The organism is Sinorhizobium mexicanum (genome assembly GCF_013488225.1).
In the GTDB taxonomy this organism is placed as follows: domain Bacteria; phylum Pseudomonadota; class Alphaproteobacteria; order Rhizobiales; family Rhizobiaceae; genus Sinorhizobium; species Sinorhizobium mexicanum.
Map to the genome: position 1 here is coordinate 1,447,264 of NZ_CP041238.1, position 111,513 is coordinate 1,558,776.

Here is a 111,513-nt window from a genome sequence, read left to right on the forward strand (position 1 = left end):
CGGCCGCGGCCGTCGTGGCCGTGCATGGGTTTCCGAACCCGGCAACCTCTACGCATCGCTGCTTCTCATCGATCCGGCGCCGATCGCGCGCCTGCATTCCCTGCCTCTTGCCGTCGCGGTCGCTGCGCATCGGGCGATCCGGACGGTGATGCCGCCGGCCGCGCCGCCGGTTGAGATCAAGTGGCCGAATGACATCCTCGTCGATGGCAAGAAGGTATGCGGCATTCTTCTTGAGGGAGAGGAGCTTGCCGATGGCCGCCGGGCGCTGGTCATCGGCATCGGCGTGAATGTCGGCGTTGCGCCGGAGGGGGCCCTCTATCCCGCGACGTCTCTTCGTCGTGAAGGGGCATCGGCGTCGCCGGAAGAACTGTTTGCACACCTTTTTCTCGCCGTGGCCGAGATGCTCGCGCTCTGGGATCACGGCACGGGCGTCGCCAGGGTCATCGAGCTCTGGCGTTCGGCAGCGCGCGGGATCGGCGAGACGATCACCGTCAACCTACCGGATCGGTCGCTTTCAGGCCGTTTTGCCGGTATTGATCACGACGGCCGGTTGTTGCTCGACACGGGCGCCGGCACGCAGCAGGCGATTGCCGCCGGTGACGTTTTTTTTGGATGATTGAAGAATAGGGGTGCGCAGAGATATGGCGCAGGAAGAAGAATTGGTGTTCTTGCCGCTCGGCGGCGTCGGCGAAATAGGCATGAACCTTGGCCTTTATGGTTATGGCCGGCCGGGCAATCGCCAGTGGATCATGGTCGATTGCGGCGTGACGTTTCCCGGTCCAGAACTGCCCGGCGTCGAACTGGTCCTGCCGGATATCGCCTTCCTTGCTGAGGAGCGCCGCAACCTCAAGGCGATCATCATCACGCACGCGCATGAGGACCACTATGGTGCGCTGAACGACCTTTGGCCGGGTCTCAACGTTCCCGTCTATGCCTCGCCCTTTACCGCCGGCATGCTTGAGGCGAAGCGCGATTTCGAAAAGAGCCGCGGCGAAATTCCGATCACGATCTTCAAGCAGGGCGACCGGATCAATATCGGCCCCTTCGGCATCGAGGCAGTCGGGGTCAACCATTCGATCCCCGAGCCGATGTCACTCATCATCCGAACGCCGCTCGGCACCGTTGTGCATACGGGCGACTGGAAGATCGATCTCAAGCCGTCGCTCGGTCCTATCACCGATGAGGCGCGTTTCCGCCAGATCGGCGAGGAAGGCGTGTTGGCGCTCGTCTGCGACTCCACCAATGCGCTTCGCGACGGCGTTTCTCCTTCCGAACAGCAGGTTTCCGAAAGCCTGGCGAAGATCATTGCCGATGCCGAGGGGCGTGTCGGCATCACGACGTTTTCCTCGAATGTCGGCCGCATTCGCTCCGTCGCCGAAGCGGCAGAGGCCGCGGGCCGGGAGGTTCTACTGCTCGGCAGTTCGATGAAGCGCGTCGTCGACGTGGCGAGGGACCTCGGCCTGATGGAGGGGCTGAAGCCATTCCTGGCGGAGGACGAGTTCGGCTATATCCCGCGCGACAAGGTCGTCGTGATCCTGACCGGCAGCCAAGGAGAGCCGCGGGCCGCGCTCGCCAAGATTGCCCGGGATGAGATGCGGAATGTGGCCTTTTCCGCCGGTGACACGATCGTCTTCTCCTCACGAACCATTCCGGGCAACGAGAAGGCGATCAACGATATCAAGAATGGTCTGATCGAGCAGGGCATTCACATCATCACCGACAGCGAGGCGCTGGTGCATGTTTCCGGCCACCCGCGGCGCAATGAGCTGCAGCAGATGTACCAGTGGGTCAAGCCGCAGATCGTCGTGCCCGTCCACGGTGAGGCAGCCCACCTGACGGCACATGCTGAACTGGCGCTGCATTCCGGGATCGCCAGCGTACCGCGGCTGCGCAACGGTGAGATCCTGCGCCTGGCGCCCGGTCCTGCGGAAGTGATCGACGAGGCGCCGCACGGTCGCATCTACAAGGATGGAACACTGATTGGCGACTTTGATGAGATGGGTATCGGCGAGCGGCGCAAGCTCTCCTTTGCCGGCCACGTCTCCGTCAATGTCGTGCTCGACAACCGCTATGATTTCCTCGGTGATCCGGTCGTCGTACCGATTGGACTTCCGGAATTCGACGACGAGGGCGAGGATATGAGCGATACGCTCTACGACGCGGTGCTCGGCGCGGTAGAAAGCATTCCTCGGGCAAAGCGGAAAGATCTCGCTATGTTGCAGGAAGCGGTTCGCCGCGCCGTGCGCAGTACCTCCAATCAGGTGTGGGGCAAGAAGCCGGTCGTCACCGTCTTTGTTACCAAAGTCTGATTTCCTCACCTGAAGGCGCGACGTAAACCACTACGGAGCCTCGGCCTTGGTCTTCGAGGAAAGGGAGCATTCGATGCTGGGAAGGGTAAATCACGTGGCGATCGCCGTGCCTGATTTGGCAGCGGCGGCTGAGAGCTATCGTGCGACGCTCGGTGCGAACGTGACCGAGCCGCAGGCGCTTCCCGAACACGGTGTTAGGGTGGTGTTCGTAACGCTCCCGAACACGAAGGTGGAACTGCTGGAACCGCTAGGCGAGGCATCCCCGATCGCCGCCTTCCTTGCGAAGAACCCGGCGGGCGGCATGCACCACATTTGCTATGAGGTGGCAGACATCATGGCGGCTCGCGACCGGTTGAAGGCGGCGGGCGCGCGGGTGCTCGGCGACGGAACGCCGAAAATCGGCGCCCATGGCAAGCCGGTCCTGTTCCTGCATCCCAAGGACTTCCATGGCACCCTGATCGAACTCGAAGAGGTGTGACAGTCAGGCGCGGTCCAGTTATTTGCCGGTTGGGCTGAGTGGCGCTATAAGGCGAACGTGCTGGCCCCGCGGTAATTTCGGTGGAAGTGTGCCGGTGCCAGTGCATGTTTCCTTAAATCGTAGCCGATTTAAGGGCAAAAACATGTAGCAATTCAAAATGCTACAGCGTTCCTTTGTGCGTCTGAACGCGGCGCCGTAGGTTCATCCAGCGATATGACTTGAGACCCAAATGTCCGCTTTTTCAACCCTTGCCATCTACTTCATCATTTGGTGGCTGACGCTCTTCACCGTTCTGCCACTCGGAGTGCGGACGCAAGCGGAGGAGAACGACGTCGTTCCCGGCAGTGTCGAAAGCGCACCGGCGCGTTTTCGTGCATTGCGCGTCGTGCTGCTGACGACTGTCATCGCTGCCGCCATTCATGTCGGTTGGTACGTCGTTTCGGTCAAACTGGGATACGGGATCGATTCCATTCCGCGTTTCGCGCCGAAATTTTACTGAACGGCCGCCGTATAGCGGGCGGACGTACGAAGGACGCTGTAGCACTTCGAATTGTCAATGGGCAAAAAGCGTGCCAGCGGGCAAAAGCCCAGCCCCTGAACTTGCATCCATATCACTGTTTTCTCGCCATTCCGGGAGGTGCAGGCGCCATTCGTGCAGTGACCTCCGCGTCAATTGAAAATTCTCGGCTTGACAGCCGGAGAATTGACATATTTCAAGAGGTGCTTCGGTAAGGAAATATCGCGAAAAAGCAAAAAAAAACAAGGCGTAAAGCCTTGTTTTTTAAGTTTCGCGTGATCTCTGATCCGTTTCCGGCGGCAGCGAACGAGCGCGCCTAAGATCTTATCCTCCCAAGACTTGACCGCGAATTTCGGCAAGAATTTGGTCTTCTTGCCTGTTTTGTGAGCCGAAATTAGCTCAAACATTGGGCGCTGTCATCTGCTTTTTTTGCATTTTTGCTACAGTCTGGCAATTTTTTTCCGTTGACAGGAGCCGCCTCTGTCCTGTTACTTCCGTGCTCTTTTGACGCAGGCTAGCGCCGCGCATTTCCTGTCAAACGCCATCTATTATGTAGCTTTCTTCCCGCGACTGCAGGGTTTTCATCCGCGCGCGAAGCGGTTATGAACGCTGATCTCGAAATGCTTTCCGCTGGCCGTGCCGGGGGAAGAAATTCAAGAGTACGATCTGAGTAAAGGCAAACCGTTTCTCCCGGCTCAGGCGAAAACGGCTGCCGAAGCACAACGTCATTTCGCCCAAATCCGCCGATAGTGCGAAGTTCACCAAGTTCTGGAACCCGTCATGCGCCTGTCCCGCTTTTTCATGCCCATCTTGAAGGAAAATCCGAAGGAAGCGGAAATCGTTTCCCACCGCCTTATGCTGCGGACGGGCATGATCCGCCAGCAATCCGCCGGCATCTACACATGGCTGCCGCTTGGCAAGCGCGTGCTCGACAAGGTCAACGCGATCATTCGCGAAGAACAGAACCGTTCGGGCGCGATCGAGCTCCTGATGCCGACGCTGCAGTCGGCTGAGTTGTGGCAGGAGAGCGGACGCTACGATGCCTACGGCAAGGAGATGCTGCGCATCAAGGACCGACAGGACCGGCCGATGCTCTACGGCCCGACGAACGAGGAGATGATCACGGACGTGTTCCGCTCCTATGTGAAGTCCTATCGTGACCTGCCGCTCAATCTCTACCATATTCAGTTGAAGTTCCGTGACGAGATCCGTCCGCGATTCGGCACGATGCGCTCGCGCGAGTTCCTGATGAAGGACGCCTATTCCTTCGATCTTGATCGCGAAGGGGCGGAGCACGCCTATAACCGGATGTTCGCCGCTTACTTGCGCACCTTCGCCCGCATGGGCCTGCGCGCCATCCCGATGCGCGCCGATACCGGTCCGATCGGCGGCAATCTCAGCCACGAGTTCATCATTCTTGCCGACACCGGAGAGTCCGAAGTCTTCTGCCACAAGGACTTCCTTGGTTTTGACATTCCGGGAGAGGATACCAATTTCGACGATGTCGCCGGCCTGAAGACGATCTTCGAGAAGTGGACGTCGCGTTATGCGGCGACCTCGGAAATGCATGACGAAGCGGCCTTTAACGCTGTTCCCGAGGGAGAGCGCGTGTCGGCACGCGGCATCGAAGTCGGCCACATTTTCTACTTCGGCACAAAATATTCCGAAGCGATGGGTGCGAAGGTGCTCGGGCCCGACGGCAAGGAGCACACCGTGCACATGGGCTCCTACGGCATTGGCCCGACCCGTTTGGTGCCCGCGATCATCGAGGCGTCGCACGACGATAACGGCATCATCTGGCCGAAGTCGATCGCCCCGTTCGATGTCGTCGTCATCAACATGAAAGCGGGTGATGCCGCTTGCGATGCGGCCAGCGGCACGCTCTACTCGGGACTCGGGAAGGCTGGATTCGACGTGCTTCTGGACGATACCGATGATCGCGCAGGCGCGAAGTTTGCGACCGCCGACCTTATTGGTGTTCCGGTTCAGATCATCGTCGGCCCGCGTTCGGTTGCGAACGGCGAAGTCGAGGTCAAGGACCGCAAGACCGGCGAGCGCGAGACGATGACGATCGAAGCCGCGATCAACAAGCTGGCTGCGACGAGATAAAGGACGAAGGAAGCGAAGATGGCTGCGGCGACGGAAGACCAGGTGCAGGCTGCCGCTCAGTCCAGGGTGCCTTCCAGCCGTCCCTTTTCCGCGTTCGAGCGCATGGTGGCCTGGCGCTATCTGCGCTCGCGACGGAAGGAAGCCTTCATCTCGGTGATCGCTGGATTTTCCTTCATCGGCATCATGCTGGGTGTCGCGACTCTGATCATCGTCATGGCGGTGATGAATGGATTCCGCACCGAACTCATTTCCCGCATCCTCGGCATGAACGGTCATATCATCGTGCAACCGCTCGATGGCCCGCTGACCAACTATGCCGAGCTGGCCACCAAGTTTTCGGCAGTGCCGGGTGTGACCATGGCGATCCCGATGGTCGAGGGACAGGTTCTGGCACAAGGCTACGGTGACGCCTCGACAGGGGCCCTCGTTCGAGGGGTCCGTCCCGACGACCTCTCGAAGCTGAAATCCATCTCCGAGCACATTCAGTCCGGCGATCTGGTCGGCTTTGCGTCCGGCAGCGGTGTCGCAATCGGTTCGCGCATGGCCGAACAACTGGGGATTCGTGTCGGCGGCACGATCACGCTGACCTCGCCGAATGGCGATGTGACACCCATGGGCATGAATCCGCGTGTCAAGGCCTATACCGTTTCGGCGATCTTCGAAATCGGCATGTCGGAATATGACGCAACGATCATCTTCATGCCGCTCGAGGAGGCGCAGCTCTACTTCAATGCTGAGGGCCTCGTCCAATCGATCGAAATATTCGCCGAGCATCCGGACGCCGTAGATGCCCTGCGCAAGCCTATTGAAGATGCGGCCGGCCGGCAGATCTTCATCACCGACTGGCGCGATCGCAACAAGACCTTCTTCTCCGCACTCGAGGTCGAGCGCAACGTGATGTTCATGATCCTGACGCTGATCGTGCTGGTGGCGGCCTTGAACATCATTTCCGGCCTCATCATGCTGGTGAAGGACAAGGGCAGCGACATTGCGATCCTCCGAACGATGGGCGCGACGTCCGGATCGGTAATGCGCATCTTCTTCATGACCGGGGCCGCCATCGGGGTTGCCGGCACGATAGCCGGCGTGCTCCTCGGCGTCGTCGTTTGCCTCAATATCGAATCGATTCGCCAGTTCTTCTCGTGGGTCTCGGGGACGACGCTCTTCAATCCGGAGCTCTATTTCCTGAGCCAGCTTCCCGCCGATATGAATGCGGACGAAACGATCGCCGTCGTCATCATGGCGATTGCCCTTTCCTTCCTTGCCACGATCTTCCCGGCCTGGCGTGCCTCGCGCCTCGATCCGGTGCAGGCCCTGCGGTACGAATAACAAGGACAAGAACGCAAAATGAATGCGCGTGTGGCACTGCAGCTCTCCGGCATCGAGCGGCATTACGGCGAGGGCGACACCTACCTGCCGATCCTCAAGGGGGTAGATTTCACGCTGCGAAGCGGCGAGACCGTCGCGCTCGTGGCGCCCTCCGGGACCGGCAAGTCGACGCTCCTGCATGTCGCCGGACTGCTCGAGCACCCGGACGCAGGCGAGGTCGTCGTGAACGGCTTGGCCTGCAACGGGCTCAGCGACGACCGGCGCACGGCGATCCGGCGCAAGGAGATCGGTTTCGTCTATCAGTTCCATCATCTCTTGCCGGAATTCTCCGCGCTGGAGAACATCATGATGCCGCAGCTGATTGCCGGCCTTCCGAAGGCAGAAGCAGCAGAGAGAGCGGCCGCCTTGCTCGACTATATGCGCATCGGCCACCGTGGCAGCCATCGGCCGTCCGAGCTCTCCGGCGGCGAGCAGCAGCGTGTCGCCATCGCCCGTGCCGTGGCCAATGCGCCGCTCGTTCTCCTGGCTGATGAGCCGACCGGCAATCTCGATCCCGAAACCGCCGGCTATGTGTTCGAGGCGATGGAGGCGCTGGCGCGCCAGTCGGGCCTTGCGGCACTGATTGCGACGCACAACCATGAACTCGCATCCCTCATGGATCGCCGTGTAACGATCGAGGACGGAAAGGTCGTCGAACTGAAGTAGCCTCGAGGCGCCGCCGCTACGCGGCGGATCGAAGTGCTATGGCGCGCTTTGCGGATCTGAAAAGATGATCGCTGCAGTAGCGTCAAGGGAAGATGAGCCCGCCGCGGTAATCGAGCTCATAGGCTTCTTCGCCGTCGACGAAAATGACCTCGCGCCCGGAAAAGTGTTTGGTCCCGCCGCGGCTGCTGTCGATGTTGCAGCCATAAGCGTGCTGGTATTCCATGCCGCCGAGGAAATGGCGCTTTTCGTGGTACATCGTCTGCAATGCCGCCTTGATGACGGCGCCGGCCCGCCGCGCATCGATCAGGTCCGGACGGGTGATGCGGCCGAAATAATTCATCGCCCAGCGCGGTTTGCCATCGTGCCAAACCGCTTCCTGGCCGGCAAAATCCGTTCCACCGAAATAGCTGTCGAGATAACGCCACGCGCCACGCTGGTGCCCAACATCGCGCGAGCCGGGTCTGTTGGCGGGAAGTGCCCCGCCGTCGCCGATATAGGTCTTCGATTTCGCCTCGACGATAAAGGCGGTGAGTTCCTCGATGCTGAACATGAGCGTCCTCCCATTGCTCACGGAGGATGGCGCAACGTCGTCAGGCTGTAAAGAACAAAAAGGGAACAGGCTCTTGTTGACGCCTTGGCTTGCGTCGATCCCAACGGAGGCGGTCTCGGCGCGTTCAATTCGGCCGGATCACAGTTCACACCCGCAGTCCGCAATGCTGGCTGCCGTGGCGCATTAACCATGAGCGTTGAATTGCGGGATCTTTTATGCGGCCTTGCTTGACTATGGAACAAAAAAAGAACAAAAGAAAAACAATAGCGGAAAGGAGCCATATTATGACTGATTTCGTTCGTGATCTCGCCGCCTTCGCCTCCATGAGCCTGTTCATCGCCAGCATTTCGGTGATTGCGCTCGGATTGTGATCCTTCTGCGCCGGGGCGGCTTCGCAGGGCGCGGCCGCGTCGAATCTGTGCTGCCTCGGACGCAATGTTGAAAAAGAAGGCGGTCCCAGCCGTTGCGCTGGACATCAGGGACCGGAAACGGGATATCCTCTGCTCCGAACGGGAATCGGAGTGCAACGATGGCGAATGACGTGAGCCTTGGGCAGGGCGCAACTGTGACGGACCCGCAGTTCGTACACTTGCGTGTGCATTCGGCCTTTTCGCTGCTCGAGGGCGCGCTGCCGCTGAAGAAAGTCATCGGCAAGGCTGTAGCGGATGAGCAGCCGGCCATCGGTATTGCCGATACCAACAATCTCTTTGCCGCGCTCGAATTTTCACAGAAGGCGGCGGATGACGGCTTGCAGCCGATCATTGGCTGCCAGTTGTCGATCGACATGGAAGACGAGGCGGAAGCCGAACGGCGCGGTCATCATCATCAGCTTGCGAAGCTGCCGTCGCTCGTGTTGATCGCCGCTACCGATGCTGGTTATGTTAGGCTCGTCGACCTCGTCAGCCGCGCCTATCTCGACGGCGAGGGCAGCCAGGCGGCGCGAATAACGCGCTCGTGGCTGGCTGAGGGCGGGACCGATGGTCTGATCGCGCTGACGGGGGCGGCGAGCGGCCCTATCGACATCGCATTGAAGGCGGGCTCGCCGGTTCTGGCCGAGACCCGTTTGAAGGCGTTGATCGCGCTCTTCGGCGACCGGCTTTATCTGGAACTGCAGCGGCACGGCAATTATGACCGGCGGCACGAGAGCCGCATGGTCGAACTCGCCTATCGCTTTGATGTGCCGCTGGTGGCGACCAATGAGGCGTTCTTTCCCGCGCCGGCGGACTATGACGCGCACGACGCTCTGATGGCGGTTGCGCACAACGCGATGGTTTCGGATGACAGCCGTTTCCGGCTGACCCCGGACCACTATCTGAAGAGCCGCAAGGAGATGGCGGCGCTCTTCGCCGATCTTCCCGAAGCGCTGGGAAACACGATCGAGATCGCACGGCGCTGCTCCTTCATGCTGAAGACGCGCGGGCCGATCCTGCCGCGTTTTACCGGCGCTTCGGGGGATCCGGAGGAAGCAGAGCGTGCGGAAGCTGCGGAGCTTCGCCGGCAGGCGGAGGAGGGGCTCGAGCACCGCCTGGCGAAGCTCGGCATGGCGCCCGGTTACAAGGAAGAGGATTATCGCGAGCGGCTGGCGTTCGAACTCGGCGTCATCGAACGGATGAAATTCCCGGGCTACTTCCTGATCGTTTCCGACTTCATCAAATGGGCCAAGCAGCATGACATTCCCGTCGGCCCCGGCCGTGGCTCCGGTGCGGGATCGCTCGTTGCCTATGCGCTGACGATCACCGACGTCGATCCGATGCGCTTCTCGCTGCTGTTCGAGCGCTTCCTCAACCCCGAACGCGTCTCGATGCCGGACTTCGATATCGACTTCTGCCAGGACCGGCGCGAAGAGGTCATTCGCTACGTCCAGGCCAAATACGGCCGCGAGCAGGTGGCGCAGATCATCACCTTCGGATCGCTGCAGGCGCGCGCGGCGCTGCGCGATGTCGGCCGCGTGCTCGAAATGCCGTACGGCCAGGTCGACAAGATCTGCAAGCTGGTGCCGAACAACCCCGCCAATCCGACGCCGCTTTCGAAAGCGATCGAAGAGGAGCCGCGGCTGCAGGAGGAGGCGGAGAAGGAGCCGGTGGTGGCTCGGCTTCTCGATATCGCCCAGAAGATCGAGGGCCTCTACCGTCATGCCTCGACGCACGCCGCCGGCATCGTTATCGGCGATCGGCCGCTCTCGAAGCTGGTGCCGATGTACCGCGATCCGCGGTCGGACATGCCGGTCACCCAGTTCAACATGAAATGGGTGGAGCAGGCTGGCCTCGTCAAATTCGACTTCCTCGGCCTGAAAACGCTGACGGTCCTGAAGACCGCGGTAGACTTTGTCGCCAAGCGCGGCATTCATATCGATCTTGCGAGCATTCCTCTCGACGATGTGAAGACCTACGAGATGCTTTCCCGCGGCGAGACGGTCGGCGTGTTCCAGGTGGAAAGCGCGGGCATGCGCAAGGCGCTGATCGGCATGCGCCCGGACTGCATCGAGGACATCATCGCCCTTGTTGCGCTCTACCGCCCGGGCCCGATGGAAAACATCCCGGTCTACAACGCCCGCAAGCACGGCGAGGAAGAGATCGAGTCGATTCACCCGAAGATCGATTATCTGCTGAAGGAGACGCAGGGCGTCATCGTCTACCAGGAGCAGGTGATGCAGATCGCCCAGGTGCTGTCGGGCTACTCGCTCGGCGAGGCCGATCTGTTGCGCCGCGCCATGGGTAAGAAGATCAAGGAGGAGATGGACAAGCAGCGCGCCCGCTTCGTCGAAGGCGCCGTCAAGAACGAGGTGTCGAAACCCCAGGCCGACCTGATCTTCGACCTGCTTGCGAAGTTCGCCAATTACGGCTTCAACAAGTCGCACGCGGCCGCCTACGCCATCGTCTCCTACCAGACGGCCTATATGAAGGCGCATTATCCGGTCGAGTTCCTCGCCGCGTCGATGACGCTCGATATGTCCAACACGGAAAAGATCAACGATTTCCGCCAGGACGCCATGCGCCTCGGTATCGAAGTGATCGCGCCGTCGGTGCAGACCTCCTTCCGCCATTTCGAGACCGGCGACAACCGCATCTATTATTCGCTTGCCGCTATCAAAGGGGTCGGTGATTCGGCCGTCGAGCATATCGTTACCGTTCGCGGCGAGCGGCCCTTCGCGAGTCTCGAGGATTTCTGTCTGCGGATCGACCCGAAGCTCCTGAACAGGCGCGTTTTCGAAAGCCTGATCGCCGCCGGCGCATTTGATTGCTTCGGCTACGACCGGGCCGAACTCATAGGCGGTCTCGACCGGGTTCTGGGCTTTGCCCAGCGTGCGCAGGAGAACAAGGTGAGCGGCCAGGGCGATATGTTCGGCGCCGGTGCGGCCACGGGACCGGAGAGGATCGCGCTGCCGGCCTACACGCCTTGGCTCGCCTCCGAGAAGCTGCATCGGGAGTTCCAGGTGCTCGGCTTCTATCTTTCGGCCCACCCGCTCGATACCTACAACAAGCTGCTGGCCAAGATGCGGGTGCAGACATTTGCCGATTTCGCCGCGGCGGTGAAGCAGGGGGCGACCGCCGGCCGTCTGGCGGGAACGGTGACTTCGAAGCAGGAGCGCAAGACGCGCACCGGCAACAAGATGGGGATCGTCGCCTTTTCCGATGCGTCGGGCCAGTTCGAGGCTGTTCTCTTCTCGGAGATGTTGAACCAGTATCGCGATCTCCTGGAGCCCGGAAAATCGCTGGTGATGACGGTAGCAGCTGAAGAGCGGCCGGAAGGAATCGGCCTTCGCATCCAGACCCTGCGGTCTCTCGAAGAGGAATCGCTTCAGATGCAGAAGGCGCTACGGGTTTTTGTACGCGACGCCGGTCCGCTACGCTCCATCGCTTCCCATCTCAACACGAAGGGGGACGGCCTCGTTTCATTCGTGGTCATCAAGGAAAACGGCCAGCGGGAAATCGAGGTCGAGCTCAACGAGAAATACCGGATTTCGCCGGAGATCGCCGCGGCTCTGCGCTCGGCTCCCGGCGTCGTCGACGTCGAACTTGTCTAGCGCATCGGCCCGAAAGCCGGAATCGATTTTCGGAAGTACGATGCGCTAATTCAAAGACTTACAGCGTCCTCTGTGCGTTCTGAAGGACACGCGGCGCTGTAGGGCAATTTCGGGAAAAGCCTGGTTTTCCGTCCAGAGTTGCGTAGTCTCAAAAAACCCGAGCCGGGCCGTCAGCGCGCAGAAGAGCGTGTGACGGTGATGAAATCCGTTCCCTCGCCGGTTTCCTGTCCGCTCTCCGCATCGGAGATCGACAAGGACGATCCGTCGACGAGAAGACCTGCTATCCGTGCCCGCACGCCAGTGGGCACAGATAGCCGGTCCAGCGTCGCTTGAAGCGCATTGGACACCGAAGCATCAGCGTCGATGGAAATGCCGAGACGTTTTTTCATCGACACGGACAAGTGATTTTCCAGGGAAACGCCAAACCATTTGCCGCTGCCGCTTGCTCCGTCATGATCCTGGAACTGCAGGAAATGCGTTCCCAGTGCCGCTTCCGGCTGCTCGATGTCGACGTCGGCGGAGAAGAGCGGCTGGAACCGTTGACGCACGAGGAGGATGCCGTTCGACGGCTTTTCGCGGCCGCCTTTGCGGAACACTTTGTCGATCAGGTCCGGCGTTATTCTGCCGTCAGGTGGAAGCCCCTCGGCGGATTGGAAGGCGCGTACGGCATCAAGCGTGGCGGGACCGGTCCAGCCATCTGGGACGCCGGCATCAAAGCCGAGGCTGCTGAGCAGCATCTGTAGCTCACGGATCGTCTCGCCGGCGCTCCGCCGGGTGATCAGGATGCGGATCGGTGCCGGCGATTGGCGGGAAGCGGTCGGCACGGAAGCCGTCTTGATCATTGCCACTTCGAGTGGATTGTTTTCCTTCTGGCTCAGCGCCGGACGCAGGGGAACGTCGGAAAGAGGCGCCGGCTTTACCTCAAGCGCTTGATTCGGTTGGAACAACATGGCGCTCGAAATCTCGGCCGGAACCACCTGTCGATCCGATATCAGAACGTGCATTCCGTGCCGGGTCATCTTGAACAGATTCGCCGCAAATTTGCTGGGCAACCGCACGCAACCGTGCGAGGCCGGGTATTTCGGTACGTGGCCCGAGCCATGAAGCGCAATTCCGGACCAGGTCAGTCGTTGCATGAACGGCATCGGCGCGTTCGAATAGATGTTGGACTTGTGGTGGCGGCGCTTTTCGAGAATCGAGAAAATACCCGTCGGCGTCGAATGGCCGGCTTTGCCGGTCGATACCTTCGAAGTGGCTACGACGGCATTGCCGTCATAGACGACGATCGATTGCTGCCGCGTCGAGACGATCACCTGCAGCGGTGCATCGCTGGCGGCAATGACGGACGACGCCGACGCCAGCAGGAGGGCGAACCCGCCTCCGAGAGTGAAACGCAAAACCATACTCTCATTCCAACGCAAGACCTGTCGAGCGAGCGTATCCGCCAATATTTAAGGAATTCAATCACTGCGAGCGGGCCTGCAGCGCTGTGCGTCTTTCAGACCCACAAAAGTCGCCGCAGCACCTTGAATTGCTGCGTGTTTTCGGCTCCGATTTAAGGAAACATGCGGTCCGCCCTATTGATCGCGACGCCGGTGGCCGAAGGTATAGCCGGTCTCGACAGTCGTCTTGCCGAACTTGTCGCGCAGCTTGTTGATGGCGTCTTCGGCGGCAGCGCGCCTCGTCGCTGCCGGATCCACCAGATCCGGCGGGTCGGCAAGTCCGGGAGCGGACAGGTCGCTGACGCCGATACCGATCAGCCTGTATCGCGTGCCGTCAACTTCCTTTTCCAGAAGCTGGAGGCCGGTGCGGAAGATACGATCCGCCAGACGTGTCGGGCTGTCGAGTCGCCGGTTGCGCGTGCGAAGCTTGAAGTCGGCGGTCTTGAGCTTGAGGACGACGGTTTGTCCGGCAAGCTCTGATTTGCGCAGCCGCAGTGCCACCTGTTCGCTGAGCCGCCTCAGATACGGCACCAGTTCCTCGGGGCGTGAGAGGTCTTCGTTGAACGTGGTTTCCGACGACACGCTCTTGGCTTCCCCGTCGGTCTCTACGGTCCGCTCGTCCTGGCCGCGCGACAGGCGGTAGAGCCTTTGGCCCATCGTGCCGTAGCGGCGCATCAGGTCGGCCTCCTCCATCATCTGCAACTGGCCGATCGTGCGGATGCCATCGCGTTCAAGTGTCGCGGCAAAGGCCTTGCCGACGCCCCAGATCAGCGTCACCGGACGCTCCTTCAGGAAGTCGACGGCCTCTGCCTGACCGATGACGGAAAATCCTCGCGGTTTCTGCAGGTCGGAGGCGACCTTGGCGAGGAACTTGCAATAGGACAGACCGACCGAGACGGTGATGCCGATCTCCTGCTCCACCCGCTTGGCGAATCGGGCGAGTGTTCGGGCCGGTGGATCGTGATGAAGCCGCTCGGTGCCGCTGAGATCGAGGAAGGCTTCATCGATCGACAGTGGCTGCACAAGCGGCGTCAGTTCCAGCATCAGCGACCGCACCTCACGTCCGACGCGCGAATATTTCTCCATGTTCGGCTTGATCACGACCGCCTGCGGACAGGCTTCCAGCGCTTTGAACATCGGCATGGCGGAGCGGACACCGTGAATGCGGGCAATGTAGCAGGCGGTCGAAACGACGCCGCGTTTGCCGCCGCCAATGATCACGGGTTTGTCGGCAAGCTCCGGATCGTCACGCTTCTCGATCGACGCATAGAAGGCATCGCAGTCGATGTGCGCGAGCGTCAGCGTGTAGAGCTCTGAGTGGCGAAGAAGCCGCGGGCTGCCACACGAGGAGCACCGTCGCGCCCCGGCAGTCTGCTCCTTGAGGCAGTCTCGGCAGAAGCCAGGAATCGATGCAGCGCTGTCGGGCATATCCGGAACAAATGTTGAACGCGGCGACTTTACCCTCTAGGCTACTGAGTCTCAAGGCGGAGATCGGAGGCCGTTTTGGATATCACCCTTGAATTCGAACCGGTCACCGCGCGGCGCTGGCAGGACTTCGAACAGCTCTTCGGCCGCCAGGGCGCCTTCTGCGGCTGCTGGTGCGTCGCGCTGCGACTGCCGTACGCCATCCGCACTCGGATGTCCTCCGACGAGCGCAAGGGCTTCATCAAAGATCGGATCGCAGCCGGACCACCACCCGGCATCATCGGATATAGCGAGGGCGCGCCGGTCGCCTGGGTGCAGTTGGGCCCGCGCCACGACGTTCCCCAATTCAATTCGCCGCGCACGATCTCGCGACCGCTTGGCGATCGCGAGGCCGAGGATCCATCGGTTTGGGCGCTGAGTTGCCTGTTCCTTCTGCCGCGCCTGCGCGGCAACGGCGTGAGCCACCGCCTGCTTGGTGCAGCGATCGACCACGCGCGGGCTGGACACGCCCGCTTTCTCGACGCATGCCCGATCGACCACGCCAAGCAATCGAAATCCGCGACTCTCTGCATTGGCTCCACGGCGATCTTTGACCGTGCCGGTTTCGAGACTGTAGCGCGGCGTAAGGACGGCAGACCACTGATGCGATTGGATTTGAGTCGATGAGCATGGTCGCTGTAAATCAGCGTGCATTGGCTTCGGCGGGCGATGCAGTGACAGCGCGCCGGCAGAGCCGCTTGAAGCGCGGCTCAGTTGCGTGGCGCCCAGCGTCGGAAGTGACCGCGGATCAGCGGCGCGGCCTCCGCCCAATCCGCAGCCGCATGGATGCCACGACCGGGCACCGGGGCGAGAGCGCGAAATTCTGCGTTCGCCATAAGGTTTATGAGAAGACAGGAAGGTGCGTGATCTCTTACCGAGTGGAGATTGCGCAGAATGTCGTCGATGAAGACAACAGGGAGTTCCCGACCGCCGTGCAACTGCTCGACAAGCGGGCCCTTGGGCTCCTCAGACGCGAGCAGTGGATAGGGCAGGCCGAGGGCGTCGAGCAGCGCGCGCCGTCTGGCCGCGTGCCGCGGTGGCATCGCGGTCAGAAACACGATGTCCGCCTCGGTGGAGAGTTCCGCAAGCGTCTTGACCACCTGCGCAGCCGGTGTCTGCCACTGCTCCTGCGCATCGTAGAAGGCGTCGAGCAGGGCCTTCACAGCGGCTTCGCTCGCTGCTTCGCCGTTGTTGAGATCGATGATGTTGCCGGTCAGGCGGAAGGAGCGGGGCACCAGCCTGTGCTGGCGGCTTTCGAGGAAGAGTTTGAACGGTGTCAGGAATTCAAGGGCGACTTCATCGACATCGCTGACGATCAGGGGCCTGTGCCCCAGACGAACGACGCCTTCGGGTCGGTCGGCCGCCATGCTCAGCTGTCCTCGAAGTCCGACGCGCCGGACAGAAGGTGGTGCGCCCGGACAACCTCCTCCGGCTGCGTTTGCGTCGCAGCGCAAAAAGCCATCAGCGTCGGTTCGTGGTCCATCAGGAAAGCAATCAAGCCGCCCATGAAACCCGGCTCGCCGATTGCCGTGCGCAGTGAATCGGGATCCGTACCGGTCAGGGCGAGGAAACGGGACAGAAGTTCCGGTTCGTTGGCGAGCCAAGCGAGGATGGCGATTGCTGTTTCGTCAGCGCTTTTCATGGTGTCGAATCTCTCGTCATCTTTCGCCCGAAATTACCTATTTTTCAACCAAATAGCGCTAGCCTTGCGACTGAGGAAATGGGCCGAGTCGTTGATTGTGCAACATATATGCCCTCAGTGGACTTGCAAGGCGGCGGCGGACAGCAAGGTATCGACATGCCCAAACAGGTGATGATTGTTGAGGACAACGAGCTGAATATGAAGCTCTTCCGCGACCTGATTGAGGCCTCCGGCTATCAGACGATCCAGACGCGCAATGGCATGGAGGCGCTCGAGCTTGCGCGCAAGCATCGGCCCGACCTGATCCTGATGGACATCCAGTTACCCGAGGTTTCCGGCTTGGAAGTCACGAAGTGGCTCAAGGAAGACGATGAGCTTCACGTCATTCCGGTCATCGCCGTGACCGCATTTGCCATGAAGGGCGATGAGGAGCGTATTCGTCAGGGCGGTTGCGAAGCCTATGTCTCCAAACCGATTTCGGTTCCGAAATTCATCGAAACGATAAAGACCTATCTGGGCGATGCCTGAGCGCCGGGAAAATTGAGATGACAGCGCGTATCCTCGTCGTCGATGACGTACCAGCCAATGTGAAGCTCCTGGAGGCGCGGCTGCTGGCTGAATATTTCGACGTCTTGACGGCCGGCGACGGGCAATCGGCCTTGGCGATCTGCGAAAAGACGCCCGTGGACCTGGTGCTACTCGATATCATGATGCCGGGCATGGATGGGTTCGAGGTCTGCGAGAGGCTGAAGGCGAACAGCCGGACTGCGCATATTCCGGTGGTGATGGTGACAGCGCTCGACCAGCCGTCCGATCGTGTGCGTGGACTGAAGGCCGGCGCCGACGACTTCCTCACCAAACCGGTCAATGACCTGCAGCTGATGTCGCGGGTCAAAAGCCTGGTGCGATTGAAGAATGTCAGCGACGAATTGCGCCTTCGCGCGCAGACGGCACACACGATCGGCCTGCAGGACCTCGCCCGCCCGGATCGCCCGGACGAGCCTGGCAACATTCTGCTGGTCGACGCGCGCGCGTCATCGCAGGAGCGGCTTCTGCGCGCGCTGAAACCGATCGCCGACGTCTCGGTAATATCGGATCCTCAGGCGGCCTTGTTTGAGGCGGCCGAAAGCAATTTCGACCTCGTCATCGTCAACGCGAATTTTGACGACTACGATCCGCTGCGCCTGTGCTCGCAACTGCGTTCGCTGGAGCGCACACGCTTCATACCGATCCTGCTTGTCACCGAGCAGGGGCGCGACGAGATGGTCGTGCGCGCGCTCGAGCTTGGCGTAACGGATTATGTTATGCGGCCGGTCGATCCCAATGAGCTTGTGGCTCGCTCGCTCACTCAGATCCGACGGAAACATTGCAATGACCGGCTGCGGGCGAGCGTCCAACAGACAATCGAGCTGGCGATCACCGACGATCTCACCGGCCTGCACAATCGCCGTTATCTGGACAATCATCTGAAGGTGCTGATGGACCGTGCCGCGGCCCGCGGTCGACCGCTTTCCATCTGCATTACCGATATCGACCGCTTCAAACACATCAACGATACCTATGGTCACGATGCGGGCGACGAGGTCTTGCGCGAGTTTGCCAACCGTGTGCGTGCGACTGTCCGGGGTGCGGACCTCGCATGCCGGTTTGGTGGTGAGGAATTCGTGATCGTCATGCCGGACACGACCCCGGAAATGGCGGCAATCGTCGCCGAACGCCTTCGTCTGATGGTTGAGAGCCGAGCGTTCGCTATTCCTCAGGCTGATACGGTTCATTCCGTCACGGCTTCGCTCGGCATCTCCAGCCTGAGAGCGGAGGGCGACACGCCGGAAGCGTTGTTGAAGCGTGCCGATATGGCGCTCTATCAGGCCAAAAACAACGGGCGCAACAGGGTTGTGGCGGCAGCCGCCTAACCTTGAGGGCAGCAAGTAAAGCGGCCACGCGACGGCGATTAGAATGCTCTTTGCAGGCTCTTGTTAAGTTTCTTTAAAGTTGTATTCTCCGCTGCGTCGCTGGTGCTGGGGCAAAGCATTTCCATAAGCGGCGGATTCGGCATTGTCCGAATATGAGACAGAATTAACCAAACGCCGAGCAACCTTGTTCCGGCGATTAAGAATTCGTTGATTTTTTTTTATTTTCAGGCAATGCTGATACGCATGGAAGCCTGACTTCCATCACCAATCGGTTACCCCATGATGCTCAGGTCCGCCGCATCTCCTGGGTCGTGGGGTCGGTCGGCTGGTTCTCGATGCTCGCGGATTCCTCGTGCCGCAGTCGGAAGCCAGCCGACCCCCTTTCAAAACGCCGCTTCGCAAGAGGCGGCGTTTTTCGTTTCAGTTCAGCAAGATAGAGCTACTTGGCGCTGGGACTGGCGCCCTTTTTGGAGCCGCAGTTGAAGACAACCACAGCGCCGCGCGTCTTTTCAGACGCGCAAAGAACGCTGTAGCACTTTGAATTGCTGCATGTTCTTGTCCTTTAATCGGCTTCGATTAAAGGCGACATGCAATAGCCCAAAGAAAAAGCGCCGAACCTCGCGGCCCGGCGCTTTAAACAGACAGAAACGCTGATCTTACTTGATCTTGGTTTCCTTGAACTCGACGTGCTTCTTTGCAATCGGGTCGTACTTGGTCTTCGTCATCTTTTCCGTCATCGTACGGCTGTTCTTGGTGGTGACGTAGAAGAAACCCGTGTCGGCCGTCGACAGCAACTTGATCTTGATGGTGGTAGCTTTCGCCATGGTCGTCCTGCCTTTATAGAAATGAAAGCCGTGGACAACCGGTTGCGGGCCACGGTCAAGGTTGGCGCGAAACTACAAATCGCGACCGAAAAGTCAAGACCGTTTTGGTTTCAAAACGATCCGGACCACCGAAAGCGCAACATAAAGCCCGAAGAATGCCGCGATCGCCCAGGCAAAACCGCTGTTGCCGGTAACGTCCATGGCGGCGCCGATCACCTGCGGCCCGGCAACGGTGCCGACGGCGTAGGAGAAAACGAACGCCGCGTTGGCTGCCGCAAGATCGGCGCCCTGAAGCCGGGAACCCAGGTGGCTTAGGCCGACGGTGTAGAGACCCGAAACGCATCCGCCCCAGAACAACAGCACAAGGGCCATCAGGGCCCAGCTTTCGACCAGCATGGGGAGACAGAGTGCGCCGATGAGGCCGATCAGCGTCATCGCCGAGAGGAGTGTCCGGCGATCCTTCACGCGGTCGGAAAGCATCCCCAGCGGAATCTGGAAGATGAAGTTCCCGATTCCCATCACCGTCAACAGCAGCGCCGCCTGCGATTCGGTAAAGCCTGCCCGCGTGCCGAAGATCGGGAACAGCGAGAGACCGCCCGACTCGACCGCGCCGAAAATGAAGACGGCAGCTGTTGCCGTGGGCACGAGGAATACATAGCGCATGAAATGCCGCTCGGGTTTCTCGTCGAGAACCGGACTTTCGTTGCGCGCCAGATAGATCGGTATGGCCGCAAGCAGGATCACGCCGGCGCCAACCGCGAAGGGCAATATCCCCTCGCTACCGAGAATCGAAAAGAGCAGGGGACCGCTCGCGAAACCGAGCGAAAGCACGGTGCCGTAGATACCGAGTACGAAACCCCGCCGGTTTGGAGGCGCCGTCGCGTTGATCCAGAATTCCGAGAGGATGAAAAGCACGGTGATCGCGCCGTGAAAGACGACACGCAAGGGGAACCACAGCCAGAAATTCGTAATGTAGTAAAAGCCGAGCGCGCTCGCTGCGGCAAACACTATCGCCAGGAGCATTGTTGGCGCGACGCCGTGACGGTGCGCGAACTTCGTCGTGAACGGGGCGGCCGCCATGGAAGCGAACCCGGCCATTGCCGAGTTGAACCCAATCAGCGTCGAGGGGATTCCGCGTTTCTCCATGATGATGCTGAGCAGCGGCAGCCCAAGTCCGATGGCAATGCCGACCGCCGTGATTGCAGCAACGGCCGCAATCAGCGAAAGCCAGTGAATTTCGTCAACCGGTGCAGGCGTACCGGACGGCGGCTTTGACATTCGAAAAGAACCCTTAGAGGAGCATGCGGACAAAGCGCCCACGGCGCATGAAGTAAAACGGCACTGACCTTTCACGAGGAAGGGAGGGATCCGATTCGAGGCTGCTCCTCAGGTCCGCAAGGATCGTGGCGGTGATCTCCGGTATTTGGAGGGGTGGAAGGTTGTTCACATCGATCCACTGCAAATCCTGAAGCTCCCGGCTTTCCAGAATCATCGAAGCGTCGACGTCGGCCTCATCCGCGAAAACGGCGAAGAAACGTGTGTCGAACCGCCTCGAGTGTCCCGGAGGGGTAATGGCCCGAGCCATATAGCGTAAGTTTGCAAGATCGGGAAGGAAGGGAAGTCCGGCACCCGGCTCGAGGCTTGGCTTGCCGACGCGGACGCCAGCCTCTTCGTAAAGCTCCCTCAAGGCGGCCAGAGCAAGCGCCCGCGCCCGTGCATCGGTCAGCGGCCGCCCTTCGACCGACTTCAGCGATTGCAGAACGACCGGATGGAGATCGCCTGCAAAAGCCAGCCGATGGTCGGATGGATCGCGCCGGCCGCCGGGGAAGACATAGAGGTCGGGCATGAAGGCATGGGCGCTATGGCGCTTTCCCATCAGCACGCGAACGCGCGCGTCGGACCGGTCCAGGACCATGATGGAAGCGGCGTCTCGCGGTCTTACGGGCCGGCTTCCCGGGGCGCGGGATTGCGGCGAAGCTGCGCTGCCATCGCGGCGCTCCGCCGTCATGCCGAGGCGTCTCGCGGCGGAAGGACGTCTTCCGGAGCATCCTCCTTGCCGCCGAAACCATGCATCCTCAGGGCCCATTGCAGTCCAATGACGGCCCCCTTGACCGGCTGCAGCAGTGCAAGGGAGCTGGCAAGGGTTACCGGTGCCCAGATCGCGAGATGCTGCCAGGTGGAAAGCGGCAGCAAGAGGTCGGTCATCATATAGCCGGCGAGCACAGCGTGGCCGACGATGGTGACGACGATATAAGGCGGAAAGTCGTCGGCCCGATGGTGATCCATGCGCTCGCCGCACGCAGCACAGGCATCGACGGACTTGATGAAGGCCCGGAAAAGGCGCGCATCGCCACAGGCGGGGCAACGGCCGATCAGGCCGCGCTTGATCGAGCGCATGACGGGACGGTCTTCGTCCTTCATTCCCCCAAGATGGAGCTCCTCGGTGGCCGCAGTCTTCATACCGATATCCTTCACGTCCGACACTGCATCCCTGTCGGCTGCTATCGCCTGCCTCGCGGTGCCCGCGTTCCCGGTCGCTTGCGCGCACCGGGCCGCTCACGGCGGCCGGCCTTATGGAAAGAGCGTGTTGCGGTTGGCATCTTGCGCCCTTCGCTCAGCATCTCGAAGCGGAGCGCACCGGCAAGCGGTACGGCCTCCTCCAATTTGACGCGCACCGGATCTCCGAGACGATAGCCGAGCCCGGATTTTTCGCCCGACAGGGCCTGATGGGCCTCGTCATAGATGTAATAATCGCGTCCGAGCGTAGATATAGGGATAAAACCGTCGGCGCCATAGGCGGGGAGGGTGACAAAAAGTCCCGCCTTGGTGACGCCCGAGACGCGCCCGTCGAATTCCTCGCCGATGCGACCGTTCAGGTGATGCGCAATCAACCGATCGACCGTATCGCGCTCGGCCGCCATCGCGCGCCGCTCGAATGTGGAAATCTCGGCGGCGATATCGTCGAGCGCACCTTCCTCTTGCGGCGTCGTGCCACCCGCGCCGAGGCCGAGCGCAGTGACCAGGGCGCGATGCACGACCAGATCGGCGTAGCGACGTATGGGAGAGGTGAAGTGGGCATACTTCATCAGGTTCAAGCCGAAATGGCCGATATTTTCCGGGCTGTAGATCGCCTGGCTTTGCGAGCGCAGCACGATTTCGTTGACCATGGTCTCGTAGGGTTTTCCCTCGGCCGTCGACAGGACGCCGTTGAAATGGTTCGAGCGCATGTTGCCGCCCTTGACGAGGGAGATGTCGAGCGTCGCCAGGAATTCGCGAAGCGTCTCCTGCTTTGCAAGCGACGGCTGGTCGTGAACGCGATAGATCAGCGCCTGCTGCTTCTGTTCCAACGTCTCTGCCGCCGCGACATTCGCCTGGATCATCATTTCCTCGATCAGCTTGTGCGCGTCGAGGCGTTCCGGCACGAAGACGCGGTCGACGGTGCCGTCTGGCTTCAGGATGATCTTGCGCTCCGGCATGTTGAGCTCAAGCGGCTGGCGCCGGTCACGTCCGCGCGTGAGTATGCGGTAGGCCTCCCACAGCGGCTTGAGGATCGTTTCCAGGATCGGTCCGGTCTTGTCGTCCGGCGCCCCGTCGATCGCGGCCTGAGCCTGGTTGTAGGAAAGCTTGGCGGCGCTGCGCATCATGATGCGATGGAACGTGTGTCCGGCCTTGCGACCCTCTTTCGAAAACCGCATACGGACAGCGAGCGCGGGGCGGTCGACACCTTCCTTCAGCGAGCAGAGATCGTTGGAAATGCGCTCGGGCAGCATCGGCACGACACGGTCGGGAAAATAGACCGAATTCCCGCGCTTCAACGCTTCGAGGTCGAGTGCAGACTTTGGCTGGACATACCAGGAGACGTCGGCAATCGCGACAGTGACGATCATGCCGCCCGGATTGTCGGGCGAGGGATCGGGCTCCGCATAGACGGCGTCATCATGATCCTTGGCGTCGGCCGGATCGATGGTGATCAGCGGCAGCGAGCGCCAGTCCTCGCGGTGTTCCATCGTCGCCGGGCGTGCTGCCTCGGCCTCTTTCAGCACCCGCTCGGAAAAGACATAAGGAATTCCATGCGCATGAATGGCGATCATCGAGATCGCCTTCTCCGATGCAACGGAGCCGATGACGTTCTGCACCTGGGCGCGCGGCAGACCATACCGCCCGACGCGGGCAAGATGCACTTCCACAAGATCGCCGTCCTGAGCGTTATTGGTGAAATCCGGGTCGACCAGGATCTCTTCGCCGCGCTTATCGATCGGCATCAGCCGTCCACCGCCGCCAGGCGTGGGGCGAAAGACGCCGAGCACGGCATCCTTGCGCTTGTCGAGGACCTTGATGATGCGGGCCGTATAGGCAGGGCCGCCGCGGTCCTTCGAAGGAAATATCTTCGCCAGTACCCGATCGCCGAGACCGCCGACGGGTGTCTTGCCCTTTGCCTTGCCGACAGCGGATTGCTTGATGAGAACCGCGGGCGCGACGCCGTCGTCGTCCAGCCACTCCGCCGGTCGGCCGATCAATTCGCCGTCGATGTCACGGATTGTGATGTCGAGGACCGTGACGGGCGGCAGAGCGCCGGGACGCACGAGCGATTTTCGCTTCTTCTCGACCAGCCCGTCCTCTTCCAGCGAGCGCAGCAGTGCCTTCAGTTCGACGCGTGCCTCTCCCTTCAGGCCAAAGGCCTTGGCGATTTCCCGCTTCGAGGCTTGCTGCGGGTTTTCGGCGATGAACCGCATCAGCACATCGCGCGGCGGAACCGCGCCGTGAACGATCGTCTCCCTTTCGGCAGCAGGTGCCGGCTTGGCCGCGCGGCCGTTCTTCTTGCCTGCGCCCTTTCCGGGCCGTTCGGTCGGGTCGCGCGGAATTCTGGTCAACGTCAGTCCTTCTTGGCCTTCGCGGCCGTTTTCGCTTTTGCCTTGGCGGCGGTCTTCGGCTTGGCGAGTTTTGCCGCGCCGTTCGAAGCGGTCTTGGCGGCCTTTGCCGTCGTCGACTTCGCTTTGGTCGCCTTGCCTTTTGTCGCGCCGCCCTTGGCCGCACGTTCGGCAATAAGCGCCAGCGCCTCTTCGACCGTCACGGATTGCGGATCCTTGCCCTTGGGCAGCGTGGCGTTGACCTTGCCCCAGTTGACATAGGGACCGAACCGCCCGTCGCGCACGGTGATCGCGCCTCCGTCGGGATGTTCGCCGAGTTCCTTGAGTGCGGCCGCGGCGGTACGTCCGCGGGAGCCGTTGGCGCCCTTCGACTGCTTGTCCGCGAGCACCGAAACTGCGCGGTTAAGCCCGATCGCGAAGACATCCTCGATCGAGTCCAGGTTGGCGTAGGTGCCGTTGTGGAGCACGAAGGGTCCGTAGCGCCCGAGACCGGTGGAGATCATCTTGCCGGTTTCCGGATGCGCGCCGATGTCGCGCGGCAGCGACAGCAGCGCGATGGCCTTTTCATGGTCGATCGATGCCGGCGTCCAGCCCTTCGGCAGGCTCGAGCGCTTTGCGTCCTTACCTTCGCCGCGTTGGACATAGGGTCCGAAGCGGCCGCTGCGCAAAGTGATTTCCTCGCCAGTATGCGGATCCTTGCCGAGGCTCAGCGGCTCGTTCGATACCGACGCTTCCGCATCGCCGTTGGTTTCGGAGGAAAGCTGGCGCGTGTAGTTGCACTCCGGGTAATTGGAGCAGCCGACGAACGCACCGTATTTTCCGAGCTTCAGCGAGAGTTTCCCGGTCCCGCAGACCTGGCAGATACGCGGATCGCTGCCGTCCTCACGCTTCGGGAAGACGAGCGGCGCCAGTTCCTCGTTGAGGGCATCGAGCACGTTGGTGACGCGCAGTTCCTTGGTATCTTCGATCTGGGAGAAGAAGTCCTTCCAGAACTCGCGCAGGACGTCCTTCCAGTTGAGGTCGCCGGCGGAAATCTGATCGAGCTTCTCCTCCAGCGACGCCGTGAAATCATATTCCACATAACGCGTGAAGAAGCTCTCCAGGAAGGCAGTTACGAGACGGCCCTTGGCCTGGGGCACCAGCTTTCGCTTGTCGTTCGTCACATAGTCCCGGTCGAGGAGGGTCGTGACGGTTGCGGCATAGGTCGACGGACGGCCGATGCCGAGTTCTTCCATCTTCTTGATCAGCGTCGCTTCCGAGTAGCGCGGCGGCGGCTCGGTGAAATGCTGGGTGGCGTTGATCTTCTGCTTGGCGAGATTCTCCCGCGCGTTGATCTCCGGCAGCCGACCGCCCTCGTCACCGTCATCGGCCTGCTCACCATCTTCCTTCATGTCGGTGTAGGCGGCGATGAAGCCGTCGAAACGGATCACCGAACCGGTGGCCCTGAGGCCGGCCTTCTTGCCGCCGTTGTCGGCGATGATCTCGGCGGTCGTACGCTCGATTTCGGCCGAAGCCATCTGGCTCGCGATACCACGCTTCCAGACGAGATCGTAAAGTTTGAGCATGTCGCCGTCGAGGAAGCGGCGAACCTGGTCGGGTGTGCGGTTGAAATCCGTCGGACGGATGGCTTCGTGTGCTTCCTGAGCGTTTTTCGCCTTGGTGGAATAGAAGCGGGGCTTTTCCGGCAGATACCGTTCGCCGAACTGGCTGCCGATCGCCCGGCGGGCGGCGTCGATTGCCTCCGGGGCCATCTGCACGCCATCGGTACGCATATAGGTGATGAGACCAACCGTCTCGCCACCGATGTCAACGCCCTCGTAAAGCTTCTGCGCCACCTGCATCGTGCGCGAGGCGGAAAACCCGAGCTTGGAAGAGGCGGCCTGCTGCAGCGTCGAGGTGGTGAAGGGCGGCGCCGGATTGCGCTTGACCGGCTTTGCTTCGACGCTCTCGACCACATAGCTCGCGCCATCGAGCAGCGCTTTCAGCCGGTTGGCCTCGTCACCATTGCCGATTGCTCTTGGTTGCAGCCGCTTGCCGTCGGCGGAGACGAGACGCGCTTCGAATTCGTCGCCGCGCGGCGTCTTCAGAAGCGCCGAAATATTCCAGTATTCCTCCGTGACGAAACGTTCGATTTCCGCTTCGCGATCGCAGACGAGACGCAGAGCCACCGATTGCACACGGCCGGCCGAACGCGCCCCCGGCAATTTGCGCCAGAGGACGGGGGAAAGGTTGAAGCCGACGAGATAGTCGAGGGCGCGGCGGGCGAGATAGGCGTCAACCAGCGAGATATCGATATCGCGAGGCTCGGCCATTGCATCGAGCACGGCCTTTTTCGTGATCGCGTTGAAGACAACGCGCCTCACCGGCTTGTCGCCGATGACCTTCTTCTTCTTGAGAAGGTCCAGCACATGCCAGGAGATTGCCTCGCCCTCGCGATCCGGGTCGGTTGCGAGAATCAGGCCGTCCGACGATTTTACGGCGTCGGCGATGTCCTTCATGCGTTTCGCTGAAGCGCCGTCGACCTCCCAGGACATCTCGAAGTCTTCGTCCGGGCGCACCGATCCATCCTTGGCCGGCAGGTCCCGCACGTGGCCGAACGAAGCAAGCACCTTATAGCCGGGGCCCAGGTACTTGTTGATCGTCTTGGCCTTGGAAGGCGATTCCACCACTACAACATTCATCGTCATTCTCTGAGACAATCTCTTTTGGCGAAGCGCAAATGCTGCGCGCCGGATGTTGACGCCACGAAATGGACAGGGATTCGGGCGCGGTCAAGGGGTTTCATGAAAATAGCAATATCGCCACAGACCGCAACCAAACGGCAATTTCCGAGTTTCCTCAACCGAAGGTCGTTTCTTTCCGCGAGTTTGCGTGTGTTTCGACGGTGCGAGCCGCCGGTAATGACATACTACTCGTTGGGGAGAAGAGACACGAGGTTTGCCCCATGCCGGCAGAGCTGGCCCGCGAGATCCAGTTCCAGAAGCACGAGGTGGACCTGCGAGGCAGAGAGCGCGGTGTGGCGAATGATATCGTCGATCTCGACCGGTGTCGGCCCGAGCGCTTCCATGATGCGGTTGCGCTCGCTGTCGTCCGGTGCCGCAGGTGCTGCCCGCGTGTTCTCAATCGTCGGCTCCTTGATGTCCAGGCGTGTCAGGAGGTCGTCTTGCGTGAGCGGAGCCAGCGCCTCCAACACGTCGGCTGAGGACGTCGTTACGGTCGCGCCCTGTTTCAAGAGATCGTTCGCGCCGTGGCAGCGCGGATCGAGCGGCGATCCGGGAACGGCGAAGACCAGCCTGCCGAAGTCGGCGGCATAGCGGGCGGTGATCAGCGACCCGGACCGATTGGCCGCCTCGACGATGGTGACGCCAAGGCTGGCGCCGGCGATGAGCCGATTTCGCCGCGGAAAATCGCGTGCGCGGGGTTCCCAGCCGAAGGGCATTTCGCTGATCGCCAGTCCTTCGCCGGATGTGATCTCCTGCAGCAGCCCGATGTTCTCAGGCGGATAGGGCTGGTCGAGGCCGCCGGCAAGTGCGGCGATCGTGCCGGTCCGCAGGCTTGCGCGATGGGCGGCGGTATCGATGCCGCGGGCGAGCCCCGAGGTGATGACATAGCCTGCAGCCCCGGCATCGCGCGCGATCATGGCGGCGAACTTCGCTCCGCTCACGGACGAATTGCGCGAACCGACGATGCCGAGGGAAGGGCGCGTCGCCGCCCGGACGTTGCCCTTCACGGCAATGAGCGGCGGAGCGCCGTCGATCTCCCTCAATGCCGGAGGATAATCGGGCTCGCCGATCCCAATGAAGGCGGCGCCGAACCGGTGCGCCGTCTCGAGTTCCCGTTCCGCATCAGCGACGGTCGCAATGCGGAATGTGCGATCCGATCCGCCGCGCCGGGAAAGGTCGGGCAGCGCTTCGAGGGCCGCCTCTGCCGTGCCGAAGTGATTGATCAGGTCCCGAAAGGTGGCGGGACCTACATTGTCGCTGCGAATCAGCCGCAACCAGGCGATTTTCTGCCGTTCCGTCAGCGCGATTCCTGCTCGTTGAGCGCTGACGTTCAACGTCATCCCTTTTCTCCGATCCGACTCTCGGTGCCGCTGAGCAATCGCTGGATGTTGGCGCGATGCTTGATCCAGGTGATGAGGGTCATGATTGCGAAGAGCAGCGCCACTTTTCCGTATCCGGTCGCATAAAGTGCTACAGGTGTGAAGACCGTCGCCACGAGCGCGCTCAGCGACGAGTAACGGGTGATCTTGGCGGTGGCGAGCCAGATCACACCGAAGACGAGCACCATCACCGGTGCAAGGCCCAGCAACACGCCGATATAGGTTGCGACGCCCTTGCCACCCTTGAACGAGAGCCAGACCGGATAGAGATGTCCAAGGAACGCGGCAAGGCCGGCGGCAAGGCCAGCCTCGATGCCCCAAATCGAGGCGATGGCGGCAGCGGCGGTACCCTTGAGCGCATCGAGGAGGAGGGTCGCCGCGGCAAGCTTCTTGTTGCCGGTTCGAAGCACATTCGTTGCACCGATATTGCCAGAGCCTATCTTTCGGACATCACCGAGGCCTGCCATGCGCGTGAGAATGAGGCCGAAGGGGATCGACCCCAGAAGATAGCCGAAGACGAGACATGCGAATGTCGCGGGCAGCCCGAGCTGCCAGGATAGTAGTTCCACCGGTTCCTCCCCCGCCTAACAGCTCCGGTCTTACGCTGAATGCACCAGCTTGCCCGCAACATAAGTTTGGACGACCCGTCCGGTAAAGCGGGCATTTTCAAAAGGCGTGTTCTTCGAGCGGGAAACCAGCGCCTTTTCGTAGAGGATCCAGGGCTCTTCGAGGTCGAGAACGGTAATGTCGGCTTTCGCGCCGGGCTTTAGCGTGCCGGCGTCGAGGCCGAAGATCGCGGCTGGGCGGGTGGAGATCGCATCGATCAGCCGCATCAGCGGAACCTGTCCGCTATGGTAGAGGCGAAGCGCAGCCGCTGCCAGTGTTTCAAGGCCGATCGCGCCGTCGGCGGCATCCGAGAAGGGCAGGCGCTTGGTGTCGACATCCTGCGGATCATGCGACGATACGATGATGTCGATCGTCCCGTTGGCAAGCGCCTCGGCCATGGCGACGCGATCGTCTTCGCCGCGCAGCGCAGGCGACAGCTTGAAGAAGGTCCGGTATTCGCCGATGTCGTTTTCGTTCAGCGTCAGATGATTGATCGAGATGCCGCAGGTGACGTTGGTTCCGCGCTCCCGCGCGACGCGCACGGCGTCTGCCGACTCCGGCACGGAAATCTCGGCGGCGTGATAGGCGGCCTTGGTCAATCCCGCGATGCGAAGGTCGCGTTCGAGCGGAATGATCTCCGCTTCGCGCGGCACGCCCGGAAGGCCGAGCCAGCTTGCCAGCAGGCCCTCGTTCATGACGCCATTGGCGCCAAGGTATTTGTCGCGAGCCTCCAGCGCGACGACCGCGCCGAATTCGCGCGCATAGGTCATCGCGCGGCGCAGCACCAGCGTGTCGTGAACCGGTTGCCGGCCGTTGGTGAAGCAGACGGCGCCCGCGTCGCGAAGCAACCCGATTTCCGTCATCTCTTCCCCGAGCAGCCCCTTGGTGAGGGCAGCGGCCGGATGGATGTTGACAAGCGCCTTGTCGCGCGCGGTCTTCTGCACGAACTCGACGAGGGCGATTTCGTCGATGACCGGATCTGTGTCCGGCATGGCGATGAACGAGGTGACGCCGCCTGTCGCTGCGGCCCGTGAGGCCGATTCGATCGTCTCGCGATGCTCACTTCCCGGCTCGCCGACGAAGACGCGCGCATCGACGAGGCCCGGGACTGCCGTAAGGCCGGCGCAGTCCTTGACGAAGGCACCGTCCGGCGCACCCTGGTTCTGGGCGTCGCTGCCGGCTGCAAGAATGCGACCGTCGCTGCCGACGATGATCGTGCCCGTTTCGTCGAGATTGCGTGAAGGATCGACGATGCGCAGGTTTTTCAGAACAAGTGGTCTGGTCATAGGCGCGGCCCCTGGTTCTGCGAGAGGAGAAGTGTTTCCATCACGGCCATGCGCACGGCGACGCCCATCTCCACCTGCTGTTCGATGACACTTTGCGGACCGTCGGCGATTTCGGAAGCGATCTCGACACCGCGGTTCATCGGGCCCGGGTGCATCACCAACGCGTTGTCCTTTGCGGCTTTCAGCTTTTCTGCGTCCAGACCAAAGTAGTGGAAATATTCGCGCACCGAGGGCACGAAGGAGCCGGCCATGCGCTCGCGCTGCAGCCGCAGCATCATGACGACGTCCGCGTCCTTAAGGCCCTCCGCCATGGAGTGGTAGACCTCGACACCCATCTGCGCGATCCCGGACGGAAGCAGTGTCGCCGGTGCGACGACGCGCACGCGCGCGCCCATCTGGTTGAGCAGCAGAATGTTGGACCGGGCAACGCGCGAGTGCAGGACGTCGCCGCAGATCGCGACGATGATCCGCGAGAGCTTGCCCTTGGCGCGGCGGATCGTCAGCGCGTCGAGCAGCGCCTGGGTCGGGTGCTCGTGCTGACCGTCGCCAGCGTTGACGACCGAGCAGGAGACCTTCTGGGCAAGCAGTGCCGCCGCACCCGCCGAAGAGTGGCGCACGACCAGCACGTCGGGATGCATCGCGTTCAGCGTCATCGCCGTATCGATCAGCGTCTCGCCCTTCTTTACTGAGGAGTTACCGACCGCCATGTTCATCACATCGGCGCCAAGCCGCTTGCCCGCCAGTTCGAACGAGGACTGCGTCCGGGTCGAGGCTTCGAAGAAAAGATTGATCTGCGTCAGTCCGCGCAGCGAGGAGGTTTTCTTCTCCCTCTGCCGGGAGATCTTGACGGCTTCGTCGGCGCGATCGAGCAGGAGTGTGATGTCCTGTTCCGTGAGGCCTTTGATGCCGAGCAGGTGGCGATGCGGGAAAGTGATCATGAGCCGCCCTTGCACTCTCTACTGCATGTCTCCTTAAGTCGCTCTCGATTTAAGGAAAAAGGCATGCAGCAATTCAAAATGCTACAGCGACCTTTGCGGGTCTGACGAGACGCGCGGCGCTGTAGATTGGCTCGCTCTATAAAGCGTGGTCAGGGGTCGGGCAAGCGGCACGCCACCCCTTCCGCAGAAAACTTGCGTGGGCCTTAGGGCGCGCCTGTTTCGCGCCTGCGAAACTTGCGCTAGAACCGGCCCATGAATCAGATGAACCGGACTGAACAGAAACTCGCCGAGCTGAACCAGCCAAAACCCTGGTCCGGTGTCAACGCCTATCGCTCCGATCCTCTCGTCGTCGATATCACGTCGAGCATGCCGAAGGCGTTGCGTGACGAATTCGACGTGCTCGGACGGTATGTCACCTCGCCGGAAGCGCAGGAACTGGCGCGTATGGCCAACGAGGGCGTGCCGAAGCTGAAGACCCACGGTCCTCGCGGCGAGCGCCTCGATGTCGTCGAGTTCCATCCGGCTTGGCACGCGCTGATGCGCCGGTCGATGACGACGGGGCTGCATGCTTCCGCCTGGGAGAACCTGGCGGATGAAAGGGGCCGGTCGCACAAGGCGAGGGCGATCCGTTTCTACCTGACGGCACAGCTCGAATGCGGCCATCTCTGCCCGCTGACAATGACGAGTGCGTCGGTTGCCGCCATCACCGCGTCTCCGGCCGTCCAAAAGGAATGGGCGCCAAAGATCCTCTCGCGCAAATATGATTCCTCCAACCGTCCATGGATGCAGAAGAGCGCCGTCACCATCGGCATGGGCATGACGGAGAAGCAGGGCGGCACCGATGTTCGCGCCAACACCTCGACCGCGGAGCGCGTGGGGGAGGGCATCTACCGTCTGAACGGCCACAAGTGGTTCATGTCTGCGCCGATGAGCGATGCTTTTGTGATGCTCGCCCAGACGCACGACGGGCTCGGCTGCTTCCTGGTGCCGCGGCTGCTCGAGGACGGTTCCGCCAACGGGCTGCGCTTCCAGCGTCTGAAGGACAAGCTGGGCAACCGCTCCAACGCTTCGTCGGAGGTCGAGTTTTCCGACACGTTCGGCTTCGTTCTCGGAACGCCCGACGCCGGCATCCGCACTATTCTTGACATGGTCACGTTGACGCGGCTCGACTGTGCGCTCGCGTCCGCCGGCATGATGCGTGCCTCGCTCGCCGAAGCCGTGCACCACACCCGCGGCCGCAAGGTTTTTGGCAAGGCGCTGATTAGCCAGCCGATGATGACACGCGTCCTCGCCGACATGGCGCTTGACGTCGCTGCTGCGAGCGCCTTGTCGTTCCGCCTAGCCGATGCTTTCGACAAGGCCCACGGCAGTGCCGAGGATGCCGCCTATGCCCGCATCATGACGCCGGTTGCGAAATACTGGTGCTGCAAGATCGCTCCCGGCTTGATCTACGAGGCGATGGAATGCCTCGGCGGCAACGGCTACGTCGAGGAGCGCGCGCTTGCCCGCCATTACCGCGAGGCGCCGGTCAACGCCATCTGGGAGGGATCGGGCAACGTCATGGCGCTCGATGTGCTGCGCGTGCTCGGGCGCCGCAAGGAGTTGTTCGAACAGCTCTTCGGCATCTTCAGCCGCGATCTCGGCCCCTCCGGTCGCAAGACCATCGACGTCCTGCGCGCGGCCATGTCGCTCTGCGAACGCGACGAAGGTGCGGCCCGCATGCTGGTCGAGCAGCTTGCGCTCGCGGCCGCAGCCGCCGAGCTCTATCGGCTCGGCGCGGGACGAATCGCCGACGCATTTCTGGAGTCGCGCCTGGCGGCCGGTTGGCGCTCGACCTACGGAATGCTCGATTCGCGCTTCGATTCGGCCTACGTGGTCGATCTGCTCTATCCGGCAGCGACGTAGCCGGTGGCGGAAAGGACGAGCGGTATCGTGAAGAAGAATACCGCTGTCTGTACCATCGCGACTGCGGCATAGCGTTCTGCATCTCTCTCATCTGCCTGGCAATAAGATAGCCGTAACGGCCATTGACACGGCCGGGCCGGGCGCCACCACGCGTCACAGGGCACCGCGAAGACCGGCATCGTGATGATGGATTGCCGCTTACAACCAGCACTCGTCTGTGAATATTAACCTTAACAAATGGTTTACGTTGCGGGAGCGGGCCCAACGGAGGAGATTGGCTGCGCAATTCGAGCAAAATCGGGAACGGAGCGGTTCGGTGAGAACTGGCTTGTTGATCATCATGATGATGTTTTTCGCGGGACTGCCGCTCGACATCGGAAGGCTGGCGGCCGCTCTTTTGCTGTTCGTGCTGGCCGAGCGAGCGCTCTATCCGCTGTTCTGCCGCCAGATCATGGAAAGGGGGAGCGCATGAAGTGGCTCCTGATATTTTGGGCCGCCCCGGTCACGCTGCTGACTAGCTGGTACGGTCTTTCCTATTACGACATGAGCTTCGGTGTCTTCATGCTGACGCGTCAGGCGCATGACCTGGTTTTCGCGATCTATGGCCACGTGCTCGGAATTCCGCCCGAAACCATTCCGCCGCTCGTCGCCCGGGCGATGGTCGTCGACAGCGCCATCGTATTCGCACTCGTCGCGCTGAGGAAACGTCGCCAGATCGTCGCTTGGTACCGGCGCCGCTTCGGCGCGCCGACCGCTCAATCGCGGGAGGCGTTTGCGAGCGACGCCAATCTGTCGAGCGCTCCCTGAAGAATGAAGGAAGCCGCGGCGGAGTCGATCCGCTCGGCCCGCTTCTTCCGGGATACATCCATCTCGATCAGTACGCGCTCAGCGGCGACGGTCGAGAGCCGCTCGTCCCAGAGCACGAAGGGAATATCCGTTTTCTCTCCCATGTTCCTGACGAAGGCGCGCGTCGCCTGGCAGCGCGGTCCCTCGGTCCCGTCCATGTTGACGGGCAGACCGATGACAAAGGCTGCGATCTTCTCCTTCGCTGCCACGGATAGGAGCGCTTGCGCATCGACGCCGAACTTGACGCGCCGGATCACGTCGCGGGGCGTCGCGAAGCGCCGGCCGAGATCGGAGACCGACAGCCCGATCGTCTTGGTGCCAAGATCAAGACCGGCAATCGCCTGGTTCGGCGGCAAGGACGCAGCCAGTTCTTCGATTGTAAGAATTGCCATTGGATTTCCTGATTCGATCTTTCCACTTGTGTCGTTTGATCCATATGCTTGTCCGACACAGAAATCATCTGAGCGGCCCGCCTGGCCTCTACAAATCGATCACGCATGTTCGGTCGCTCGCTCAAACTTACCGTGACCCAGGGAGAACGTCATGAAGATCAAATGGCTCGGCCATTCCGCCTTCCACATCGAGACGGCGAAGGCCAAAATCCTGATCGACCCATTTTTCACCGGGAATCCGGCGTTTCGTGACAGCGAGCGCAAGGCGGCAACCGCGGGCCTGACGCATATCCTGCTCACGCACGGCCATGGCGACCATGTTGGCGACACCGTGGCGATCGCTAGGGAAACCGGAGCCACCGTGGTTGGCAATTTCGACCTTTGCATGTGGCTCGGACGGCAGGGCGTATCGAAGATGGATCCGGGCAACACCGGCGGGACGATCCAGCTTGGCGCTTTCTCGGTCACCTTCGTCACGGCGCTTCATTCCTCGGCGCAGATCACCGAAGACGGCGTTTCCCATTCGCTCGGAAGCGCCGGCGGTCTGGTGCTTCACTTCGATGACGAGCCGACGCTCTATCACATGGGCGACACGGATATCTTCTCGGACATGGCGCTGGTCCACGAACTGCATGAGCCGGACATCGGCATCGTGCCGATCGGCGACCGCTTCACCATGGGCGGCGCCGTGGCCGCTCTCGCATGCCAGCGCTATTTCAAATTCAACACGGCCATCCCCTGCCACTATGGCTCGTTCCCGATCATCGACCAGACGCCGCAGACCTTCGTCGCCGGCATGGACGGTGCCTCGACGCTGGTGGCAACGCCTGACGTCGGTGGCGTGGTCACTCTCTAGAGGACAGCGGCCGCCTGTCGCGGAAGCGATCGGCGACATTCGCCCGTTGCACGTTGTGCAACTCGTCTTTATAGCGGGGGAAACTTTGAGATACCGGAGACGATCATGTCCGTAGACCTTGCCACCGTAAAGCGCGTCGCGCGCCTTGCCCGCATCGCCGTCAGCGAAGAGGAAGCCGAACGGATGATGGGCGAGCTCAATGGCATTCTCGGCTTCGTCGAGCAGCTTTCAGAAGTGAATGTCGACGGCGTCGAGCCGATGACCTCGGTCACGCCGATGGATATGAAGAAGCGCACCGATGCCGTGGCCGACGGCGACAAGGCTGCAGACATCGTTGCCAATGCACCGAATTCGGACCGCAATTTCTTCCTCGTCCCGAAAGTGGTCGAGTAAGAAACCGCCTCCCGCCCCGACGTTTCCGATTGCGAAAGCCCGATTACACCATGACCGAACTTACAAGCCTGACGATCGCCGAAGCCCGTGCGAAGCTTTCCGCCAAAGAAATCACCGCGGTCGAATTGACGGATGCCTACGTCGCTGCGATCGACGCGGCCAATGACGCGATCAACGCCTATGTAGCCGTTACGCCGGAAAAGGCGCGCGAGATGGCCAAGGCCTCCGATGCCCGTATCGCCGCCGGCAAGGCTGGTGCTTTGGAAGGCATTCCGCTCGGCATCAAGGATCTCTTCGGCACCGACGGCGTCCATACGCAGGCCTGCAGCCATATTCTCGACGGCTTCAAGCCGCGCTACGAATCGACCGTCACCCAGAACCTTTGGGATGACGGTGCTGTCATGCTCGGCAAGCTCAACATGGATGAGTTCGCGATGGGGTCTTCCAACGAGACGTCCTATTACGGGCCGGTTAAGAACCCGTGGCGCGCCAAGAATTCCAATCTGGACCTCGTGCCCGGCGGTTCCTCCGGCGGCTCTGCAGCCGCGGTCGCGGCCCATCTCTGCGCCGGTGCTACGGCGACCGATACGGGCGGCTCCATTCGCCAGCCGGCGGCCTTCACCGGCACTGTCGGCATCAAGCCGACCTACGGCCGCTGCTCGCGTTGGGGCGTCGTCGCCTTTGCCTCTTCGCTCGACCAGGCCGGCCCGATCGCGCGCGACGTGCGTGATGCGGCGATCCTCTTGAAGTCGATGGCCAGCGTCGACGCGAAGGATACGACCTCGGTCGACTTGCCCGTGCCGGATTATGAGGCGTCGATCGGCAAGTCGATCAAGGGCATGAAGATCGGTATCCCGAAGGAATACCGCGTCGACGGCATGCCGGAGGAGATCGAGGCGCTCTGGCAGCAGGGTATCGCCTGGCTGAAGGATGCCGGCGCCGAGATCGTCGACATCTCGCTGCCGCACACGAAATATGCGTTGCCGGCCTACTATATCGTCGCGCCCGCCGAGGCGTCTTCGAACCTCGCGCGTTATGACGGTGTCCGCTACGGCCTTCGCGTCGACGGCAAGGATATCGTCGACATGTATGAGAAGACGCGCGCCGCCGGCTTCGGCCAGGAAGTCAAGCGCCGCATCATGATCGGTACCTATGTGCTCTCCGCCGGCTACTACGACGCCTATTATCTCCGCGCGCAAAAGGTCCGGACGCTGATCAAGCGCGATTTCGAGCTCGTTTTCGATGCAGGTGTCGACGCGATCCTGACGCCGGCGACGCCGTCCTCGGCCTTCGGCATTGCCGACGAGGATCTCGCAGCCGATCCGGTGAAGATGTACTTGAACGACATCTTCACCGTAACGGTGAACATGGCAGGGCTGCCGGGTATTGCCGTGCCGGGCGGCCTTGACCGCAAGGGCCTTCCGCTCGGTCTGCAACTCATAGGCAGGCCGTTCGAGGAGGAAACGCTGTTCAAGACGGCGCATGTCATCGAACAGGCGGCGGGACGCTTGACACCGTCCAAGTGGTGGTAACGCGGGCTGGGCTGGCCAGGCTGCCGAAGAAATGATGGCGTGGAGCGGAACCGCTCCACGTCCGCGATGCCGTTAAAGCGAAGTACGATTCCTCACGAACATCGGCCTCGACAGCGCCGCGCGTCTTATCAGACACGCAAAGGACCTGTAGCACTTTGAATTGCTGCATTTTCCTTAAATCGGCTCTGATTCAAGGAAACGTGCAGTGGTCCTTTTGATCGAGAAAGCGGCCGCGTCCGCGGCTGGGCGTCGCTCGAATCCCGCTTTCGCGTATGCTGCGTTTCCCAGATTGCACAGCTCCGGACGCCTTTATTCACACCTCGTTCACTATTCCTGAAATATTCGGGGTTATGAAATTACGTAGCGACGTGGGGGACGCTCGTTGCAAGCATTTGAAAATAGTATTGAGCGATTGACGTTTGTTAAGTCTTCGTTTCATCTGTTCCTGATTGTCTGTCTTGGACTGATCGTTTTCATCGCGTCTCTGCTCGGTATTTTCAGCCGACCGGTGGGAATGCTCGCTTCGATCTGGCCCGCAAACGCGATTTTGCTTGGCTTGATGCTGCGCAACCCGTCGCTGGCTTCGCCGGCGGGCTGGCTCTCGGCGGCAGCGGGTTACGTGATGGCCGACCTCGTCACGGGATCCGATTTTTGGCAGGCGATCGGTCTGAATGCCGCCAACCTGGTCCAGTGCGGGCCTCGGCTACGGCCTCTTCACGCGCCTCCGCGAGGAGGATCGGCGTCTGCGCCGGCCGCTTTCCGTCCTTTACATGTTCGCCGTGGCTACGGCGGCTGGTGTTTGCGCGTCCGTGGTCGGCGCCTTTGCCAGCGTGTATTTTTTCGGTGAGCCCGCCTGGACTGCGTACCTTTCATGGCTGACAACGGACCTGGTCAACTACACAGTTGTGGTTCCGGTATTCCAGACCATGCCGTCTCTTGTTCGTAGATCACGAAGGGCAGCGTTTCTGAAGCACGGCCAGGCACTGGCAGCACATCCGCTGCCCCTCATCCTTCTCGCGCTTTCCTGCGGTGCCGCTTTGATCGTCGGCGGTCCGGGCGCGATCGCCTTTCCCGTACCGGCATTAATTTGGTGCGCGCTGAGCTATGGGCTCTTCGCGACCACGACGTTGACAATGATCGTCAGCCTGTTGACACAGGTGGCCGTTGCCTCCGGCGCCTTGCGTCTTGGCGTCAGCGGCATTGCCGAAGCGACGCTGACATCGACCCGGCTTGGAATAACCCTGCTTGCCCTCGGTCCCTTGACGGTGGCGAGCATCTGATCGCCCGTCTTTCGCATGCGGTCGACTACGATTTTCTTACGCAGTGTCTGGCGCGCGGAGCTTTCATGGCGCGGGCGAGCAGCTTGATCGCGCGGCTCGAGAAAAGCGACGAGCCTGCCTATGCCATGATGATCGACATCGATCATTTCAAGGTGATCAACGATACCCATGGACACGCCGTCGGTGACCATGTCTTGCAGGTCGTGGCGCGGACCATCCGCGCCAACCTGCGGATCGATGATCTCTTCGGACGGCTTGGTGGAGAGGAATTCGCGATCGTGCTCGCGCGCCAATCTCCCGAGGACGCGAGGGATGTGGCCGAGCATTTTTTGCGCGCCATACGATCGACGGCCATCGATCTTGCGCACGGCGGCAGATTGAGCGTCACAGCCAGCATCGGTATCGCAACATCGGCGCAGCCGGAGATGGGCCTGACGCACCTGCTGTCGCAAGCCGATGTAGCCCTCTATGGCGCCAAGGCAGCGGGACGGGATCGCGTCGGCGAACCGATTTCCTCCGCGAAAAGAGGGGCCTTACTGGAGAAGGCCGCCAACATCTGAAGCCGGACGCTGCATGCCGCATTCACCGAAACCCCGGAGGTGGTAACCTCCGGGGTAAACGTGCACCTCGCCCACCTAGCGGTTGTTGAGTTCCGATCTGACGAGGTAGAGGCCTCGCTCGGTGATGCGGTAGGGCTTGCCGCCCGAGGACTTGATCGCTCTTTTACGCTTCAGCTTGCGAAAAAGCTCGAGGTCGACGCCGGGAAAAACCCAGCCATCGCGCGTGAAGCAGCGGATTTCGGCGATTGCCTTGCCTTCGCGAGTAATTTCGATGCGGCCGCCCTGGGCCAGATAATGAAGAATGCGCTGTTCGGCGCGCGAAATATCCATGGTTTGAGTGTTCCGGAATGGCGTTCTTGAGAACGCAAGAAAACGTTCCGCAAATCGTCAGATCAGCGGGGTTGACGTTTCCGGCCCGCGCGCGCAAGTCATGGTGACTGCGGGCAGGGCCCTTACCGGGACTCAGACTGAAAGAACATCAAGACTCCATTTTGGATGCCGATTCTTCTAAGAAATGGCCGCCCAGCCGTCAAGAAGCGACGGCAGCTCTGGATCTGTAAGAATAGTGGCGACAACCAGACCCACGTGGAACGTGACGATGGCGAGAAGCAAGGTCCGGAACGGTTCTTTGCGTGTCTTGTGCCGATGAACGTAACACGCGGCGAGTGCGCCGAGAGAGCCGCCGGCGACCGCAACCGTCAGCAACATGCGCTCTGACACGCGCCAATCGTTCCGCCGCGCCGCCTGTTTGTCCAGCCAGTACAAACAGTAGGCTGCGAGGTTGATACTTGCGAGAGCGATGAGGGTCATCGGTAGCGACATGGTTGATACTAGGCACGAGGTTCCCAAAGCTTCGTTAAACGCGGCCGGCGGTCGCGGCAGCCTGCCCGGCCTCACAAGCCTTGCACCGGAGGTCCAATTGCTCTACCGAGAAACCTCGAAATTCAGGCTTCAACGAAGAGCATGACATGAGCATTGTCGACGTCCGCACTCCCGATCCGAAACGCTTCATTCCCGGCGCCACCGGCGACTGGGAAGTCATCATCGGCATGGAGGTCCATGCCCAGGTGCTCAGCAATTCGAAGCTGTTCTCCGGGGCGTCGACGGAATTTGGCAATGCGCCCAATGCCAATGTCTCGCTGGTCGATGCCGCGATGCCGGGCATGTTGCCGGTCATCAATGAGGAGTGCGTCAAGCAGGCGGTTCGCACAGGTCTCGGCCTTAAGGCCAAGATCAACAATCGCTCGATCTTCGACCGGAAGAACTACTTTTATCCGGACCTGCCGCAGGGCTATCAGATCTCGCAGTACAAGGATCCGATCGTCGGCGAGGGCAAGATCATCATCTCCATCGGGCCGGATCGCCAGGGCCAGTTCGAGGATGTCGAGATCGGCATCGAACGCCTGCATCTGGAGCAGGACGCCGGAAAATCGATGCACGACCAGCATCCCTCCATGTCGTTTGTCGACCTTAACCGCTCGGGCGTCGCGTTGATGGAAATCGTCTCGAAACCGGACCTGCGGTCGTCGGACGAAGCGAAAGCATATCTCACCAAGCTGCGTTCGATCGTACGCTATCTCGGTACCTGCGACGGCAACATGGACGAAGGTTCGATGCGGGCTGACGTCAACGTCTCGGTTCGCCGTCCCGGCGAACCCTTCGGCACGCGCTGCGAGATCAAGAACGTCAACTCCATCCGCTTCGTCGGCCAGGCGATCGAATATGAAGCGCGTCGCCAGATTGCGATCCTCGAGGATGGCGGCACCATTGATCAGGAGACGCGGCTGTTCGACGCCAACAAGGGCGAGACGCGGTCGATGCGCTCGAAGGAAGAGGCGCACGACTATCGCTATTTCCCCGACCCGGACCTGCTGCCGCTCGAATTTGACGACGCCTTCGTCGAGGCTCTGAAAGCCGATCTTCCGGAACTGCCGGACGACAAGAAGGAACGTTTCGTCCGCGAGATGGGCCTTTCGGTCTACGATGCCTCGGTTCTCGTCTCGGAGAAGGCGATCGCCGACTATTTCGAGGCCGTAGCCGAAGGTCGAGATGGCAAGCTGGCTGCGAACTGGGTGATCAACGACCTGTTGGGTGCCTTGAACAAAGCCGGTAAAACCATTGAAGAGACTCCGGTTTCGCCCGCTCAGCTCGGCGGCATCATCGACCTCATCAAGGCCGAGACCATCTCCGGCAAGATCGCCAAGGACCTTTTCGAAATCATCTGGAACGAGGGTGGCGATCCGGCCGAAATCGTCGAGACGCGGGGCATGAAGCAGGTCACCGACACTGGTGCCATCGAAAAGGCAGTCGATGAAATCATCGCGGCCAATCCGGACCAGGTGGAAAAGGCCAAGGCAAAGCCCTCGCTCGCCGGCTGGTTTGTCGGCCAGGTGATGAAGGTGACCGGCGGCAAGGCCAACCCGCAAGCCGTCCAGGCCCTCGTTAAGGCCAAGCTCGGCATCGAGGAATAACGATGTTCTTCGTCCGCACGGCCAGCGAGCGCGACCTGGAAAAGGTCCGCGTTCTGCTGGCCGAGACGTGGCACGCGACCTACGACACGTTTTACGGCATTGACAAGGTCAATGAACTCACCGCCAGATGGCATTCGGTCGATGCGCTGAAAAAGCGCCTGCAACGAAAGAATGCCGAATTCGTCGTTGCCGACAATGGCAGCGAGCTTGCCGGCATGGGGTATGCGGCGATGTCGGACACGCTGGTGAAAACGGTCGTCCTTCACCAGCTTTACGTCCTCCCGAAATATCAGAGGCAGGGCATCGGCCGCGACATGTTCGCCGAACTCGAAACCTGTTTTCCCGATGCGGAGCGCATGCGGCTGGAAGTCGAGCCGCAGAACCTTCACGCTCTCGCGTTCTATCGGGCGCATGGCTTTGCCGAAGTCGGAAAGACGGCGAATTGCGGAGACGAGGAATCGGGCGTGCCAGCGCTGATCCTTGAGAAGAGGCTTTCCTAGTGCACGTTTCCTTAAATCGTGGACGATTTAAGGATAAAAACGTGCAGCAATTCAAAGTGCTACAGCGTCCTTTGCGCGTCTGTTAAGACGCGCGGCGCTGTAGCCCATGCGATCTATCGAGATGCGATGCACGGCGATTGTCATGAAACTGTTGCCTCCTGCTGATTGTTGCGCGGCAGGACGCACAGGAAACCAGAAATGACGATCGATTTTGAAATCCGACAAGCCGAGCGCGGCGACCTGCCTGCGATCATTGCCCTTTTGCGAACGACCGGTTGGGCGGGCACGGTGACACGACCGAGCCGGAAGCCTTTGGCGATTATCTTGCCGCGTTCGAGGAGATCGGTCGATCGCCCCATCAGACGTTGTATGTGGCCCACCTCGATGGCGAGGTCGTCGGGACCTTTCAGACTGCGCTTCTGACATCGCTTCCCGGGCGTGGCAGCTCGAGCCTGGTTATCGAGGCCGTGCAAACGCGCGAAGACATGCGTGGCCGCGGCATCGGCGAACGCATGGTTCGCCACGCGATTGCCGAGCCGCGAGCGCGGGGAGCAGAAAAGGTCCAACTGACCTCGAACGCCCTGCGCGTCGACGCTCATCGCTTCTACGAGCGCCTTGGTTTCGAGCGCAGTCATTTCGGCTTCAAGATGCAGGTGAAATGACCGGCGGCAAAGCGGAATCACTGGACAAGGCAGGAGTGGCGGGGCATAAGCGGGAGCATGATATTGATGTCCGGCTGCCTTCCCAACGGCCGGTGAAGGAAGACACCCATGAAGCTTCTGCTGCAGATTTTCACCTGGTGGAACGAACAGACGATCGGTACGCGTTTTCATACGTGGCGCTTTGGCAAGCGCGTGGGTGAGGACGAATTCGGCAACGTCTACTATCAGGGCGGCACCGACTCCGAAGGCCGTACGCGGCGCTGGGTGATCTATAACGGCCCTGCCGAGGCGTCAGCCATCCCGGCTGGCTGGCACGGCTGGATGCATCACCGCACGGACGTTTCCCCTGCCGACGAGAAATACGCGCCGAGGGCGTGGCAGAAGCCGCACCGTGCGAACCCGACCGGCACGGCGCAGGCCTATCGCCCGAAGGGATCGATCGCCGGCGCGGGCGAGCGCCCACGGGTGACTGGCGACTACGACGCCTGGACGCCGCGCTCCTGAGTTACGGTTTCACCCGCGCAGGATGTGAACGAACCCCGTCGATCACGGCGCAGCCACATTTCCGGTTTAGCGCCTGAGCCTGGAGCAGTTCCGGGGGAATCGGTTCGCCATCCGGAAAGGCGGAAAACGAAGAGTTCGAGTTGGTTGGTGTTTCAATCGGAAACGAACCGCTCCAAGAACGAATAGGAAGCGCGGGGGACTGGCGGAATGGCAGGTTTCTGTCTGCAGAATTTGATCGGCCTGGCGGCCCGTCGAACAGGCCTTGCGCTCCTGATGGCGCTGCCGTTGATGTCCTTCACCGACCTTGCGCGGGCAACGCGTCTTGACAATTCCGTTGCGGTCTTTTCCGGTATCGACAAGATCACCGGCCGCATCACCACGTTCGATGTCTATATCGGCGAAACCGTGCAGTTCGGCGCGCTGCAGGTTACCCCACGCGTCTGCTACAGCCGCGACGACACCGAGGCCCCGAAGACGACGACCTTCGTGGAGGTTGACGAGATCACGCTTGACCGCAAGATCAGGCGCATCTTCACGGGCTGGATGTTCGCTGACAGCCCAGGCCTGAATGCGGTCGAGCACCCCGTCTATGACGTCTGGCTGCAGTCCTGCAAGGCGACCTCCGACCTGCCGCCGCCGGACACGGCAGCGAAGCAATAATCTATCGCTCGTCTACAGAGCCGTGCGCCTTATGAGACGCGCAAAGGACGCTGGAGCACTTTGAATTGCTGCATGTTTTCGTCTAAATCGGCTACGATTTAAGGACACATGCAGTAGCGCCGCATCCTATCAGACCGGTAAGGATCGCTGCCCGCCGATTGAGCGCGGTTAAAAGGCCAGGTCCCGCGAGGCCATCGCCTTTGCCAGCAAAATCTCGTACTCGGCTTTGGGCACATCGATTGCACCGAAGGATTTCAGGTGTTCCGTCGTGAACTGCGTGTCGAGGAGTTGAAATCCCTTCGCCCTCAGCCGTTCGACAAGATGGACAAGGCAAATCTTCGAGGCATCGCTGCGCAGCGAGAACATGCTCTCGCCGAAGAAGGCGGCGCCGAGCGAGACGCCATAGAGACCGCCGACGAGGGCGTTATCCTGCCAAGCTTCGACGCTGTGGGCGTAACCCATTCGGTGAAGGGCGGCGTAGAGCGAACGGATCTTGTCGTTGATCCAGGTCGTCGGCCGGTCCGGCGCGGGCTTCGCGCATCCATCGATCACCGCTTCGAAAGCGGTGTTGTAGCGGATCTCGAACGGGCGCCGACGGATCGTCTTCGCCAGGCTCCGTGAAATGTGGAAGGCGTCGAGCGGTATGATCCCGCGTATTTCCGGCTCGACCCAGAAGAGTTCCGGGTCGTCGGCCGAGTCGGCCATCGGGAAGAGGCCGATCGAATAGGCGCGCAGCAACATGTCCGGCGTTATGTCCGGTTGTTTGCTGCGCGTCCCTTTCAATTCTTTGTCCTATGCGGATGTTGCGGCCAGATGATGCTCCAGCCAGTGGATGTCGTAGTCACCGTTGGCGATGTCCTGATTGTTGATCAGGTCCTGGAACAGCGGCAGGGTCGTCTTGATGCCGTCAATAACGAACTCATCGAGCACGCGGCGAAGCCGCATCATGCACTCGACACGCGTTCGGCCGTGGACGATCAGCTTGCCGATCAGACTGTCGTAATAGGGCGGAATGCGGTAGCCCTGATAGGCGCCGCTGTCGACGCGCACGCCGAGGCCGCCCGGTGCGTGGAAATGCGTGATTGTGCCCGGGGAGGGCACAAAGGTGCGCGGGTCCTCCGCATTGATCCGGCACTCGATTGCGTGGCCCGAGAAGACGACATCTTCCTGCTTGACGGAGAGACCGGCGCCGGAGGCGACGCGAATCTGCTCGTGCACGAGATCGATGCCCGTGATCGCTTCGGTAATCGGGTGCTCCACCTGCAGGCGCGTGTTCATTTCGATGAAATAGAACTCGCCATTCTCGTAGAGGAACTCGATCGTGCCGGCGCCGCGATATTTCATCTTCTTCATCGCATCGGCGCAGACCTGGCCGATCTTCATGCGCTGGTCGACGTTGAGGGCAGGGGAGTTGGCTTCTTCCCAGACCTTCTGGTGACGGCGCTGCAGCGAGCAGTCGCGCTCGCCGAGATGGATCGCATTGCCTTCGCCGTCGCCGACGACCTGAACCTCGATATGACGCGGCTTGCCGAGAAACTTTTCCATATAGACGGCGTCGTTGCCGAACGCTGCTGCCGCTTCGGAGCGCGCCGTCGCGACGGCATGCTCGAGGTCGGCTTCGGTTCTTGCGACCTTCATGCCGCGCCCGCCGCCGCCCGCCGTCGCCTTGATCAGCACCGGGAAGCCGATCTTGCGGGCGACTTCAAGCGCATTCTCAGGCTTCACTTCGCCATCGGAACCGGGAACGACCGGAATGCCAAGCGCCTGCGCCGTCTTCTTGGCGGTGATCTTGTCGCCCATCAGGCGGATGTGCTCGGCCGTCGGACCAATGAAGGTGATATCATGCGCGTCGAGGATATCCGCGAACTTGGCGTTCTCCGAGAGAAAGCCGTAGCCGGGATGCACTGCATCCGCGCCGGTGATTTCACAGGCGGCGACGATCTGATGGATATTCAGATAGCTCTCGCGTGACGGCGGCGGTCCGATGCAGACGCTTTCGTCCGCGAGCCGAACATGCATCGCATCGCTGTCAGCCGTCGAGTGCACGGCAACGGTTGCGATGCCGAGCTCCTTGCAGGCACGCAGCACCCGCAGGGCGATTTCGCCGCGATTGGCAATGAGGATTTTCGAGATCATCGCCACCGTGCCTTACTCGATCACGATCAGGGGTTCGCCATATTCGACCGGGGCCGCATCCTGAACGAGAATTTCGGTGACCTTGCCGGCGCGTGGTGCCGGAATCTGGTTCATCGTCTTCATCGCCTCGATGATCAGGATCGTCTGGCCTTCCTTGACCATTGCGCCGACTTCGATGAACGGGCGAGCGCCCGGGGCCGGAGCCAGATACGCCGTCCCGACCATGGGGGCGGTTACGGCATTCTTGGAACTGCGGCCGCTCTCGGCAGCCGGCTGCGATGCCACGCCGGGCTGTGCGACGGCGACCGGGGGCGGCGCTTGATAAGTGGGCATTGCCGGCATCGGCATCGCGACGGGCGTTCCGTTGCGCGAAACGCGGATGCGCAAGTCTTCCTGCTCCACCTCGATCTCGGTCAGGTCGGTATCCTTGAGGATATTGGCGAGATCGCGGATCAGCGCCTGGTCGATACCCGGTTTCTTTTCAGCCATGGGAATATGAGCCTCGTGTTCTTCTTATTTCGACTTGTCCGTCAGGTTCTTTAGCGCATGCAGCGCCAGAATGTAACTCTGTGCGCCGAAGCCGCAGATCACGCCCTTGACGGCTGGCGCGATCATCGACTTGTGGCGGAATTCCTCGCGCGCATGGATATTGGAAAGATGCAGTTCCACCACGGGAACCGTAATCGCACGAATTGCGTCATGCATTGCAATCGACGTGTGGCCATAGGCGCCGGGGTTGATCGCAACGCCGGCGGCCTTGTCGCCGGCTTCGTGCAGCCAGTCGACAAGGGTGCCTTCGTGGTTCGACTGTCGGAAGTCGACGTCGAAGCCCACCAACTTTCCCTCGGACCTGCACATGGCCTCGATATCGGAGAGCGTTTGGCCGCCATAAATGCCCGGTTCGCGCTTGCCGAGCGCGTTCAGGTTGGGGCCGTTCAGCACAAAAATCGTCGAGGGCATAAGGGATTCCGGTCCGATGATGGAGGGTTACCTATAGACTGATGACCCCGCGAGGGAAAGCCCCTTGGGTCCCCGGGGATTTTGTCCACAAGTGATGGCGTTTGAGGGGAGCGCGACCTGAGGAAGGTCCTTCACATTTTGCGGAGTTTCGCGGGCTCAGCAGACGGTTTTGCCGCAGCTGCGCATGTTTTCCACCTTCGTGGCGATCTCGTCGGCCCCGACGGCCCCGAAGACGGCTTCGTTGCCGACTACATAGGACGGTGTACCGGTGATGCCGAGTTCATTTGCGAGCGAATAGGACTCGCGCACGGCCGAGTCCTGCGGCTCCTTTTCCATTTTCGCTCGCAGCTGCTCCTCGGTGACGCCGAGTTTTGCCGCAACGGCAATCGCCGTTTCCTCCGTCGCCCGCTCCTCGCCGCCGAGCAGGGCGCGGTGGAAGTCGCCGTATTTCTCGGGAGCGATCAGGCGGAAAGCGGCACTGACCTTGTGGGCGGCAAGGGAGTCCGGTCCAAGGATCGGCAATTCCTTCAGTACGAAACGGACATTCTTGTCCGTCTTCAGGATTTGATCCATGTCGGAGAGCGCCCGTTTGCAATAGCCGCAGTTGTAATCGTAGAACTCGACGATCGTTACATCACCGTCGGGATTGCCGAGGGTGACGTCGTACTTGGATTGGAAGATCGCCTTCTTGTTCGCGGCGATCGCCGCTTCGGCCGCTTCTTGTTGCTTGGCGCGCTGTTTGGCCGAAAGCGCCTCCTGCACTTCGAGCATGACCTCCGGATTGGCGAGCAGATATTCCTTGATGAAGGCGCCGAACTCTTCTTTCTGCTTTGCATCGAGCGCAGCGGCTGTCTGCGGCAAGGCTACGCTGGCACCAAGGGCAAGCAGCGTTCCGGCGGCGATCATCGTCTTGAAGGTCATTCTTTCCTCGTTGTCTTTCCGTACTCTGTCTGTCGTTCATTTCGCACGGTTGCGTCAATGTGCGTCTTTGAAAGACAACAATTTTCCAAAATTCGCGCAGTCTCTTGATGCGAGCATAGGATGCGCCGCGGCGAAACGAAACGGCAAAATCGGCGGAAATGCGGCACTCTCGCACTTGTGAAGGGCGAAATGATCAGGCAAAGGGGCGCTGATACGGTCCCGCTCTACAGCGCCGCGCGTCTTACGGACGCGCAGAGGACGCTGTAGCACTTTGAATGGCTGCATGTTCTTATCCTTAAATCGACTAGGATTTAAGGAAGCCATGCAGCAGAGGATTTGCATTGACACAGATGTCGAAACGCAGTGCCGTCGAGCCCTTTCATGCCATGGATGTGCTGGCGGAAGCCACGCGGCGGCGCGATGCCGGCCATCCAGTCATCTCGATGGCGGTGGGGCAACCGGTCCATCCGGCCCCGAAGGCGGCACTTGAAGCAGCGAGGCGCGCCCTCGAGCATGGGCGTCTGGGCTACACGGACGCACTTGGCACGCTATCCTTGAAGACCGCGATTGCCCGCCACTATCACAGCCGCCATGGCATCACCCTCGATCCGCAGCGGATTGCAGTCACGACGGGCTCGTCGGCCGGCTTCAATCTGGCGTTCCTCGCGCTCTTCGATCCGGGCGATTGCGTCGCCATCGCGCGTCCGGGATATCCAGCCTACCGCAACATCTTGCAGGCGTTGGGCATAACCGTGGTCGAGGTCGAGGCGGGCAGGGAGACCGGCTTCACCCTGACGCCGGAAAGTCTCGCGCGCGCAGCGGAGCGCATCGGCAAACCGATCAAGGGCGTGCTTCTTGCAAGCCCCGCCAACCCCACGGGAACCGTGACGGGCCGAGCCGGTCTCAAGGCGCTCGCGGACTATTGCCGGGCCGAGCGGATCGCCTTCATTTCCGACGAGATCTACCACGGTCTGACGTTCGTCGGCGAAGAGGCCACCGCGCTCGATGTGACCGACGACGTGGTCGTGATCAACTCCTTCTCGAAATACTACTGCATGACCGGCTGGCGGATCGGCTGGATGGTGTTGCCCGAGGCGCAGGTGCGCGGCTTCGAGCGCCTGGCGCAGAGCCTCTATATTTCGCCGCCGGAGCTCTCCCAGATCGCCGCCGAGGCGGCGCTCGACGCGCGTGAAGAACTGGACGGCTACAAGGCAGCCTATGCCGCCAACCGGGAGCTGCTGATGAAACGCCTGCCGCAAATCGGCCTTGCGATCGCCTCGCCGATGGATGGCGCCTTCTATGCCTATGTCGACGTCAGCCGCTTCACCAATGACAGCATGGCCTTTGCGCGGCGGATGCTGGCCGAGATCAATGTGGCGGCGACACCCGGTTTCGATTTCGATCCGGTGGAAGGGCACCGAACAATGCGGTTCTCCTATGCCGGATCCGCAGCCGAGATGTCGGAGGCAATGGACCGCGTCGCCCGCTGGCTGGCCTGATTGAGTGCCGCTCCAAGTGTTGTGGCCGTCTTTGGAATCTTCGCTCCAAGAGCACGATGCGGCGTCGCCGCGATCGCGCCACTGCGATGAACGACATGCGTCAGTAGCCGTAGCAGGCAAAGAAAAAGGCCCGGAGCGAAGCCGGGCCTTTTTCGTATCGGTTACTCGATCCCTACAGCGCCGCGCGTCTTATCAGACGCGCAAACGACGCTGTAGCACCTTGAATTACTGCATGTTTTTAGCCTTAAGTCGGTGACGATTTAAGGAAACATGCAGAGGCTCAGAAGAACCCGCGACGTTGCCACCAGCCGCCCTTTTTCGGCTTCGGAGGCTCCTCTTCGTTGTTCTCCGTCTTGCTCGAAACATTCGAAGTGATGACCGGTTCGGACGCGATCGTCGCCAGATCACGATTGGCCCTCGCGGGCTTCACGCCTTCGAGATCGGCTTCGGCTTCCTCGACAGCCTCCGTTGCAGGATCTACCGGCTCCGGTTTCTCCTCGACTGCTGTCTGTGCCGCCTCGTCGACCTTGGCATCGGCCTTGGCGGCCTTCTTGCGAGTACGCTTCGGCTTGGCCGGCTTCGCTTCTTCCGACACAATCTCCACGGATGCAGCCTCGGCCGAAATCGTGTCTGCGGCTACGGGTTCCGCTTCTGCAGCTCCTTCCGCGGCGGCGTCTTCGCCGGCACCCTCCGCAGCGAGATCGCCGGTGGTTTCGCCTTCGGCCGTTTCCAGCTTGTTGCGGCGGCCGCCACGCTTGCCGCGGCGCCGACGCTTGCGCTTGTCGCCATCCTCTGCTGCTTCGGTAGCCTCCGGAGCGTGTTCCTCGTCCTCGGCCTCTTCGGCTTCACCGGCGATGCTCTCCAGCGTCTCGTCAGCTTCAGCTGCGACCGCTTCCGGCGTCTGGCCGCCGCCCTTGCCGCGGCGGCGACGACGGCGCTTGCGCTTGCGGCCGCCTTGTTCGTCGGCTTGCTGCGCCTTTGCCTGCTCCGGACGCTCGGCCGCGGTCTCTTCCGCTTCCTCCTCGTCCAGATCGTCCTCGATCACGACGTCTTCTTCTTCCGGTTCCGGTTCGAAATGCAGAAGCTGCTCGATCTTGACCGGATTCTCGACCGGCTCGCCCCGGTCGATCGCGAAATGCTGCGCACCGACGTGAGCATCGGCCTCGATGATGATCGAGACGCCGAAGCGCTGCTCGTAATCCATGATCGTGCCGCGCTTCTGGTTGAGCAGGTACAGCGCGATTTCGGGGATCGTGCGCACGGTGATGTCGTGTGTCGTGTTCTTGAGCAGATACTCCTCGATGCCGCGCAACACATGCAGTGCGACGGACGACTGCGAGCGGACGTGACCGGTGCCGTTGCAGTGCGGGCAGGTCTGCATCGTGCTCTCAAGAACCGAGGCACGGATGCGCTGGCGCGACATTTCGAGCAGGCCGAAATGCGAGATCCGGCCGACCTGGATGCGCGCCCGATCGTTCTTGAGGCAGTCCTTGAGCTTCTTCTCGACCGCGCGGTTGTTGCGCTTCTCCTCCATGTCGATGAAGTCGATGACGACAAGCCCGGCAAGGTCGCGCAGACGCAATTGCCGCGCCACTTCCTCGGCAGCCTCCAGGTTCGTCTGGAGGGCAGTATCCTCGATCGAGTGCTCGCGGGTCGACCGGCCGGAGTTGACGTCGATCGAAACGAGCGCTTCGGTCTGGTTGATGATAATATAGCCGCCCGACTTCAGCGTTACCTGCGGCTGCAGCATGCGATCGAGCTGCGCCTCGATGCCGGAGCGCGAGAAGATCGGATGCACGTCGCGATAGGGCTGCACGACCTTCGCATGGCTCGGCATCAGCATCTTCATGAAGCCCTTGGCTTCCTTGTAGCCTTCCTCGCCGGAAACGATGATCTCGCTGATGTCTTTGTTGTACAGATCGCGGATCGAACGCTTGATCAGGCTGCCTTCCTCGTAGACGAGGCAGGGTGCGGTCGAATTCAGCGTCAGCGTGCGGACGTTTTCCCACAGGCGCATCAGATATTCGAAGTCGCGCTTGATCTCGACCTTGGTGCGGTTCGCACCGGCCGTGCGCAGGATCACGCCCATGCCCTGCGGCACTTCGAGGCCGCGGGCGATTTCCTTGAGCCGCTTGCGGTCCTGGAGGTTGGTGATCTTACGGGAAATGCCACCGCCACGCGCTGTGTTCGGCATCAGAACCGAGTAGCGACCCGCAAGCGAGAGATAGGTGGTGAGTGCAGCACCCTTGTTGCCGCGTTCTTCCTTGGCAACCTGAACCAGCAGGATCTGCCGGCGCTTGATCACTTCCTGAATGCGATATTGCTTCCGGGGCTTGCGGATGTGACGGTCAGGCACCTCTTCCATGGCGTCTTCGGCGCCGACGGATTCGATGATTTCCTTTTCGCCGTCATGAGTGTCGTCGTCATCATCATCGTCGTCACGGCGACGGCGCGTGTCGACGTCTTCGGAAATCGAATCGGTGTCGACCATGGCGGCCATCTCGCCGCTGCCACCCTCTTCGCCGGCGTCCTGGCTCTCGGCCGCCTCAGAAGCTTCTTCGGCAGCCTTCGCCTTGGTGCGACGGGCGCGCTTCGGCTTTGCCTTCGCCTTCGGCTTCTCGACGACGGCTTCGGCTTCCTCCGGCGCCTCGGAGGTTGCCTCGACAACCTCGGACACTTCGGCAACCTCTGCAACGGTTTCCGGCTCGGCTTCGACCGGTGACGGCTTCTGCTCGGTTGCCGTCTCGACCGGCTCGACATCGTCGTCGCGGCGAGCCTCTTCGGCCTCAGCCTTCAAAAGCGCCTGACGATCGGCGAGGGGGATTTGATAATAGTCCGGATGGATTTCGGCGAAAGCCAGAAACCCGTGGCGGTTGCCGCCGTAGTCAACGAAGGCGGCCTGGAGCGAAGGCTCCACCCTGGTCACTTTGGCCAGGTAAATATTGCCGCGGATCTGCTTCTTATGTTCCGATTCGAAGTCGAATTCTTCTATGCGGTTCCCGCGAACGACAACGACGCGCGTCTCCTCTGCGTGAGACGCATCGATAAGCATTTTCTCTGCCATCTAAGCTGTGCTCCTCGGCGCAACAGTGAAACGGCAAACAGGCCTGCTTCCTTGGGAGGGCTGTCAAACACGTCAAAAGCTGCGCCGGATGTGAAAGGTCCTGTTTGGTGCAGGCGATGGTGCAGCAGCCAGACGACAGCCGGAACGGTGACGTCCCGGGGCCTCTTTACTTCTGACCGATACTGCTGAGTCACATCAAAGACCAAACAAGAATGCCAATGTCCTGGACCTCCAGGGGGAGGCCCGATGAATGCGCCCGCTTGCGGGCATCTGGTGAAAAAACACCGTCAAGAACTCCGGCCACCGCCGGAAATTTGCGATCCAGTATACGGGGAGGAAATGCAGCGACGGCGGATGAATACCTGCGGCCGCGTAAGGTATGATACGTTTGCAACCGGCACTTCCGGCTCGATCATTCCTGGCGCCAAGCTCTGGAAAAGCTCCGGCTGCCCGGCCGACGATTCTATCCCGTCAACACTTTCTCCTTGTGACGCTTTTATGGTTTCTATGTCACATTGGCAAGGGAAAAGCCTTTGCCGCCACAATATTGATCGATTCGCTTGCCCCGGTGAAATTGATCGATAAGGAACGCCTTCGCGCCAGCGAGTCGCGTTGCGCGCGGCCATCAAGAGGATTTTGTCAAGATTTGGTTAACCATGAGGGTTCATTGGTTGAGGGGTTGATGGTTTTGCCGGAAGGCAGGCCGCGTTATCTGAGGAAATTTATGGGGAGCCCGGAGTGATGCCTTCGGCGAAACGTTTGCGATCTGTGACGTTGTGGCGTCGCTCTCTGCGCGCAGTCGCCTTTGCATTTGCTGCGATGACCGCCAGCGCGGCTGACATGCGGGCCGCTGAACCGCTGCTGGTCTTCGGTGCCCGGATCGCTGGCGATGATGCCCGAACGCGCATCGTGGTCGAATTCGACCGCAAGCCGGAATTCTCCATCCATTATGTCGCAAATCCGGTCCGCGTCATCGTCGACCTGCCGGAGACGTCCTTCGGACTGAAGCCGGAGAGCCTCGAACCACGCGGGCTTTTCGACGCCATCCGCTATGGGGGAATGGGGGTCGGCACGTCGCGGCTGGTCTTGTCCGCTAAGGGGCCGGTGGAAGTCAGCCATGCGGAGGTGAAGCCTGAAGAAGACGGCAAGAGCTTTCGGCTCATCCTTGATGCCGAGAAGATCGACCAGGCCCGTTTCGACGAACTTCTCGGCGGCCAGCAATGGACGGGAATGACGCGTGCGGCAAAGACCGATCGGCCGGTTACCGCGGTGAAGGATCCCGGCGCCTTTGTCATTGCCGTCGATGCCGGCCATGGTGGCATCGATACGGGCGCAATCGGCAACGTCACGAAGACTGAGGAAAAGCATGTGACGCTCGCCTTCGCGGAGGAACTGGTCGCGACGCTGAAGCGCGAGGCCGGTATCGAGGCATTCCTGACCCGCGACCAGGACGAGTTTCTGTCGCTGCCGCAGCGTGTGCAGATCGCACGGCAGAAAGGCGCCAACCTGTTCATCTCCGTGCACGCCGACACGCTGAAACAGAAGGATATTCGCGGCGCCACGGTCTATACCATCTCCGACAAGGCATCCGATCATCTCGCAGCCAGTTTGGCCGAGCGCGAAAACCTGTCCGACGAGATCGCCGGCGTACCGCTGCAAAGCGAACCGGCGGAAGTGGCGGACATCCTGATCGATCTCACGCGACGCGAAACCCAGGCCTTCTCGGTGAATCTCGCGCGCACCGTCGTTTCGTCATTCGAGGGGCAGATCAAGCTGATCAACAATCCCCATCGTCACGCGGGTTTCCGTGTCCTGCAGGCGCCGGACGTGCCGTCCATCCTGCTCGAGCTCGGCTTCCTTTCGAATAAGGACGATGAGAAGCAACTGCTCGATCCGGAATGGCGCAAGAAGGTGTCGGCTCTGCTTGCGGTGGCCGTTCGACGCTATCGCGAGACGGCGGTCGCGAACGGCGGCTAGTTAATTCCGGGTTCCGCACAATCGGCGGGAGCCCCCGCGGCGTATGGGAAGTGATTTGTGTCGCCCGGGTAACAGCGATATGCTTTTCAACAGGATGCGCACGGGATAATCGGAAACCAGCCCTATTTTACTCACATTCCGGGCACTTAGGAAAAAGGTGCCCGGATTTGTTGGGGAACAGTGTTGATGCTTGACCTTCCTCGCCATATGAGGGAGCGACAGAAACGCGTAGCCGCAATACCAGACGATTTCTGACGAAGAGTTTTGGCGGGGTCGATTTCGTTTGCGAGAACACGAGGTCTTCGGGCCTTCGCATCATCCGACGACGACCTGGCAATGGGACGATAATTAGGTACCGGTATCTGACTGATGATCAGACTGATTGGATATTTTTTCGGCATTGGTGCGTTTCTGCTGCTTGGCGTTGCTGCGGCCGTCGCGATCTACCTTGGCGCCATCACCAGGGATCTGCCGGACTACGAGGTATTGGCGAAGTACGCGCCGCCGGTAACCACGCGCTTCCACGCCGGCAATGGCGCTTTGATGGCCGAATATGCCCGCGAGCGGCGCCTCTATCTGCCGATCCAGGCGATTCCGGACCGCGTCAAGGCGGCCTTCATTTCCGCCGAAGACAAGAATTTCTACCAGCATCCCGGTGTTGACATCACCGGTCTTTTCCGCGCCATCGCCGTCAACGTGCAGAACTTCGGCTCCGGCCGGCGCCCGGTCGGCGCTTCGACGATCACCCAGCAGGTCGCGAAGAACTTCCTGCTGACCTCCGACCAGACCATCGATCGCAAGATCAAGGAAGCGATCCTCTCCTTCCGCATCGAGCAGGCGTACAGCAAGGATCGAATCCTCGAGCTCTATCTCAACGAGATCTTCTTCGGCCTGAACTCCTACGGGATTGCCGGCGCCGCGCTGACCTATTTCGACAAGTCGGTGACCGAGTTGACCGTCGCCGAAACTGCCTATCTCGCTGCATTGCCGAAGGGGCCGGCCAACTATCATCCCTTCCGCAAGACGGAAGCCGCGATCGAGCGCCGGAACTGGGTGATCGACCGGATGGTGGAAAACGGCTACGTGACCAAGGCGGATGGCGAAGATTCGAAGAAGCAGCCGCTTGGGGTCACCCCGCGTCGCGGTGGCGCTCACCTGTTCGCATCCGACTTCTTCGCTGAGGAAGTGCGCCGCCAGATCATCCAGAAGTATGGCGACAACGCTCTTTACGAGGGCGGTCTTTCGGTGCGCACGTCGCTTGATCCGCATCTGCAGATCGTGGCGCGCAAGGCGCTGCAGGACGGGCTCTTGAACTACGATGAACGCCGCGGTTTCCATGGCCCGGTCAAGACCATCGAGATCGGCGGCGACTGGGGCGAACCGCTGGGCAAGATAGTGGCACTCAGCGATGTGCCGGAATGGAAGCTGGCGGTTGTCCTTTCGGTCGATACGGAAGGCGCAGAGATCGGCATCCAGCCGGAGAAGGAAGCATCCGGCAAGATCGTTCCGGAGCGGGCGACCGGGCACATCTCGGCAAAGAATATGCAGTGGGCCTACCGTTCCGCCGGTGGCCAGCGCAAGACAGCCAAGTCGCCGGAAGGCGTGCTCGGCCCGGGTGATGTCGTCTATGTAGAACCAATCGGCCAGGAAGGCGAATATCGGCTGCGCCAGCCGCCGAAGGTGCAGGGCGGGCTGGTTGCGATGGATCCGCATACCGGCCGCGTGCTGGCGATGGTCGGCGGTTTCTCCTACGGCCAGTCCGAGTTCAACCGCGCGACGCAAGCGATGCGCCAGCCCGGTTCGTCGTTCAAGCCCTTCGTCTACGCGGCCGCGCTCGACAACGGCTATACGCCGGCCTCGGTCATCCTCGATGCGCCCATCGAGATCGTTGCCGGCGGCCAGGTCTGGCGCCCTGAAAACTACGGCGGCGGCTCTGCCGGTCCTTCGACCCTGCGTCTCGGCATCGAGAAGTCGCGCAACCTGATGACCGTGCGCCTTGCCAACGACATGGGCATGAACATCGTTGCCGAATATGCCGAACGTTTCGGAATTTATGACAAGATGGCGCCGCTGCTTTCGATGTCGCTTGGCTCGGGCGAGACCACAGTGCTGCGGCTGGTTTCGGCCTATGCGGTCATCGCCAATGGCGGCAAGCAGATCAAGCCGTCACTGATCGACCGGATCCAGGACCGTTATGGCAAGACCATCTTCCGCCACGAGGATCGGACTTGTGACAACTGCAACGCCGACGACTGGGACAGTCAGGAAGAGCCGGTGCTGACGGACAACCGCGAGCAGGTCCTCGATCCGATGACGTCCTATCAGATCACATCGATGATGGAAGGCGTCATCGCGCGCGGCACTGCAGCTGGCAAGATCAAGCTCGATCGTCCGATTGCCGGCAAGACCGGCACGACCAACGACGAGAAGGATGCCTGGTTCGTGGGTTTTACGCCCGATCTGGTGGCCGGCCTCTATCTCGGTTTCGATGACCCGGCGCCGCTCGGTCGCGGGGCGACCGGGGGCAGTCTTTCGGCGCCGATCTTCAACGCCTTCATCCAGGAGGCGGTCAAGGGCACGCGTCCCAGCAAGTTCGTGGTGCCGGAAGGCATGAGCCTCATTCCTGTCAACCGAAAGACAGGCATGGCCGCTGTCGAAGGCGAGCCGGATACGATCATCGAAGCCTTCAAGCCGGGCACTGGCCCTGCCGATTCCTTCTCGGTCATCGGCGGTCTCGACCAATATGTGCCGCCGGAGGAGATCCTGAGGAACTCGCCGCAGGCCAACCAGGCGGTGACCTCCGGTTCGAACGGCCTGTTCTGACCCTTTCCTTCCGATGCATGTGGCCCAAAAGCGTGCAGCGGTTTTGGGATAACGACATGCACAGACAAGATGCGCCGCCCGTCGCCTTTACATCGGCGGCGGGCGTCGCTATTTGACCCTCACGTTTTTTACGGGTTCACAAGAAGCAGGATCATGCGAAGCGAAATCGAGAATATTGTCGACGAAATCAAGCAGGCCATAAGCCTGCTGAGGAGGCATCTTTGACTGGGATCAGGCGGTAAGACGACTGGACTGGTTGAACAACAAGGCGGAGGATCCGTCGCTCTGGAACGATGCCGCCGAGGCGCAGAAGCTGATGCGCGAGCGCCAGCAGCTCGACGATGGCATAAACGGTCTGCGCCGGTTCGAGCAGCAGCTTAGCGACAATATCGAGCTGATCGAACTCGGCGAGGAAGAAGGCGACGCAGCCATCGTTACGGACGCCGAGGAAGCCCTGAGACAACTGCGCAACGAGGCCGCGAAGAAGCAGGTCGAGGCCATGCTGTCCGGCGAGGCGGATCGGAACGATAGCTATCTCGAAGTCCATTCGGGTGCCGGCGGCACGGAAAGCCAGGACTGGGCGAACATGCTGCTGCGCATGTACACCCGCTGGGCCGAGCGCCAGGGCTATAAGGTCGAGCTCATGGAAATCCAGGACGGGGAAGAGGCCGGCATCAAGTCCGCCACGCTCCTCGTCAAGGGCCAAAATGCCTATGGCTGGCTGAAGACGGAGTCGGGCGTGCACCGGCTTGTCCGTATCTCGCCCTATGACAGCAATGCCCGGCGGCATACGTCGTTCTCGTCCATCTGGGTCTACCCAGTCGTCGACGATTCGATTCAGATCGATATCAACGAAGGCGACTGCCGGATCGATACGTACCGTTCCTCGGGTGCCGGTGGCCAGCACGTCAACACGACCGATTCCGCCGTGCGTATCACGCACATGCCGAGCGGTATCGTGGTGCAGTGCCAGCAGGAGCGCTCGCAGCACAAGAACCGGGCCAAGGCCTGGGACATGCTGCGCGCGCGGCTTTACGAGGCCGAGCTCAAGAAACGCGAGGAAGCGGCGAACGCCGAGGCGGCCTCCAAGACCGATATCGGTTGGGGTCACCAGATCCGTTCCTATGTCCTCCAGCCCTACCAGTTGGTGAAGGATTTGCGGACAGGCGTCGAGAGCACGAGCCCCGGCGATGTGCTCGACGGCGAATTGAACGACTTCATGGAGGCGGCTTTGGCCCACCGTGTACAGGGTGGTGCGGATGCCGTTGTCGAAGACCTGAACTAAAGCAATTCCAGGTGACTGGAACCATTGGAGGCCGGGTGCTTGCGCCCGGCCTTCTTTATTATGGCGGTATTATGGCGGTGTCAGTTTGTTGCACGCTCGATCTTGATGTCGCCGACGTCGTCGATCACCACCGTCCAGGACTCCGGTTCCTTGGCCGAAGGGTCCGTCTTCAGATAGACGGTTGCGAACATCCCCGGCTGCGGAGTGATGCCGGTCGATGTTTCCGGCCGAATGTCGGTGACATAGGGTTTCAATGCGGTGAATTCTTCCAGCTCGGCCGACGAAACCACTTCGGGGCCGGCGGGTGTCGAGGCGATTTGCTGAAGATGCACCTGAGCGGTGCCGTCGCTTTGGCGGACAGCAACGAGCTTGTAATAGCCACGCTTCCCGCCCGAGCTTCCCTGTGAACCGGAGGGAGCGCCACCGGTATTTTCCTCCGCACCATCCTGCGAAAGCGCGGCACCGCTTTCCTCCCAATAACCGGTGCTGGTCACGAAGGTAATGTCCGAGGGAAGGAGGGCGGATTCTTGCGCCCGCAAGTTGCTTGCGGGAAGGGCGAGGTAAAGCGCGAGAAGCAGGGTCTTATACATCGGTCGACGCATCCTCCAGAAATGCCTGATCAGCGGGGGGACCAGCGGCTACCGTTTTGGACCATATCACATCCGTCTTGCAACGTGTGATTTCAATTGGGCAACGTGTGATTTCAATTGGAGAATTGCTCGGCCAGAATGCGGTCGGACCAGGAATGATCCGGGTCGGAGAGGATGCGGGCGGTCAGTTTTTCCGATTCGGCAATTCGAACCTTGACGACCGACTTTACTTCCTGGTGATCGGCGACCGCGTTGACCGGGCGCTTGTCCGCTTCGAGGATCTCGATCTCGACGGTGACGTGATTGGGCAGGAGCGCGCCGCGCCAGCGCCGCGGGCGGAACGGGCTCACGGGCGTGAGTGCCAGCAGCGGCGCTTCCAGCGGCAGGATCGGCCCGTGCGCGGAGAGGTTGTAAGCCGTCGAGCCGGCCGGCGTCGCCAGGAGAAGGCCGTCGCAGGTCAGTTCCTCGAGCCGCGTCTTGCCATCGATGATGACCTTCAGTTTGGCGGCCTGGTAGGATTGGCGGAACAGGTAGACTTCGTTGATCGCCAATGCCGTGAATACGTTGCCGTTGACATCGGTTGTCCGCATCTCCAGTGGGTGAAAGGCATTCTCGACAGCCCTTTCGATGCGCCGATGCAGGTCTTCGGTGCTGTAGCGGTTCATCAGAAAGCCGACCGAGCCACGGTTCATGCCATAGACGAGCTTGCCTGTGTTCATCGTCCTGTGCAGCGTGTGCAGCATGAAGCCATCACCGCCGAGTGCGACGATCACGTCGGCTTCGTCCGCTTCGTGATTACCATAAATGGCCTTGAGATCCTTGGCCGCCTTTTGCGCCTCTTCTGCCGAAGAGGCGAGGAAGGCGAGTGTGTTGAACTTGCGGGCCATGAAACTCAGTCCGTCGTCTTGAAGGGCAGGGCGGTTGTATTGCTAACCCCATTTTCTGGCACGGCCTTGCCGCGAACGCACCCGAAAAATTGGGAGAAGTCGCATTTTTGCTTTACACGGATTCAGAATATGATAACTCCCAGCGCGGAAAGGGCCCTTATAGCTCAGTTGGTAGAGCGGCTGATTTGTAATCAGTAGGTCGGGAGTTCGAGTCTCTCTGGGGGCACCATTTTTCAACGGCTTAGCTGCATTCCCTTTCATTCAGTTTCTGATCAGATGTCGAACGATGCCGCCGGTCTCGGGTCGAACTCGACACAGCGTGCCATGGCAGTGAGCAGGTTCTCGGCGAGATAGTCGATCAGGGCGCGCGTTGCGGGGAGCAGGCCGCGGCGGGACGGGAAGACGAGATGGACCATGACATCGCCGGATGTCCATTCCTGCAGGACCGGAGCGAGGACGCCGGTGCGGAAGGCGCGTTCGCAGATGTGGTCCGGCAATAGCGCTATTCCCATGCCCTCGATCGCGGCGCGCTCCAAAATGAGGAAATCGCTGCAGCCGATGATCGGCCGGTGGGCGATTTCGATTGCGGTTCCATCGGTATGCAACAGTCGCCAGGTGTCGTTGGTATGTTGCTCGTTCGTCGAAAGCGTTGGCATCTGGGCGAGATTGTCGACGGTGATGCCGTTGAGACGGGCGAGAAGCGTCGGGCTTGCCGCAAGCCGCTGGCGCACGGTGCCGAACTGGCGCGCGATCAATTGGTTGTCGGTGTCAAGCTGTTCACGAGCGCGAAGAGCGACGTCGATTCGCTCTTCGACCAGATCAAGGCGCCTGTTGGTCGTCGTGATCAGCAAGCGAACGCCGGGATATCGGCGATGGAAGCCCGGCAGGATATCAGCCAGCATCGGCGTGAAGCCAAACGGGCAGCCAAGCCGTACGATTCCTGTCGGTTCGGCGCGCACCGCCGCGATTTCTGCCTCGGCCGCCTCGACGCCTTCCAGCAATCCCTGGCAATGCTCGTAGAAGACGGTTCCGATTTCGGTCATGCGCAGCTTGCGCGTGGAGCGCTCGAGCAGACGGACGCCAAGCTGTTCTTCCAGGCGCGAGACATGCTTGCTGAGCTTCGACTTTGGCATGTTGAGGTCTCGCGCTGCAGCGCTGAAGCCGTTGTTTCTTACGACGGCCGCGAAGAGAGCGATGTCATTAAGGTCCTGCATTCCTGCCTCCAGAGGCCTTCTTACCCATGGATTGTTTCTATCAGGAAACAGAATGTCAAATATCTGCGTACTTATCCCGCGATTGTTTTCCGATCATATGAGGGACACCGCAACGCAACATAAAGGTGCCTCCCATGAAAGTCCTTCATATCGACTCCGGCATTCTCGGAGAACATTCGGTTTCCCGCCGCCTGACAGCGGCGATCGTCTCGCAGATCAAGGCCGACCGGCCGGATGCCGAGATCACCTATCGCGACCTCGTCGCCGACGGTGTACAGCACCTCACCGGTTCGCAGATCATGGCTCCGGCGGATCTTGGTGGCGTCGAGCCGGCTCTCGCCGCCGACGTTCAGAGCGGTCGCCGCATGCTCGAAGAATTCCTGGCCGCTGACACGGTCGTCATCGGTGCGCCGATGTACAACTTCTCCATTCCAAGCCAACTGAAGGCCTGGATCGATCGCCTCGCCGTCGCCGGCAAGACCTTCCGCTACACCGAAGCTGGCCCGGAAGGGCTCGCAAAGGGCAAGAAGCTCATCATCGCCTCGACCCGCGGCGGACATTATTCCGCTGGCCCGGCTGCAGCCATGGACCATCAGGAGAGCTACCTGAGAACGGTCTTCGGCTTCTTCGGTATCACCGACGTGGAATTCGTGCGCGCCGAGGGCCTCAATCTCGGTGACGATTCGAAGCAGTTCGCGATTGCCGAGGCCGAAAAGGTGATCACGGCCGGCAACGTCCTTCGCCTGGCGAGCTAAGACACTTATCTGGACCGTGAAATATCGGTTCGTTGCGGAGAATGCCGGCTGCGAAAGCAGCCGGCATTCTCCGTTTTTACTGGTCGTCATTTCGCGCTAATATCCGCCCATGAAACGTCTGCGCGCGATGCCGGTTGCAACGCTGTCGCTGGCGGCGATCTTGGCCGCCGGAGGCGTTCTTGCGGCCCCGCCCGACGCGCGCTGCACTTGTCGCAATCGTGACGGGTCGAAATACGAGCTCGGGCAAACCGCCTGCATCAGGGTGGGCGGCATCTCCTATCTGGCGCGCTGCGAAATGAATCTCAACGTGAGTACCTGGAAGAAGTTGCGTGACGGATGCCCGACCGCCCAGATCGGAACGGCGGATATGTTTCTTGACTGAAGCCGGTGCCGTCTAAATGTTCAGGAACTGTCTTGCCGCATACATGGCGATCGCCGCAGCGTTCGAGACGTTCAGCGATTTGATTGCTCCCGGCATGTCGAGCCGGGCAAGCGCCCTTACCGTCTGACGCGTCTTCTGCCGCAATCCCTTGCCCTCCGATCCCAATACGAGGGCGATCCTGTCGCCGGCGAAGGTACCCTCAAGTGGCTCTGGGCCTTCCGAATCGAGACCGATCGTCAGAAAGCCGAGCTTGTGCAGTTCGTCTATCGTGTCGGCGAGGTTGGTGATCTGGATATAAGGGATCAGTTCCAGCGCGCCGGAAGCGGATTTTGCCAGGACACCCGACTCGGTGGGGCTGTGGCGCATCGTGGTGATGAGTGCGCCGGCATCGAAGGCGACCGCGGAGCGCATGATTGCACCGACATTGTGAGGATCGGTCACCTGGTCGAGCACCAGAATCAGCGGGCAGTCGCGCAGCGCTTCGAGTCTGCGGTGCGGCAACGCCCGTGTCTCCAGCATCACGCCCTGGTGGATGGCGTCCGGGCCGAGAATCTTGTCCAGATCCTGCGGCGTGACGACCTCGGTCGGAAAGGGAAGCGCGGACAGGTCGCCGAGTTCCAGCCGCGCAGCCGCGTTCTGGGTTACAGAGAGACGGACGATTTTCCGCTCCGGATTGTCGAGGGCGGCGCGAACCGTATGCAGACCATAAAGAAGCACCTGCTCGGGCGCCAGCGCCGGAGGCTTCCAGTCGGCAGGCATCTTCTTGCGCTTGTCCTGCCTGGGCGTGGGGATTTCGCCACGCTCGCGCCGGGCGTCGCGGTGGGCGCGCCGGAGATTGGCATAATGGGTGTCCCTGGCGCTCTTGTCGCCGCTCTTGTCCTTGCTCATGTGCGTCTTATAGTGACGTTCGATCGCCGTTGGAAACGCTTTCGGCAATCTTCGCCAGCACCGCTGTGGAGAAATTCTGAAATTTTGCGTTTCGCCGTGTTGACAGGACGGAGGAGGGCGGTCATATACCCGGCGCAGATCGCGAGGCGGCAGCAAACGTCGCCGCTTCCTTTACGATCTCAAATGCTTGGTCGATTGATCCCGACAGAATAATGGAGGGATGCCCGAGTGGTTAAAGGGGACGGACTGTAAATCCGTTGGCTCAGCCTACGTTGGTTCAAATCCAACTCCCTCCACCATTCTGCTTCTGGATCGAAGGCCCGCGGGTATAGCTCAATGGTAGAGCAGCAGCCTTCCAAGCTGAATACGCGGGTTCGATTCCCGCTACCCGCTCCAGCTTTATTCCAGCAGCGCAAAGACAGTTCAGGAAGTACTTCAAGCAAGCGTCGCATGTCGATGATTGTGCTTGTGTTCACGCGTCTGAAGGGCCGCCGCGCTGACATCCGGCGCGTCGTTCGATCCCGAGGCGCTGAACGGCTGTGCAGCACCATCCCGGCGCACACAATTAAGTCTTGCGCAAATCCCGCGAAACCCTTAAACGGCTCGACAAACCGGCCCCGCCGGCTGATCCATCTTATTTGACCACAGGAAACGTACCCATGGCAAAGAGCAAATTTGAGCGCAACAAGCCGCACGTTAACATTGGCACGATTGGCCACGTTGACCATGGCAAGACGTCGCTGACGGCAGCGATCACGAAGTACTTCGGCGAGTTCAAGGCGTATGACCAGATCGACGCTGCGCCGGAAGAAAAGGCCCGTGGTATCACCATTTCGACGGCGCACGTCGAATACGAGACGCCGAACCGTCACTATGCGCACGTCGACTGCCCCGGCCACGCCGACTACGTCAAGAACATGATCACCGGCGCGGCGCAGATGGACGGCGCGATCCTGGTCTGCTCGGCTGCCGACGGCCCGATGCCGCAGACCCGCGAGCACATCCTGCTCGCCCGCCAGGTCGGCGTTCCGGCAATCGTCGTGTTCCTGAACAAGGTCGACCAGGTTGACGACGCCGAACTGCTCGAGCTCGTCGAACTCGAAGTTCGCGAACTTCTGTCGTCCTACGAATTCCCGGGCGACGACATTCCGATCATCAAGGGCTCGGCGCTCGCTGCGCTTGAAGATTCCGACAAGAAGATCGGCGAAGACGCGATCCGCGAGCTGATGGCAGCGGTTGACGCCTACATCCCGACGCCGGAGCGCCCGATCGACCTGCCGTTCCTGATGCCGATCGAAGACGTGTTCTCGATCTCGGGCCGCGGTACGGTTGTGACCGGTCGCGTCGAGCGCGGCATCATCAAGGTCGGTGAGGAAGTCGAGATCGTCGGCATCCGTCCGACGACGAAGACGACCTGCACGGGCGTTGAAATGTTCCGCAAGCTGCTCGACCAGGGCCAGGCCGGCGACAACATCGGCGCGCTCTTGCGCGGTGTCGACCGCAACGGCGTCGAGCGCGGCCAGATCCTGTGCAAGCCGGGTTCGGTCACGCCGCACACGAAGTTCAAGGCGGAAGCCTACATCCTGACGAAGGAAGAAGGTGGCCGTCATACGCCGTTCTTCACCAACTACCGTCCGCAGTTCTACTTCCGCACGACGGACGTGACCGGCATCGTGACGCTGCCGGAAGGCACGGAAATGGTGATGCCGGGCGACAACGTGACGGTTGACGTCGAGCTGATCGTGCCGATCGCGATGGAAGAAAAGCTGCGCTTCGCGATCCGCGAAGGCGGCCGCACCGTCGGCGCCGGCATCGTCGCCTCGATCATCAAGTAATGATCGCAAAGACGATGCCGTAGCTGCCGACGGCAGTGAGAAAGGTGCAAATGGCGCGTAAGCGCGATTTGCACGCGGCGCCGGCATCGTCGCCTCGATCATCAAGTAATCCCGGCTAGTCCGGATTTCGGGAGCCCCGCAGGCAACTGCGGGGCTTTCTGTTTTGGGTGATGAACGCCAAATCCGCATCCGCGTTTGCCCCAATGTGCGCAACAGCGCTGGCGGCATCCGCGGTGCGCGGTCGGCGATGAGCATAAGGTCGTCACAGATCTGCATTATCTTTCGAACCTGACGATTTTGCCGGAATGGCAACGGTTGTGACCGAGGATCGGAATTCCGATGAAAAGACGCATTGCTACGCGCCTCGCCGCAGTCGGCATCGCTTTTGTTTGTGTCGGGCCTCATCCGCAAGCAGCATCAGCCGCCGACGACGATCCGCTTATATGGGCGCCCGCAAAGACCGGGATTAATGCCTACAGGCTGCGGCTTGGCGTGCGTTTCCCCTGGCGCTGGAATACGACTGCAGGGGCCGAGTTCTCGATGGGGGCGGCGCAGTCGGGGAAGATCACTCCGCCGGCCGCGCCGGTGCGGCTCTGGGGTGCGCTTTCGCACAAGAGCGGGCGCGCGGCTACGCGCTCCTCGCAAGTCAGCTTGGACTTCAACGCGCTGAGCGGCGCCGGCAACGTGGGAGCCGCCACCGCGCGCACATGGATGGTTACGCCGGCCGTCGATGCGGAGGTCCACCGCAGCATTGCACTCCAGTGCAATGCCTATGAGAACCGTTGCGTCAAGCCGCGGTTGACGCAAACCGCCAGGCTGACTTCTCCGGCGACCCGGACGTCAGTTGTCGCGCAGGGGGAGCTTTCCGCCGACGGCATCAACAGCGTGAGCCGCATTGGTTTCGAACAGAAGTTCGGCAATCTGCAGCTCGGCGCAGCTGTCGTCGATCCGTTGCTGGCGCCACGCAGTGTTTTCGACATTCGCTATAGCCTGAGATGGTGAGGTAGCGAACGCCGGCCACAGTGTGGTGCTTGGTGTCAGGAGCATTGCGCAACGTGGGCGCATCTTGTGCAAAGGCACAAAGCGCCTAACTATTACTCTTTTGCGGGGAGGAGTTATGAAGAAGCGGATTCTCTTTACGGGTGGCGCAGGCAAGGCCGGACGGCATGCCGTCCCTTATCTCGTCGAAGCCGGTTACGAGGTGCACAATGTCGACCTTGTTCCGCTCGAAAGCCCCGGTGTCACCAACCTGATCGCCGACATCACCGACAGCGGCGAGATGTTCAATGCGCTCTCGATGCATCGGGACTTTCCCGATCTCGATCAAGGGCCGCGGCCCTTCGATGCGGTCGTGCACTTTGCCGCCATTCCGCGCATTCTCATCAAGCCGGATAACGAGACCTTCCGGGTCAACGTGATGGGCACCTACAACGTGATCGAAGCCGCGGTGAAACTCGGTATCCGCAAGATCATCGTTGCCTCGAGCGAGACGACCTACGGCGTCTGCTTTGCGGAAGGCCATCGCGATTTCCACCATTTCCCGCTCGAGGAGGACTACGACGTCAACCCGATGGACTCCTACGGTCTTTCTAAGGTGGTGAACGAGAAGACGGCCCGCGCCTTTGCGGAGCGCTCGGGGTTCGACATCTATGCGATGCGCATTGGCAATGTGATCGAGCCGCATGAATATGCGAACTTCCCGCACTACTTCGCCAATCCTGAAATCCGGAAAAGGATTGCCTGGAGCTATATCGACGCACGTGACCTCGGCCAGATCGTCAAGCTCTGCGTAGAGAAGGACGGCCTCGGCTTTGCGATATTCAACGCTGCGAACGACACCGTCTCGGCCAATACGCCTTCCCGTGAACTCGCGAAGCGGTTTTATCCGAATGTTCCCTTCAAAAGAGAGATCGGTGAGTTCGAAGGCCTTCTTTCGAACAGGAAGATCCGCGAGGTCCTCGGCTTCAAGGAAGAGCATGACTGGCGGAGATACGTCCAGGTGGAGAACTGAAGCGTCGCGGACCGTCCGCGGCGTCGACAACCTCCCAGGCGGTCTGCGAAATTTTCTAGGAACTTTTTTCCCTTTTGTCGCAAATGCGCTTGAAAGCGTCCGGCAAACTGAATAAGAAGCCGCAGACTTGAGACGCGCGCGGGCCTTTTGGCCGGTCGGTATCTCGGTCTAGGGGTATAGCTCAGTTGGTAGAGCGGCGGTCTCCAAAACCGCAGGTCGGGGGTTCGAGCCCCTCTGCCCCTGCCAGTTTCGTCATTCCTGCCTCGTCGTCGGAATTGGGCCGGAATGAAAAGAGTAGGGCGGCGCGGCCGTCTTTTTATATTCACAAAAAAGACTGATTGGCTCTTGTGGTTTTCGGAATCGGTCTTTATGTAGGGTCCAAACAGACACGCGGTGCGTGGGGCTGAATCATCGGCTTTACGCGCCGTAATGGCGTGAGCATTTTATGGCATCCAAAACGAATCCGTTCATGTTTCTGCAGCAGGTTCGCTCTGAAACGTCAAAAGTGACTTGGCCTTCACGGCGCGAGACGATGATCTCGACGCTGATGGTCTTCGTCATGGTCTCTTTTGCCGCCGCCTTTTTCTTTGGTGCGGACCAGTTGATGGGCTGGCTGATGAGCCTCGTCCTCAACGTTGGCGCTTGATTGGGTGGAGAGTAGCATGGCTGCGCGCTGGTATATCGTTCACGCCTATTCGAATTTCGAAAAGAAGGTCGCCGAGTCGATCGAGGAGAAGGCCAAGCAGAAGGGTCTGGATCACCTTTTCGAGAAGATTCTCGTTCCGACCGAGAAGGTCGTCGAGATTCGCCGTGGCCGCAAGGTCGACTCGGAGCGTAAGTTCTTTCCGGGTTACGTGCTTGTTCGCGCCAATCTGACCGATGAGGCCTACCACCTCATCAAGAATACGCCGAAGGTCACGGGGTTCCTCGGGACCGACAGCAAGCCCGTTCCGATCCCGGATCATGAGGCCGAGCGGATTCTTGGGCAGGTCCAGGAAGGCGTTGATCGTCCGAAGCCGTCGGTTTCGTTCGAGATCGGCGAACAGGTCCGGGTATCGGATGGTCCGTTCGCATCCTTCAACGGCATCGTTCAGGATGTTGATGAAGAGCGGTCGCGTTTGAAGGTCGAGGTTTCGATCTTTGGTCGCGCGACCCCTGTCGAGCTGGAATATGGCCAGGTCGAAAAGGTCTGAAAAACGCAGGTTTTAAAAGGATGGAGCGGGTCGATTGGCTTGTTCCGGCGGAGTGATCCGCATGCGCGTGGGAGGTGTCCGGTCTTAGCCGGGTCGGTTTATCCGCACCACGCAACCGCAGCCGCCGGTCGAAGGGCCGGCAAACAGCCGGGTAACCGGCTCAACAGTTCCTCTTCCGGCTTGATCGTGAAGGGACATTCAGAGGCAGAGAGAAATGGCTAAGAAAGTTGCAGGCCAGCTCAAGCTGCAGGTGAAGGCCGGCTCGGCGAATCCGTCGCCGCCGATCGGTCCTGCGCTTGGTCAGCGTGGCATTAACATCATGGAATTCTGCAAGGCGTTCAATGCCGCCACGCAGGAAATGGAAAAGGGTATGCCGATCCCGGTCGTCATTACCTATTACCAGGACAAGTCCTTCACCTTCGTCATGAAGCAGCCGCCGGTCAGCTACTTCCTGAAGCGCGAAGCAAAAATCCAGTCGGGCTCGAAGACCCCGGGCAAGGCCAAGGCAGGCTCGATCTCCAAGGCTCAGATCCGCACGATCGCAGAGGCCAAGATGAAGGACCTCAATGCGGCCGATGTTGAAGGCGCAATGGCAATGGTCGAGGGCTCTGCCCGCTCCATGGGCCTGGAAGTGACGGGCTAAGACCATGACGAAGATTGCAAAGCGTGTACAGAAGTCCCGCGAGGGCATCGATCCGGCGAAGATCTACGGCCTCGTTGAAGCCGTAACGCTGGTCAAGGAACGTGCGACGGCAAAGTTCGATGAGACCATTGAAGTCGCCATGAATCTCGGCGTCGATCCGCGCCATGCCGACCAGATGGTCCGCGGCGTTGTCAACCTGCCGAACGGCACCGGCCGCTCGGTTCGCGTTGCCGTTTTCGCACGCGGCGCCAAGGCTGACGAAGCCAAGGCTGCCGGTGCCGACGTTATCGGCGCCGAAGACCTCGTTGAGATCGTCCAGGGCGGCAAAATCGATTTCGATCGCTGCATTGCCACCCCGGACATGATGCCGCTCGTCGGTCGTCTCGGTAAGGTTCTCGGCCCGCGCGGCATGATGCCGAACCCGAAGGTTGGCACGGTCACCATGGATGTTGCGGCTGCCGTCAAGGCCTCCAAGGGTGGTGCGGTGGAGTTCCGCGTCGAAAAGGCTGGCATCGTCCATGCTGGCGTTGGCAAGGCATCCTTCGACGCCAAGGCACTGGAAGAAAACATCCGCGCCTTCGCCGATGCCGTGATCAAGGCAAAGCCGACCGGTGCCAAGGGTAACTACGTCAAGCGCGTAGCCATCTCCTCGACCATGGGGCCGGGCCTCAAGATCGATCCCGCGACCCTCAGCGTCGCCTGATAGCTTCCGGGCTTCGGCCCGAAACCGAATTTCCGGCCTTTTGGGGCCGGAAATATCCGGACCTAGTCCGGAACTCCTGTCCGAGATTGCGGGTGGTTTTACCTTAATCACCATTGCCCGCATGAGACGGGTAAGATCTGAATTTTGAGCAACGCTTCTGGCGTCGAAATTCGGTTCGAACCTCGCTTGCCTTGTGTCAGACCCGGCTCTCCCGGGAACGCCAAGGGACAGGATCCTTAAGCGTTGCTTGGGATCGAGAATGATCCCGGGTGACAAAGGCAAACCCGGCAGGGCTGCTTGAAGCAACCCTGTCAACTGGAGACAGACAGTGGAAAGAGCGGAAAAACGCGAATTCGTCACGGAGCTGAACGAAGTCTTCAAGGCTTCCGGTTCGGTTGTCGTGGCCCACTATGCTGGTGTCACAGTTGCGCAGATGAACGACTTCCGTTCGAAGATGCGCGCTGCTGGCGGCACCGTCAAAGTCGCGAAAAACCGCCTGGCCAAGATCGCTCTTCAGGGCACGGAGTCTGAAGGGATGACCGATCTCTTCAAGGGCCAGACGCTGATCGCTTACAGCGCCGACCCGATCACGGCTCCGAAGGTCGTCGTGGATTTCGCCAAGACCAACGACAAGCTCGTTGTGCTCGGCGGCGCCATGGGGACAACCACGCTCAACCCGGAAGCAGTCAAGTCGCTTGCGACCCTGCCTTCGCTGGACGAGCTGCGCGCGAAGCTGCTGGGCCTTCTCAATGCCCCGGCAACCCGCGTTGCGACGGTTGTCGCAGCACCGGCAAGCCAGCTTGCCCGCGTGTTCTCGGCCTATGCCAAGAAGGACGAAGCCGCCTGAGGCGGAATTTCGCTGTTGTATTTAAAACCAGTTCGAACCGAACAAAAGGAAAAGTAAAATGGCTGATCTCGCAAAGATCGTTGAAGACCTCTCCTCGCTGACCGTCCTGGAAGCTGCTGAGCTTTCCAAGCTGCTCGAAGAGAAGTGGGGCGTTTCTGCCGCTGCTCCGGTGGCCGTTGCTGCTGCTGGCGGCGCTGCCGGCGGTGCTGCTGCCGCTGCTGAAGAAGAAAAGACCGAGTTTGACGTCATCCTGACGGATGCCGGCGCGAACAAGATCAACGTCATCAAGGAAGTCCGCGCCATCACCGGCCTCGGCCTCAAGGAAGCCAAGGACCTCGTCGAAGGCGCTCCGAAGGCTGTCAAGGAAGCTGTTTCCAAGGCTGAAGCTGCTGACCTCAAGAAGAAGCTCGAAGACGCTGGCGCCAAGGTTGACGTCAAGTAATTCGACGAAATGCAAAGGAGGGGTGGCCGTCTGGCCGCCTCTCTTTGACCGTTTTTAGAACATATTACCCAAAAGCCTGTCGAAAACGGCTTTTGGGTAATGAGTTCTTCAAGAGGATGGTCTCGAACGGAAGGCAGCACAGCAATCCGCGCTGCGCGTTTTCCGGAAGTTGGACGAGATTGAACAACTCATTGATTGACGGGGTCGACTGGCCATCGGTTCCCGTCCGTTGCAGGCCCGGATGCAAGATTGACAAGGAGCGACGATGGCTCAGACCCTTTCGTTTAACGGTCGCAGGCGCGTACGCAAGTTTTTTGGTAAAATTCCAGAAGTCGCGGAGATGCCGAACCTGATCGAGGTTCAGAAGGCGTCCTACGACCAATTTCTTATGGTTGAAGAGCCGAAGGGCGGACGCCCCGATGAGGGCCTTCAAGCCGTTTTCAAGTCGGTATTTCCGATCAAGGATTTCTCGGGCGCTTCCATGCTCGAATTCGTGTCCTACGAGTTCGAACCGCCGAAGTTCGACGTTGAAGAATGCCGCCAGCGCGACCTGACCTATGCGGCGCCGCTGAAGGTAACGCTGCGCCTGATCGTGTTCGATATTGACGAGGACACCGGCGCAAAGTCGATCAAGGACATCAAGGAACAGAACGTCTACATGGGCGACATGCCGCTCATGACGGACAACGGTACCTTCATCGTCAACGGCACCGAGCGCGTCATCGTTTCGCAGATGCATCGCTCGCCGGGCGTGTTCTTCGATCACGACAAGGGCAAGAGCCATTCGTCCGGCAAGCTGCTCTTTGCCGCGCGCGTCATTCCGTATCGCGGCTCGTGGCTCGACATCGAATTCGACGCCAAGGACATCGTGCATGCCCGTATCGACCGTCGGCGCAAGCTTCCGGTGACGTCGCTGTTGATGGCGCTCGGCATGGACGGCGAGGAGATCCTCGACACCTTCTACACGAAGTCGCTCTACCAGCGCGACGGCGAAGGCTGGCGCGTACCGTTCCAGCCGGATGCCCTGAAGGGCCAGAAGGCGATCACCGACATGATCGACGCCGATACCGGCGAAGTCGTCGTTGAAGCCGGCAAGAAGCTTACGCCGCGCCTGCTCCGCCAGCTGCAGGAGAAGGGTCTGAAGGCTCTCAAGGCCACCGACGACGATCTCTACGGCAACTACCTTGCTGAAGACGTGGTCAACTACGGAACGGGCGAGATCTATCTCGAAGCCGGCGACGAGATCGACGAGAAGACGCTTCCCGTCATCCTTTCGGCAGGCTTCGACGAGATCCCGGTTCTCGACATCGACCACATCAATGTCGGTGCCTACATCCGCAACACGCTTGCCGCCGACAAGAACGAGAACCGCCAGGATGCGCTGTTCGACATCTATCGCGTCATGCGTCCGGGCGAACCGCCGACCATGGATTCTGCCGAAGCCATGTTCAACACGCTGTTCTTCGATGCCGAGCGCTACGATCTTTCGGCTGTCGGCCGCGTTAAGATGAACATGCGTCTCGACCTCGACGTTCCGGATACCGTCCGCACGCTCCGCAAGGAAGACATCCTTGCTGTCGTCAAGATGCTCGTCGAGCTGCGTGACGGCAAGGGCGAGATCGACGACATCGACAACCTCGGCAACCGTCGCGTTCGCTCGGTCGGCGAGCTCATGGAGAACCAGTATCGCCTGGGCCTCCTGCGCATGGAGCGCGCGATCAAGGAACGCATGTCCTCGATCGAGATCGACACGGTCATGCCGCAGGATCTGATCAACGCGAAGCCGGCTGCTGCCGCTGTTCGCGAGTTCTTCGGCTCGTCGCAGCTGTCGCAGTTCATGGACCAGGTGAATCCGCTTTCGGAAATCACCCACAAGCGTCGTCTTTCGGCTCTTGGCCCGGGTGGTCTGACCCGCGAACGTGCGGGCTTCGAAGTGCGCGACGTTCACCCGACCCATTACGGCCGCATCTGCCCGATCGAAACGCCGGAAGGCCCGAACATCGGCCTGATCAATTCGCTCGCAACCTTCGCCCGCGTCAACAAGTACGGCTTCATCGAGAGCCCGTACCGCAAGATCGTGGACGGCAAGGTCACCAGCGACGTCGTCTATCTGTCGGCGATGGAAGAGGCGAAATATCATGTGGCGCAGGCAAACTCGCCCTTGAACGGCGACAACTCGTTCGCTGAAGAATTCGTCGTCTGCCGTCATGCCGGCGAAGTTATGCTGGCCCCGCGCGACAACATCAACCTGATGGACGTTTCGCCGAAGCAGCTCGTGTCGGTCGCGGCGGCTCTCATCCCGTTCCTCGAGAACGACGACGCCAACCGCGCACTGATGGGCTCGAACATGCAGCGCCAGGCCGTGCCGCTGCTCAGGGCAGAAGCCCCGTTCGTCGGCACGGGCATGGAGCCGGTCGTCGCTCGCGACTCCGGTGCTGCGATCGCCGCCCGCCGTGGCGGTGTCGTCGACCAGGTCGATGCGACGCGTATCGTTATCCGCGCCACCGAAGATCTCGATCCGTCGAAGTCCGGCGTGGATATCTATCGCCTGCAGAAGTTCCAGCGTTCGAACCAGAACACCTGCGTCAACCAGCGTCCGCTGGTCACCGTCGGTGACGTTCTGAACAAGGGCGACATCATCGCGGACGGTCCTTCGACAGACCTCGGCGATCTGGCGCTCGGCCGCAATGCGCTCGTCGCGTTCATGCCGTGGAACGGCTACAACTACGAAGACTCGATCCTGCTTTCCGAGCGGATCGTGCGCGACGACGTGTTCACCTCCATCCACATCGAAGAATTCGAAGTGATGGCGCGCGACACCAAGCTTGGTCCGGAAGAAATCACCCGCGACATTCCGAACGTCTCGGAAGAAGCGTTGAAGAATCTTGACGAAGCCGGTATCGTTTACATCGGCGCCGAAGTTCAGCCGGGCGATATCCTCGTTGGCAAGATCACGCCGAAGGGCGAAAGCCCGATGACGCCGGAAGAAAAGCTTCTGCGCGCCATCTTCGGTGAGAAGGCCTCGGACGTCCGTGACACGTCCATGCGCATGCCGCCGGGCACCTTCGGCACGGTCGTCGAAGTGCGCGTCTTCAACCGCCACGGAGTGGAAAAGGACGAGCGCGCGATGGCGATCGAGCGCGAGGAAATCGAACGCCTCGCCAAGGACCGTGACGACGAACAGGCGATCCTGGACCGCAACGTCTATGCACGTCTTGTCGACATGTTGCGTGGTCACGTCGCCGTGGCTGGCCCGAAGGGCTTCAAGAAGGGCACCGAGCTTTCGAACGCTGTCGTCAGCGAATATCCGCGCTCGCAGTGGTGGATGTTCGCCGTCGAGGACGAAAAGGCTCAGGGTGAGATCGAAGCGCTCCGCGCCCAGTACGACGAATCCAAGTCGCGCCTTGAACAGCGCTTCATGGACAAGGTCGAGAAGGTCCAGCGCGGCGATGAAATGCCCCCGGGCGTGATGAAGATGGTCAAGGTCTTCGTCGCGGTGAAGCGCAAGATCCAGCCGGGCGACAAGATGGCCGGCCGTCACGGCAACAAGGGTGTCGTGTCGCGCATCGTGCCGATCGAAGACATGCCGTTCCTGGAAGACGGTACCCATGTCGACGTGGTGCTGAACCCGCTCGGCGTGCCGTCGCGCATGAACGTCGGCCAGATCCTCGAAACCCATCTCGGCTGGGCTTGCGCCGGCATGGGCAAGAAGATCGGTGCGATGCTGGATGCGTACCACGAGAACGGCGATATCGCGCCGCTCCGCGCAACGATCGATGACGTCATCGGATCCGGTCCGAAGGGCGAGCCGATCAAGCAGTACGACGACGAGTCCGTGGTTCGGCTTGCCGAGCAGACCCGTCGCGGCGTATCGATCGCAACGCCGGTCTTCGACGGTGCTGTCGAGGCCGACGTGAACGAGATGCTGAACAAGGCAGGTCTCAAGGTGACCGGGCAGTCGACGCTCTTCGACGGCCGTACCGGCGAACCTTTCGACCGTCAGGTGACCGTGGGCTACATCTACATGCTGAAGCTCAATCACTTGGTGGACGACAAGATCCACGCCCGTTCGATCGGTCCTTACTCGCTCGTCACCCAGCAGCCGCTGGGCGGCAAGGCGCAGTTCGGCGGTCAGCGTTTCGGCGAAATGGAGGTCTGGGCGCTGGAAGCTTACGGCGCCGCCTACACGCTGCAGGAAATGCTCACGGTCAAGTCGGACGATGTTGCTGGCCGCACCAAGGTCTATGAAGCGATCGTCCGTGGCGACGACACCTTCGAGGCGGGCATTCCGGAGAGCTTCAACGTTCTCGTCAAGGAAATGCGCTCGCTGGGCCTCAGCGTCGAACTCGAAAACTCGAAAGTCGACGACCTCAGCACCGCGGCGCAACTGCCGGACGCAGCAGAGTAGGACGACATCAGGTGCGTGCCGCGTCAGGCACGCACCGTTTCCGCCGCAGGGCAGTTTATTGTCCGCGGCAGGAACAGGGCCGCACCCGATGCGGTTTTAGCTGTTTATAGGGCAGGGGCCGGCGCCCGGGATTTGCCGGCACCCCCGCCAAGCTCAGGGCGTAATGCCCGCAAAGGAGACAGGCATGAACCAAGAGGTCATGAATCTTTTCAATCCGCAGGTGCCTGCACAGACTTTCGATTCCATCCGGATTTCGATCGCCTCGCCGGAGAAGATTCTTTCCTGGTCTTACGGTGAGATCAAGAAGCCGGAGACGATCAACTATCGTACCTTCAAGCCGGAACGCGACGGTCTGTTCTGCGCGCGCATCTTCGGTCCGATCAAGGATTACGAATGCTTGTGCGGCAAGTACAAGCGCATGAAGTACAAGGGCATCATTTGCGAAAAGTGCGGCGTCGAAGTTACGCTGTCGCGCGTTCGCCGCGAGCGCATGGGCCACATCGAGCTCGCCGCGCCCGTTGCCCATATTTGGTTCCTGAAGTCGCTGCCGAGCCGCATCGCCATGCTGCTCGACATGACGCTGAAGGATATCGAGCGCGTCCTTTATTTCGAAAACTACATCGTCACCGAACCGGGCCTGACGTCGCTCAAGGAGAACCAGCTCCTCAGCGAAGAAGAGTACATGCTGGCGGTTGACGAGTTCGGCGAAGACCAGTTCACCGCGATGATCGGCGCCGAGGCGATCTACGAGATGCTCGCTTCGATGAATCTCGAGAAGATCGCCGGCGACCTGCGCTCGGAAATGGCCGAGACGAGCTCGGATCTGAAGCAGAAGAAGCTGATGAAGCGGCTGAAGATCGTCGAGAACTTCATGGAATCCGGCAACCGTCCGGAATGGATGATCATGAAGGTCGTTCCGGTGATCCCGCCGGATCTGCGCCCGCTCGTGCCGCTCGACGGCGGCCGTTTCGCGACGTCGGATCTGAACGATCTCTATCGCCGCGTGATCAACCGTAACAACCGTCTGAAGCGGCTGATCGAGCTGCGCGCGCCGGGCATCATCATCCGCAACGAAAAGCGCATGCTGCAGGAATCCGTCGATGCGCTGTTCGACAACGGCCGCCGCGGCCGCGTCATCACCGGCGCCAACAAGCGTCCGCTGAAGTCGCTCTCCGATATGCTGAAGGGCAAGCAGGGCCGGTTCCGTCAGAACCTGCTCGGCAAGCGCGTCGACTATTCCGGCCGCTCGGTCATCGTGACCGGTCCGGAACTCAAGCTGCATCAGTGCGGCCTGCCGAAGAAGATGGCGCTCGAACTCTTCAAGCCGTTCATCTACGCCCGCCTCGACGCCAAGGGTTACTCCTCGACCGTCAAGCAGGCGAAGAAGCTTGTCGAGAAGGAAAAGCCGGAAGTCTGGGATATCCTCGATGAGGTCATCCGCGAGCATCCGGTTCTGCTGAACCGCGCGCCGACGCTGCACCGCCTGGGCATCCAGGCCTTCGAACCGATCCTGGTCGAAGGCAAGGCGATCCAGTTGCATCCGCTCGTCTGCACCGCCTTCAACGCCGACTTCGACGGCGACCAGATGGCCGTTCACGTACCGCTGTCGCTCGAAGCCCAGCTTGAAGCGCGCGTCCTGATGATGTCGACGAACAACATCCTGCATCCGGCAAACGGTGCACCGATCATCGTTCCGTCGCAGGACATGGTTCTCGGCCTCTACTATCTGTCGATCATGAACCAGAATGAGCCGGGCGAAGGCATGGCTTTCTCCGACATGGGCGAACTGCACCATGCTCTGGAAACCAAGGCTGTGACGCTGCATGCGAAGATCCGCGGCCGCTACAAGACCGTCGACGCCGAGGGCAAGCCGGTTTCGAAGATCTATGAAACGACGCCCGGTCGCATGATCATCGGCGAGCTTCTGCCGAAGAACCCGAACATCCCGTTCGACATCTGCAACCAGGAGATGACCAAGAAGAACATCTCCAAGATGATCGACACCGTCTACCGCCATTGCGGCCAGAAGGACACGGTCATCTTCTGCGACCGGATCATGCAGCTCGGCTTCTCGCACGCATGCCGCGCCGGCATTTCGTTCGGCAAGGACGACATGGTGATTCCGGACACCAAGGTGAAGATCGTCGGCGATACCGAAGCGCTCGTGAAGGAATACGAGCAGCAGTACAACGACGGCCTCATCACCCAGGGCGAGAAGTACAACAAGGTTGTCGACGCCTGGGGCAAGGCAACCGAAAAGGTCGCCGAAGAGATGATGGCACGCATCAAGGCGGTCGAGTTCGACGATAGCGGCCGCCAGAAGCCGATGAACTCGATCTACATGATGTCGCACTCGGGTGCTCGTGGTTCGCCGAACCAGATGCGCCAGCTGGGCGGCATGCGCGGCCTCATGGCCAAGCCGTCGGGCGAAATCATCGAAACGCCGATCATTTCGAACTTCAAGGAAGGCCTGACCGTGAACGAGTACTTCAACTCGACGCACGGGGCCCGTAAGGGTCTGGCGGACACCGCCTTGAAGACTGCGAACTCGGGTTACCTGACCCGTCGTCTCGTAGACGTCGCGCAGGACTGCATCGTCACGCACACGGATTGCGGCACCGACAAGGGCCTCACCATGACGGCGATCGTTGACGCTGGTCAGGTCGTTGCCTCGCTCGGCCAGCGCATCCTCGGCCGTACCGCGCTTGACAACATCGATAACCCGGTCACCGGCGAGCGCATCGTCGATGCCGGCAAGATGATCCTGGAAGCAGACGTCGTCGAGATCGAGAAGGCCGGCATCCAGTCCGTTCGCATCCGCTCGGCGCTGACCTGCGAGATCCAGACCGGCGTCTGCGGCGTCTGCTACGGTCGCGACCTTGCTCGCGGTACGCCTGTCAACATGGGCGAGGCCGTCGGCGTCATCGCGGCGCAGTCGATCGGTGAGCCGGGCACGCAGCTGACCATGCGTACGTTCCACCTGGGTGGCACGGCAACCGTGGTCGACCAGTCGTTCCTGGAAGCCTCCTACGAAGGCACGGTTCAGATCAAGAACCGCAACATGCTGCGCAACTCCGATGGCGCACTTGTCGCCATGGGCCGTAACATGGCGATCCAGATCCTGGACGAACGCGGTGTCGAGCGGTCCTCGCAGCGTGTCGCCTATGGTTCGAAGATCTTTGTCGACGATGGCGACAAGGTGAAGCGCGGCCAGCGTCTCGCCGAATGGGACCCCTACACCCGTCCGATGATGACGGAAGTCGAAGGTACCGTTCAGTTCGAGGACGTGGTCGACGGCATCTCCGTGCTCGAAGCGACCGACGAATCGACCGGCATCACCAAGCGCCAGGTTATCGACTGGCGTTCGACGCCGCGCGGCACCGACCTCAAGCCGGCAATCGTCATCAAGGACAAGAACGGCGCCATCGCCAAGCTGTCGCGTGGTGGTGAAGCTCGCTTCATGCTCTCGGTTGACGCGATCCTCTCGGTTGAGCCGGGGCAGAAGGTCAGCCAGGGCGACGTGCTTGCCCGTTCGCCGCTCGAAAGCGCCAAGACCAAGGACATCACCGGTGGTCTGCCGCGCGTTGCCGAACTGTTCGAGGCTCGTCGTCCGAAGGATCACGCCATCATCGCGGAGATCGATGGTACGGTCCGCTTCGGTCGCGACTACAAGAACAAGCGTCGCGTGCTGATCGAGCCGGCGGAAGACGGTGTCGAGCCGGTCGAATACCTGATCCCGAAGGGCAAGCCCTTCCATCTTCAGGATGGCGACTACATCGAGAAGGGCGACTACATCCTCGATGGCAACCCGGCGCCGCATGACATTCTGGCGATCAAGGGCGTGGAAGCACTGGCTTCCTACCTCGTGAACGAAATCCAGGAAGTCTACCGTCTGCAGGGCGTTGTCATCAACGACAAGCACATCGAAGTCATCGTCCGTCAGATGCTGCAGAAGGTCGAGATCACCGATGCCGGTGACTCGAGCTATATCGTCGGCGACAACGTCGACCGCATCGAGCTCGAGGACGTCAACGATGCGCTGCTCGCCGAAGGCAAGAAGCCGGCCTTTGGCGATCCGGTTCTGCTCGGTATCACCAAGGCATCGCTGCAGACGCCGTCCTTCATCTCGGCCGCTTCGTTCCAGGAAACCACCAAGGTCCTGACCGAGGCCGCAGTTGCCGGCAAGATGGATGGTCTGCAGGGGCTCAAGGAAAACGTCATCGTCGGCCGCCTCATCCCGGCCGGTACCGGCGGCACCATGACCCAGATCCGCCGCATCGCCACGGCGCGCGACGAGATGATTCTCGAAGAGCGCCGGAAGGGCACCGGTGCGGATGCGGCGACCCCGATGCTCGCCGACATGGCGAACGAGAACGCCGCGGCCGAATAACCGCAAGGGGAGGGCGTGACGAGCGTCCGTCCTTTCAAAAACAAAGAAGCCGCCCTGAGCGATCGGGGCGGCTTCTTGTTTCTGGCAGTGCGTTCAGAACGCGCGGCGTCCGGTTATGCGAAGCGAATGATCGCTACCTCGCCCTCGAGCGCGCCCTGATAGGCAGAGGCGTGCGGCTCTTCGTCCGGGATATCCGTCAAGGTTCCGATCTGGTCGAGATCTGCCTGAAGGAAGCCTTCTTCGGCCAAGGCGTTGAGCGCCTCGCGCACGGCGGTGTCGTCGTCGGGCGCCCTGAGCATCACATGGATGTCGATACCCTCGTCGTCGCCGTCGGCTTCATAGGCCTTGCCGATGATGATGAAAACCAGCGGTTCGTCTGGCATGTTGTCGTTGTCCGGCGTAACGGGCATAATATATCCTTTCGAGTTTCGACGATCTTAGCGTGCTTTTCGACTGCGCGCGAAAGAAATAGGAAAATTAGGAAAGCAAAGAGAGAATCAGCCGACTGGCTTCGCCGGCCCGTGATCGTGGAAAACGTTCAGAAAGAAGTTGCTGATTCCTTAATTGCGAATGAGAATACCTGCGTTAAGGCGCCATGTTTGCGATCGCCTCCGGACCGAGCTGCTGCCAAAGCCTTGTTTTCCAGGCATGGCAGGGCTGCGCAGGCCAGAATATTTCTTAATTGCCCTTGACGGATGGTCCCGAAATCAGTACACCCCGCCGCATCGGAGCCCATGTGAGGCTGGCTGGTTCGGAACGTCGCGTTCTGGAGTTCGCCTCAAACAAGGTTCGAAACGCACGCTGAAGACAAAAATGCTGCACGCAAGACGCGCGAAATAGTGCGTCCTCTGCTTTTGGTGGGGCCATCTGCGAAAAGGCGGATCGGCCCTCGTTTTGCGCATTTCATAGGCGTTCGGGACCGCCGGCGACGGCAACGATCCGCCCGAAAGGGTAATGAGACAAGATTTTGCAAGGGATGGTTACATGCCTACCGTAAACCAGCTGATCCGCAAGCCGCGTCAGGCACAGGTAAAGCGCAACAAGGTTCCTGCTCTGCAGGAAAACCCGCAGAAGCGCGGCGTTTGCACCCGCGTCTACACGACGACCCCGAAGAAGCCGAACTCGGCTCTGCGTAAGGTTGCAAAGATCCGCCTGACGAACGGCTTCGAGGTTATCGGCTACATTCCGGGCGAAGGTCACAACCTGCAGGAGCACTCCGTGGTCATGATCCGCGGCGGCCGCGTAAAGGACCTTCCGGGTGTTCGTTACCACATCATCCGTGGCGTTCTCGATACGCAGGGTGTGAAGAACCGCAAGCAGCGCCGCTCCAAATACGGCGCGAAGCGTCCGAAATAACATCGCAACCGGCGCCATTTCGCTGGTCAAGTTTTTAAAAGTTGAGAGACGAGAAGTATGTCCCGACGTCACAGAGCAGAAAAGCGTGAGATCAACCCGGATCCGAAGTTCGGTGATCTGGTTGTCACGAAGTTCATGAACGCAATCATGCTGCACGGCAAGAAGTCCGTTGCTGAAAGCATTGTCTATGGTGCTTTCGATGCGGTCCAGTCGAAGCTGAAGCAGGAACCGATCGCTGTGTTCCATTCCGCGCTCGACAACATTGCTCCGCACGTTGAAGTGCGTTCGCGCCGCGTCGGTGGTGCTACCTATCAGGTTCCGGTCGATGTTCGTCCGGAGCGTCGCCAGGCCCTCGCCATTCGCTGGCTGATTGCGGCCGCACGCAAGCGCAACGAAACGACCATGGTCGATCGCCTTTGCGGCGAACTCATGGATGCTGCGAACAACCGTGGTAGCGCCGTGAAGAAGCGCGAAGACACCCACAAGATGGCTGATGCCAACCGTGCGTTCTCGCACTACCGTTGGTAATCAAGAACAGGTCCTGAAAGGCAGTCTCTCATGGCTCGCGAATATAAAATCGAAGATTACCGAAATTTCGGTATCATGGCGCACATCGACGCCGGCAAGACGACGACGACTGAACGCATCCTCTACTACACCGGCAAGTCCCACAAGATCGGCGAAGTCCACGACGGCGCTGCAACCATGGACTGGATGGAGCAGGAGCAGGAGCGCGGCATCACGATCACGTCTGCTGCCACCACGACCTTCTGGAAGGGCCGTGACGGCAAGATGCGCCGCTTCAACATCATCGACACCCCCGGCCACGTTGACTTCACCATCGAAGTCGAGCGTTCGCTGCGCGTTCTCGACGGTGCTATCGCACTGCTCGATGCCAACGCTGGTGTTGAACCGCAGACCGAAACCGTCTGGCGTCAGGCTGAGAAGTATCATGTTCCGCGCATGATCTTCTGCAACAAGATGGACAAGACAGGTGCGGACTTCTACCGCTCCGTCGAGATGATCAAGAGCCGTCTCGGCGCAACGGCCGTCGTCATGCAGCTGCCGATCGGCGCTGAAAGCGAATTCAAGGGCGTTGTCGATCTGGTCGAGATGAATGCTCTCGTCTGGCGTGATGAATCGCTCGGCGCCCAGTGGGACGTCGTCGAGATTCCGGCCGACATGAAGGAAAAGGCTGAAGAGTACCGCGAAAAGCTGATCGAGACCGTTGTCGAGATCGACGAAGCGGCAATGGAAGCCTACCTCGAAGGCAACTATCCGGACAACGACAAGATCCGCGAACTGGTTCGTCGCGGCACGATCGATGTGAAGTTCCATCCGATGTTCTGCGGCACGGCCTTCAAGAACAAGGGCGTTCAGCCGCTGCTCGACGCTGTCGTCGACTACCTGCCGTCGCCGATCGATATTCCGGCGATCAAGGGCATCGACGTCAAGACCGAAGGTGAAATCACCCGTAAGGCCGACGACAACGAGCCGCTCTCGATGCTGGCGTTCAAGATCATGAACGACCCCTTCGTCGGCTCGCTGACCTTCGCCCGCATCTATTCCGGCAAGCTCGAAAAGGGCACGTCGGTCATGAACACGGTCAAGGAAAAGCGCGAGCGCGTCGGCCGTATGCTGCAGATGCACTCGAACTCGCGTGAAGACATCGAAGAAGCCTTCGCTGGCGACATCGTTGCTCTGGCAGGCCTCAAGGAAACCACCACGGGCGACACGCTGTGCGATCCGCTGAAGCCGGTTATCCTGGAGCGCATGGAATTCCCCGAGCCGGTCATCCAGATCGCGATCGAGCCGAAGACCAAGGGCGACCAGGAAAAGATGGGCCTCGCGCTCAACCGCCTGGCTGCAGAAGACCCGTCCTTCCGCGTCAAGACCGACGAGGAATCCGGCCAGACGATCATCGCTGGCATGGGCGAACTTCACCTGGACATCATCGTCGACCGCATGCGTCGCGAGTTCAAGGTAGAGGCTTCGGTCGGTGCTCCGCAGGTTGCTTACCGTGAAACGATCACGCGTCAGCACGAAGAAGACTACACGCACAAGAAGCAGTCCGGTGGTACCGGTCAGTTCGCGCGCGTCAAGATCGTCTTCGAACCGAACCCGGAAGGCGAAGATTTCGTGTTCGAATCCAAGATCGTCGGTGGTGCTGTTCCGAAGGAATACATCCCGGGCGTTCAGAAGGGTATCGAAAGCGTTCTGTCCTCGGGCCCGCTCGCTGGCTTCCCGATGCTGGGTGTCAAGGCGACGCTCATCGATGGCGCGTTCCACGATGTCGACTCGTCCGTCCTGGCGTTCGAAATCGCTTCGCGTGCCTGCTTCCGTGAAGCAGCAAAGAAGGCCGGTGCTCAGCTCCTCGAGCCGATCATGAAGGTCGAGGTTGTCACGCCGGAAGATTACGTCGGTGATGTGATTGGTGACCTGAACTCCCGCCGTGGCCAGATCCAGGGTCAGGAGTCGCGTGGTGTTGCCGTGGTGATCAATGCCCACGTGCCGCTCGCGAACATGTTCAAGTACGTGGACAACCTGCGCTCGATGTCGCAGGGCCGCGCTCAGTACACGATGCTGTTCGATCACTACGCGCCGGTTCCGTCGAACGTCGCGCAGGAAATCCAGGCGAAGTATTCCGGTCAGAAGTGACCGGAATAGCCTCGCGCTGAAACAGAATGAAAAGATTTCCCCTCTAGGGGACAGAAAACGGAGAGCCGGAAATGGCAAAGAGCAAATTTGAGCGCAACAAGCCGCACGTTAACATTGGCACGATTGGCCACGTTGACCATGGCAAGACGTCGCTGACGGCAGCGATCACGAAGTACTTCGGCGAGTTCAAGGCGTATGACCAGATCGACGCTGCGCCGGAAGAAAAGGCCCGTGGTATCACCATTTCGACGGCGCACGTCGAATACGAGACGCCGAACCGTCACTATGCGCATGTCGACTGCCCCGGCCACGCCGACTACGTCAAGAACATGATCACCGGCGCGGCGCAGATGGACGGCGCGATCCTGGTCTGCTCGGCTGCCGACGGCCCGATGCCGCAGACCCGCGAGCACATCCTGCTCGCCCGCCAGGTCGGCGTTCCGGCAATCGTCGTGTTCCTGAACAAGGTCGACCAGGTTGACGACGCCGAACTGCTCGAACTCGTCGAACTCGAAGTTCGCGAACTGCTGTCGTCCTACGAATTCCCGGGCGACGACATTCCGATCATCAAGGGCTCGGCGCTCGCTGCGCTTGAAGATTCCGACAAGAAGATCGGCGAAGACGCGATCCGCGAGCTGATGGCAGCGGTTGACGCCTACATCCCGACGCCGGAGCGCCCGATCGACCTGCCGTTCCTGATGCCGATCGAAGACGTGTTCTCGATCTCGGGCCGCGGTACGGTTGTGACCGGTCGCGTCGAGCGCGGCATCATCAAGGTCGGTGAGGAAGTCGAGATCGTCGGCATCCGTCCGACGACGAAGACGACCTGCACGGGCGTTGAAATGTTCCGCAAGCTGCTCGACCAGGGCCAGGCCGGCGACAACATCGGCGCGCTCTTGCGCGGTGTCGACCGCAACGGCGTCGAGCGCGGCCAGATCCTGTGCAAGCCGGGTTCGGTCACGCCGCACACGAAGTTCAAGGCGGAAGCCTACATCCTGACGAAGGAAGAGGGTGGCCGTCATACGCCGTTCTTTACCAACTACCGTCCGCAGTTCTACTTCCGCACGACGGACGTGACCGGCATCGTGACGCTGCCGGAAGGCACGGAAATGGTGATGCCGGGCGACAACGTGACGGTTGACGTCGAGCTGATCGTGCCGATCGCGATGGAAGAAAAGCTGCGCTTCGCGATCCGCGAAGGCGGCCGCACCGTCGGCGCCGGCATCGTCGCCTCGATCATCAAGTAACAAGAAAACGGCTTGGCCGTTTCGGCAGGGACATGGTCTCCCATGTCCCTGCGATTTTTGAAAGAAGCGGCAGAGCGTAACGAATTCAGAAGTTTAAGTGTGTGCCTTCAAGGGCATACGGGAAACACGAGCAAGGACAAGTCGAATGAACGGCCAGAATATCCGCATCCGCCTCAAGGCGTTTGATCACCGGATCCTCGATGCCTCCACGCGCGAAATCGTGTCGACGGCCAAGCGCACCGGTGCGAGTGTGCGCGGGCCCGTGCCGCTTCCGACCCGGATTGAGAAATTCACGGTCAACCGGTCGCCGCACGTCGACAAGAAGAGCCGCGAACAGTTTGAGATGCGCACGCACAAGCGCCTTCTCGATATCGTTGATCCGACCCCTCAGACGGTTGACGCGCTGATGAAGCTCGATCTGGCCGCTGGCGTCGACGTCGAGATCAAGCTCTAAGGTCCGGCGCAAGCCGAAATAACAAGGAAGGTACGTGGAGTTTTCCAACGGCTTCCAGGAACAGGAAACCGGAAGGTGCAAGAGGCACCCGACGGGAACCCTAAACAAGAGGCGTGAACCGATGCGTTCAGGTGTGATTGCACAGAAGGTGGGAATGACCCGCGTCTACAACGACGCCGGCGAGCATATCCCCGTAACAGTATTGCGGCTGGAAAACTGCCAGGTAGTGGCCCACCGCACGGAAGAGAAGAACGGCTATACCGCAGTTCAGCTGGGTGCCGGCCGTTCCAAGGTCAAGAATACGCCGAAGGCCATGCGCGGCCATTTTGCCGCTGCAAACGTCGAGCCGAAGGCGAAGCTCGTCGAGTTCCGCGTTTCTGCGGACAACATGATCGACGTCGGCTCGGAGCTGACGGCCAGCCACTTCGTCGCAGGCCAGCTCGTCGACGTCACCGGTACGACGATCGGTAAGGGCTTTGCCGGCGCCATCAAGCGCCACAACTTCGGCGGTCTGCGCGCCACGCACGGCGTTTCCGTATCGCACCGCTCGCATGGTTCTACCGGCTCCAACCAGGATCCGGGCCGTGTTTGGAAGGGCAAGCGCATGGCCGGCCACATGGGCCAGACGCGCGTTACCACCCAGAACCTGGAAGTCGTATCGACGGACGAAGACCGCGGCCTGATCCTGGTCAAGGGTGCAGTCCCCGGCTCCAAGGGTGCCTGGATCGTCGTTCGCGACGCAGTCAAGTCCGGCACCCCGGAAGGCGCTCCGCGCCCGGCCGGCGTGCGCGCCGAAGCATCGAAGTAAGGGAGCCGAATAATGGATCTCACCGTCAAAACCCTCGAGGGCAAGGACGCGGGAAAGGTTTCCCTTTCTGACGCCATTTTCGGCCTCGAACCCCGTGAAGACATCATCGCCCGCGTCGTTCGCTGGCAGCTCGCCAAGAAGCAGCAGGGCACGCACAAGGCCAAGGGCCGCGCGGAAGTCTCTCGCACCGGCGCCAAGATGTACAAGCAGAAGGGTACGGGCCGCGCCCGCCACCACTCCGCTCGTGCTCCGCAGTTCCGCGGCGGTGGCAAGGCCCATGGCCCGGTTGTCCGCAGCCACGCTCATGACCTCCCGAAGAAGGTCCGCGCGCTCGGCCTGCGCCATGCGCTCTCGGCCAAGCTGAAGGCAGAAGAGATCATCGTCATCGACGATCTCGTTGCCAAGGAAGCAAAGACGAAGGCTCTCGCCGGCGTATTCGCGTCGCTCGGCCTTACCAACGCTCTGATCATCGGCGGTGCCGAAATCGAGAGCAACTTCAAGCTCGCAGCCCAGAACATCCCGAACGTGGACGTTCTGCCGGTTCAGGGCATCAACGTTTACGACATTCTGCGCCGCGGCAAGCTCGTGCTTTCCAAGGCTGCCGTAGAAGCTCTGGAGGAGCGGTTCAAATGACGGATCTTCGCCACTATGACGTGATCGTGTCTCCCTCGATCACTGAAAAGTCGACGCTGGTTTCCGAACAGAACCAAGTCGTCTTCAACGTCGCCAAGGGCGCTTCGAAGCCTGAGATCAAGGCTGCTGTCGAAGCCCTGTTCGGCGTCAAGGTCACGGCCGTGAACACGCTCGTCCGCAAGGGCAAGTTGAAGCGTTTCCGCGGCTTTGCCGGGAAGCAGAAGGACGTGAAGAAGGCGATCATCACGCTCGCCGAAGGTCAGTCCATCGACGTCTCCACCGGTCTCTAACGGATAGGCCCATTAGGGTAAAAACCCAAAAGGGAACAAGAAAATGGCATTGAAAAATTTCAATCCGACGACCCCGAGCCAGCGTCAGCTGGTCATCGTAGACCGGGCCGGCCTCTACAAGGGCAAGCCGGTCAAGGCGTTGACCCAGGGCCTGTCCTCCAAGGGCGGTCGCAACAACCTCGGTCGTATCACCGTCCGCTTCCAGGGTGGCGGTCACAAGCGGACCTACCGCCTGGTCGACTTCAAGCGTCGCAAGTTCGACGTTGAAGGCACGGTCGAGCGGCTGGAATATGACCCGAACCGCACCGCGTTCATCGCGCTCGTGAACTACGCCGATGGCGAACAGGCCTACATCCTCGCTCCGCAGCGTCTTGCTGCCGGCGACAAGGTCATCGCTTCGGAAAAGGCCGCCGTGGACGTCAAGCCTGGCAACACGATGCCGCTGCAGTTCATCCCGGTCGGCTCCATCATCCATAACGTGGAGATGAAGCCGGGTAAGGGTGGTCAGATCGCCCGCTCAGCCGGCACCTACGCTCAGCTCGTAGGCCGCGACCAGGGCATGGCTATCCTTCGCCTGAACTCGGGCGAGCAGCGCCTGGTGCACGGTTCTTGCCTTGCTTCGATCGGCGCGGTATCGAACCCCGATCACGGCAACATCAATGATGGTAAGGCTGGTCGTTCGCGTTGGCGCGGCAAGCGACCGCACGTTCGCGGTGTCGTCATGAACCCGGTTGACCACCCGCACGGCGGTGGTGAAGGCCGTACGTCGGGTGGTCGTCACCCGGTTACTCCGTGGGGCAAGCCCACGAAGGGTAAGCGTACGCGCTCGAACAAGTCGACCGACAAGTTCATCATGCGCTCGCGTCACCAGAAGAAGAAGTAAGAGAGGAAGTCTCGAATGACTCGTTCAGTATGGAAAGGTCCGTTCGTTGACGGTTATCTTCTCAAGAAGGCTGAGAAGGTCCGGGAAGGCGGTCGTAACGAAGTGATCAAGATCTGGAGCCGGCGCTCCACGATCCTTCCGCAGTTTGTCGGCCTCACCTTCGGCGTCTACAACGGTAGCAAGCACGTTCCGGTCAGCGTCAACGAAGACATGGTCGGACATAAGTTTGGCGAATTCTCTCCGACCCGGACCTACTACGGTCATGGCGCGGACAAGAAGGCAAAGAGGAAGTAACAATGGGCAAGGCAAAAGCCGAACGCCGGCTGAAGGATAATGAGGCGCAGGCAATTGCGCGCACGATCCGCGTCAGCCCCCAGAAGCTCAACCTCGTTGCCGCGATGATCCGCGGCAAGAAGGTTGACCGCGCTCTGGCCGAACTCGAGTTCTCGCGCAAGCGCATCGCGGATACGGTCAAGAAGACGCTTGAATCTGCGATCGCAAACGCTGAGAACAACCACGATCTCGACGTTGATTCGCTCATCGTCGCTGAAGCTTATGTTGGCAAGTCGATCGTGATGAAGCGCTTCCACGCTCGTGGTCGCGGCCGTGCATCGCGCGTCGAAAAGCCGTTCTCGCACTTGACGATCGTCGTTCGTGAAGTGGAAGCCAAAGGGGAGGCCGCATAATGGGCCAGAAGATTAATCCAATCGGTTTCCGTCTCGGCATCAACCGGACCTGGGACAGCCGTTGGTTCGCTGACAACGCTGAATACGGTCAGCTGCTTCACGAAGACCTGAAGATCCGTGCTTACCTGATGGAAGAGCTGAAGGCAGCCGGTATCGCCAAGGTGGTGATCGAGCGTCCGCACAAGAAGTGCCGGGTGACGATCCACTCTGCACGCCCGGGCCTGATCATCGGCAAGAAGGGCGCCGACATCGAGAAGCTGCGCAGGAAGCTTTCGGAGATGACCAACTCCGAGACGCACCTCAACATCGTTGAAGTGCGCAAGCCGGAAGTTGACGCAACCCTCGTTGCCCAGTCGATCGCCCAGCAGCTCGAGCGCCGCGTGGCTTTCCGCCGTGCGATGAAGCGCGCTGTTCAGTCGGCCATGCGTCTTGGTGCCGAAGGCATCAAGATCACCTGCGCCGGTCGCCTCGGCGGTGCGGAAATCGCACGTACCGAATGGTACCGCGAAGGCCGCGTTCCGCTGCACACTCTGCGTGCGGACATCGACTACGGCACGGCCGAAGCGGAAACCGCTTTCGGTATCTGCGGCATCAAGGTCTGGATCTTCAAGGGTGAAATCCTTGAGCACGATCCGATGGCTTCCGAGCGTCGCGCGACCGAGAGTGACAACCAGGGCCCTGGCAGCCGTGATCGCGATCGCGATCGTGACCGCCGTCGTGAAAACGCGTAACATTCGCGTTTGGCAGCCAATATCGGAGAAGTAAAAAAATGTTGCAGCCAAAGCGTACGAAGTATCGCAAGCAGTTCAAGGGCCGCATCAAGGGCGTCGCCAAGGGCGGTTCTGATCTCGCCTTCGGCGAGTTCGGCCTGAAGGCTCAGGAGCCGAACCGTGTCAACGCCCGTGAGATCGAAGCGGCTCGCCGCGCGATCACCCGCCACATGAAGCGCGCCGGCCGCGTTTGGATCCGTGTGTTCCCGGACGTTCCGGTCACCGCCAAGCCGACCGAAGTCCGCATGGGTAAGGGTAAGGGTTCGGTCGAATACTGGGCATGCAAGGTCAAGCCCGGTCGTATGATGTTCGAGATCGATGGTGTCAGCGAAGAACTTGCCCGTGAGGCACTTCGTCTTGGCGCTGCCAAGCTCTCTGTCAAGACGCGCTTCGTGCAGCGTATCGCAGAGTAAGGAGTGAAGCTCATGAAAGCCGCAGATGTTCGCGCTCTGAGCGCCGATCAACTCAACGAAGAGCTTGCCAAGCTGAAGAAGGAGCAGTTCAACCTGCGCTTCCAGAAGGCAACCGGCCAGCTCGAGAAGTCTTCGCGTGTCAACGAAGTCCGCAAGGACATCGCACGCATTAAAACAATTGCCCGCCAGAAGGCGGCAGAAGCCAAGGCCTAAGGACCAGAAAATATGCCGAAACGCATTCTGCAGGGCACCGTCGTCAGCGACAAGAACGACAAGACCGTCGTCGTCAGGGTCGAGCGCCGCTTTGCGCACCCGATCCTCCAGAAGACCGTTCGCCGTTCGAAGAAATACAAGGCTCACGACGAGAACAACCAGTACAAGGTCGGTGACGTCGTTTCCATCGAGGAATGCGCGCCGATCTCCAAGGATAAGCGCTGGACGGTGGTTTCCGCCCAGGCTTGATTTCTGCAGGTTTTGTCCCCGAGACCCTTGCGTCTCGGGCAAATATCTGTATGAAGCACGCAATTAAAGCTGAGGAACGCTCGAGTCCGGGCGTTCTTTTGCTTTGAGATGAGCACAATAAGCCGGGCGAGGGGGTTTCGACCCAACCGGCCTGGTAACAACAAGAAGGCGACCTGACATGATTCAGATGCAAACAAACCTCGACGTGGCGGATAATTCCGGCGCACGTCGTGTCATGTGCATCAAGGTGCTGGGCGGCTCCAAGCGCAAGTATGCGTCGATCGGCGACATCATTGTCGTTTCGATCAAGGAAGCCATTCCGCGCGGCCGCGTGAAGAAGGGTGACGTCATGAAGGCTGTTGTCGTTCGCACTGCGAAGGACATCCGCCGTCCGGATGGCAGCGTCATCCGCTTCGACACCAACGCAGCCGTTCTTATCGATAACAAGAAAGAGCCGATCGGCACCCGTATCTTCGGACCGGTTCCGCGCGAACTCCGCGCCAAGAACCACATGAAGATCATCTCGCTGGCTCCGGAAGTACTCTAAGGGAGCGTTGAGAGATGCAAAAGATTCGCAAAGGCGACAAGGTTGTCGTTCTCACCGGTAAGGACAAGGGCCGTACCGGCGAAGTAATCCAGGTCATGCCGAAGGAAGACCGGGCTGTCGTGCGTGGCGTAAACATGGTGAAGCGTCACCAGCGCCAGACCCAGAGCCAGGAAGCGGGCATCATCAACAAGGAAGCCCCGATCCATCTTTCGAACATCGCGGTCGCCGATCCGAAGGACGGCAAGCCGACCCGCGTCGGCTTCAAGATCGAAGGTGACAAGAAGGTCCGCGTGGCCAAGCGTTCGGGAGTAGTGATCGATGGCTAAGACCGCTTATGAGCCGCGGCTCAAGAAGGAATATGTAGAGCGCATCCGCAAGGCGATGCAGGAGAAGTTCTCCTACGCCAACGAAATGCAGATTCCGCGCCTCGACAAGATCGTCATCAACATGGGTGTTGGCGAAGCAACCGGCGACTCCAAGAAGCCGACCGTTGCTGCTGCCGACCTCGCTGCGATTGCTGGCCAGAAGCCGGTGATCACCCGCGCTCGCAACTCCATCGCTGGCTTCAAGGTCCGCGAAGGCATGCCGATTGGCGCCAAGGTTACCCTGCGCGGCGTTCGGATGTACGAGTTCCTGGATCGTCTCGTGAACATCGCTCTTCCGCGTGTTCGCGACTTCCGTGGCCTCAATCCGAAGTCCTTCGATGGTCGTGGCAACTTCGCCATGGGCGTCAAGGAGCACATTGTGTTCCCTGAGATCAACTACGACAAGGTTGATCAGATGTGGGGCATGGACATCATCGTTTGCACGACGGCAACTAACGACGACGAAGCTCGCGCTCTGCTCACAGAGTTCAACTTCCCGTTCCGTCAGTAATCCGTAACGACAAGCGTAAAGAAGGATAACTGTTATGGCGAAAACGAGCGCAGTTGAAAAGAACAAGCGCCGCCGCAAACTGGTTGCCGGGCAAGCGTCCAAGCGCGCTGCATTGAAGGCAATCATCATGAACCAGTCTCTGCCGATCGAAGAGCGGTTCAAGGCAACCCTCAAGCTGGCTGAACTGCCGCGTGATGGCTCCAAGACCCGCATCCGCAACCGCTGCGAAGTGACCGGCCGTCCGCGTGCCTACTATCGCAAACTTCGTATGTCGCGTATTGCGCTTCGCGAACTGGGCAACCTCGGCAAGGTGCCGGGTGTCGTCAAGTCGAGCTGGTAAGGAGACGGGCACATGGCAATGACTGATCCCTTGGGCGATATGCTCACCCGTATCCGCAACGGCGCTGCGCGCCGCAAGTCCAGCGTTTCGACGCCGGCTTCCAAGCTCCGCGCACGCGTTCTGGATGTTCTTCAGGCCGAAGGCTACATCCGCGGATACTCCGAAGTCGAATTCGGCAACGGCAAGTCCGAGCTGAACATCGAACTGAAATACTACGAAGGCTCGTCCGTGATCCGTGAGATCGCACGCGTCTCCAAGCCGGGCCGCCGGGTCTATGTCTCGGTTAAGTCCATTCCGCAGGTCGCGAACGGCCTCGGCATCACCATCCTTTCGACCCCGAAGGGTGTGATGGCCGATCATCAGGCACGCGAACAGAATGTTGGTGGCGAGGTTCTTTGCTCGGTCTTCTAAGGCCGGGCAGGATCTCCATGGCGAACAGACAGGTATAAAAATGTCTCGTATCGGTAAGAAACCCGTTCAAGTTCCGGCAGGCGTCACGGCTAGCGTTGATGGCCAGAAGGTAACGGCGAAGGGTCCGAAGGGCGAACTGTTCTTCGTCGCAAACGACGAAGTCTCGGTGAAGCTCGAAAACAATGCGGTTGTCGTTCAGCCGCTCAATGAGAGCAAGGATGCTCGTTCGAAGTGGGGCATGTCCCGCACGATGATCGAGAACATCTTCAAGGGCGTGAAGGACGGCTACGAGCGCAAGCTCGAGATCAACGGCGTCGGTTACCGCGCATCGATGCAGGGCAAGAACCTGCAACTGGCGCTCGGCTTCAGCCACGACGTGGTCTACCAGACTCCGGAAGGCATCACGATCGCTGTGCCGAAGCCGACGGAAATCGTCGTCACCGGCATCAACAAGCAGCAGGTCGGCCAGGTTGCAGCGGAAATCCGCGAATACCGCGGCCCCGAACCCTACAAGGGCAAGGGCGTCAAGTATGCCGAAGAGCGGATTGTCCGCAAAGAAGGCAAGAAGAAGTAAGGATCACGCGAAATGGCTAGCAGGAAAGATACTCTTGTGCGTCGCGCCAGCCGCGTGCGCCGTCAAATCAAGGCGGTCGCCAATGGCCGCCCGCGCCTGTCGGTTCATCGCTCGTCGAAGAACATCTATGCGCAGATCATCGATGATGTTGCCGGCAAGACGCTTGCTTCCGCATCGACCCTCGACACGGATCTGCGGTCTTCGCTGAAGACCGGTGCTGATACCGCGGCCGCTACGGCTGTAGGCAAGCTCCTCGCAGAGCGTGCATCCAAGGCAGGCGTCAAGGACGTTGTCTTTGACCGTGGCGCCTTCATCTACCACGGCCGCATCAAGGCGCTGGCCGAGGCAGCTCGCGAAGGCGGCCTGAACTTCTAAGGTTCACCGCCCGGGCATAAACGCTCGGGCGGCATCCGGCTTCGTAATACCCCGGCCGCTTCGATTTCGAAGGAAGTGAAGCGGCCTTCGTCAATCTGCCGATTGCACCCGGAAAAGAAAAAGGAAGAGGACAATGGCACAAGAAAAAAGAGGCTCTCGCGAAGATCGCCAGAGCCGCGAAGAGCGCGACAGCGAATTTGTCGATAAGCTCGTCGCAATCAACCGCGTCGCCAAGGTGGTGAAGGGCGGTCGTCGTTTCGGTTTCGCAGCTCTCGTCGTCGTCGGCGATCAGAAGGGCCGCGTTGGCTTCGGTCATGGCAAGGCGCGCGAAGTGCCGGAAGCCATCCGCAAGGCAACGGAAGCCGCCAAGCGCGACCTGATCTTCGTCCCGCTGCGTGGTGGCCGCACATTGCATCACGACGTCCATGGCCGTCACGGCGCCGGCAAGGTGCTGCTGCGTTCGGCCAAGGCCGGTACCGGTATCATCGCTGGTGGCCCGATGCGCGCTGTCTTTGAAACGCTCGGCGTTCACGACGTCGTCGCCAAGTCGACCGGTTCGTCGAACCCTTACAACATGGTTCGCGCGACGTTCGACGCGCTCAAGAACCAGATGCACCCGAAGGATATCGCGGCACAGCGCGGCATGAAGTACGCCACGCTCCAAGCCCGCCGCGTTTCCGCCGGCGTTGCTTCCGAAGAATAAGGGAGCTGACTGATGGCTAAGAAAGAAGTTGCCAAGAAGACGGTTACCGTCGAGCAGATCGGTAGCCCCATTCGCCGTCCGGCCGTACAGCGTCAGACGCTCGTCGGCCTGGGCCTCAACAAGATGCACCGGGTTCGCACGCTGGAAGACACTCCGGCCGTTCGCGGCATGATCCGGGCCGTCCAGCACCTCGTTCGCGTCGTCGACGAGAAGTGAGGGGGATCCAGAAATGAAACTGAATGAAATCAAGGACAACGAAGGCTCGACCAAGAACCGCAAGCGTCTTGGCCGTGGTATCGGTTCCGGCTCCGGCAAGACTGCCGGCCGTGGTGTGAAGGGTCAGAAGGCTCGTTCGGGCGTTGCCATCAACGGCTTCGAAGGCGGCCAGATGCCCATCTACCGTCGCCTGCCGAAGCGCGGCTTCAACAACATCTTCGCCTCGGAGTTCGTTGTCGTGTCGCTCGGTCGTATCCAGGCTGCCGTCGATGCCAAGAAGCTCGACGCTTCGAAGACGGTCGATGCTGCTGCGCTCAAGGCTGCCGGCGTTATCCGCCGCGAGAAGGACGGTGTTCGCGTTCTCTCTGACGGCGAACTGAAGGCCAAGGTCTCGCTCGAAGTTGCCGGTGCGTCCAAGTCGGCGATCGAAAAGATCGAAAAGGCCGGCGGTTCGGTCAAGTTGCTTGCAGCAGCCGCAGAATAATGTGACTGATGAACCGCCCGGGGTGCTTCACTCCGGGCGGTTTTGCTCCCATATGTGAGCCTCACGTTCGAGGCGGCGAATCGCTCGCTGTATCGGACATAACGGAAACCACGGTGAGGCATCCGATTGCAGCGACAATCGCCTCGCGTCCGGTTTTCAAGAACGAAGACTTTCTCTTTCCGGAACTGACCGGGTTTTCCCGCTGATTCCGAAATTTGGTACGCGGAGAATCGCATGGCTTCTGCAGCGGAACAGCTTGCCTCGAACCTGAATTTTTCAACTTTCGCAAAGGCGGAGGATCTGAAAAAGCGTCTTTGGTTCACCCTTGGCGCGCTTCTGGTTTATCGCCTTGGCACCTATATCCCGCTGCCCGGCCTCAACCCGGATGCGTTCGCGCAGGCCTTCCAGGGCCAGAGCGGCGGTATCCTTGGCCTCTTCAACATGTTCTCGGGCGGCGCGGTTGAGCGCATGGCGATCTTCGCGCTTGGCATCATGCCCTACATTTCCGCTTCGATCATCGTGCAGCTCATGACCTCGGTCGTGCCGGCGCTCGAGCAGTTGAAGAAGGAAGGCGAGCAGGGCCGCAAGATCATCAACCAGTATACCCGCTACGGTACGGTGCTCCTCGGCGCGATGCAGGCCTACGGCATTTCCATTGGGCTGGAGAGCGGCAACGGCCTTGTCATCGATCCGGGCTGGTTTTTCCGCATTTCCACCGTGATCTCGTTGCTCGGCGGTACGATGTTCCTGATGTGGCTCGGCGAACAGATCACCTCGCGCGGCATCGGCAACGGCATTTCTCTGATCATTTTCGCCGGCATCGTCGCGCACCTGCCGACGGCACTCGCCGGAACGCTCGAACTCGGCCGAACCGGGGCGCTATCGACGCCGCTCATTCTCGCCATCATCGTCATGGTCGTGGCGGTGATCGCGCTGATCGTTTTTGTCGAGCGTGCTCAGCGCCGGCTGCTGATCCAGTACCCGAAGCGCCAGGTGGGCAACCGGATGTTCCAGGGCGATACATCGCACCTGCCGCTGAAGCTCAACACCTCGGGCGTCATTCCGGCGATCTTCGCGTCTTCGCTGCTGCTCTTGCCGGCGACCCTGGCTGGGTTCGCCAACACCGCGACGCTGCCCGGCTGGGCGACGGCAATCGTCAGTGCGCTCGGTCATGGCCAGCCGCTCTACATGCTGTTTTACGGCGGCATGATCGCCTTCTTCGCCTTCTTCTACACCGCGATTGTGTTCAATCCGAAGGACACTGCGGACAATCTGAAGAAGCACGGCGGCTTTATTCCGGGCATTCGCCCGGGCGAACGGACCGCCGAATACATCGACTTCGTGCTGACGCGCATCACGGTCATCGGCGCGATCTATCTGATTTTCGTATGCATCCTGCCCGAAATCCTCATCTCGCAGACCGGCGTGCCGTTCTACCTTGGTGGTACGTCGCTTTTGATTGTTGTCAGCGTGACCCTTGATACGGTAGCACAGATCCAGGGCCACCTCATTGCTCAGCAATATGAGGGGCTGATCAAGAAGTCGAAGCTGCGCGGAGGAAAGAGGGGACGATGAGATTGATTTTTTTGGGACCGCCGGGCGCTGGCAAGGGTACACAGGCCAAGCTTCTGACGGAGAGATACGGCATTCCGCAGCTTTCCACAGGTGACATGCTGCGGGCGGCCGTGGCTCAGGCGACCGAAGTGGGCAAGCGGGCGAAGGCCGTGATGGATGCGGGCCAGCTCGTTTCCGACGAGATTGTCAATGAAATCGTCTCCGACCGTATCGACGCGTCGGACTGCGCCAAGGGTTTCATCCTCGACGGCTATCCGCGCACCGTGCCGCAAGCCAAAGCGCTCGACCGGATGCTCGAAAGCAAGGGCTTGAAGCTCGATGCTGTCATCGAGCTGAAAGTCGACGAGGCAGCTCTTGTCCGGCGGATGGAGAATCGCGTAGCGGAAACCGTCGCGGCCGGCGGCACCGTTCGCTCCGACGACAATCCGGAAGCCTTCAAGCGCCGTTTGACGGAATATCGCGAGAAGACGGCGCCGTTGTCGGAATACTACGCCGCTACCGGTCAATTGAAGACCGTGGACGGCATGGCGGACGTGGACACGGTCACCGCCGAAATCGAGAAGATTCTGGCCTAGACATTCGTCTTTGCCAAAATGGAACCGCCGGGGGAGTTGACTTTTCCGACCGATTCCGCCAAAGACAGCGTCAACTCGCGACATGAGAAGCGATCGGCGCGGTCTTCAAAGCAATGAAGTCCGGGTACGGTCGTTTTTGACGTGTCTCGAACCTCAATTAACGTGCGGCTCTTCGAGGTCGCGTAACGAAGCACCTATTGCCGGATGGCAACTGGAACGCAAGGAGAATAGACGTGGCACGTATCGCTGGCGTCAACATCCCGACGGCAAAGCGCGTCGTCATCGCGCTGACCTACATTCACGGGATCGGCCCGAAATTCGCGCAGGAAATCATCGAAAAGGTCGGCATCCCGTCTGACCGTCGCGTACACCAGTTGACGGATGCTGAAGTTCTTCAGATCCGTGAAACGATCGACCGCGATTACCAGGTCGAAGGTGACCTGCGTCGCGAGACCGCGATGAACATCAAGCGCCTGATGGACCTCGGCTGCTACCGTGGCCTTCGCCATCGTCGCGGTCTGCCGGTGCGCGGTCAGCGCACGCACACCAACGCCCGCACCCGCAAGGGTCCGGCAAAGGCGATCGCCGGCAAGAAGAAATAATTTCCCGAAAAGGGAAGGCGGGAGGCTGGCGTCGTGCGCTGGCCTCCTTTTGCAGTTTGGGAAGGCGCTTCGCCTGACCGTCGCATACCGGGATCGGTATCGCGAATCTCCGCCGGGCCGGCATGCTGGCTCGGCAAGAAGTGAAGATGCAGGGCAGGGGACGAACAATCCTTTTCCCGGTGGAGCCGCTGGAATTACGGCGGTGCAGAGATCTAAGAAAGGGATCCAATGGCCAAGGAAGCCACCCGCGTTCGCCGCCGCGAGCGCAAGAACATCACGTCTGGCGTCGCACACGTCAATTCGTCGTTCAACAACACCATGATCACCATCACCGACGCGCAGGGCAACGCAATCGCCTGGTCGTCCGCCGGTGCAAAGGGTTTCAAGGGTTCGCGTAAGTCGACCCCGTTTGCCGCTCAGATCGCCGCTGAAGACTGCGCCAAGAAGGCCCAGGAACACGGCATGAAGTCGCTGGAAGTGGAAGTTTGCGGTCCGGGTTCGGGTCGTGAATCCGCGCTTCGCGCGCTGCAGGCTGCGGGCTTCATGATCACCTCGATCCGCGATGTGACCCCGATCCCGCACAACGGCTGCCGCCCGCGCAAGAAGCGCCGCGTCTGATCATATGCATTCAACATCCCGGTGAGAGCGTTCAGGCGCTCTCCCGGTCTTCGGGGCTCGGTTGTCACGATTGGATGGTGGCAACGAACGGAAGGCAGAAAACATGATCCAGAAAAATTGGCAGGAATTGATCAAGCCGAACAAGGTGGAGTTCGCCTCCTCCGGCCGCACCAGGGCAACGCTGGTCGCGGAACCGCTTGAACGCGGCTTTGGTCTGACGCTCGGCAACGCGCTTCGCCGCGTGCTTTTGTCGTCGCTGCGCGGTGCTGCCGTCACCGCAGTGCAGATCGACGGCGTGCTGCACGAGTTCTCCTCTATCCCGGGCGTCCGGGAAGACGTGACGGACATCGTGCTCAACATCAAGGAAATCGCCATCAAGATGGATGGCGACGACGCAAAGCGCATGGTCGTGCGCAAGCAGGGCCCGGGCGTTGTAACGGCTGGTGACATCCAGACGGTTGGCGACATCGAAATCCTCAACCCGAACCATGTGATCTGCACCCTCGACGAGGGCGCCGAGATCCGCATGGAGTTCACCGTCAACAACGGCAAGGGCTACGTGCCGGCTGACCGTAACCGCTCGGAAGATGCGCCGATTGGCCTTATCCCGGTCGACAGCCTGTACTCGCCGGTCAAGAAGGTCTCCTACAAGGTTGAAAACACCCGTGAAGGCCAGGTTCTCGACTATGACAAGCTGACGATGTCCATCGAAACGGATGGCTCCGTCACCGGTGAAGATGCGATCGCCTTTGCGGCCCGCATCCTTCAGGACCAACTGTCCGTCTTCGTCAACTTCGACGAGCCGCAGAAGGAAGCGGAGGAAGAGGCAGTCACCGAACTCGCCTTCAACCCGGCGCTTCTCAAGAAGGTCGACGAACTGGAGCTTTCCGTCCGTTCGGCCAACTGCCTGAAGAACGACAACATCGTCTATATCGGCGACCTCATTCAGAAGACCGAAGCAGAAATGCTCCGCACGCCGAATTTTGGTCGCAAGTCGCTCAACGAAATCAAGGAAGTTCTCGCTTCCATGGGCCTGCACCTCGGCATGGAAGTGCCGTCCTGGCCGCCTGAGAACATCGAAGATCTCGCCAAGCGTTACGAAGACCAATACTAAGGCCGCACGCGTTCGAAAGAACGCGTGAAGCTGGCCTTAGAAAGCTTAACTGCGTATATATCTTGTCGCTTCAAGGCCTTTGGCTTTCAGCGGAATATACGCCCCCGTTAGACTGCGGGCGGATGCCTGCAAGTGAAGGAGAATAGCCATGCGCCACGGTAAAGCCGGCCGCAAGCTGAATAGAACCGCCAGCCACCGCAAGGCGATGTTTGCCAACATGGCAGCTTCGCTGATCGAACACGAGCAGATCGTGACGACGCTGCCGAAGGCAAAGGAAATCCGTCCGATCGTCGAAAAGCTTGTCACGCTCGGCAAGCGCGGCGACCTGCATGCCCGCCGTCAGGCGATCTCGCAGATCCGCGACGTTGCCGTCGTCTCGAAGCTGTTTGACACGATCGCATCGCGTTACGCCACCCGTAACGGCGGCTACCTGCGTATCATGAAGGCAGGCTTCCGCCACGGCGACAACGCCGCTCTCGCTGTCATCGAGTTCGTTGACCGCGATGCCGACGCCAAGGGTGCGAAGGACCGCGCTCGCGTTGCAGCCGAAGCTGAAGCAGCTGAAGCGGCCTGATCGGCAATAGAACCGATCAAGAAATTAGAGCGGCGGGGTGATCGTCACCCGGCCGCTTTTTCTGTTGCGGGCGTCCTGAAACGACCTGCTGGCGCCTCCAGCGAAGGAAGCGCGTTCGGATGGTTCGCCAGGCAAGCAGCAGGGCGACGAGGCCGATGTAAAGCATTTGCTCGGGCCCCACGACCTTCACCGCCATGGCGAAATGAAGGGCACCGGCGGCCGCGATCACATAGACCAGCCGATGAAGCCTGTTCCATCGCTGCCCGAGCCGCCGGATCGACCAATTGTTCGACGTGATCGCGAGGGGAGCCAGCATTACGAGCGCGGCCATGCCGATGGTTATGAACGGCCGGCGGGCGATATCGGCGATGATCGGCTGGATGCGCAGGGTCTGGTCCAGCACCATATAGGCCAGGAAGTGCATCAGCACGTAGTAGAAGGCGAGCAGCCCAAGAGCGCGGCGATATCTCAGCCAGTTTATCGCGAAAAGGTCGCGAATCGGCGTGATCGTGAGCGTCGCGACGAGGAAACGTAGCGCCCAAAGGCCAAGAAAGTGCTCAAACTCCTTGACGGCGTTACCGGGCAGTTGTCCGGTTGCGCCAAGGTAGAAAGCCGATATCGCCGGGCAGAAGCCGAGCACGTAGAGCGCCCAGACAGAAGGGCCATGAAAGCGTTTCGGCAGGGCGGGGAGGGCAGCCATCGTCAGAAATTCGCCTTCAGATCCATGCCGGCGTAGAGACTGGCGACCTCGTCTCCATAACCGTTGAAGAGGAGCGTATCGCGTCGGTTGGCGCCGAAGAAGCCGCCTTCGCCAATGCGGGTCTCAGTCGCCTGGCTCCAGCGCGGGTGATCGACGGCGGGGTTCACATTGGCATAGAAGCCGTATTCGTTCGAAGCAGCGAGGTTCCAGGTGCAAGGCGGCGGCGTCTCGGTCAGCGAGATTCGCACGATCGATTTGATTCCCTTGAAGCCGTATTTCCAGGGCACCACCAATCGAATCGGCGCGCCGTTCTGGTTCGGCAGCGTCTTGCCGTAGAGGCCGATGGAAAGGATCGCCAGTGGGTGCCGCGCCTCGTCCAGCCTCAGGCCCTCGCGGTAGGGCCATTCCAGCGGCTGGAAATAGCCGGCCTGGCCGGGCATTTCGTCGGGCCGAACGGCGGTTTCAAAGGCGACATATTTGGCGCTGCCAAGCGGTTCGACCTTGTCGAGAAGGGCGGCCAGCGGAAAGCCAATCCACGGGATGACCATGGACCACGCTTCAACGCAGCGCATGCGATAGATCCGCTCTTCAAGCGGGAAGGCCAGAAGTTCCTCAAGCCCGAATTCCTTCGGTTTGCTGACCAAACCGTCGACCTTCACCGTCCAGGGCGAAGGCTTGAAGCTTCCCGAATTGGCGGAGGGATCGCCCTTGCCTGTACCGAATTCGTAGAAATTGTTGTAGCTCGTCGCGTCTTCCTCGGACGTCACGGCGTCATCAAGCGTATAAGGGCCCGGCGATGCCTTGAGGGCGGCCGCACCAGCGGTCGTCGCCCCACCCAAAACCAGGCCCCCGACAGCCGTCGCCAGAAATGCTCTTCGGTTGAGGAAGAGGCGTTCGGGCGTGATCTCGGACTCTGCGATATGCGGCGGGCGGTAGGCGGGCATGGAACTTCCTCGGTAAAGATCGGCGTTTATGAGCATTCAGATGAGCAAAGTTTCGATCACTGGAAAAGGTGCGGGAAACCACGTTTTCGTGTCTCGTCCGTGAGCGTTAGCCTGTTCAGCCGTTTGCCTTTTTTCTTGCGAAATCCTATCTGATCGTAGCGGCAACGAAAGGGAGAAATGATACATGATCTGTGGCCGTCGAGCGCTGGTGACATTTGTTCTTGCTGTTGCAATGTCCGTCCCTGCGGTCGCGCAGGACGCCAAGGCCGTGCCCGAATCCCGTGCCGAGATGCAGCTTTCCTTCGCGCCATTGGTCAAGCAGACGGCGAATGCCGTGGTAAACGTCTATGCCGAGCGGGTCGTCGAGCGGCGATCGATTTTTTCCGGAGATCCGTTCTTCGAGGAGTTCTTCGGCCAGCGGATGCCGAACAGAAGCGAAAAGCAATCGTCGCTCGGATCCGGCGTGATCGTTGGTCGGAACGGGCTCGTCGTTACTAACAACCACGTTATCGAGGGGGCAGACGACATCAAGGTCGCGCTCGCTGACGGTCGCGAGCTCCCCTGCAAGATCATGCTCAAGGATGACCGCGTTGACCTTGCCGTCCTGAAGATCCAGTCGGACGGGCCGTTCGAGATCATTCCGATCGGCGATTCCGACGCCGTCGAGGTGGGTGATCTGGTGCTGGCGATGGGCAATCCCTTTGGCGTCGGCCAAACGGTGACGAGCGGCATCGTATCGGCGCTCGCCCGCAACCAGATTACCTCCGGGGATTTCGGCTTTTTCATCCAGACCGACGCCGCAATCAATCCCGGCAATTCCGGCGGCGGCCTGATCGACATGAAGGGTCAACTGATCGGCATCAATACCGCGATCTTTTCGAGGGGCGGCGGCTCCAACGGCGTTGGCTTCGCGATTCCCGCCAATCTGGTCAAGGCCTTTGTCGCGTCCGCGGAGGGTGGCGGCGGCTCGTTCGTCCGTCCGTTCATTGGCGCCACCTTTGAACCGGTCACGTCTGAGGTGGCGGAGGCGCTCGGTCTGGATCGGGCGCGTGGCGCGCTGGTGACGGCCGTCGCTGCCGACGGACCGGCCGCGACCGCCGGTATCAAGCCGGGGCAGGTTGTTACCGCGGTCAATGGCATTGCCGTCGAGCACCCGGACGCGCTCGGCTATCGTCTGACGACCGTTGGGGTTGGTCATGAAGCGCGTGTGACGATTTCCGAAAACGGAAAGACGCATGACGTCGTCATCAAGCTCGAGCAGGCACCGGAGACTTCGCCGCGCGACGAGCGTCTGATCGAGGGGCGCAATCCGTTCGCCGGCGCTGTCGTGGCAAATCTCTCCCCGCGGCTGGCCGAAGAGTTGCGCATGCCGACATCGCTGCGAGGTGTCGTCGTGACCGAGATCAACCGAGGCTCGCCCGCAGCCCGCATCGGCCTTGAGCCGAAGGACATTGTCCGGTCGGTCAACGGAACGGAAATCGATACATCGAAGACGCTTGAGAGCGTCACGGCCGAAGACGCATCCCTGTGGCGAGTCGAGATCGAGCGCGACGGCCAGATCATCAGGCAATTCTTCAAATGAGCGATCTCTTCTCTCCCATCGAGCCACCGGAAATGGCATCGGCGAGGCCACTCGCCGACAGGCTGCGGCCGCGCACGCTTGTCGAAGTCACCGGGCAGGAGCATTTGACCGGCGAAGATGGTGCTCTCACCCGGATGATAGCGTCCGGCTCGTTGGGTTCGTTGATCTTCTGGGGGCCGCCGGGGACGGGCAAGACGACCGTGGCGCGCCTGCTCTCCGGGGAGGCCGGCCTCGCCTTCGAGCAGATCTCGGCGATCTTCTCCGGCGTCGCGGACCTCAAGAAAGTGTTCGATTCTGCGCGTGCCAGACGGATGTCGGGCCGTCAGACGCTACTGTTCGTCGACGAAATCCATCGTTTCAATCGCGCCCAGCAGGATAGCTTCCTGCCGGTGATGGAGGACGGAACAGTGATCCTGGTCGGCGCGACGACCGAGAACCCGTCTTTCGAGCTCAACGCCGCACTCCTGTCACGCGCGCGTGTCCTGACCTTCAAGCCGCATGACGAGGCGAGCCTGGAGGAACTCCTGCGACGCGCCGAGGAGGCAGAGGGCAAGCCTCTGCCGCTTGACGAGGATGCCCGCGCCAGTCTGCTCCGCATGGCGGACGGCGACGGGCGTGCGGTATTGACGCTCGCCGAAGAAGTCTGGCGCGCGGCGCGCCGGAATGAAATCTTCGATGCCAATGCGCTGCAGAACATCGTCCAGCGTCGCGCCCCTGTCTACGACAAGGGGCAGGATGGACACTACAATCTGATCTCGGCGCTTCATAAGTCCGTTCGTGGCTCCGATCCCGACGCCGCACTCTATTATCTCTGCCGCATGTTCGATGCCGGTGAGGACCCGCTTTATATCGGCAGGCGGCTGGTCCGCATGGCCGTCGAGGACATCGGTCTTGCCGATCCTCAGGCACTGGTGATCTGCAACGCCGCCAAGGATGCCTATGACTATCTCGGTTCGCCGGAAGGCGAGCTTGCGCTGGCCGAAGCCTGTGTCTACGTCGCAACGGCGCCGAAGTCGAACGCGGTCTACACGGCCTACAAGTCGGCAATGCGGGCAGCGAAGGAAAACGGCTCGCTGCTGCCGCCGAAACATATTCTGAACGCGCCGACAAAGCTCATGAAAGGCGAGGGCTACAGCGAGGGATATCGTTACGATCACGATGAGCCGGACGCATTTTCGGGACAGGATTATTTTCCGGAGAAGATGGGCCGAAAGACCTTCTACGATCCACCTGAGCGCGGCTTCGAACGCGAGCTGCGCAAGCGACTTGAATGGTGGGCGAAACTTCGGCGCGAGCGGAATCAGTAAGACGCTACAGCGCCGCGCGTCTTATCAGACGCGCAAAGGACGCTGCATGTTTGTCCTTAAGTCAGCTACGATTTAAGGAAACATGCAGCAGGGCAGGCGGCCAGACTTGCCCGCCGCGCAAGGCTGGCCTGTCGCGGAGTATCTTGCTGCGCACACTGCCTTATGGCATAGCAACGCCATATTGCAGACGGCTGCACGGGCGCGATTTTCGTCGTCCCGAACATCCGCGGGGACGGCCTCGCTCCAGAAACAGGAGTTTGAAATGGCCTGGGTCACCCTTCTGCTTGCCGGCATCCTCGAAATTGGCTGGGCGATCGGTCTCAAATATACAGACGGCTTTACGCGCGTCACCCCGACGGTGCTGACGGTCGGATCGATGATCCTGAGCGTCGTGCTTCTTGGCATTGCCGTGCGTTCGCTGCCGCTCGGCACGGCCTACGCCGTGTGGACCGGCATTGGCACCGTCGGCACTGTGGTGCTTGGCATCTTCCTTTTTGCCGAGCCGGCGACGTTCATTCGCCTCGGCTGCATCGGCCTGATCGTCGCCGGCATAGCCGGCTTGAAGCTGGCCGCCTAAAGGCGTCGCACTCAATCGAATTCATGCGACGCCCTTTAGGTTTTTGTTTTAATACCCCAAACCGCTGCACACTTTTGGGCGACATGCATTAACCCTGTCCGAGTCTGGACGTGGTGCGTTAGTGCAGCACGTCCGCACCTTACGCTCAAGTTTCCGACAAGTCAGACCAGAGAATATTCGAAGGGTGAGCCTGATAATAGCTAATAAGTACTAGAGGTTACCAGAAATAACTATTTTCGAAGAAATTGAAACTTCGTTGACTTCTCTATTGCGGCAAAATATAGTCTTCGCTTCCATTGAATAAATGTTATGGGCGGAGGGTGACATGGCAGTTGTTGCCGGCGGGACGATGCGCGCTCTTAATTTTAATACGCTGCAGGTTTCAGCGCTTTTCGACTATGATTTCCGGCAACTGTCCTCGACTTCCGCGAGATATTTCGACGATGCCTCCAACTATACGCTCTTCCAAGGTAGCAATTTGACTTTCAATGCATCGGGCCAACCGACCGGTGGAATCGTCACCTCGGTCCGACATATCGTCAATGGCGGCGTCGCCCTTTCCATCACCGGCTTCAGCATTGCTGCGACGACAGTCTATAATCGTGCCGTTGCAAATGACACACAGGGCCTTCTCGCCCTTATCCTGGCTGGCGCCGACAATCTCACGGGAACGCCGCTCGCGGATGTGCTGCTGGCCTATGCGGGCAACGACACGCTGAGAGGCGGGACGGGCAAAGACACGCTCGATGGTGGCGCCGGGCTCGACACCGCCGATTATGGTGACAAGACGGGCGCTGTCGCAGTGACCCTGGCCGGCGCGGCCAACGCCTCCGTCAGGATCGCAGGCGTTGTGGAAGACACGATTCGCAACATCGAAAATGTTACCGGTGGCACTGGCGCCGACGTGCTCATAGGCGATGGTCTTGCCAACAGGCTAATCGGCGCGGCCGGCAATGACAGCCTCTCCGGAGCAGCGGGAAACGACACGCTGAGAGGCGGGGCGGGCAAGGACACGCTCGATGGTGGCGCCGGGCTCGACACCGCCGATTATGGTGACAAGACGGGCGCTGTCGCAGTGACCCTGGCCGGCGCGGCCAACGCCTCCGTCAGGATCGCAGGCGTTGTGGAAGACACGATCCGCAATATCGAAAACGTTACCGGTGGCGCTGGCGCCGACGTGCTCATAGGGGATGGTCTTGCCAACAGGCTAATCGGCGCGGCCGGCAATGACAGTCTCTCCGGAGCAGCGGGAAACGACACGCTGAGAGGCGGGGCGGGCAAGGACACGCTCGATGGTGGCGCTGGAGTCGATACCGCCGATTATAGCGATAAGACGGCCGCGGTCTCGGTAGCCATGGCTGGGGCAACGAACGCTGCCGTTAGTGTTGCTGGTGTTGCGGAAGACACTGTCCGCAGCATCGAGAATATTACCGGCGGCGCAGGCGCCGATGTGTTGACGGGTGACGGATTTGCCAACAGGCTCGCCGGCGGGGTGGGCAATGATACTCTCAGGGGTGGCGGCGGCAACGACACACTCGTGGGCGGAGCCGGCAACGACAATATGGACGGCGGCACCGGTCTCGACACCGTCGATTACAGTTCGGACGCTGCGAGTGGAGCAACCCACGGTGTCCGCGCCAATCTCCTGGGAAATAGCGCACAGAGCGGGCTCGCCGCTGACACCGTGATCGATTCGTTTGGCAACACCGATCGCGTGGCGAATATCCGCAACATCATCGGTACGCAATTTGCGGATACAATTTTTGGCGGTGCGCACAACAATGTTATTTCCGGCGGTGTGGGCAATGACTTTCTGGACGGCGAGCGCGGCAACGATACGCTGATCGGCGGTGCCGGAAACGATACGTTCCGCTTTCATACGGCACTTGGCGCCGGCAATGTTGATACCATTGGCGACTTCTCGGTGGTGGCTGACACCATCCAGCTTGAAAATGCCGTTTTCACGGCTTTCACCGCGACGGGCGCGATGTCAGCGGCCAGTTTCTCCGCGCACATCCTTTATAATAGTGGTACGGGCGCACTGAGCTATGACGCCAATGGAACCGGTACGACGGGTGGTGTGACACAGTTCGCGACCCTTGGCCCCGGCCTGGCCTTAAGTTACGCTGATTTCGTGATCATATGATCGTCGTGTTGAGCGATATCCGGCGACTTTGCATCATGTTCATCGCAGCTTCTGCTATCTCAGGGCGTCGAGCGCCGTTGCCGCAGCCTGCATTTCCTGCCACCGGTTTTCCCGGCGACGGAAGGCTTCCTCATCGGTTCCCCAATGCTCGATCTGCCAATCCTCGTCGACATGAGCGGCAGCCCAAGCTTCCTCTGCCGTAAGACGGCCCATGGCGAAGGCGAGCGCAAGCAGCGCCGATCCCGTGAGTGTCGTCAACGTGTGCAAGCAAGTAAGTCCGAGCGGCGTCGCGAAGGCGCGCAGGCCCTCGGCATAGGCTGAGATTGCCTCTCGAGGTTGCTCCTGGTGGATCACGCCTTCGATCAGAATGAAACGGGCGCCGAGCGAGTGAGCAGCCCAGTCCAGGATCGGGTTCCAGAGCTCGTTCTGGCGTGCGACCAGACCCTCGGGACTGTCGGCACGATAGCAAAGGAGGTCACTGCCGGCGAAACGCAGGATATCGTCGAACACTGCGCGGTGATCGAGCGCCACACCATCGATCGCGGTGTTGACAATGCGCGTGATCGGCATGGCCGCCGGATCGATGACCTCGGACTGCGCATCCCACTCGGCCGCCAGCAGGTCTGCAAGCTTACGGGTCGGAACCGCAAGCGGATGCTTGGCCGGCGTGCGTACCCGACGGCCGTCGAGAAGCACGGTCTGACCGCCGTCTTCCGCGGTATCGATGCTCACTTCCTTGTAGAAGCGCTTTGCCAGCGGCTTTTGCATCTGGATTTGTGCACGCCGTACCGGATCTTCATGGCTCAACGCGCCGCTCAATTCATCGCGTATATCAGGCATGGTTGCGCTCCATCCATTCGATTATGTCTCCCGGCACGTGGACTACGTGGCCGGCGCCGGCTTCGATCAGGGCCGGTACGCTTGCGTAACCCCAGGCGACCCCGAGTGCATGCGCGCCCGCCGCCTTCGCCATCTGCATATCGTAGATGGCGTCACCGATCACGATCGTGTCCCTCGCGTCAACGCCGGCCTCCGCACAGCATTCCATGACCATGGCCGGGTGCGGCTTGGACGGGCAGTCGTCGGCGGTCCGGGAAACGAAGAAGATCTTGTCGAAGCCATGGGTAGCCGAAATATGGGTGAGACCTCGCCGCGATTTTCCGGTAACGGCGCCGATCAGCAATTCATCGCGCGCGGCGAGCGTCTGCAACATCTCGGCAATGCCGGGAAACAGTGCTTCTTGAAAGCCAGCTTCAGCCCGCACCGAAGCGAAGATCTCCTTGTAATGTGCCGTCATTGTGACCGCATGATCGTCGACATGTTCACGCCCCAACAGGCGGGCGATCGCGATGTCGAGCGTCAAGCCGATGATCGTCTTGGTCGCCTCGGTCGTCGGGCGGGGATGGTCAAAGGCCTCAAAAGTGCGGGCCATTACTTCATGGATCAGCCCGACGCTGTCGACCAGCGTCCCGCCGCAGTCAAATAGGACGAGCTTCATCAATCTTCCTCGTGGGCGGCGTTCTCGTCGAAGCCGAGCAGGTTCCAGCTCTGCACCATGTGAGGGGGCAGGGGGGCCGTGACCTTCAGTCGACCGCCGTTCGGATGCGGAATATCGATATGACGGGCGTGCAAATGCAGCCGATTCTGGACGCCGCCGGGGAAGGTCCAGTTGATGTCCGCCTCGAAGTATTTCGGATCGCCGATGATCGGGTGGCCGATGTGGGCGGCGTGGACGCGGAGTTGGTGCGTGCGGCCGGTATAGGGCTCCATTTCGAGCCAAGCCAGATTTTGCCCCGCCTGCTCGACGATGCGGTAGTAGGAAATCGCGTGGTCCGCGCCCTCGTCGCCGTGTTTGGCGATCCGCATGCGGTCGCCGTCCGGCGTCTGTTCCTTGACGAGCCAGGTGGAAATGCGGTCCTCGCGCTTGCGCGGCACGCCCTTGACCACGGCCCAATAGGTCTTCTTGGTGTCGCGCTCGCGGAAGGCGGCGGTCAATTGCTGTGCAGCGCCGCGCGTGCGGGCGATGACGAGAACGCCCGATGTGTCGCGGTCGAGACGGTGCACCAGTCGTGGTTTTTCACCCTTCTGGTTCGTCCACGCTTCGAGCATCTTGTCGATATGGCGGCTGACGCCGGAACCGCCTTGCACCGCAAGGCCGGCGGGCTTGTTGAGCACGATTACCTTGGCGTCTTCATGGAGCACCATGCGCGACAGCAGTTCAGCATCGGGCGAATGGCGCAGGTCCCGACCGCCGATCGGGCCTGTCTTCGTGTCCTTGGCATCGACGCCGAGAGGCGGAATGCGGATCGTCTGGCCCGGCTGCACACGCGTATCCGATTTTGCGCGGGCACCATCCACGCGGATCTGGCCGGAACGCAGCAACTTTTGCAACGGTCCGAATCCGAGTCCGGGAAAATGCACCTTGAACCAGCGGTCGAGGCGCATTCCCGCCTCGTCGCCGTCCACTTGCCTGTGTTCTATGCCTGCCATCTGCAAAAATCCTGTTCTTCTACAGCGCCGCGCGTCTTATCAGACGCGCAAAGGACGCTGTAGCACTTTGAATTGCTGCATGTTTTTATCCTTAAATCGGATCCGGTTTAAGGATACATGCAGGAGCGCCGCGCGTCTTATCCAACGCGCAAAGGGCGCTGTAGCACTTTGAATTGCTGGCTTTAGACCATTGCGCGCATCAGGGCCAGTCCGGCGAAGACCGCAAGAATGGAAAGAACGACGCTTGCCAGAATGTAGGCGATGCCGAGCGCCGGTTGGCCGTGCTCCAGCAGTGTTATCGCGTCCAGCGAAAAGGCGGAGAATGTGGTGTAGCCCCCAAGCACGCCCGTGATCAGGAAGACGCGCATTTCCGGAGACGCCCCCATCTTGTGCATGATCAACTCCGCCAGGAAACCGATTAGGAACGAGCCGCTGACATTGACCGACAAGGTGCCCCACGGAAAGGCGGGCCCGAGACGATGGAGCGTCCAGAGGCCGACGAGATAACGTAGCACGGAGCCCAGCGCGCCACCGGCGCCGACGAGCAGGATATGGAACATGAAGCCGATTTCCGTTGGGCTAGATGAAGATGGTGACTGCGAGACGAGGACGCCACGCGACCGCTGCAAAACCATTCGTTAAGCGGCGGTCGCTAGCATTGTGAGAAATGTCTTATGTAGTTTCTGGTCCCGGTGGCGATGATAAAACGAGCATTGAACTATACGCATTACGACCTCAAGGAACAAAGGGCCGGAACGACGATCGAAGTGACGCTGTCCGCCGTCGCCAACGTCCGGCTGATGACCGCCGACAACTTCACCCGATACCGGGAGACGTTGAAGCATCAGTTTCTTGGCGGCGTGGCGCGAAAATCGCCATTTCGCATGATGATTCCGGAGACCGCCCATTGGCATCTCGTCATCGACATGGAAGGTCACCACGGGCTCGCCCAGTCGAGCGTCCGCTTGGTCGAGACGGCTGGCCAGCCACGCTTCCAATCCATGTCGTGACGACAGCGCCGCGCGACTTTCAACCGAGCCGCTCGGCATGCCACTTCAGATGATCGTCCATGAAGGTCGATATGAAGTAGTAGGAATGGTCGTAACGCTCATGCATCCGGAGCGTCAGCCCGATTCCGGTTCCCTTTGCCGCCTCCTCGAACAGCCAGGGGCGCAAGCCACTCTCAAGAAATCCGTCCGCCTTGCCCTGGTCGATCAGGAACTCCGGGAAGCGCGCCCCGTCCTTGACCAATGCACAGGCATCATACTGGCGCCAGTTGGATTTGTCTGGGCCAAGGTATTTTTCGAAGGCGCCGACCGACCAGTCGGCCGTCGACGGCTCCACGATCGGCGCAAAGGCCGAGCAGCTCTTGAACCGCTCCGGGTTCTTGAGAGCCATCGTCATCGCTCCATGCCCGCCCATCGAATGGCCGAAAATGCCCTGGCGACTCATATCCATGCGGAAATGCTGGCTGGCGAAGGCGGGTAGCTCCTCGGTGATGTACGTGTACATGTGATAATGTTCGGCCCAGGGCGTTTCCGTTGCGTCGAGATAGAAGCCGGCGCCCTTGCCCATTTGCCAGTTGGTCAGTTCGTCCGGCACGTCGCTGCCACGCGGACTTGTATCCGGGCACACGATGATGAGGCCGAGCTCCGAGGCCATGCGGCGGTATTCTCCCTTTTCCATCACGTTCGCGTGGGTGCAGGTGAGGCCGGACAGGTACCATAGAACAGGGCGCGGCTCGCTGATCGCTTGCGGCGGCACATAGACGGCAAAGGTCATTTCGCCCTTGCAGGCGGCGGAATCATGGGAGAAGACGCCCTGCATGCCGCCAAAGGCCGTGTTTTGCGAGATAATTTTCATGAGACTCTCCTTGAAATGGATCAGGCGTCAGCCAGCCAGTTGGACAGCCGCGTTGACGGCCGCTGCGACCAGTACGGTGTTGAAGAAGAAGGAAACGACGGCATGCGCCAGATTGATCCGGCGCATCGTCGTTGTGGTGA

The 111,513-nt window shown here is 60.6% G+C and carries 114 protein-coding genes, 4 tRNA genes and 1 pseudogene (2 of these 119 cut by a window edge); 82 read left to right on the forward strand and 37 right to left on the reverse strand.

The window, feature by feature from the left end; translation table 11 throughout:
* The 7 genes from FKV68_RS06790 to FKV68_RS06820 form a co-directional block, all read left to right on the forward strand.
* Window positions 1-616, forward strand: the 3' portion of a protein-coding gene (locus tag FKV68_RS06790; protein ID WP_180940781.1) for a biotin--[acetyl-CoA-carboxylase] ligase. It extends 152 nt beyond the left edge of the window; only the last 616 of its 768 coding nucleotides appear in the window; the start codon falls outside the window, past its left edge; the stop codon is at window positions 614-616.
* A 25-nt stretch (window positions 617-641) separates the two neighbouring features.
* Window positions 642-2,309 (forward strand): ribonuclease J, encoded by a 1,668-nt coding sequence (locus tag FKV68_RS06795; protein WP_180941432.1) that lies wholly within the window; start codon window positions 642-644, stop codon window positions 2,307-2,309.
* Between the two features lie 73 nt (window positions 2,310-2,382).
* Window positions 2,383-2,787 (forward strand): methylmalonyl-CoA epimerase, encoded by a 405-nt coding sequence (gene mce, locus FKV68_RS06800; protein WP_180940782.1) that lies wholly within the window; start codon window positions 2,383-2,385, stop codon window positions 2,785-2,787.
* Window positions 2,788-3,016: 229 nt separating this feature from the next.
* Window positions 3,017-3,286, forward strand: a complete 270-nt coding sequence (locus FKV68_RS06805; protein WP_180940783.1) for a DUF1467 family protein — start codon at window positions 3,017-3,019, stop codon at window positions 3,284-3,286.
* Between the two features lie 798 nt (window positions 3,287-4,084).
* Window positions 4,085-5,413, forward strand: a complete 1,329-nt coding sequence (proS, locus tag FKV68_RS06810) for a proline--tRNA ligase (protein ID WP_180940784.1) — start codon at window positions 4,085-4,087, stop codon at window positions 5,411-5,413.
* Window positions 5,414-5,431: 18 nt separating this feature from the next.
* Window positions 5,432-6,742 carry a lipoprotein-releasing ABC transporter permease subunit gene (locus tag FKV68_RS06815; RefSeq protein ID WP_180940785.1) on the forward strand — a complete coding sequence of 437 codons (1,311 nt, stop codon included), beginning with the start codon at window positions 5,432-5,434 and terminating at the stop codon, window positions 6,740-6,742.
* A gap of 18 nt (window positions 6,743-6,760) precedes the next feature.
* A complete protein-coding gene (locus tag FKV68_RS06820; RefSeq protein WP_180940786.1) occupies window positions 6,761-7,447 on the forward strand; it encodes an ABC transporter ATP-binding protein in 687 nt (228 codons plus the stop codon).
* Window positions 7,448-7,529: 82 nt separating this feature from the next.
* On the opposite strand, the gene FKV68_RS06825 is transcribed toward FKV68_RS06820, so the two are convergent.
* Window positions 7,530-7,997, reverse strand: a complete 468-nt coding sequence (locus tag FKV68_RS06825; protein ID WP_180940787.1) for a DUF5680 domain-containing protein — start codon at window positions 7,995-7,997, stop codon at window positions 7,530-7,532.
* A 529-nt stretch (window positions 7,998-8,526) separates the two neighbouring features.
* On the opposite strand from FKV68_RS06825, the gene dnaE reads away from it, so the two are divergent.
* Complete coding sequence (dnaE, locus tag FKV68_RS06830; RefSeq protein WP_180940788.1) at window positions 8,527-12,021, forward strand: DNA polymerase III subunit alpha; 3,495 nt, start codon at window positions 8,527-8,529, stop codon at window positions 12,019-12,021.
* Window positions 12,022-12,191: 170 nt separating this feature from the next.
* Here dnaE and FKV68_RS06835 read toward each other — a convergent pair whose 3' ends face one another.
* Entirely contained in the window at window positions 12,192-13,418 is a 1,227-nt protein-coding gene (locus tag FKV68_RS06835; protein WP_180941433.1) for a L,D-transpeptidase family protein, read from the reverse strand.
* 180 nt (window positions 13,419-13,598) lie between these two features.
* Complete coding sequence (locus FKV68_RS06840; RefSeq protein ID WP_180940789.1) at window positions 13,599-14,891, reverse strand: DNA polymerase IV; 1,293 nt, start codon at window positions 14,889-14,891, stop codon at window positions 13,599-13,601.
* Between the two features lie 75 nt (window positions 14,892-14,966).
* Between FKV68_RS06840 and FKV68_RS06845 the strand changes: the two genes are divergently transcribed.
* Entirely contained in the window at window positions 14,967-15,554 is a 588-nt protein-coding gene (locus FKV68_RS06845; protein WP_180940790.1) for a GNAT family N-acetyltransferase, read from the forward strand.
* A gap of 83 nt (window positions 15,555-15,637) precedes the next feature.
* Here FKV68_RS06845 and FKV68_RS06850 read toward each other — a convergent pair whose 3' ends face one another.
* A complete protein-coding gene (locus tag FKV68_RS06850) occupies window positions 15,638-16,294 on the reverse strand; it encodes a hypothetical protein (RefSeq protein WP_180940791.1) in 657 nt (218 codons plus the stop codon).
* 2 nt (window positions 16,295-16,296) lie between these two features.
* A complete protein-coding gene (locus FKV68_RS06855) occupies window positions 16,297-16,569 on the reverse strand; it encodes a DUF3572 domain-containing protein (protein ID WP_180940792.1) in 273 nt (90 codons plus the stop codon).
* 156 nt (window positions 16,570-16,725) lie between these two features.
* Here FKV68_RS06855 and FKV68_RS06860 point away from each other — a divergent pair, with 156 nt between their 5' ends.
* Complete coding sequence (locus FKV68_RS06860; RefSeq protein WP_037382972.1) at window positions 16,726-17,097, forward strand: response regulator; 372 nt, start codon at window positions 16,726-16,728, stop codon at window positions 17,095-17,097.
* A 17-nt stretch (window positions 17,098-17,114) separates the two neighbouring features.
* On the forward strand, window positions 17,115-18,482 hold the full coding sequence (locus tag FKV68_RS06865; protein ID WP_180940793.1) for a PleD family two-component system response regulator: 1,368 nt from the start codon (window positions 17,115-17,117) through the stop codon (window positions 18,480-18,482).
* Between the two features lie 656 nt (window positions 18,483-19,138).
* Here the strand turns inward: FKV68_RS06865 and rpmG are convergent.
* The 10 genes from rpmG to FKV68_RS06915 form a co-directional block, all read right to left on the reverse strand.
* Window positions 19,139-19,306: a 50S ribosomal protein L33 gene (gene rpmG, locus FKV68_RS06870; protein ID WP_153436600.1), complete on the reverse strand. Its 168-nt coding sequence runs from the start codon at window positions 19,304-19,306 to the stop codon at window positions 19,139-19,141.
* Between the two features lie 93 nt (window positions 19,307-19,399).
* Complete coding sequence (locus FKV68_RS06875; RefSeq protein ID WP_180940794.1) at window positions 19,400-20,584, reverse strand: MFS transporter; 1,185 nt, start codon at window positions 20,582-20,584, stop codon at window positions 19,400-19,402.
* 13 nt (window positions 20,585-20,597) lie between these two features.
* Window positions 20,598-21,314 (reverse strand): NUDIX hydrolase, encoded by a 717-nt coding sequence (locus tag FKV68_RS06880; protein ID WP_180940795.1) that lies wholly within the window; start codon window positions 21,312-21,314, stop codon window positions 20,598-20,600.
* Entirely contained in the window at window positions 21,311-21,766 is a 456-nt protein-coding gene (locus FKV68_RS06885) for a DUF983 domain-containing protein (protein ID WP_180940796.1), read from the reverse strand. The genes FKV68_RS06880 and FKV68_RS06885 overlap by 4 nt, the downstream gene beginning before the upstream one ends.
* Window positions 21,767-21,807: 41 nt before the next feature.
* Window positions 21,808-24,177: a ribonuclease R gene (gene rnr, locus FKV68_RS06890; protein WP_180940797.1), complete on the reverse strand. Its 2,370-nt coding sequence runs from the start codon at window positions 24,175-24,177 to the stop codon at window positions 21,808-21,810.
* 2 nt (window positions 24,178-24,179) lie between these two features.
* The gene (gene topA / locus FKV68_RS06895) at window positions 24,180-26,855 is read right to left on the reverse strand and encodes a type I DNA topoisomerase (protein ID WP_180940798.1); all 2,676 of its coding nucleotides are present in this window, start codon (window positions 26,853-26,855) and stop codon (window positions 24,180-24,182) included.
* Between the two features lie 227 nt (window positions 26,856-27,082).
* Window positions 27,083-28,237 carry a DNA-processing protein DprA gene (dprA, locus tag FKV68_RS06900; RefSeq protein ID WP_180940799.1) on the reverse strand — a complete coding sequence of 385 codons (1,155 nt, stop codon included), beginning with the start codon at window positions 28,235-28,237 and terminating at the stop codon, window positions 27,083-27,085.
* On the reverse strand, window positions 28,234-28,845 hold the full coding sequence (plsY, locus tag FKV68_RS06905) for a glycerol-3-phosphate 1-O-acyltransferase PlsY (protein WP_180940800.1): 612 nt from the start codon (window positions 28,843-28,845) through the stop codon (window positions 28,234-28,236). The genes dprA and plsY overlap by 4 nt, the downstream gene beginning before the upstream one ends.
* Before the next feature lie 30 nt (window positions 28,846-28,875).
* Window positions 28,876-30,168 carry a dihydroorotase gene (locus FKV68_RS06910; protein WP_180940801.1) on the reverse strand — a complete coding sequence of 431 codons (1,293 nt, stop codon included), beginning with the start codon at window positions 30,166-30,168 and terminating at the stop codon, window positions 28,876-28,878.
* Window positions 30,165-31,106, reverse strand: a complete 942-nt coding sequence (locus tag FKV68_RS06915) for an aspartate carbamoyltransferase catalytic subunit (RefSeq protein ID WP_180940802.1) — start codon at window positions 31,104-31,106, stop codon at window positions 30,165-30,167. Before FKV68_RS06915 ends, FKV68_RS06910 begins: the two co-directional genes overlap by 4 nt.
* 252 nt (window positions 31,107-31,358) lie before the next feature.
* Between FKV68_RS06915 and FKV68_RS06920 the strand changes: the two genes are divergently transcribed.
* The 3 genes from FKV68_RS06920 to FKV68_RS06930 all read left to right on the forward strand — a co-directional run bounded on the left by FKV68_RS06920 (window position 31,359) and on the right by FKV68_RS06930 (window position 33,818).
* Window positions 31,359-33,011 (forward strand): acyl-CoA dehydrogenase family protein, encoded by a 1,653-nt coding sequence (locus tag FKV68_RS06920; protein ID WP_180940803.1) that lies wholly within the window; start codon window positions 31,359-31,361, stop codon window positions 33,009-33,011.
* Window positions 33,012-33,327: 316 nt separating this feature from the next.
* A complete protein-coding gene (locus FKV68_RS06925; RefSeq protein ID WP_180941593.1) occupies window positions 33,328-33,483 on the forward strand; it encodes a hypothetical protein in 156 nt (51 codons plus the stop codon).
* Window positions 33,480-33,818, forward strand: coding sequence for a DUF6105 family protein (locus FKV68_RS06930; protein WP_180940804.1), 339 nt, complete (start codon window positions 33,480-33,482; stop codon window positions 33,816-33,818). The genes FKV68_RS06925 and FKV68_RS06930 overlap by 4 nt, the downstream gene beginning before the upstream one ends.
* Here FKV68_RS06930 and ruvX read toward each other — a convergent pair.
* The gene (gene ruvX, locus FKV68_RS06935) at window positions 33,767-34,249 is read right to left on the reverse strand and encodes a Holliday junction resolvase RuvX (protein WP_180940805.1); all 483 of its coding nucleotides are present in this window, start codon (window positions 34,247-34,249) and stop codon (window positions 33,767-33,769) included. The genes FKV68_RS06930 and ruvX overlap by 52 nt on opposite strands.
* Window positions 34,250-34,400: 151 nt before the next feature.
* On the opposite strand from ruvX, the gene FKV68_RS06940 reads away from it, so the two are divergent.
* From FKV68_RS06940 to FKV68_RS06960, 5 genes are all read left to right on the forward strand, one after another.
* Window positions 34,401-35,105 (forward strand): metal-dependent hydrolase, encoded by a 705-nt coding sequence (locus FKV68_RS06940; protein WP_180940806.1) that lies wholly within the window; start codon window positions 34,401-34,403, stop codon window positions 35,103-35,105.
* Between the two features lie 105 nt (window positions 35,106-35,210).
* On the forward strand, window positions 35,211-35,498 hold the full coding sequence (gene gatC, locus FKV68_RS06945; RefSeq protein ID WP_180940807.1) for an Asp-tRNA(Asn)/Glu-tRNA(Gln) amidotransferase subunit GatC: 288 nt from the start codon (window positions 35,211-35,213) through the stop codon (window positions 35,496-35,498).
* A gap of 50 nt (window positions 35,499-35,548) precedes the next feature.
* Window positions 35,549-37,030, forward strand: coding sequence for an Asp-tRNA(Asn)/Glu-tRNA(Gln) amidotransferase subunit GatA (gatA, locus tag FKV68_RS06950; RefSeq protein WP_180940808.1), 1,482 nt, complete (start codon window positions 35,549-35,551; stop codon window positions 37,028-37,030).
* A 671-nt stretch (window positions 37,031-37,701) separates the two neighbouring features.
* On the forward strand, window positions 37,702-38,310 hold the full coding sequence (locus tag FKV68_RS06955; protein WP_180940809.1) for a hypothetical protein: 609 nt from the start codon (window positions 37,702-37,704) through the stop codon (window positions 38,308-38,310).
* Window positions 38,310-38,870, forward strand: coding sequence for a GGDEF domain-containing protein (locus FKV68_RS06960; protein WP_269808448.1), 561 nt, complete (start codon window positions 38,310-38,312; stop codon window positions 38,868-38,870). The genes FKV68_RS06955 and FKV68_RS06960 overlap by 1 nt, the downstream gene beginning before the upstream one ends.
* A 75-nt stretch (window positions 38,871-38,945) precedes the next feature.
* Here FKV68_RS06960 and FKV68_RS06965 read toward each other — a convergent pair whose 3' ends face one another.
* Both FKV68_RS06965 and FKV68_RS06970 read right to left on the reverse strand, forming a co-directional pair.
* Window positions 38,946-39,200, reverse strand: coding sequence for a YjhX family toxin (locus FKV68_RS06965; RefSeq protein ID WP_180940811.1), 255 nt, complete (start codon window positions 39,198-39,200; stop codon window positions 38,946-38,948).
* Between the two features lie 177 nt (window positions 39,201-39,377).
* On the reverse strand, window positions 39,378-39,680 hold the full coding sequence (locus tag FKV68_RS06970) for a DUF1294 domain-containing protein (RefSeq protein ID WP_180940812.1): 303 nt from the start codon (window positions 39,678-39,680) through the stop codon (window positions 39,378-39,380).
* A gap of 158 nt (window positions 39,681-39,838) precedes the next feature.
* On the opposite strand from FKV68_RS06970, the gene gatB reads away from it, so the two are divergent.
* The 5 genes and pseudogenes from gatB (at window position 39,839) to FKV68_RS06995 (ending at window position 43,667) form a co-directional block, all read left to right on the forward strand.
* A complete protein-coding gene (gene gatB / locus FKV68_RS06975; protein WP_180940813.1) occupies window positions 39,839-41,341 on the forward strand; it encodes an Asp-tRNA(Asn)/Glu-tRNA(Gln) amidotransferase subunit GatB in 1,503 nt (500 codons plus the stop codon).
* A gap of 2 nt (window positions 41,342-41,343) precedes the next feature.
* Window positions 41,344-41,841 carry a GNAT family N-acetyltransferase gene (locus FKV68_RS06980; RefSeq protein ID WP_180940814.1) on the forward strand — a complete coding sequence of 166 codons (498 nt, stop codon included), beginning with the start codon at window positions 41,344-41,346 and terminating at the stop codon, window positions 41,839-41,841.
* Window positions 41,842-42,039: 198 nt separating this feature from the next.
* Window positions 42,040-42,503: pseudogene (locus FKV68_RS06985) on the forward strand (GNAT family N-acetyltransferase).
* Window positions 42,504-42,611: 108 nt separating this feature from the next.
* The gene (locus tag FKV68_RS06990; RefSeq protein ID WP_180940815.1) at window positions 42,612-43,007 is read left to right on the forward strand and encodes an NADH:ubiquinone oxidoreductase subunit NDUFA12; all 396 of its coding nucleotides are present in this window, start codon (window positions 42,612-42,614) and stop codon (window positions 43,005-43,007) included.
* Window positions 43,008-43,214: 207 nt separating this feature from the next.
* On the forward strand, window positions 43,215-43,667 hold the full coding sequence (locus FKV68_RS06995) for a DUF2155 domain-containing protein (protein WP_180940816.1): 453 nt from the start codon (window positions 43,215-43,217) through the stop codon (window positions 43,665-43,667).
* 168 nt (window positions 43,668-43,835) lie between these two features.
* Here the strand turns inward: FKV68_RS06995 and aat are convergent, their stop codons facing one another.
* The 5 genes from aat to FKV68_RS07020 form a co-directional block, all read right to left on the reverse strand.
* Window positions 43,836-44,450, reverse strand: coding sequence for a leucyl/phenylalanyl-tRNA--protein transferase (gene aat / locus FKV68_RS07000; RefSeq protein WP_180940817.1), 615 nt, complete (start codon window positions 44,448-44,450; stop codon window positions 43,836-43,838).
* A 9-nt stretch (window positions 44,451-44,459) separates the two neighbouring features.
* On the reverse strand, window positions 44,460-45,803 hold the full coding sequence (accC, locus tag FKV68_RS07005) for an acetyl-CoA carboxylase biotin carboxylase subunit (protein WP_180940818.1): 1,344 nt from the start codon (window positions 45,801-45,803) through the stop codon (window positions 44,460-44,462).
* Between the two features lie 12 nt (window positions 45,804-45,815).
* The gene (gene accB / locus FKV68_RS07010; RefSeq protein WP_180940819.1) at window positions 45,816-46,292 is read right to left on the reverse strand and encodes an acetyl-CoA carboxylase biotin carboxyl carrier protein; all 477 of its coding nucleotides are present in this window, start codon (window positions 46,290-46,292) and stop codon (window positions 45,816-45,818) included.
* A gap of 24 nt (window positions 46,293-46,316) precedes the next feature.
* Entirely contained in the window at window positions 46,317-46,763 is a 447-nt protein-coding gene (gene aroQ, locus FKV68_RS07015; protein ID WP_180940820.1) for a type II 3-dehydroquinate dehydratase, read from the reverse strand.
* Window positions 46,764-46,919: 156 nt separating this feature from the next.
* On the reverse strand, window positions 46,920-47,684 hold the full coding sequence (locus tag FKV68_RS07020; protein ID WP_180940821.1) for a DsbA family protein: 765 nt from the start codon (window positions 47,682-47,684) through the stop codon (window positions 46,920-46,922).
* 341 nt (window positions 47,685-48,025) lie between these two features.
* Between FKV68_RS07020 and FKV68_RS07025 the strand changes: the two genes are divergently transcribed.
* Window positions 48,026-49,183, forward strand: a complete 1,158-nt coding sequence (locus FKV68_RS07025; RefSeq protein WP_180940822.1) for a pyridoxal phosphate-dependent aminotransferase — start codon at window positions 48,026-48,028, stop codon at window positions 49,181-49,183.
* Between the two features lie 280 nt (window positions 49,184-49,463).
* Here the strand turns inward: FKV68_RS07025 and FKV68_RS07030 are convergent, their stop codons facing one another.
* Window positions 49,464-52,247 (reverse strand): Rne/Rng family ribonuclease, encoded by a 2,784-nt coding sequence (locus tag FKV68_RS07030; RefSeq protein ID WP_180940823.1) that lies wholly within the window; start codon window positions 52,245-52,247, stop codon window positions 49,464-49,466.
* 246 nt (window positions 52,248-52,493) lie between these two features.
* On the opposite strand from FKV68_RS07030, the gene FKV68_RS32985 reads away from it, so the two are divergent.
* The 4 genes from FKV68_RS32985 (at window position 52,494) to prfB (ending at window position 58,332) form a co-directional block, all read left to right on the forward strand.
* A complete protein-coding gene (locus FKV68_RS32985) occupies window positions 52,494-52,832 on the forward strand; it encodes a hypothetical protein (protein ID WP_245181245.1) in 339 nt (112 codons plus the stop codon).
* A 234-nt stretch (window positions 52,833-53,066) separates the two neighbouring features.
* Window positions 53,067-54,224, forward strand: coding sequence for an N-acetylmuramoyl-L-alanine amidase (locus FKV68_RS07040; protein WP_245181244.1), 1,158 nt, complete (start codon window positions 53,067-53,069; stop codon window positions 54,222-54,224).
* Window positions 54,225-54,593: 369 nt separating this feature from the next.
* Entirely contained in the window at window positions 54,594-57,047 is a 2,454-nt protein-coding gene (locus FKV68_RS07045; protein WP_180940825.1) for a penicillin-binding protein 1A, read from the forward strand.
* Between the two features lie 153 nt (window positions 57,048-57,200).
* A protein-coding gene (prfB, locus tag FKV68_RS07050) for a peptide chain release factor 2 (RefSeq protein ID WP_180940826.1) occupies window positions 57,201-58,332 on the forward strand; the annotation gives its coding sequence in 2 pieces (ribosomal slippage) (window positions 57,201-57,269 and window positions 57,271-58,332; 1,131 coding nt in all).
* An 80-nt stretch (window positions 58,333-58,412) separates the two neighbouring features.
* Here the strand turns inward: prfB and FKV68_RS07055 are convergent.
* Window positions 58,413-58,922: a hypothetical protein gene (locus FKV68_RS07055; RefSeq protein WP_180940827.1), complete on the reverse strand. Its 510-nt coding sequence runs from the start codon at window positions 58,920-58,922 to the stop codon at window positions 58,413-58,415.
* Window positions 58,923-59,035: 113 nt separating this feature from the next.
* Window positions 59,036-59,809, reverse strand: a complete 774-nt coding sequence (locus tag FKV68_RS07060; protein WP_180940828.1) for an NAD kinase — start codon at window positions 59,807-59,809, stop codon at window positions 59,036-59,038.
* A gap of 153 nt (window positions 59,810-59,962) precedes the next feature.
* Between FKV68_RS07060 and FKV68_RS07065 the strand changes: the two genes are divergently transcribed.
* Window positions 59,963-60,038: transfer RNA gene (locus tag FKV68_RS07065), tRNA-Thr, on the forward strand.
* Window positions 60,039-60,081: 43 nt separating this feature from the next.
* On the opposite strand, the gene FKV68_RS07070 is transcribed toward FKV68_RS07065, so the two are convergent.
* On the reverse strand, window positions 60,082-61,023 hold the full coding sequence (locus FKV68_RS07070) for a LysR family transcriptional regulator (RefSeq protein WP_180940829.1): 942 nt from the start codon (window positions 61,021-61,023) through the stop codon (window positions 60,082-60,084).
* A gap of 134 nt (window positions 61,024-61,157) precedes the next feature.
* Between FKV68_RS07070 and FKV68_RS07075 the strand changes: the two genes are divergently transcribed.
* Together FKV68_RS07075 and FKV68_RS07080 are read left to right on the forward strand one after the other, a co-directional pair.
* On the forward strand, window positions 61,158-61,778 hold the full coding sequence (locus tag FKV68_RS07075) for an FMN-dependent NADH-azoreductase (RefSeq protein WP_180940830.1): 621 nt from the start codon (window positions 61,158-61,160) through the stop codon (window positions 61,776-61,778).
* A gap of 109 nt (window positions 61,779-61,887) precedes the next feature.
* Complete coding sequence (locus tag FKV68_RS07080; protein WP_180940831.1) at window positions 61,888-62,160, forward strand: hypothetical protein; 273 nt, start codon at window positions 61,888-61,890, stop codon at window positions 62,158-62,160.
* 12 nt (window positions 62,161-62,172) lie between these two features.
* On the opposite strand, the gene FKV68_RS07085 is transcribed toward FKV68_RS07080, so the two are convergent.
* The gene (locus tag FKV68_RS07085) at window positions 62,173-63,048 is read right to left on the reverse strand and encodes a TrmH family RNA methyltransferase (protein WP_180940832.1); all 876 of its coding nucleotides are present in this window, start codon (window positions 63,046-63,048) and stop codon (window positions 62,173-62,175) included.
* Window positions 63,049-63,262: 214 nt separating this feature from the next.
* On the opposite strand from FKV68_RS07085, the gene FKV68_RS07090 reads away from it, so the two are divergent.
* The 14 genes from FKV68_RS07090 to rpoC all read left to right on the forward strand — a co-directional run bounded on the left by FKV68_RS07090 (window position 63,263) and on the right by rpoC (window position 79,520).
* A tRNA-Tyr gene (locus tag FKV68_RS07090) sits at window positions 63,263-63,347 on the forward strand.
* Window positions 63,348-63,370: 23 nt separating this feature from the next.
* Window positions 63,371-63,444 (forward strand) — tRNA-Gly (locus tag FKV68_RS07095).
* 263 nt (window positions 63,445-63,707) lie between these two features.
* A complete protein-coding gene (tuf, locus tag FKV68_RS07100) occupies window positions 63,708-64,883 on the forward strand; it encodes an elongation factor Tu (protein WP_180940833.1) in 1,176 nt (391 codons plus the stop codon).
* Between the two features lie 339 nt (window positions 64,884-65,222).
* Window positions 65,223-65,885 carry a hypothetical protein gene (locus tag FKV68_RS07105; protein ID WP_180940834.1) on the forward strand — a complete coding sequence of 221 codons (663 nt, stop codon included), beginning with the start codon at window positions 65,223-65,225 and terminating at the stop codon, window positions 65,883-65,885.
* Window positions 65,886-66,000: 115 nt separating this feature from the next.
* A complete protein-coding gene (locus FKV68_RS07110) occupies window positions 66,001-66,894 on the forward strand; it encodes an NAD-dependent epimerase/dehydratase family protein (protein WP_180940835.1) in 894 nt (297 codons plus the stop codon).
* A gap of 170 nt (window positions 66,895-67,064) precedes the next feature.
* A tRNA-Trp gene (locus FKV68_RS07115) sits at window positions 67,065-67,140 on the forward strand.
* 199 nt (window positions 67,141-67,339) lie between these two features.
* Window positions 67,340-67,540 (forward strand): preprotein translocase subunit SecE, encoded by a 201-nt coding sequence (secE, locus tag FKV68_RS07120; RefSeq protein ID WP_180940836.1) that lies wholly within the window; start codon window positions 67,340-67,342, stop codon window positions 67,538-67,540.
* Window positions 67,541-67,556: 16 nt separating this feature from the next.
* Complete coding sequence (gene nusG, locus FKV68_RS07125) at window positions 67,557-68,087, forward strand: transcription termination/antitermination protein NusG (RefSeq protein ID WP_136504340.1); 531 nt, start codon at window positions 67,557-67,559, stop codon at window positions 68,085-68,087.
* Window positions 68,088-68,301: 214 nt separating this feature from the next.
* The gene (rplK, locus tag FKV68_RS07130; RefSeq protein ID WP_136504341.1) at window positions 68,302-68,730 is read left to right on the forward strand and encodes a 50S ribosomal protein L11; all 429 of its coding nucleotides are present in this window, start codon (window positions 68,302-68,304) and stop codon (window positions 68,728-68,730) included.
* 4 nt (window positions 68,731-68,734) lie between these two features.
* Entirely contained in the window at window positions 68,735-69,433 is a 699-nt protein-coding gene (gene rplA / locus FKV68_RS07135; protein ID WP_180940837.1) for a 50S ribosomal protein L1, read from the forward strand.
* A 328-nt stretch (window positions 69,434-69,761) separates the two neighbouring features.
* Entirely contained in the window at window positions 69,762-70,280 is a 519-nt protein-coding gene (gene rplJ, locus FKV68_RS07140) for a 50S ribosomal protein L10 (RefSeq protein WP_136504343.1), read from the forward strand.
* Window positions 70,281-70,338: 58 nt separating this feature from the next.
* Window positions 70,339-70,722: a 50S ribosomal protein L7/L12 gene (rplL, locus tag FKV68_RS07145; RefSeq protein WP_012707747.1), complete on the forward strand. Its 384-nt coding sequence runs from the start codon at window positions 70,339-70,341 to the stop codon at window positions 70,720-70,722.
* Between the two features lie 265 nt (window positions 70,723-70,987).
* Window positions 70,988-75,130, forward strand: coding sequence for a DNA-directed RNA polymerase subunit beta (gene rpoB / locus FKV68_RS07150; RefSeq protein ID WP_180940838.1), 4,143 nt, complete (start codon window positions 70,988-70,990; stop codon window positions 75,128-75,130).
* 184 nt (window positions 75,131-75,314) lie between these two features.
* Window positions 75,315-79,520 (forward strand): DNA-directed RNA polymerase subunit beta', encoded by a 4,206-nt coding sequence (rpoC, locus tag FKV68_RS07155; protein WP_180940839.1) that lies wholly within the window; start codon window positions 75,315-75,317, stop codon window positions 79,518-79,520.
* 113 nt (window positions 79,521-79,633) lie between these two features.
* On the opposite strand, the gene FKV68_RS07160 is transcribed toward rpoC, so the two are convergent.
* Window positions 79,634-79,930, reverse strand: coding sequence for a transcriptional regulator (locus tag FKV68_RS07160; RefSeq protein ID WP_153439692.1), 297 nt, complete (start codon window positions 79,928-79,930; stop codon window positions 79,634-79,636).
* A 574-nt stretch (window positions 79,931-80,504) separates the two neighbouring features.
* Here FKV68_RS07160 and rpsL point away from each other — a divergent pair.
* The 31 genes from rpsL to rplQ all read left to right on the forward strand — a co-directional run bounded on the left by rpsL (window position 80,505) and on the right by rplQ (window position 99,764).
* A complete protein-coding gene (gene rpsL, locus FKV68_RS07165) occupies window positions 80,505-80,876 on the forward strand; it encodes a 30S ribosomal protein S12 (RefSeq protein ID WP_003507760.1) in 372 nt (123 codons plus the stop codon).
* Between the two features lie 57 nt (window positions 80,877-80,933).
* A complete protein-coding gene (rpsG, locus tag FKV68_RS07170) occupies window positions 80,934-81,404 on the forward strand; it encodes a 30S ribosomal protein S7 (RefSeq protein ID WP_153439690.1) in 471 nt (156 codons plus the stop codon).
* Between the two features lie 30 nt (window positions 81,405-81,434).
* Window positions 81,435-83,534, forward strand: coding sequence for an elongation factor G (gene fusA, locus FKV68_RS07175; protein ID WP_180940840.1), 2,100 nt, complete (start codon window positions 81,435-81,437; stop codon window positions 83,532-83,534).
* 71 nt (window positions 83,535-83,605) lie between these two features.
* Entirely contained in the window at window positions 83,606-84,781 is a 1,176-nt protein-coding gene (tuf, locus tag FKV68_RS07180) for an elongation factor Tu (protein ID WP_180940833.1), read from the forward strand.
* Between the two features lie 145 nt (window positions 84,782-84,926).
* Window positions 84,927-85,235: a 30S ribosomal protein S10 gene (rpsJ, locus tag FKV68_RS07185; RefSeq protein WP_003507767.1), complete on the forward strand. Its 309-nt coding sequence runs from the start codon at window positions 84,927-84,929 to the stop codon at window positions 85,233-85,235.
* Between the two features lie 121 nt (window positions 85,236-85,356).
* Window positions 85,357-86,043, forward strand: a complete 687-nt coding sequence (rplC, locus tag FKV68_RS07190) for a 50S ribosomal protein L3 (protein WP_180940841.1) — start codon at window positions 85,357-85,359, stop codon at window positions 86,041-86,043.
* Window positions 86,044-86,055: 12 nt separating this feature from the next.
* Window positions 86,056-86,676 carry a 50S ribosomal protein L4 gene (gene rplD / locus FKV68_RS07195; protein ID WP_136504351.1) on the forward strand — a complete coding sequence of 207 codons (621 nt, stop codon included), beginning with the start codon at window positions 86,056-86,058 and terminating at the stop codon, window positions 86,674-86,676.
* Window positions 86,673-86,966, forward strand: a complete 294-nt coding sequence (locus tag FKV68_RS07200) for a 50S ribosomal protein L23 (RefSeq protein WP_012707756.1) — start codon at window positions 86,673-86,675, stop codon at window positions 86,964-86,966. The genes rplD and FKV68_RS07200 overlap by 4 nt, the downstream gene beginning before the upstream one ends.
* A 43-nt stretch (window positions 86,967-87,009) precedes the next feature.
* Window positions 87,010-87,849, forward strand: a complete 840-nt coding sequence (rplB, locus tag FKV68_RS07205; RefSeq protein ID WP_180940842.1) for a 50S ribosomal protein L2 — start codon at window positions 87,010-87,012, stop codon at window positions 87,847-87,849.
* Between the two features lie 15 nt (window positions 87,850-87,864).
* Window positions 87,865-88,143 (forward strand): 30S ribosomal protein S19, encoded by a 279-nt coding sequence (rpsS, locus tag FKV68_RS07210; RefSeq protein WP_018239488.1) that lies wholly within the window; start codon window positions 87,865-87,867, stop codon window positions 88,141-88,143.
* A gap of 2 nt (window positions 88,144-88,145) precedes the next feature.
* Window positions 88,146-88,535 carry a 50S ribosomal protein L22 gene (gene rplV, locus FKV68_RS07215; RefSeq protein WP_136504353.1) on the forward strand — a complete coding sequence of 130 codons (390 nt, stop codon included), beginning with the start codon at window positions 88,146-88,148 and terminating at the stop codon, window positions 88,533-88,535.
* Complete coding sequence (gene rpsC, locus FKV68_RS07220; RefSeq protein WP_180940843.1) at window positions 88,535-89,266, forward strand: 30S ribosomal protein S3; 732 nt, start codon at window positions 88,535-88,537, stop codon at window positions 89,264-89,266. The genes rplV and rpsC overlap by 1 nt, the downstream gene beginning before the upstream one ends.
* A 38-nt stretch (window positions 89,267-89,304) precedes the next feature.
* Window positions 89,305-89,718, forward strand: a complete 414-nt coding sequence (gene rplP, locus FKV68_RS07225) for a 50S ribosomal protein L16 (RefSeq protein WP_011975175.1) — start codon at window positions 89,305-89,307, stop codon at window positions 89,716-89,718.
* A gap of 12 nt (window positions 89,719-89,730) precedes the next feature.
* Window positions 89,731-89,931, forward strand: coding sequence for a 50S ribosomal protein L29 (gene rpmC, locus FKV68_RS07230; RefSeq protein WP_173512613.1), 201 nt, complete (start codon window positions 89,731-89,733; stop codon window positions 89,929-89,931).
* A 12-nt stretch (window positions 89,932-89,943) separates the two neighbouring features.
* Window positions 89,944-90,180, forward strand: coding sequence for a 30S ribosomal protein S17 (gene rpsQ, locus FKV68_RS07235; protein WP_018239490.1), 237 nt, complete (start codon window positions 89,944-89,946; stop codon window positions 90,178-90,180).
* 178 nt (window positions 90,181-90,358) lie between these two features.
* Complete coding sequence (gene rplN / locus FKV68_RS07240; RefSeq protein ID WP_012707761.1) at window positions 90,359-90,727, forward strand: 50S ribosomal protein L14; 369 nt, start codon at window positions 90,359-90,361, stop codon at window positions 90,725-90,727.
* 14 nt (window positions 90,728-90,741) lie between these two features.
* Window positions 90,742-91,053: a 50S ribosomal protein L24 gene (gene rplX, locus FKV68_RS07245; RefSeq protein WP_136504356.1), complete on the forward strand. Its 312-nt coding sequence runs from the start codon at window positions 90,742-90,744 to the stop codon at window positions 91,051-91,053.
* On the forward strand, window positions 91,046-91,603 hold the full coding sequence (rplE, locus tag FKV68_RS07250) for a 50S ribosomal protein L5 (protein WP_180940844.1): 558 nt from the start codon (window positions 91,046-91,048) through the stop codon (window positions 91,601-91,603). Before rplX ends, rplE begins: the two co-directional genes overlap by 8 nt.
* Window positions 91,604-91,637: 34 nt before the next feature.
* Window positions 91,638-91,943 (forward strand): 30S ribosomal protein S14, encoded by a 306-nt coding sequence (gene rpsN, locus FKV68_RS07255; protein ID WP_153442056.1) that lies wholly within the window; start codon window positions 91,638-91,640, stop codon window positions 91,941-91,943.
* Between the two features lie 12 nt (window positions 91,944-91,955).
* Window positions 91,956-92,354 (forward strand): 30S ribosomal protein S8, encoded by a 399-nt coding sequence (rpsH, locus tag FKV68_RS07260; RefSeq protein ID WP_136504358.1) that lies wholly within the window; start codon window positions 91,956-91,958, stop codon window positions 92,352-92,354.
* A gap of 40 nt (window positions 92,355-92,394) precedes the next feature.
* Window positions 92,395-92,928 carry a 50S ribosomal protein L6 gene (gene rplF / locus FKV68_RS07265; protein WP_136504359.1) on the forward strand — a complete coding sequence of 178 codons (534 nt, stop codon included), beginning with the start codon at window positions 92,395-92,397 and terminating at the stop codon, window positions 92,926-92,928.
* Window positions 92,929-92,940: 12 nt separating this feature from the next.
* On the forward strand, window positions 92,941-93,303 hold the full coding sequence (gene rplR / locus FKV68_RS07270; RefSeq protein WP_136504360.1) for a 50S ribosomal protein L18: 363 nt from the start codon (window positions 92,941-92,943) through the stop codon (window positions 93,301-93,303).
* 133 nt (window positions 93,304-93,436) lie between these two features.
* Window positions 93,437-94,006, forward strand: a complete 570-nt coding sequence (gene rpsE / locus FKV68_RS07275; RefSeq protein ID WP_153442054.1) for a 30S ribosomal protein S5 — start codon at window positions 93,437-93,439, stop codon at window positions 94,004-94,006.
* 12 nt (window positions 94,007-94,018) lie between these two features.
* Window positions 94,019-94,222 (forward strand): 50S ribosomal protein L30, encoded by a 204-nt coding sequence (gene rpmD / locus FKV68_RS07280; protein WP_003536508.1) that lies wholly within the window; start codon window positions 94,019-94,021, stop codon window positions 94,220-94,222.
* A 13-nt stretch (window positions 94,223-94,235) separates the two neighbouring features.
* Window positions 94,236-94,706 carry a 50S ribosomal protein L15 gene (rplO, locus tag FKV68_RS07285; protein ID WP_180940845.1) on the forward strand — a complete coding sequence of 157 codons (471 nt, stop codon included), beginning with the start codon at window positions 94,236-94,238 and terminating at the stop codon, window positions 94,704-94,706.
* 234 nt (window positions 94,707-94,940) lie between these two features.
* The gene (gene secY, locus FKV68_RS07290) at window positions 94,941-96,281 is read left to right on the forward strand and encodes a preprotein translocase subunit SecY (RefSeq protein ID WP_180940846.1); all 1,341 of its coding nucleotides are present in this window, start codon (window positions 94,941-94,943) and stop codon (window positions 96,279-96,281) included.
* A complete protein-coding gene (locus tag FKV68_RS07295) occupies window positions 96,278-96,856 on the forward strand; it encodes an adenylate kinase (RefSeq protein ID WP_180940847.1) in 579 nt (192 codons plus the stop codon). Before secY ends, FKV68_RS07295 begins: the two co-directional genes overlap by 4 nt.
* Window positions 96,857-97,089: 233 nt before the next feature.
* Window positions 97,090-97,458, forward strand: coding sequence for a 30S ribosomal protein S13 (gene rpsM, locus FKV68_RS07300; protein ID WP_136504365.1), 369 nt, complete (start codon window positions 97,090-97,092; stop codon window positions 97,456-97,458).
* Between the two features lie 228 nt (window positions 97,459-97,686).
* The gene (gene rpsK / locus FKV68_RS07305; protein WP_003536496.1) at window positions 97,687-98,076 is read left to right on the forward strand and encodes a 30S ribosomal protein S11; all 390 of its coding nucleotides are present in this window, start codon (window positions 97,687-97,689) and stop codon (window positions 98,074-98,076) included.
* 103 nt (window positions 98,077-98,179) lie between these two features.
* Window positions 98,180-99,190, forward strand: a complete 1,011-nt coding sequence (locus FKV68_RS07310; protein ID WP_180940848.1) for a DNA-directed RNA polymerase subunit alpha — start codon at window positions 98,180-98,182, stop codon at window positions 99,188-99,190.
* Window positions 99,191-99,338: 148 nt separating this feature from the next.
* The gene (gene rplQ / locus FKV68_RS07315) at window positions 99,339-99,764 is read left to right on the forward strand and encodes a 50S ribosomal protein L17 (protein ID WP_180940849.1); all 426 of its coding nucleotides are present in this window, start codon (window positions 99,339-99,341) and stop codon (window positions 99,762-99,764) included.
* A 16-nt stretch (window positions 99,765-99,780) separates the two neighbouring features.
* Here rplQ and msrQ read toward each other — a convergent pair whose 3' ends face one another.
* Both msrQ and msrP read right to left on the reverse strand, forming a co-directional pair.
* Entirely contained in the window at window positions 99,781-100,464 is a 684-nt protein-coding gene (msrQ, locus tag FKV68_RS07320) for a protein-methionine-sulfoxide reductase heme-binding subunit MsrQ (RefSeq protein ID WP_180940850.1), read from the reverse strand.
* A gap of 2 nt (window positions 100,465-100,466) precedes the next feature.
* The gene (gene msrP, locus FKV68_RS07325) at window positions 100,467-101,408 is read right to left on the reverse strand and encodes a protein-methionine-sulfoxide reductase catalytic subunit MsrP (protein WP_180940851.1); all 942 of its coding nucleotides are present in this window, start codon (window positions 101,406-101,408) and stop codon (window positions 100,467-100,469) included.
* Window positions 101,409-101,592: 184 nt separating this feature from the next.
* On the opposite strand from msrP, the gene FKV68_RS07330 reads away from it, so the two are divergent.
* From FKV68_RS07330 to FKV68_RS07345, 4 genes are all read left to right on the forward strand, one after another.
* Entirely contained in the window at window positions 101,593-102,990 is a 1,398-nt protein-coding gene (locus FKV68_RS07330) for a DegQ family serine endoprotease (protein ID WP_180940852.1), read from the forward strand.
* Window positions 102,987-104,297, forward strand: coding sequence for a replication-associated recombination protein A (locus FKV68_RS07335; RefSeq protein ID WP_180940853.1), 1,311 nt, complete (start codon window positions 102,987-102,989; stop codon window positions 104,295-104,297). Before FKV68_RS07330 ends, FKV68_RS07335 begins: the two co-directional genes overlap by 4 nt.
* 262 nt (window positions 104,298-104,559) lie before the next feature.
* Window positions 104,560-104,874, forward strand: coding sequence for a quaternary ammonium compound efflux SMR transporter SugE (gene sugE, locus FKV68_RS07340; RefSeq protein ID WP_180940854.1), 315 nt, complete (start codon window positions 104,560-104,562; stop codon window positions 104,872-104,874).
* A 325-nt stretch (window positions 104,875-105,199) separates the two neighbouring features.
* Complete coding sequence (locus tag FKV68_RS07345) at window positions 105,200-107,020, forward strand: calcium-binding protein (RefSeq protein WP_180940855.1); 1,821 nt, start codon at window positions 105,200-105,202, stop codon at window positions 107,018-107,020.
* A gap of 54 nt (window positions 107,021-107,074) precedes the next feature.
* On the opposite strand, the gene FKV68_RS07350 is transcribed toward FKV68_RS07345, so the two are convergent.
* The 4 genes from FKV68_RS07350 to crcB form a co-directional block, all read right to left on the reverse strand.
* Window positions 107,075-107,860 (reverse strand): ATP12 family chaperone protein, encoded by a 786-nt coding sequence (locus FKV68_RS07350; protein ID WP_180940856.1) that lies wholly within the window; start codon window positions 107,858-107,860, stop codon window positions 107,075-107,077.
* Entirely contained in the window at window positions 107,853-108,518 is a 666-nt protein-coding gene (locus FKV68_RS07355; RefSeq protein WP_180940857.1) for an HAD-IA family hydrolase, read from the reverse strand. Before FKV68_RS07355 ends, FKV68_RS07350 begins: the two co-directional genes overlap by 8 nt.
* Window positions 108,518-109,510, reverse strand: coding sequence for an RluA family pseudouridine synthase (locus FKV68_RS07360; RefSeq protein ID WP_180940858.1), 993 nt, complete (start codon window positions 109,508-109,510; stop codon window positions 108,518-108,520). Before FKV68_RS07360 ends, FKV68_RS07355 begins: the two co-directional genes overlap by 1 nt.
* Window positions 109,511-109,692: 182 nt before the next feature.
* Window positions 109,693-110,070, reverse strand: coding sequence for a fluoride efflux transporter CrcB (gene crcB / locus FKV68_RS07365; protein WP_180940859.1), 378 nt, complete (start codon window positions 110,068-110,070; stop codon window positions 109,693-109,695).
* 138 nt (window positions 110,071-110,208) lie between these two features.
* On the opposite strand from crcB, the gene FKV68_RS07370 reads away from it, so the two are divergent.
* Window positions 110,209-110,520: a DUF1883 domain-containing protein gene (locus FKV68_RS07370; protein ID WP_180940860.1), complete on the forward strand. Its 312-nt coding sequence runs from the start codon at window positions 110,209-110,211 to the stop codon at window positions 110,518-110,520.
* Window positions 110,521-110,539: 19 nt separating this feature from the next.
* On the opposite strand, the gene fghA is transcribed toward FKV68_RS07370, so the two are convergent.
* Both fghA and FKV68_RS07380 read right to left on the reverse strand, forming a co-directional pair.
* A complete protein-coding gene (gene fghA / locus FKV68_RS07375; RefSeq protein ID WP_180940861.1) occupies window positions 110,540-111,373 on the reverse strand; it encodes an S-formylglutathione hydrolase in 834 nt (277 codons plus the stop codon).
* Window positions 111,374-111,400: 27 nt separating this feature from the next.
* A protein-coding gene (locus FKV68_RS07380; protein WP_180940862.1) for a DUF1345 domain-containing protein crosses the window boundary here: on the reverse strand, window positions 111,401-111,513 show its final stretch. Its footprint extends 535 nt past the window's final position; the window shows 113 of its 648 coding nt (coding positions 536-648); its start codon lies off the right edge, out of view; it ends in the stop codon at window positions 111,401-111,403.

Excerpts from the sequence above, each read along its gene's own strand:
- FKV68_RS06920 (WP_180940803.1), top strand. The coding sequence starts at position 31,359 with ATGAATCAGATGAACCGGACTGAACAGAAACTCGCCGAGCTGAACCAG.
- FKV68_RS07020 (WP_180940821.1), bottom strand. The coding sequence starts at position 47,684 with ATGACCTTCAAGACGATGATCGCCGCCGGAACGCTGCTTGCCCTTGGT.
- FKV68_RS06815 (WP_180940785.1), top strand. The coding sequence starts at position 5,432 with ATGGCTGCGGCGACGGAAGACCAGGTGCAGGCTGCCGCTCAGTCCAGG.
- rpsG (WP_153439690.1), top strand. The coding sequence starts at position 80,934 with ATGTCCCGACGTCACAGAGCAGAAAAGCGTGAGATCAACCCGGATCCG.
- rpmC (WP_173512613.1), top strand. The coding sequence starts at position 89,731 with ATGAAAGCCGCAGATGTTCGCGCTCTGAGCGCCGATCAACTCAACGAA.
- rplR (WP_136504360.1), top strand. The coding sequence starts at position 92,941 with ATGGCTAGCAGGAAAGATACTCTTGTGCGTCGCGCCAGCCGCGTGCGC.
- crcB (WP_180940859.1), bottom strand. The coding sequence starts at position 110,070 with ATGTTCCATATCCTGCTCGTCGGCGCCGGTGGCGCGCTGGGCTCCGTG.
- FKV68_RS06955 (WP_180940809.1), top strand. The coding sequence starts at position 37,702 with ATGCCGCCAACCTGGTCCAGTGCGGGCCTCGGCTACGGCCTCTTCACG.
- FKV68_RS06930 (WP_180940804.1), top strand. The coding sequence starts at position 33,480 with ATGAAGTGGCTCCTGATATTTTGGGCCGCCCCGGTCACGCTGCTGACT.
- FKV68_RS06970 (WP_180940812.1), bottom strand. The coding sequence starts at position 39,680 with ATGACCCTCATCGCTCTCGCAAGTATCAACCTCGCAGCCTACTGTTTG.
- rplD (WP_136504351.1), top strand. The coding sequence starts at position 86,056 with ATGGATCTCACCGTCAAAACCCTCGAGGGCAAGGACGCGGGAAAGGTT.
- FKV68_RS06875 (WP_180940794.1), bottom strand. The coding sequence starts at position 20,584 with ATGTCAAAGCCGCCGTCCGGTACGCCTGCACCGGTTGACGAAATTCAC.
- rpsE (WP_153442054.1), top strand. The coding sequence starts at position 93,437 with ATGGCACAAGAAAAAAGAGGCTCTCGCGAAGATCGCCAGAGCCGCGAA.
- FKV68_RS06850 (WP_180940791.1), bottom strand. The coding sequence starts at position 16,294 with ATGGCGGCCGACCGACCCGAAGGCGTCGTTCGTCTGGGGCACAGGCCC.
- rpsK (WP_003536496.1), top strand. The coding sequence starts at position 97,687 with ATGGCCAAGGAAGCCACCCGCGTTCGCCGCCGCGAGCGCAAGAACATC.
- FKV68_RS06965 (WP_180940811.1), bottom strand. The coding sequence starts at position 39,200 with ATGGATATTTCGCGCGCCGAACAGCGCATTCTTCATTATCTGGCCCAG.
- nusG (WP_136504340.1), top strand. The coding sequence starts at position 67,557 with ATGGCTGCGCGCTGGTATATCGTTCACGCCTATTCGAATTTCGAAAAG.
- FKV68_RS06915 (WP_180940802.1), bottom strand. The coding sequence starts at position 31,106 with ATGATCACTTTCCCGCATCGCCACCTGCTCGGCATCAAAGGCCTCACG.
- FKV68_RS06805 (WP_180940783.1), top strand. The coding sequence starts at position 3,017 with ATGTCCGCTTTTTCAACCCTTGCCATCTACTTCATCATTTGGTGGCTG.
- FKV68_RS07350 (WP_180940856.1), bottom strand. The coding sequence starts at position 107,860 with ATGCCTGATATACGCGATGAATTGAGCGGCGCGTTGAGCCATGAAGAT.
- gatA (WP_180940808.1), top strand. The coding sequence starts at position 35,549 with ATGACCGAACTTACAAGCCTGACGATCGCCGAAGCCCGTGCGAAGCTT.
- FKV68_RS07160 (WP_153439692.1), bottom strand. The coding sequence starts at position 79,930 with ATGCCCGTTACGCCGGACAACGACAACATGCCAGACGAACCGCTGGTT.
- FKV68_RS07355 (WP_180940857.1), bottom strand. The coding sequence starts at position 108,518 with ATGAAGCTCGTCCTATTTGACTGCGGCGGGACGCTGGTCGACAGCGTC.
- msrP (WP_180940851.1), bottom strand. The coding sequence starts at position 101,408 with ATGCCCGCCTACCGCCCGCCGCATATCGCAGAGTCCGAGATCACGCCC.
- gatC (WP_180940807.1), top strand. The coding sequence starts at position 35,211 with ATGTCCGTAGACCTTGCCACCGTAAAGCGCGTCGCGCGCCTTGCCCGC.
- FKV68_RS07200 (WP_012707756.1), top strand. The coding sequence starts at position 86,673 with ATGACGGATCTTCGCCACTATGACGTGATCGTGTCTCCCTCGATCACT.
- FKV68_RS32985 (WP_245181245.1), top strand. The coding sequence starts at position 52,494 with ATGAATGCGCCCGCTTGCGGGCATCTGGTGAAAAAACACCGTCAAGAA.
- rpsQ (WP_018239490.1), top strand. The coding sequence starts at position 89,944 with ATGCCGAAACGCATTCTGCAGGGCACCGTCGTCAGCGACAAGAACGAC.
- dnaE (WP_180940788.1), top strand. The coding sequence starts at position 8,527 with ATGGCGAATGACGTGAGCCTTGGGCAGGGCGCAACTGTGACGGACCCG.
- rplN (WP_012707761.1), top strand. The coding sequence starts at position 90,359 with ATGATTCAGATGCAAACAAACCTCGACGTGGCGGATAATTCCGGCGCA.
- gatB (WP_180940813.1), top strand. The coding sequence starts at position 39,839 with ATGAGCATTGTCGACGTCCGCACTCCCGATCCGAAACGCTTCATTCCC.
- FKV68_RS07060 (WP_180940828.1), bottom strand. The coding sequence starts at position 59,809 with ATGGCCCGCAAGTTCAACACACTCGCCTTCCTCGCCTCTTCGGCAGAA.
- rpsC (WP_180940843.1), top strand. The coding sequence starts at position 88,535 with ATGGGCCAGAAGATTAATCCAATCGGTTTCCGTCTCGGCATCAACCGG.
- topA (WP_180940798.1), bottom strand. The coding sequence starts at position 26,855 with ATGAATGTTGTAGTGGTGGAATCGCCTTCCAAGGCCAAGACGATCAAC.
- rpsL (WP_003507760.1), top strand. The coding sequence starts at position 80,505 with ATGCCTACCGTAAACCAGCTGATCCGCAAGCCGCGTCAGGCACAGGTA.
- FKV68_RS06820 (WP_180940786.1), top strand. The coding sequence starts at position 6,761 with ATGAATGCGCGTGTGGCACTGCAGCTCTCCGGCATCGAGCGGCATTAC.
- FKV68_RS06825 (WP_180940787.1), bottom strand. The coding sequence starts at position 7,997 with ATGTTCAGCATCGAGGAACTCACCGCCTTTATCGTCGAGGCGAAATCG.
- rplO (WP_180940845.1), top strand. The coding sequence starts at position 94,236 with ATGAAACTGAATGAAATCAAGGACAACGAAGGCTCGACCAAGAACCGC.
- rpmG (WP_153436600.1), bottom strand. The coding sequence starts at position 19,306 with ATGGCGAAAGCTACCACCATCAAGATCAAGTTGCTGTCGACGGCCGAC.
- FKV68_RS07310 (WP_180940848.1), top strand. The coding sequence starts at position 98,180 with ATGATCCAGAAAAATTGGCAGGAATTGATCAAGCCGAACAAGGTGGAG.
- rplP (WP_011975175.1), top strand. The coding sequence starts at position 89,305 with ATGTTGCAGCCAAAGCGTACGAAGTATCGCAAGCAGTTCAAGGGCCGC.
- secE (WP_180940836.1), top strand. The coding sequence starts at position 67,340 with ATGGCATCCAAAACGAATCCGTTCATGTTTCTGCAGCAGGTTCGCTCT.
- accC (WP_180940818.1), bottom strand. The coding sequence starts at position 45,803 with ATGATCTCGAAAATCCTCATTGCCAATCGCGGCGAAATCGCCCTGCGG.
- rpsH (WP_136504358.1), top strand. The coding sequence starts at position 91,956 with ATGGCAATGACTGATCCCTTGGGCGATATGCTCACCCGTATCCGCAAC.
- rpoC (WP_180940839.1), top strand. The coding sequence starts at position 75,315 with ATGAACCAAGAGGTCATGAATCTTTTCAATCCGCAGGTGCCTGCACAG.
- FKV68_RS07085 (WP_180940832.1), bottom strand. The coding sequence starts at position 63,048 with ATGAGCAAGGACAAGAGCGGCGACAAGAGCGCCAGGGACACCCATTAT.
- rplA (WP_180940837.1), top strand. The coding sequence starts at position 68,735 with ATGACGAAGATTGCAAAGCGTGTACAGAAGTCCCGCGAGGGCATCGAT.
- FKV68_RS07105 (WP_180940834.1), top strand. The coding sequence starts at position 65,223 with ATGAAAAGACGCATTGCTACGCGCCTCGCCGCAGTCGGCATCGCTTTT.
- FKV68_RS07335 (WP_180940853.1), top strand. The coding sequence starts at position 102,987 with ATGAGCGATCTCTTCTCTCCCATCGAGCCACCGGAAATGGCATCGGCG.
- ruvX (WP_180940805.1), bottom strand. The coding sequence starts at position 34,249 with ATGGCAATTCTTACAATCGAAGAACTGGCTGCGTCCTTGCCGCCGAAC.
- FKV68_RS06990 (WP_180940815.1), top strand. The coding sequence starts at position 42,612 with ATGAAGCTTCTGCTGCAGATTTTCACCTGGTGGAACGAACAGACGATC.
- FKV68_RS06910 (WP_180940801.1), bottom strand. The coding sequence starts at position 30,168 with ATGACCAGACCACTTGTTCTGAAAAACCTGCGCATCGTCGATCCTTCA.
- dprA (WP_180940799.1), bottom strand. The coding sequence starts at position 28,237 with ATGACGTTGAACGTCAGCGCTCAACGAGCAGGAATCGCGCTGACGGAA.
- FKV68_RS06880 (WP_180940795.1), bottom strand. The coding sequence starts at position 21,314 with ATGACGGCGGAGCGCCGCGATGGCAGCGCAGCTTCGCCGCAATCCCGC.
- secY (WP_180940846.1), top strand. The coding sequence starts at position 94,941 with ATGGCTTCTGCAGCGGAACAGCTTGCCTCGAACCTGAATTTTTCAACT.
- FKV68_RS06865 (WP_180940793.1), top strand. The coding sequence starts at position 17,115 with ATGACAGCGCGTATCCTCGTCGTCGATGACGTACCAGCCAATGTGAAG.
- fusA (WP_180940840.1), top strand. The coding sequence starts at position 81,435 with ATGGCTCGCGAATATAAAATCGAAGATTACCGAAATTTCGGTATCATG.
- rplF (WP_136504359.1), top strand. The coding sequence starts at position 92,395 with ATGTCTCGTATCGGTAAGAAACCCGTTCAAGTTCCGGCAGGCGTCACG.
- rplK (WP_136504341.1), top strand. The coding sequence starts at position 68,302 with ATGGCTAAGAAAGTTGCAGGCCAGCTCAAGCTGCAGGTGAAGGCCGGC.
- rplV (WP_136504353.1), top strand. The coding sequence starts at position 88,146 with ATGGGCAAGGCAAAAGCCGAACGCCGGCTGAAGGATAATGAGGCGCAG.
- rpsS (WP_018239488.1), top strand. The coding sequence starts at position 87,865 with ATGACTCGTTCAGTATGGAAAGGTCCGTTCGTTGACGGTTATCTTCTC.
- rpsJ (WP_003507767.1), top strand. The coding sequence starts at position 84,927 with ATGAACGGCCAGAATATCCGCATCCGCCTCAAGGCGTTTGATCACCGG.
- FKV68_RS07080 (WP_180940831.1), top strand. The coding sequence starts at position 61,888 with ATGAAACGTCTGCGCGCGATGCCGGTTGCAACGCTGTCGCTGGCGGCG.
- accB (WP_180940819.1), bottom strand. The coding sequence starts at position 46,292 with ATGGCTGAAAAGAAACCGGGTATCGACCAGGCGCTGATCCGCGATCTC.
- proS (WP_180940784.1), top strand. The coding sequence starts at position 4,085 with ATGCGCCTGTCCCGCTTTTTCATGCCCATCTTGAAGGAAAATCCGAAG.
- rpmD (WP_003536508.1), top strand. The coding sequence starts at position 94,019 with ATGGCTAAGAAAGAAGTTGCCAAGAAGACGGTTACCGTCGAGCAGATC.
- FKV68_RS06840 (WP_180940789.1), bottom strand. The coding sequence starts at position 14,891 with ATGCCCGACAGCGCTGCATCGATTCCTGGCTTCTGCCGAGACTGCCTC.
- rplL (WP_012707747.1), top strand. The coding sequence starts at position 70,339 with ATGGCTGATCTCGCAAAGATCGTTGAAGACCTCTCCTCGCTGACCGTC.
- tuf (WP_180940833.1), top strand. The coding sequence starts at position 83,606 with ATGGCAAAGAGCAAATTTGAGCGCAACAAGCCGCACGTTAACATTGGC.
- rplC (WP_180940841.1), top strand. The coding sequence starts at position 85,357 with ATGCGTTCAGGTGTGATTGCACAGAAGGTGGGAATGACCCGCGTCTAC.
- FKV68_RS07360 (WP_180940858.1), bottom strand. The coding sequence starts at position 109,510 with ATGGCAGGCATAGAACACAGGCAAGTGGACGGCGACGAGGCGGGAATG.
- rplB (WP_180940842.1), top strand. The coding sequence starts at position 87,010 with ATGGCATTGAAAAATTTCAATCCGACGACCCCGAGCCAGCGTCAGCTG.
- FKV68_RS06995 (WP_180940816.1), top strand. The coding sequence starts at position 43,215 with ATGGCAGGTTTCTGTCTGCAGAATTTGATCGGCCTGGCGGCCCGTCGA.
- rplX (WP_136504356.1), top strand. The coding sequence starts at position 90,742 with ATGCAAAAGATTCGCAAAGGCGACAAGGTTGTCGTTCTCACCGGTAAG.
- FKV68_RS07295 (WP_180940847.1), top strand. The coding sequence starts at position 96,278 with ATGAGATTGATTTTTTTGGGACCGCCGGGCGCTGGCAAGGGTACACAG.
- FKV68_RS07030 (WP_180940823.1), bottom strand. The coding sequence starts at position 52,247 with ATGGCAGAGAAAATGCTTATCGATGCGTCTCACGCAGAGGAGACGCGC.
- FKV68_RS06940 (WP_180940806.1), top strand. The coding sequence starts at position 34,401 with ATGAAGATCAAATGGCTCGGCCATTCCGCCTTCCACATCGAGACGGCG.
- mce (WP_180940782.1), top strand. The coding sequence starts at position 2,383 with ATGCTGGGAAGGGTAAATCACGTGGCGATCGCCGTGCCTGATTTGGCA.
- aroQ (WP_180940820.1), bottom strand. The coding sequence starts at position 46,763 with ATGCCCTCGACGATTTTTGTGCTGAACGGCCCCAACCTGAACGCGCTC.
- rpsN (WP_153442056.1), top strand. The coding sequence starts at position 91,638 with ATGGCGAAAACGAGCGCAGTTGAAAAGAACAAGCGCCGCCGCAAACTG.
- FKV68_RS07370 (WP_180940860.1), top strand. The coding sequence starts at position 110,209 with ATGATAAAACGAGCATTGAACTATACGCATTACGACCTCAAGGAACAA.
- FKV68_RS07070 (WP_180940829.1), bottom strand. The coding sequence starts at position 61,023 with ATGCAGGACCTTAATGACATCGCTCTCTTCGCGGCCGTCGTAAGAAAC.
- FKV68_RS07345 (WP_180940855.1), top strand. The coding sequence starts at position 105,200 with ATGGCAGTTGTTGCCGGCGGGACGATGCGCGCTCTTAATTTTAATACG.
- tuf (WP_180940833.1), top strand. The coding sequence starts at position 63,708 with ATGGCAAAGAGCAAATTTGAGCGCAACAAGCCGCACGTTAACATTGGC.
- FKV68_RS06885 (WP_180940796.1), bottom strand. The coding sequence starts at position 21,766 with ATGAAGACTGCGGCCACCGAGGAGCTCCATCTTGGGGGAATGAAGGAC.
- FKV68_RS06980 (WP_180940814.1), top strand. The coding sequence starts at position 41,344 with ATGTTCTTCGTCCGCACGGCCAGCGAGCGCGACCTGGAAAAGGTCCGC.
- FKV68_RS07330 (WP_180940852.1), top strand. The coding sequence starts at position 101,593 with ATGATCTGTGGCCGTCGAGCGCTGGTGACATTTGTTCTTGCTGTTGCA.
- FKV68_RS06795 (WP_180941432.1), top strand. The coding sequence starts at position 642 with ATGGCGCAGGAAGAAGAATTGGTGTTCTTGCCGCTCGGCGGCGTCGGC.
- FKV68_RS07045 (WP_180940825.1), top strand. The coding sequence starts at position 54,594 with ATGATCAGACTGATTGGATATTTTTTCGGCATTGGTGCGTTTCTGCTG.
- FKV68_RS07055 (WP_180940827.1), bottom strand. The coding sequence starts at position 58,922 with ATGTATAAGACCCTGCTTCTCGCGCTTTACCTCGCCCTTCCCGCAAGC.
- rplQ (WP_180940849.1), top strand. The coding sequence starts at position 99,339 with ATGCGCCACGGTAAAGCCGGCCGCAAGCTGAATAGAACCGCCAGCCAC.
- FKV68_RS07040 (WP_245181244.1), top strand. The coding sequence starts at position 53,067 with ATGACCGCCAGCGCGGCTGACATGCGGGCCGCTGAACCGCTGCTGGTC.
- FKV68_RS06860 (WP_037382972.1), top strand. The coding sequence starts at position 16,726 with ATGCCCAAACAGGTGATGATTGTTGAGGACAACGAGCTGAATATGAAG.
- FKV68_RS07075 (WP_180940830.1), top strand. The coding sequence starts at position 61,158 with ATGAAAGTCCTTCATATCGACTCCGGCATTCTCGGAGAACATTCGGTT.
- rplE (WP_180940844.1), top strand. The coding sequence starts at position 91,046 with ATGGCTAAGACCGCTTATGAGCCGCGGCTCAAGAAGGAATATGTAGAG.
- msrQ (WP_180940850.1), bottom strand. The coding sequence starts at position 100,464 with ATGGCTGCCCTCCCCGCCCTGCCGAAACGCTTTCATGGCCCTTCTGTC.
- rpoB (WP_180940838.1), top strand. The coding sequence starts at position 70,988 with ATGGCTCAGACCCTTTCGTTTAACGGTCGCAGGCGCGTACGCAAGTTT.
- FKV68_RS07110 (WP_180940835.1), top strand. The coding sequence starts at position 66,001 with ATGAAGAAGCGGATTCTCTTTACGGGTGGCGCAGGCAAGGCCGGACGG.
- FKV68_RS06855 (WP_180940792.1), bottom strand. The coding sequence starts at position 16,569 with ATGAAAAGCGCTGACGAAACAGCAATCGCCATCCTCGCTTGGCTCGCC.
- fghA (WP_180940861.1), bottom strand. The coding sequence starts at position 111,373 with ATGAAAATTATCTCGCAAAACACGGCCTTTGGCGGCATGCAGGGCGTC.
- sugE (WP_180940854.1), top strand. The coding sequence starts at position 104,560 with ATGGCCTGGGTCACCCTTCTGCTTGCCGGCATCCTCGAAATTGGCTGG.